114 protein-coding genes, 4 pseudogenes and 2 riboswitches (2 of these 120 cut by a window edge) are annotated in these 112,602 nt (G+C 68.6%); of the genes and pseudogenes, 54 read left to right on the plus strand and 64 right to left on the minus strand.

Annotated elements, in window-relative coordinates; genetic code table 11:
• Positions 1-719: the end of an acetyl/propionyl/methylcrotonyl-CoA carboxylase subunit alpha gene (locus tag G6N14_RS12360; RefSeq protein ID WP_085134315.1), read on the plus strand. It extends 1,072 nt beyond the left edge of the window; 719 of the gene's 1,791 nt are visible here — the last part of the coding sequence; its start codon lies off the left edge, out of view; its stop codon occupies positions 717-719.
• 52 nt (positions 720-771) lie between these two features.
• A complete protein-coding gene (locus G6N14_RS20890; RefSeq protein ID WP_085134316.1) occupies positions 772-1,170 on the plus strand; it encodes a hypothetical protein in 399 nt (132 codons plus the stop codon).
• Here the strand turns inward: G6N14_RS20890 and G6N14_RS12370 are convergent.
• Both G6N14_RS12370 and G6N14_RS12375 read right to left on the minus strand, forming a co-directional pair.
• Complete coding sequence (locus tag G6N14_RS12370) at positions 1,081-1,359, minus strand: hypothetical protein (RefSeq protein WP_133054891.1); 279 nt, start codon at positions 1,357-1,359, stop codon at positions 1,081-1,083. The genes G6N14_RS20890 and G6N14_RS12370 overlap by 90 nt on opposite strands.
• A gap of 47 nt (positions 1,360-1,406) precedes the next feature.
• Complete coding sequence (locus G6N14_RS12375) at positions 1,407-2,393, minus strand: TIGR03557 family F420-dependent LLM class oxidoreductase (protein ID WP_085134317.1); 987 nt, start codon at positions 2,391-2,393, stop codon at positions 1,407-1,409.
• Between the two features lie 78 nt (positions 2,394-2,471).
• On the opposite strand from G6N14_RS12375, the gene G6N14_RS12380 reads away from it, so the two are divergent.
• From G6N14_RS12380 to G6N14_RS12390, 3 genes are all read left to right on the plus strand, one after another.
• Positions 2,472-3,476 carry an iron-containing redox enzyme family protein gene (locus G6N14_RS12380; protein WP_085134374.1) on the plus strand — a complete coding sequence of 335 codons (1,005 nt, stop codon included), beginning with the start codon at positions 2,472-2,474 and terminating at the stop codon, positions 3,474-3,476.
• Positions 3,477-3,652: 176 nt separating this feature from the next.
• Complete coding sequence (locus G6N14_RS12385) at positions 3,653-4,087, plus strand: STAS domain-containing protein (RefSeq protein WP_234808799.1); 435 nt, start codon at positions 3,653-3,655, stop codon at positions 4,085-4,087.
• A gap of 100 nt (positions 4,088-4,187) precedes the next feature.
• Entirely contained in the window at positions 4,188-4,919 is a 732-nt protein-coding gene (locus G6N14_RS12390) for an HAD family hydrolase (RefSeq protein ID WP_085134319.1), read from the plus strand.
• A 37-nt stretch (positions 4,920-4,956) separates the two neighbouring features.
• On the opposite strand, the gene G6N14_RS12395 is transcribed toward G6N14_RS12390, so the two are convergent.
• Positions 4,957-5,370, minus strand: coding sequence for a ChaB family protein (locus tag G6N14_RS12395; RefSeq protein ID WP_085134320.1), 414 nt, complete (start codon positions 5,368-5,370; stop codon positions 4,957-4,959).
• Positions 5,371-5,542: 172 nt separating this feature from the next.
• Here G6N14_RS12395 and G6N14_RS12400 point away from each other — a divergent pair, with 172 nt between their 5' ends.
• From G6N14_RS12400 to G6N14_RS12405, 3 genes are all read left to right on the plus strand, one after another.
• The gene (locus tag G6N14_RS12400; RefSeq protein WP_082109805.1) at positions 5,543-5,776 is read left to right on the plus strand and encodes a hypothetical protein; all 234 of its coding nucleotides are present in this window, start codon (positions 5,543-5,545) and stop codon (positions 5,774-5,776) included.
• Positions 5,777-5,791: 15 nt separating this feature from the next.
• Entirely contained in the window at positions 5,792-5,947 is a 156-nt protein-coding gene (locus tag G6N14_RS20545) for a DUF6131 family protein (protein WP_165756870.1), read from the plus strand.
• Positions 5,948-6,051: 104 nt separating this feature from the next.
• Complete coding sequence (locus G6N14_RS12405; protein WP_085134321.1) at positions 6,052-6,996, plus strand: anti-sigma factor RsbA family regulatory protein; 945 nt, start codon at positions 6,052-6,054, stop codon at positions 6,994-6,996.
• 607 nt (positions 6,997-7,603) lie between these two features.
• Here G6N14_RS12405 and G6N14_RS12410 read toward each other — a convergent pair.
• On the minus strand, positions 7,604-8,023 hold the full coding sequence (locus G6N14_RS12410; protein ID WP_272937735.1) for an Hsp20/alpha crystallin family protein: 420 nt from the start codon (positions 8,021-8,023) through the stop codon (positions 7,604-7,606).
• 134 nt (positions 8,024-8,157) lie between these two features.
• On the opposite strand from G6N14_RS12410, the gene G6N14_RS12415 reads away from it, so the two are divergent.
• Positions 8,158-8,583: a MerR family transcriptional regulator gene (locus G6N14_RS12415; protein ID WP_085134376.1), complete on the plus strand. Its 426-nt coding sequence runs from the start codon at positions 8,158-8,160 to the stop codon at positions 8,581-8,583.
• Positions 8,583-8,780, plus strand: coding sequence for an Rv3202a family protein (locus G6N14_RS12420; protein ID WP_085134322.1), 198 nt, complete (start codon positions 8,583-8,585; stop codon positions 8,778-8,780). Before G6N14_RS12415 ends, G6N14_RS12420 begins: the two co-directional genes overlap by 1 nt.
• A gap of 7 nt (positions 8,781-8,787) precedes the next feature.
• Here the strand turns inward: G6N14_RS12420 and G6N14_RS12425 are convergent, their stop codons facing one another.
• From G6N14_RS12425 to G6N14_RS12460, 8 genes and pseudogenes are all read right to left on the minus strand, one after another.
• Positions 8,788-9,003, minus strand: a complete 216-nt coding sequence (locus tag G6N14_RS12425; protein WP_046321613.1) for a CDGSH iron-sulfur domain-containing protein — start codon at positions 9,001-9,003, stop codon at positions 8,788-8,790.
• On the minus strand, positions 9,000-9,695 hold the full coding sequence (locus G6N14_RS12430) for a HemK2/MTQ2 family protein methyltransferase (protein WP_085134323.1): 696 nt from the start codon (positions 9,693-9,695) through the stop codon (positions 9,000-9,002). The genes G6N14_RS12425 and G6N14_RS12430 overlap by 4 nt, the downstream gene beginning before the upstream one ends.
• 6 nt (positions 9,696-9,701) lie before the next feature.
• Positions 9,702-11,522: a thiamine pyrophosphate-requiring protein gene (locus tag G6N14_RS12435; protein WP_085134324.1), complete on the minus strand. Its 1,821-nt coding sequence runs from the start codon at positions 11,520-11,522 to the stop codon at positions 9,702-9,704.
• Between the two features lie 46 nt (positions 11,523-11,568).
• Positions 11,569-12,255 carry a UdgX family uracil-DNA binding protein gene (locus G6N14_RS12440; protein WP_085134325.1) on the minus strand — a complete coding sequence of 229 codons (687 nt, stop codon included), beginning with the start codon at positions 12,253-12,255 and terminating at the stop codon, positions 11,569-11,571.
• Between the two features lie 560 nt (positions 12,256-12,815).
• Positions 12,816-13,742, minus strand: coding sequence for a glycosyltransferase family 2 protein (locus G6N14_RS12445; RefSeq protein WP_085134327.1), 927 nt, complete (start codon positions 13,740-13,742; stop codon positions 12,816-12,818).
• Positions 13,743-13,830: 88 nt separating this feature from the next.
• Positions 13,831-14,007, minus strand: a pseudogene (locus G6N14_RS12450) (carbamoyltransferase N-terminal domain-containing protein); the annotation flags it as partial.
• An 88-nt stretch (positions 14,008-14,095) separates the two neighbouring features.
• The gene (locus tag G6N14_RS12455; protein WP_085134377.1) at positions 14,096-15,067 is read right to left on the minus strand and encodes an NAD-dependent epimerase/dehydratase family protein; all 972 of its coding nucleotides are present in this window, start codon (positions 15,065-15,067) and stop codon (positions 14,096-14,098) included.
• A 55-nt stretch (positions 15,068-15,122) separates the two neighbouring features.
• Complete coding sequence (locus G6N14_RS12460) at positions 15,123-15,602, minus strand: MPT63 family protein (RefSeq protein WP_085134329.1); 480 nt, start codon at positions 15,600-15,602, stop codon at positions 15,123-15,125.
• A gap of 281 nt (positions 15,603-15,883) precedes the next feature.
• On the opposite strand from G6N14_RS12460, the gene G6N14_RS12465 reads away from it, so the two are divergent.
• Both G6N14_RS12465 and G6N14_RS12470 read left to right on the plus strand, forming a co-directional pair.
• A complete protein-coding gene (locus G6N14_RS12465; RefSeq protein ID WP_085134330.1) occupies positions 15,884-16,552 on the plus strand; it encodes a PAS and ANTAR domain-containing protein in 669 nt (222 codons plus the stop codon).
• 224 nt (positions 16,553-16,776) lie between these two features.
• On the plus strand, positions 16,777-17,505 hold the full coding sequence (locus G6N14_RS12470; RefSeq protein ID WP_085134331.1) for an STAS domain-containing protein: 729 nt from the start codon (positions 16,777-16,779) through the stop codon (positions 17,503-17,505).
• Positions 17,506-17,557: 52 nt separating this feature from the next.
• On the opposite strand, the gene G6N14_RS12475 is transcribed toward G6N14_RS12470, so the two are convergent.
• From G6N14_RS12475 to G6N14_RS12485, 3 genes are all read right to left on the minus strand, one after another.
• Positions 17,558-18,247 carry a GAF and ANTAR domain-containing protein gene (locus tag G6N14_RS12475; RefSeq protein WP_085134332.1) on the minus strand — a complete coding sequence of 230 codons (690 nt, stop codon included), beginning with the start codon at positions 18,245-18,247 and terminating at the stop codon, positions 17,558-17,560.
• Positions 18,248-18,334: 87 nt separating this feature from the next.
• Entirely contained in the window at positions 18,335-19,561 is a 1,227-nt protein-coding gene (locus G6N14_RS12480; protein WP_085134333.1) for a glycosyltransferase, read from the minus strand.
• Positions 19,558-20,571 (minus strand): glycosyltransferase, encoded by a 1,014-nt coding sequence (locus G6N14_RS12485; protein WP_085134334.1) that lies wholly within the window; start codon positions 20,569-20,571, stop codon positions 19,558-19,560. The genes G6N14_RS12480 and G6N14_RS12485 overlap by 4 nt, the downstream gene beginning before the upstream one ends.
• 280 nt (positions 20,572-20,851) lie before the next feature.
• Between G6N14_RS12485 and G6N14_RS12490 the strand changes: the two genes are divergently transcribed.
• The gene (locus G6N14_RS12490) at positions 20,852-21,277 is read left to right on the plus strand and encodes an STAS domain-containing protein (protein WP_085134335.1); all 426 of its coding nucleotides are present in this window, start codon (positions 20,852-20,854) and stop codon (positions 21,275-21,277) included.
• Between the two features lie 114 nt (positions 21,278-21,391).
• Here G6N14_RS12490 and G6N14_RS12495 read toward each other — a convergent pair whose 3' ends face one another.
• The gene (locus tag G6N14_RS12495; RefSeq protein ID WP_085134336.1) at positions 21,392-22,096 is read right to left on the minus strand and encodes a cutinase family protein; all 705 of its coding nucleotides are present in this window, start codon (positions 22,094-22,096) and stop codon (positions 21,392-21,394) included.
• A gap of 277 nt (positions 22,097-22,373) precedes the next feature.
• Here G6N14_RS12495 and G6N14_RS12500 point away from each other — a divergent pair, with 277 nt between their 5' ends.
• The gene (locus G6N14_RS12500) at positions 22,374-23,312 is read left to right on the plus strand and encodes an esterase family protein (RefSeq protein WP_085134337.1); all 939 of its coding nucleotides are present in this window, start codon (positions 22,374-22,376) and stop codon (positions 23,310-23,312) included.
• Positions 23,313-23,363: 51 nt separating this feature from the next.
• Here G6N14_RS12500 and G6N14_RS20550 read toward each other — a convergent pair whose 3' ends face one another.
• The 7 genes and pseudogenes from G6N14_RS20550 to G6N14_RS21365 form a co-directional block, all read right to left on the minus strand.
• On the minus strand, positions 23,364-23,519 hold the full coding sequence (locus tag G6N14_RS20550) for a DUF6131 family protein (RefSeq protein ID WP_165756871.1): 156 nt from the start codon (positions 23,517-23,519) through the stop codon (positions 23,364-23,366).
• Positions 23,519-24,079: a hemerythrin domain-containing protein gene (locus G6N14_RS12505; RefSeq protein ID WP_085134378.1), complete on the minus strand. Its 561-nt coding sequence runs from the start codon at positions 24,077-24,079 to the stop codon at positions 23,519-23,521. The genes G6N14_RS20550 and G6N14_RS12505 overlap by 1 nt, the downstream gene beginning before the upstream one ends.
• Positions 24,080-24,115: 36 nt before the next feature.
• Positions 24,116-25,574, minus strand: a pseudogene (locus tag G6N14_RS12510) (aminotransferase class I/II-fold pyridoxal phosphate-dependent enzyme).
• 54 nt (positions 25,575-25,628) lie between these two features.
• Positions 25,629-25,970, minus strand: a complete 342-nt coding sequence (locus G6N14_RS12515; protein ID WP_085134338.1) for a hypothetical protein — start codon at positions 25,968-25,970, stop codon at positions 25,629-25,631.
• Entirely contained in the window at positions 25,970-26,539 is a 570-nt protein-coding gene (locus G6N14_RS12520) for a type 1 glutamine amidotransferase domain-containing protein (RefSeq protein ID WP_085134339.1), read from the minus strand. The genes G6N14_RS12515 and G6N14_RS12520 overlap by 1 nt, the downstream gene beginning before the upstream one ends.
• A 328-nt stretch (positions 26,540-26,867) precedes the next feature.
• Complete coding sequence (locus G6N14_RS12525; protein WP_163787154.1) at positions 26,868-27,749, minus strand: Rieske (2Fe-2S) protein; 882 nt, start codon at positions 27,747-27,749, stop codon at positions 26,868-26,870.
• Positions 27,750-27,943: 194 nt separating this feature from the next.
• Positions 27,944-28,174, minus strand: a pseudogene (locus tag G6N14_RS21365) (hemophore-related protein); the annotation flags it as partial.
• Between the two features lie 443 nt (positions 28,175-28,617).
• On the opposite strand from G6N14_RS21365, the gene G6N14_RS12535 reads away from it, so the two are divergent.
• Positions 28,618-29,271: a cutinase family protein gene (locus G6N14_RS12535; protein WP_234808803.1), complete on the plus strand. Its 654-nt coding sequence runs from the start codon at positions 28,618-28,620 to the stop codon at positions 29,269-29,271.
• A gap of 61 nt (positions 29,272-29,332) precedes the next feature.
• Here G6N14_RS12535 and G6N14_RS12540 read toward each other — a convergent pair whose 3' ends face one another.
• Positions 29,333-30,511, minus strand: coding sequence for an alcohol dehydrogenase catalytic domain-containing protein (locus G6N14_RS12540; protein WP_085134343.1), 1,179 nt, complete (start codon positions 30,509-30,511; stop codon positions 29,333-29,335).
• A 156-nt stretch (positions 30,512-30,667) separates the two neighbouring features.
• On the opposite strand from G6N14_RS12540, the gene G6N14_RS12545 reads away from it, so the two are divergent.
• Positions 30,668-31,558: a manganese catalase family protein gene (locus G6N14_RS12545; protein ID WP_085134344.1), complete on the plus strand. Its 891-nt coding sequence runs from the start codon at positions 30,668-30,670 to the stop codon at positions 31,556-31,558.
• A gap of 47 nt (positions 31,559-31,605) precedes the next feature.
• Here the strand turns inward: G6N14_RS12545 and G6N14_RS12550 are convergent, their stop codons facing one another.
• On the minus strand, positions 31,606-32,190 hold the full coding sequence (locus G6N14_RS12550; RefSeq protein ID WP_085134345.1) for a hemerythrin domain-containing protein: 585 nt from the start codon (positions 32,188-32,190) through the stop codon (positions 31,606-31,608).
• Between the two features lie 118 nt (positions 32,191-32,308).
• Here G6N14_RS12550 and G6N14_RS12555 point away from each other — a divergent pair, with 118 nt between their 5' ends.
• Positions 32,309-33,814: an FAD-dependent oxidoreductase gene (locus tag G6N14_RS12555; RefSeq protein WP_085134346.1), complete on the plus strand. Its 1,506-nt coding sequence runs from the start codon at positions 32,309-32,311 to the stop codon at positions 33,812-33,814.
• A 3-nt stretch (positions 33,815-33,817) separates the two neighbouring features.
• Here G6N14_RS12555 and G6N14_RS12560 read toward each other — a convergent pair whose 3' ends face one another.
• The 4 genes from G6N14_RS12560 to G6N14_RS12575 all read right to left on the minus strand — a co-directional run bounded on the left by G6N14_RS12560 (position 33,818) and on the right by G6N14_RS12575 (position 36,162).
• Positions 33,818-34,606: an RNA polymerase sigma factor SigF gene (locus G6N14_RS12560; RefSeq protein WP_085134347.1), complete on the minus strand. Its 789-nt coding sequence runs from the start codon at positions 34,604-34,606 to the stop codon at positions 33,818-33,820.
• Positions 34,603-35,040 carry an ATP-binding protein gene (locus G6N14_RS12565; RefSeq protein ID WP_085134348.1) on the minus strand — a complete coding sequence of 146 codons (438 nt, stop codon included), beginning with the start codon at positions 35,038-35,040 and terminating at the stop codon, positions 34,603-34,605. Before G6N14_RS12565 ends, G6N14_RS12560 begins: the two co-directional genes overlap by 4 nt.
• A 250-nt stretch (positions 35,041-35,290) precedes the next feature.
• A complete protein-coding gene (gene usfY, locus G6N14_RS12570) occupies positions 35,291-35,602 on the minus strand; it encodes a protein UsfY (RefSeq protein ID WP_085134349.1) in 312 nt (103 codons plus the stop codon).
• A 188-nt stretch (positions 35,603-35,790) separates the two neighbouring features.
• On the minus strand, positions 35,791-36,162 hold the full coding sequence (locus G6N14_RS12575) for a hypothetical protein (protein WP_085134350.1): 372 nt from the start codon (positions 36,160-36,162) through the stop codon (positions 35,791-35,793).
• Between the two features lie 146 nt (positions 36,163-36,308).
• On the opposite strand from G6N14_RS12575, the gene mbp1 reads away from it, so the two are divergent.
• The 3 genes from mbp1 (at position 36,309) to G6N14_RS12590 (ending at position 37,706) form a co-directional block, all read left to right on the plus strand.
• The gene (gene mbp1, locus G6N14_RS12580) at positions 36,309-36,548 is read left to right on the plus strand and encodes a microaggregate-binding protein 1 (protein ID WP_085134351.1); all 240 of its coding nucleotides are present in this window, start codon (positions 36,309-36,311) and stop codon (positions 36,546-36,548) included.
• A gap of 140 nt (positions 36,549-36,688) precedes the next feature.
• A complete protein-coding gene (locus G6N14_RS12585; RefSeq protein WP_085134352.1) occupies positions 36,689-37,363 on the plus strand; it encodes a winged helix-turn-helix transcriptional regulator in 675 nt (224 codons plus the stop codon).
• Positions 37,364-37,385: 22 nt separating this feature from the next.
• Entirely contained in the window at positions 37,386-37,706 is a 321-nt protein-coding gene (locus G6N14_RS12590) for a hypothetical protein (RefSeq protein ID WP_085134353.1), read from the plus strand.
• 27 nt (positions 37,707-37,733) lie between these two features.
• Here G6N14_RS12590 and G6N14_RS12595 read toward each other — a convergent pair whose 3' ends face one another.
• Positions 37,734-38,126 (minus strand): hypothetical protein, encoded by a 393-nt coding sequence (locus G6N14_RS12595; protein ID WP_085134354.1) that lies wholly within the window; start codon positions 38,124-38,126, stop codon positions 37,734-37,736.
• 98 nt (positions 38,127-38,224) lie between these two features.
• On the opposite strand from G6N14_RS12595, the gene G6N14_RS12600 reads away from it, so the two are divergent.
• Together G6N14_RS12600 and nei2 are read left to right on the plus strand one after the other, a co-directional pair.
• Positions 38,225-42,691 (plus strand): ATP-dependent helicase, encoded by a 4,467-nt coding sequence (locus G6N14_RS12600; RefSeq protein WP_085134355.1) that lies wholly within the window; start codon positions 38,225-38,227, stop codon positions 42,689-42,691.
• On the plus strand, positions 42,691-43,443 hold the full coding sequence (gene nei2, locus G6N14_RS12605) for an endonuclease VIII Nei2 (RefSeq protein WP_085134356.1): 753 nt from the start codon (positions 42,691-42,693) through the stop codon (positions 43,441-43,443). The genes G6N14_RS12600 and nei2 overlap by 1 nt, the downstream gene beginning before the upstream one ends.
• Before the next feature lie 52 nt (positions 43,444-43,495).
• On the opposite strand, the gene G6N14_RS12610 is transcribed toward nei2, so the two are convergent.
• The 6 genes from G6N14_RS12610 to G6N14_RS12635 all read right to left on the minus strand — a co-directional run bounded on the left by G6N14_RS12610 (position 43,496) and on the right by G6N14_RS12635 (position 50,838).
• Complete coding sequence (locus tag G6N14_RS12610; protein ID WP_133054892.1) at positions 43,496-43,903, minus strand: hypothetical protein; 408 nt, start codon at positions 43,901-43,903, stop codon at positions 43,496-43,498.
• A 69-nt stretch (positions 43,904-43,972) separates the two neighbouring features.
• Entirely contained in the window at positions 43,973-44,845 is an 873-nt protein-coding gene (locus G6N14_RS12615) for a pseudouridine synthase (RefSeq protein ID WP_085134357.1), read from the minus strand.
• A gap of 132 nt (positions 44,846-44,977) precedes the next feature.
• Positions 44,978-45,874, minus strand: a complete 897-nt coding sequence (locus G6N14_RS12620; RefSeq protein WP_133054893.1) for a hypothetical protein — start codon at positions 45,872-45,874, stop codon at positions 44,978-44,980.
• 472 nt (positions 45,875-46,346) lie between these two features.
• On the minus strand, positions 46,347-47,381 hold the full coding sequence (locus G6N14_RS12625; protein ID WP_235674203.1) for a hypothetical protein: 1,035 nt from the start codon (positions 47,379-47,381) through the stop codon (positions 46,347-46,349).
• Positions 47,382-47,581: 200 nt separating this feature from the next.
• The gene (locus G6N14_RS12630) at positions 47,582-49,294 is read right to left on the minus strand and encodes a glycerol-3-phosphate dehydrogenase/oxidase (protein WP_085135102.1); all 1,713 of its coding nucleotides are present in this window, start codon (positions 49,292-49,294) and stop codon (positions 47,582-47,584) included.
• A gap of 62 nt (positions 49,295-49,356) precedes the next feature.
• Positions 49,357-50,838, minus strand: a complete 1,482-nt coding sequence (locus G6N14_RS12635; RefSeq protein ID WP_085135103.1) for an NAD(P)H-quinone dehydrogenase — start codon at positions 50,836-50,838, stop codon at positions 49,357-49,359.
• Positions 50,839-50,880: 42 nt separating this feature from the next.
• Here G6N14_RS12635 and G6N14_RS12640 point away from each other — a divergent pair, with 42 nt between their 5' ends.
• On the plus strand, positions 50,881-51,372 hold the full coding sequence (locus G6N14_RS12640; RefSeq protein WP_085127931.1) for a gamma-glutamylcyclotransferase family protein: 492 nt from the start codon (positions 50,881-50,883) through the stop codon (positions 51,370-51,372).
• 23 nt (positions 51,373-51,395) lie between these two features.
• Here G6N14_RS12640 and G6N14_RS12645 read toward each other — a convergent pair whose 3' ends face one another.
• Positions 51,396-52,574, minus strand: coding sequence for an amidohydrolase (locus G6N14_RS12645; protein ID WP_085135104.1), 1,179 nt, complete (start codon positions 52,572-52,574; stop codon positions 51,396-51,398).
• A 43-nt stretch (positions 52,575-52,617) separates the two neighbouring features.
• On the opposite strand from G6N14_RS12645, the gene G6N14_RS12650 reads away from it, so the two are divergent.
• The gene (locus tag G6N14_RS12650; protein ID WP_085135105.1) at positions 52,618-53,424 is read left to right on the plus strand and encodes a purine-nucleoside phosphorylase; all 807 of its coding nucleotides are present in this window, start codon (positions 52,618-52,620) and stop codon (positions 53,422-53,424) included.
• On the opposite strand, the gene G6N14_RS12655 is transcribed toward G6N14_RS12650, so the two are convergent.
• Both G6N14_RS12655 and G6N14_RS12660 read right to left on the minus strand, forming a co-directional pair.
• The gene (locus G6N14_RS12655; protein WP_234808858.1) at positions 53,418-54,917 is read right to left on the minus strand and encodes a glycosyltransferase family 39 protein; all 1,500 of its coding nucleotides are present in this window, start codon (positions 54,915-54,917) and stop codon (positions 53,418-53,420) included. The two genes, G6N14_RS12650 and G6N14_RS12655, sit on opposite strands and share 7 nt — an antisense overlap.
• Before the next feature lie 102 nt (positions 54,918-55,019).
• The gene (locus G6N14_RS12660) at positions 55,020-56,474 is read right to left on the minus strand and encodes a glycosyltransferase family 39 protein (RefSeq protein ID WP_234808859.1); all 1,455 of its coding nucleotides are present in this window, start codon (positions 56,472-56,474) and stop codon (positions 55,020-55,022) included.
• Between the two features lie 150 nt (positions 56,475-56,624).
• Between G6N14_RS12660 and G6N14_RS12665 the strand changes: the two genes are divergently transcribed.
• Positions 56,625-58,235: a phospho-sugar mutase gene (locus tag G6N14_RS12665; protein ID WP_085135107.1), complete on the plus strand. Its 1,611-nt coding sequence runs from the start codon at positions 56,625-56,627 to the stop codon at positions 58,233-58,235.
• A gap of 199 nt (positions 58,236-58,434) precedes the next feature.
• On the opposite strand, the gene upp is transcribed toward G6N14_RS12665, so the two are convergent.
• From upp to G6N14_RS12680, 3 genes are all read right to left on the minus strand, one after another.
• A complete protein-coding gene (upp, locus tag G6N14_RS12670) occupies positions 58,435-59,058 on the minus strand; it encodes a uracil phosphoribosyltransferase (protein WP_085135108.1) in 624 nt (207 codons plus the stop codon).
• A gap of 16 nt (positions 59,059-59,074) precedes the next feature.
• A complete protein-coding gene (locus G6N14_RS12675; RefSeq protein ID WP_163787157.1) occupies positions 59,075-60,154 on the minus strand; it encodes a PE-PPE domain-containing protein in 1,080 nt (359 codons plus the stop codon).
• A 291-nt stretch (positions 60,155-60,445) separates the two neighbouring features.
• Complete coding sequence (locus tag G6N14_RS12680; protein ID WP_234808860.1) at positions 60,446-61,864, minus strand: PE-PPE domain-containing protein; 1,419 nt, start codon at positions 61,862-61,864, stop codon at positions 60,446-60,448.
• Positions 61,865-62,210: 346 nt separating this feature from the next.
• On the opposite strand from G6N14_RS12680, the gene satS reads away from it, so the two are divergent.
• Positions 62,211-63,482, plus strand: a complete 1,272-nt coding sequence (satS, locus tag G6N14_RS12685) for a protein export chaperone SatS (protein ID WP_085135110.1) — start codon at positions 62,211-62,213, stop codon at positions 63,480-63,482.
• 214 nt (positions 63,483-63,696) lie between these two features.
• Entirely contained in the window at positions 63,697-64,263 is a 567-nt protein-coding gene (locus G6N14_RS20660; protein ID WP_179960836.1) for an LGFP repeat-containing protein, read from the plus strand.
• A 57-nt stretch (positions 64,264-64,320) separates the two neighbouring features.
• On the opposite strand, the gene G6N14_RS12695 is transcribed toward G6N14_RS20660, so the two are convergent.
• The 3 genes from G6N14_RS12695 to G6N14_RS12705 are packed head-to-tail and all read right to left on the minus strand — an operon-like array spanning position 64,321 to position 67,092.
• Positions 64,321-65,409 carry an adenosine deaminase gene (locus G6N14_RS12695; protein ID WP_085135111.1) on the minus strand — a complete coding sequence of 363 codons (1,089 nt, stop codon included), beginning with the start codon at positions 65,407-65,409 and terminating at the stop codon, positions 64,321-64,323.
• Positions 65,410-65,416: 7 nt separating this feature from the next.
• On the minus strand, positions 65,417-66,703 hold the full coding sequence (locus G6N14_RS12700; protein WP_085135112.1) for a thymidine phosphorylase: 1,287 nt from the start codon (positions 66,701-66,703) through the stop codon (positions 65,417-65,419).
• The gene (locus G6N14_RS12705; protein ID WP_085135113.1) at positions 66,700-67,092 is read right to left on the minus strand and encodes a cytidine deaminase; all 393 of its coding nucleotides are present in this window, start codon (positions 67,090-67,092) and stop codon (positions 66,700-66,702) included. Before G6N14_RS12705 ends, G6N14_RS12700 begins: the two co-directional genes overlap by 4 nt.
• Positions 67,093-67,330: 238 nt before the next feature.
• Between G6N14_RS12705 and sdhC the strand changes: the two genes are divergently transcribed.
• From sdhC to G6N14_RS12735, 6 genes and pseudogenes are all read left to right on the plus strand, one after another.
• Positions 67,331-67,765 carry a succinate dehydrogenase, cytochrome b556 subunit gene (sdhC, locus tag G6N14_RS12710; protein ID WP_407663170.1) on the plus strand — a complete coding sequence of 145 codons (435 nt, stop codon included), beginning with the start codon at positions 67,331-67,333 and terminating at the stop codon, positions 67,763-67,765.
• Positions 67,762-68,229, plus strand: a complete 468-nt coding sequence (locus tag G6N14_RS12715) for a succinate dehydrogenase hydrophobic membrane anchor subunit (protein ID WP_085135114.1) — start codon at positions 67,762-67,764, stop codon at positions 68,227-68,229. Before sdhC ends, G6N14_RS12715 begins: the two co-directional genes overlap by 4 nt.
• 33 nt (positions 68,230-68,262) lie before the next feature.
• Positions 68,263-70,017, plus strand: a complete 1,755-nt coding sequence (gene sdhA / locus G6N14_RS12720; RefSeq protein WP_085135115.1) for a succinate dehydrogenase flavoprotein subunit — start codon at positions 68,263-68,265, stop codon at positions 70,015-70,017.
• Positions 70,018-70,145: 128 nt separating this feature from the next.
• Positions 70,146-70,889 carry a succinate dehydrogenase iron-sulfur subunit gene (locus G6N14_RS12725; RefSeq protein WP_085135253.1) on the plus strand — a complete coding sequence of 248 codons (744 nt, stop codon included), beginning with the start codon at positions 70,146-70,148 and terminating at the stop codon, positions 70,887-70,889.
• Positions 70,890-70,982: 93 nt separating this feature from the next.
• Entirely contained in the window at positions 70,983-71,783 is an 801-nt protein-coding gene (locus G6N14_RS12730; protein ID WP_085135116.1) for a phosphatidylethanolamine N-methyltransferase family domain-containing protein, read from the plus strand.
• 137 nt (positions 71,784-71,920) lie between these two features.
• Positions 71,921-72,529: pseudogene (locus G6N14_RS12735) on the plus strand (carboxymuconolactone decarboxylase family protein); the annotation flags it as partial.
• 7 nt (positions 72,530-72,536) lie between these two features.
• Here G6N14_RS12735 and G6N14_RS12740 read toward each other — a convergent pair.
• Complete coding sequence (locus G6N14_RS12740) at positions 72,537-73,436, minus strand: sigma-70 family RNA polymerase sigma factor (protein ID WP_085135118.1); 900 nt, start codon at positions 73,434-73,436, stop codon at positions 72,537-72,539.
• 107 nt (positions 73,437-73,543) lie between these two features.
• On the opposite strand from G6N14_RS12740, the gene G6N14_RS12745 reads away from it, so the two are divergent.
• The 6 genes from G6N14_RS12745 (at position 73,544) to G6N14_RS12770 (ending at position 79,103) form a co-directional block, all read left to right on the plus strand.
• Complete coding sequence (locus tag G6N14_RS12745) at positions 73,544-74,536, plus strand: SMP-30/gluconolactonase/LRE family protein (protein WP_085135119.1); 993 nt, start codon at positions 73,544-73,546, stop codon at positions 74,534-74,536.
• A gap of 81 nt (positions 74,537-74,617) precedes the next feature.
• Positions 74,618-75,841, plus strand: coding sequence for a D-alanyl-D-alanine carboxypeptidase family protein (locus G6N14_RS12750; protein ID WP_085135120.1), 1,224 nt, complete (start codon positions 74,618-74,620; stop codon positions 75,839-75,841).
• Entirely contained in the window at positions 75,835-76,230 is a 396-nt protein-coding gene (locus tag G6N14_RS12755; protein WP_085135121.1) for a DUF4345 domain-containing protein, read from the plus strand. The genes G6N14_RS12750 and G6N14_RS12755 overlap by 7 nt, the downstream gene beginning before the upstream one ends.
• Positions 76,231-76,275: 45 nt before the next feature.
• Positions 76,276-77,685, plus strand: a complete 1,410-nt coding sequence (locus G6N14_RS12760; protein WP_456085367.1) for a sugar porter family MFS transporter — start codon at positions 76,276-76,278, stop codon at positions 77,683-77,685.
• Positions 77,682-78,806 (plus strand): N-acetylglucosamine-6-phosphate deacetylase, encoded by a 1,125-nt coding sequence (nagA, locus tag G6N14_RS12765; protein ID WP_085135123.1) that lies wholly within the window; start codon positions 77,682-77,684, stop codon positions 78,804-78,806. The genes G6N14_RS12760 and nagA overlap by 4 nt, the downstream gene beginning before the upstream one ends.
• Positions 78,807-78,815: 9 nt before the next feature.
• Entirely contained in the window at positions 78,816-79,103 is a 288-nt protein-coding gene (locus G6N14_RS12770; protein ID WP_085135124.1) for a GNAT family N-acetyltransferase, read from the plus strand.
• 26 nt (positions 79,104-79,129) lie between these two features.
• Here the strand turns inward: G6N14_RS12770 and yhjD are convergent, their stop codons facing one another.
• The gene (yhjD, locus tag G6N14_RS12775) at positions 79,130-80,023 is read right to left on the minus strand and encodes an inner membrane protein YhjD (RefSeq protein WP_085135125.1); all 894 of its coding nucleotides are present in this window, start codon (positions 80,021-80,023) and stop codon (positions 79,130-79,132) included.
• On the minus strand, positions 80,020-81,039 hold the full coding sequence (gene trpS / locus G6N14_RS12780) for a tryptophan--tRNA ligase (protein WP_085135126.1): 1,020 nt from the start codon (positions 81,037-81,039) through the stop codon (positions 80,020-80,022). The genes yhjD and trpS overlap by 4 nt, the downstream gene beginning before the upstream one ends.
• Positions 81,040-81,117: 78 nt before the next feature.
• On the opposite strand from trpS, the gene G6N14_RS12785 reads away from it, so the two are divergent.
• Both G6N14_RS12785 and G6N14_RS12790 read left to right on the plus strand, forming a co-directional pair.
• Entirely contained in the window at positions 81,118-81,735 is a 618-nt protein-coding gene (locus G6N14_RS12785; RefSeq protein ID WP_085135127.1) for a TetR/AcrR family transcriptional regulator, read from the plus strand.
• Entirely contained in the window at positions 81,726-82,385 is a 660-nt protein-coding gene (locus G6N14_RS12790) for an enoyl-CoA hydratase-related protein (protein WP_085135128.1), read from the plus strand. Before G6N14_RS12785 ends, G6N14_RS12790 begins: the two co-directional genes overlap by 10 nt.
• Before the next feature lie 4 nt (positions 82,386-82,389).
• On the opposite strand, the gene G6N14_RS12795 is transcribed toward G6N14_RS12790, so the two are convergent.
• The 5 genes from G6N14_RS12795 to G6N14_RS12815 all read right to left on the minus strand — a co-directional run bounded on the left by G6N14_RS12795 (position 82,390) and on the right by G6N14_RS12815 (position 85,975).
• Positions 82,390-82,659, minus strand: coding sequence for a thiocyanate hydrolase (locus G6N14_RS12795; protein WP_109559765.1), 270 nt, complete (start codon positions 82,657-82,659; stop codon positions 82,390-82,392).
• 92 nt (positions 82,660-82,751) lie between these two features.
• Positions 82,752-83,477, minus strand: a complete 726-nt coding sequence (gene scnC, locus G6N14_RS12800; protein WP_085135129.1) for a thiocyanate hydrolase subunit gamma — start codon at positions 83,475-83,477, stop codon at positions 82,752-82,754.
• Positions 83,478-83,501: 24 nt separating this feature from the next.
• Positions 83,502-84,338, minus strand: coding sequence for an SH3-like domain-containing protein (locus G6N14_RS12805; RefSeq protein ID WP_085135130.1), 837 nt, complete (start codon positions 84,336-84,338; stop codon positions 83,502-83,504).
• Between the two features lie 120 nt (positions 84,339-84,458).
• Positions 84,459-85,025 (minus strand): DUF7676 family protein, encoded by a 567-nt coding sequence (locus G6N14_RS12810; protein WP_085135131.1) that lies wholly within the window; start codon positions 85,023-85,025, stop codon positions 84,459-84,461.
• Between the two features lie 152 nt (positions 85,026-85,177).
• Complete coding sequence (locus G6N14_RS12815) at positions 85,178-85,975, minus strand: dienelactone hydrolase family protein (RefSeq protein ID WP_085135132.1); 798 nt, start codon at positions 85,973-85,975, stop codon at positions 85,178-85,180.
• Positions 85,976-86,159: 184 nt separating this feature from the next.
• On the opposite strand from G6N14_RS12815, the gene cobC reads away from it, so the two are divergent.
• From cobC to G6N14_RS12830, 3 genes are read left to right on the plus strand one after another with little or no spacing between them, the layout of a single operon-like run.
• Complete coding sequence (gene cobC / locus G6N14_RS12820; protein WP_234808862.1) at positions 86,160-87,203, plus strand: Rv2231c family histidinol phosphate aminotransferase CobC; 1,044 nt, start codon at positions 86,160-86,162, stop codon at positions 87,201-87,203.
• Positions 87,200-88,138 (plus strand): cobalamin biosynthesis protein, encoded by a 939-nt coding sequence (locus tag G6N14_RS12825; protein WP_085135134.1) that lies wholly within the window; start codon positions 87,200-87,202, stop codon positions 88,136-88,138. Before cobC ends, G6N14_RS12825 begins: the two co-directional genes overlap by 4 nt.
• Positions 88,135-88,572 carry a GNAT family N-acetyltransferase gene (locus tag G6N14_RS12830; RefSeq protein ID WP_109559757.1) on the plus strand — a complete coding sequence of 146 codons (438 nt, stop codon included), beginning with the start codon at positions 88,135-88,137 and terminating at the stop codon, positions 88,570-88,572. The genes G6N14_RS12825 and G6N14_RS12830 overlap by 4 nt, the downstream gene beginning before the upstream one ends.
• A gap of 40 nt (positions 88,573-88,612) precedes the next feature.
• Here the strand turns inward: G6N14_RS12830 and G6N14_RS12835 are convergent, their stop codons facing one another.
• Both G6N14_RS12835 and G6N14_RS12840 read right to left on the minus strand, forming a co-directional pair.
• Entirely contained in the window at positions 88,613-89,038 is a 426-nt protein-coding gene (locus tag G6N14_RS12835) for a nitroreductase family deazaflavin-dependent oxidoreductase (protein ID WP_179960837.1), read from the minus strand.
• A 15-nt stretch (positions 89,039-89,053) separates the two neighbouring features.
• Positions 89,054-89,344 carry an antibiotic biosynthesis monooxygenase family protein gene (locus G6N14_RS12840; RefSeq protein ID WP_085135135.1) on the minus strand — a complete coding sequence of 97 codons (291 nt, stop codon included), beginning with the start codon at positions 89,342-89,344 and terminating at the stop codon, positions 89,054-89,056.
• A 122-nt stretch (positions 89,345-89,466) separates the two neighbouring features.
• Here G6N14_RS12840 and G6N14_RS12845 point away from each other — a divergent pair, with 122 nt between their 5' ends.
• Positions 89,467-89,913, plus strand: coding sequence for a hypothetical protein (locus tag G6N14_RS12845; protein WP_085135136.1), 447 nt, complete (start codon positions 89,467-89,469; stop codon positions 89,911-89,913).
• A 24-nt stretch (positions 89,914-89,937) separates the two neighbouring features.
• On the opposite strand, the gene G6N14_RS12850 is transcribed toward G6N14_RS12845, so the two are convergent.
• Complete coding sequence (locus tag G6N14_RS12850; protein WP_085135137.1) at positions 89,938-91,398, minus strand: cobyric acid synthase; 1,461 nt, start codon at positions 91,396-91,398, stop codon at positions 89,938-89,940.
• Between the two features lie 183 nt (positions 91,399-91,581).
• Between G6N14_RS12850 and G6N14_RS12855 the strand changes: the two genes are divergently transcribed.
• Genes G6N14_RS12855 through G6N14_RS12865 form a run of 3 tightly spaced genes read left to right on the plus strand, consistent with a single transcriptional unit; the run spans position 91,582 to position 95,578 of the window.
• Positions 91,582-92,769, plus strand: coding sequence for an ABC transporter substrate-binding protein (locus G6N14_RS12855; RefSeq protein ID WP_085135138.1), 1,188 nt, complete (start codon positions 91,582-91,584; stop codon positions 92,767-92,769).
• Positions 92,766-93,806 carry a FecCD family ABC transporter permease gene (locus G6N14_RS12860; protein WP_085135139.1) on the plus strand — a complete coding sequence of 347 codons (1,041 nt, stop codon included), beginning with the start codon at positions 92,766-92,768 and terminating at the stop codon, positions 93,804-93,806. Before G6N14_RS12855 ends, G6N14_RS12860 begins: the two co-directional genes overlap by 4 nt.
• A complete protein-coding gene (locus tag G6N14_RS12865) occupies positions 93,803-95,578 on the plus strand; it encodes an ATP-binding cassette domain-containing protein (RefSeq protein ID WP_085135140.1) in 1,776 nt (591 codons plus the stop codon). The genes G6N14_RS12860 and G6N14_RS12865 overlap by 4 nt, the downstream gene beginning before the upstream one ends.
• A 46-nt stretch (positions 95,579-95,624) precedes the next feature.
• Here the strand turns inward: G6N14_RS12865 and G6N14_RS12870 are convergent, their stop codons facing one another.
• On the minus strand, positions 95,625-97,229 hold the full coding sequence (locus tag G6N14_RS12870; RefSeq protein WP_085135257.1) for a PPE domain-containing protein: 1,605 nt from the start codon (positions 97,227-97,229) through the stop codon (positions 95,625-95,627).
• 30 nt (positions 97,230-97,259) lie between these two features.
• Positions 97,260-97,399, minus strand: a riboswitch (cobalamin riboswitch).
• 200 nt (positions 97,400-97,599) lie between these two features.
• Between G6N14_RS12870 and G6N14_RS12875 the strand changes: the two genes are divergently transcribed.
• The gene (locus G6N14_RS12875; RefSeq protein WP_234808863.1) at positions 97,600-99,276 is read left to right on the plus strand and encodes a glycosyltransferase; all 1,677 of its coding nucleotides are present in this window, start codon (positions 97,600-97,602) and stop codon (positions 99,274-99,276) included.
• Between the two features lie 24 nt (positions 99,277-99,300).
• Here the strand turns inward: G6N14_RS12875 and G6N14_RS12880 are convergent, their stop codons facing one another.
• A complete protein-coding gene (locus tag G6N14_RS12880) occupies positions 99,301-101,535 on the minus strand; it encodes an NADP-dependent isocitrate dehydrogenase (RefSeq protein ID WP_085135141.1) in 2,235 nt (744 codons plus the stop codon).
• Between the two features lie 145 nt (positions 101,536-101,680).
• Positions 101,681-101,800, plus strand: a riboswitch (SAM riboswitch).
• 134 nt (positions 101,801-101,934) lie between these two features.
• Here G6N14_RS12880 and G6N14_RS12885 point away from each other — a divergent pair.
• From G6N14_RS12885 to G6N14_RS12900, 4 genes are all read left to right on the plus strand, one after another.
• Positions 101,935-103,272: a bifunctional o-acetylhomoserine/o-acetylserine sulfhydrylase gene (locus G6N14_RS12885; protein WP_085135142.1), complete on the plus strand. Its 1,338-nt coding sequence runs from the start codon at positions 101,935-101,937 to the stop codon at positions 103,270-103,272.
• Positions 103,273-103,283: 11 nt separating this feature from the next.
• Positions 103,284-104,423 carry a homoserine O-acetyltransferase MetX gene (gene metX, locus G6N14_RS12890; RefSeq protein ID WP_085135143.1) on the plus strand — a complete coding sequence of 380 codons (1,140 nt, stop codon included), beginning with the start codon at positions 103,284-103,286 and terminating at the stop codon, positions 104,421-104,423.
• Complete coding sequence (locus G6N14_RS12895; RefSeq protein WP_085135144.1) at positions 104,420-105,172, plus strand: class I SAM-dependent methyltransferase; 753 nt, start codon at positions 104,420-104,422, stop codon at positions 105,170-105,172. Before metX ends, G6N14_RS12895 begins: the two co-directional genes overlap by 4 nt.
• 114 nt (positions 105,173-105,286) lie before the next feature.
• The gene (locus G6N14_RS12900) at positions 105,287-106,150 is read left to right on the plus strand and encodes a cyclopropane mycolic acid synthase family methyltransferase (protein ID WP_085135145.1); all 864 of its coding nucleotides are present in this window, start codon (positions 105,287-105,289) and stop codon (positions 106,148-106,150) included.
• A gap of 36 nt (positions 106,151-106,186) precedes the next feature.
• Here the strand turns inward: G6N14_RS12900 and G6N14_RS12905 are convergent, their stop codons facing one another.
• The gene (locus tag G6N14_RS12905; RefSeq protein WP_234808864.1) at positions 106,187-107,641 is read right to left on the minus strand and encodes a PE-PPE domain-containing protein; all 1,455 of its coding nucleotides are present in this window, start codon (positions 107,639-107,641) and stop codon (positions 106,187-106,189) included.
• Between the two features lie 449 nt (positions 107,642-108,090).
• On the opposite strand from G6N14_RS12905, the gene G6N14_RS12910 reads away from it, so the two are divergent.
• On the plus strand, positions 108,091-108,489 hold the full coding sequence (locus tag G6N14_RS12910; protein ID WP_234808865.1) for a DUF732 domain-containing protein: 399 nt from the start codon (positions 108,091-108,093) through the stop codon (positions 108,487-108,489).
• Between the two features lie 15 nt (positions 108,490-108,504).
• Here the strand turns inward: G6N14_RS12910 and G6N14_RS12915 are convergent, their stop codons facing one another.
• The 5 genes in view from G6N14_RS12915 to G6N14_RS12935 are tightly spaced (at most 54 nt apart) and all read right to left on the minus strand, a layout consistent with a single transcriptional unit that may run on beyond the window.
• The gene (locus G6N14_RS12915; RefSeq protein ID WP_085135148.1) at positions 108,505-109,401 is read right to left on the minus strand and encodes a cyclopropane mycolic acid synthase family methyltransferase; all 897 of its coding nucleotides are present in this window, start codon (positions 109,399-109,401) and stop codon (positions 108,505-108,507) included.
• A gap of 7 nt (positions 109,402-109,408) precedes the next feature.
• Positions 109,409-110,272 carry a cyclopropane mycolic acid synthase family methyltransferase gene (locus G6N14_RS12920; RefSeq protein WP_085135149.1) on the minus strand — a complete coding sequence of 288 codons (864 nt, stop codon included), beginning with the start codon at positions 110,270-110,272 and terminating at the stop codon, positions 109,409-109,411.
• A 54-nt stretch (positions 110,273-110,326) separates the two neighbouring features.
• Entirely contained in the window at positions 110,327-111,589 is a 1,263-nt protein-coding gene (gene kasB / locus G6N14_RS12925; protein ID WP_085135150.1) for a 3-oxoacyl-ACP synthase KasB, read from the minus strand.
• 23 nt (positions 111,590-111,612) lie between these two features.
• Entirely contained in the window at positions 111,613-112,473 is an 861-nt protein-coding gene (locus tag G6N14_RS12930) for a cyclopropane mycolic acid synthase family methyltransferase (RefSeq protein WP_085135151.1), read from the minus strand.
• A 28-nt stretch (positions 112,474-112,501) separates the two neighbouring features.
• Positions 112,502-112,602 carry the end of a cyclopropane mycolic acid synthase family methyltransferase gene (locus G6N14_RS12935; protein ID WP_085135152.1) on the minus strand. The gene runs 790 nt beyond the window's last position, so the window shows 101 of its 891 coding nt (coding positions 791-891); its start codon lies beyond the right edge, outside the window; its stop codon occupies positions 112,502-112,504.

Genomic DNA, 112,602 nt, shown 5'->3' on the forward strand with positions numbered 1-112,602 from the left:
CCGGCCCGGTCACCCGTTTCGACCCGCCGACCGGCCCCGGCATCCGGATGGACTCGGGCGTGGAGACCGGCTCGGTGATCGGCGGCCAGTTCGACTCGATGCTGGCAAAGCTGATCGTCACCGGCGCGACCCGCACCGAGGCCCTGGAGCGCGCCCGGCGCGCGCTGGACGAGTTTCACGTGGAGGGGCTGGCGACCGTCATCCCCTTCGACCGGGTGGTGGTTCGCGACCCGGCGTTCGTCGGCGACGAGAGCGGCTTCTCGGTGCACACCCGCTGGATCGAGACCGAGTTCGAGAACACCATCGAGCCCTTCAACGGCGGTGAGCCCCTCGACGAGGACGACGCCCAGCCGCGGCAGAAGGTGGTTGTCGAGGTCGGCGGCCGGCGCGTGGAGGTGTCACTGCCCGGCGATCTGGCCCTGGGCGGCGGCGGCGCGGCCGGTGGAGCCATTCGCAAGAAGCCCAAGCCGCGCAAGCGTGGCGCGCACGGCGGCGCGGCGGTGTCCGGTGACGCGGTGACCGCCCCGATGCAGGGCACCGTGGTGAAGGTTGCCGTCGAGGAGGGCCAGGAGGTCGCCGCCGGTGACCTGGTCGTGGTTCTCGAGGCGATGAAGATGGAGAACCCGGTCACCGCGCACAAGGACGGCACCATCACGGGCCTGTCGGCCGAGGCCGGATCGGCCATCACGCAGGGCACCGTGCTCTGCGAGATCAAGTAACCGGTCTCCGCCGTCCGACGGCCGTGCTGAGCGCAAGAGCGAGGAGTCGGGCATAGAGCCGGTCGAGATCAACGCCGGCCCGTGGTATCTGCGGATGCCACGGGCCGACGACCGGGTCGATGATCGCCCGAGTCTTGCCGACCTGGGTGAGACGGATCCGGACTACGTGGCCAAGGCCGCCCTCGGGTGGGCCGGCGAGACGCGCTATCTGTGGGCGGTGTGCGAGCCCACGACGGGCGAGCTGCTGGCCGAGGTGACGCTGGATCCGGTCTCGGGGGAAATCAGCACCCGCCACCGGGCGGGCCACAAAGACGCCGCTCAGACCGGGGCACAGTCGGTGTCCCGTTTTGCCGCAGGCGCTTTAGGGATGACGGTGGTGAGCGCCGGCGGGGTGGGTGGCCCGGTTTCGAGCGATGTAAAACCAGATCGAGCCGACGATCGCCAAGACTAGAGCCACGATCCCGAAACCCAGGGTCCACTGACCGTTCTGCTGCGCGGCGGCACACAGCGCGCCCACCAATGCAGCCGTGGCCATCAGCAGCACGGCCAGCGCCGGCAGCTCATGACCGTCCTTGAACACCAGCCCGGTCCGCGGTCGCGTGGTGCGCCGTCGGTCGATTCCTTCCTCGGTGTCGTCCATGCGACTGTCTGTACCCGAGGCGCGGTCCCCCGAAACCCCGACGGACCCTAGGCCGCGGCGTCGCGCAGCGCCGCCAACAGCGGTCCGGCAGCCTCTTCGAAGAAGGCCTCCTGGGATTCGCCACCGATCTGGATCAACGCGATGTCGGTGAATCCTGCTTCCCGATAGGCGCCCACGGCCTCGACGATCGCGTCCAGATCCGGACCGCACGGGATCGCCGCCGCGACGTCCTCGGGCGTCACGTAGCGAGTGGCCGCCGCGAACGCCGCCGGGGTGGGCAGCTCCGCGTTGACCGGCCAACCGCCGCCGAACCAGCGAAACTGCTCGTGAGCGCGCTGCACTGCCGTGTCGCGGTCGGAATCCCAGCACACCGGCAACTGCCCGACGATGCGTCCGCCGGGCAGCCCGGTCCCCTGCCGCGCGGCGTGCCAGGAGTGCACCAATTGGCGGTCGGGTTGCACCGCGATCAGGTGATCGGCGGCTGCGGCGAACCTCTCGACGCCCTTGGGGCCCGACATCGCGACGGCAAGCGCTACCGGGATGTCGGGGAGGTCCCACAACCGCGCCTGGTCGACGTGGAAGTGATCGCCGTCGTGGTTGACCGTCTCACCCATGAGCAGTTCGCGGATGATCTTGATCGCTTCAGTGAGCATGGCTTGGCGCCGCGCAAGATTGGGCCAGCCGGGGCCGGTCACGATGTGCTCGTTGAGGTTCTCGCCGCTGCCCAGGCCCAGGGTGAAGCGGCCCTCGGCGAGGATCTGCACGGTGGCCGCCTGCTGGGCCACGATCGCCGGGTGATATCGCATGGTGGGACAGGTCACGTAGCTGTACAGGTCCAGCTGGGCGGTGGCGTGGGCGACCGCACCCAGCAACGCCCAGGCGTTGGGAGCATGCCCCTGCGATGCCAGCCAGGGCGAAAAGTGATCGCTGCACACCGCGAAATCGAAGCCGTGTTCCTCGGCCGCAACCGCGCAGCGCACCAATTCGGCGGGGCCGTTCTGCTCGGTCATCAGGGTGTAGCCGAAGCGTGTCATGCGGGCGGGGTACCCACGGTCGATTCGGCGAAACGGCACCACCGTTTGGTGAGGCGGGTGTGCGGGGTACCCGCGAAGGTGCCCACTGCAGCGATTCAGACCGAAGCGACCCTGCCCGCGGATTGCGGGCCCCTGTCGGCGACGGTGTGCCGGCTGCTGCGCCGGCCGCCCGGGACGTCACCCGGGCCGCTGCCCCCCACCGGCGTCGACGGCTATGCGCGAGACCTGCAACTGGCGCTCTACGTCTGCTACGAGCTGCACTACCGGGGCTTCGCCGGCGTGGACCCCGGCTGGGAATGGGACGCCACGTTGTTGGCGCTGCGCGCCGAACTCGAGCGGGCGTTTCTCGACCGGGTGCGCAGTGATGTCGGCCCTGTGCCCGCGTCCGCGTCCGCCAGCGCCACGATGGATGCTGCCGCAACGGAGCCGCTGCGCGGTACCGGGCCGTCCTGGTACCTGCGCGACCACGGCACCTGGGACCAGGCTCGCGAATACTTCGTGCACCGCTCGCTGTATCACCTCAAGGAAGGTGATCCGCACGCCTGGGTGATCCCGCGGCTCACGGGCCAGGCCAAGGCCTCGTTCGTCGCGGTCGAGTTCGACGAGTACGGCGCCGGACGGGGCGCGCGGGTGCACCAGCAACTGTTCGCCGATCTGCTCACCGCCGCCGGCCTGGATGCCGGGTACCTCGCCTACCTCGACGTGGTTCCCGCCGAGTCGCTGGCAGTGGTCAATCTGATGTCGCTGTTCGGGCTGCATCGTCGCTGGCGGGGCGCGGCCGCCGGACACTTCGCCGCCACCGAGATCACGTCGCCCCCCGGCTCGAGCCGAATGGTGGCGGCGTTGCGCCGCTTCGGTGCACCGGATGCCTGCGTGGCGTTCTATGCAGAGCACGTCGAGGCCGACGCAGTGCACGAACAGGTGGTCCGCGCAGACGTGATCGGCGACCTGTTAGACCATTCTCCGCAGCTGGAGACCGATGTCGTGTTCGGTATCCGTGCTCACGATGCTGTGGAAAGTCGGCTCGCCGATGTCATGATATCAGCCTGGTCAGCGGGACGCTCATCGCTGCTGACAAACTGAAAGTTAAGGTTTAACTGGGAGTTTCCCGAAATGTCGATCGATCCCTTTACCGATCGAAGCGAAAGTCGGTAACGTCTGGATTCTCCGGTTGAGCTCACAGCCGCAGTGAAGCGTCACCATGTCTGATTACGTTGACGTGATCCAACAGCACGATTCGTCGACTGATGGAGCCGAGCATGACCACCATCGATTTTTCGCAGAACGCATTCGCCGCGCCCGCAACAGAAGCCACCCAGGTCTGGCGGAGTCATACCGCCCGGTTCACCGTCCGTTGGGGCCGCACGGGTGCCGTTGTCGCCGTCAGCGGAGAGGTCGACGCGGTGAACGCCAGCCCTTTCGCCGACTACGCGCAACGTTGCGCCGAATGCTGCGAATGGCTGGTTGTCGACTTGGCGGAGCTGACATTTATTGGCACGACAGGCTTTTCGGCTCTGCAATCGATCAGCGCGCGGTGCGAAAGTGCGCAGACCAAGTTCAAGGTCGTCGCAAGCCCCGCACTGTCGAACCTCCTGCGAATCTGTGACCCGCAGTCGCGCCTTCCGCTGGTGGCGTCGCTGACAGAAGCACTGGCCGACGTTCAGCGGTCGGGCCCGCTTCGCCTGGTGCCCTAACAGTCCTCACCCCACCGTCGGCGGAGCCCTCGGCCGCCACCGAGTGGTCGCTCGGCTGCGCGTTTCCTTCGCCCTGTGCTCTGCGTCGGAAAGCCACTGGATGGGTATCCAGCCAGGAACATCGGCGACGGGAAGGACAACACACGTGGGTGGGCAACCGGCCGTGCTGTTCGACATCGACGGCACCCTCGTCGATTCCAACTACCTACATGTGTATGCCTGGCAACGTTCGTTCGCCGAGCTGCACATCGAGGTGGAATGCTGGCGCATCCACCGCGCCATCGGCATGGACGGCGCGGAGCTGGTGCGCACATTGTCCGGCGATGCCGATGAGGATGTTCGCCAACGGCTCCACGGCCTGCACTCGCGCTACTACCTTGAGTCCGCGGAACTGCTCGCACCACTTCCGGGAGCTCGCGCACTTCTGGAATCGGTTGCCGCCTTGGGCCTTCCGGTGGTGCTGGCCACTTCTGCCCCAGAGGACGAGCTGGCGGTCCTGCGCAAGGTCCTGGCTTGCGACGAGCTGATCGCGGCAGTCACCTCATCAGCCGATGTCGACGTCGCCAAGCCGCACCCGGGCATCATCGGCGTCGCACTGGATCGCGTCGGCGCCACGGCTGAAAGTGCGGTCTTTGTGGGCGACGCGGTCTGGGACGCGAAGGCATGCGCGCGTGCGGGCGTGGTCAGCATCGGCCTGCTCAGCGGCGGCGTATGCCGCTCTGAGCTGGACAACGCCGGGGCCGCTGCCGTTTTCGACAATGCCGAGGATCTGTCGGCACACCTGGATCAGACGCCGATCTGCGAGTTCGCCAGCGGCCGCGGCCCGCAGTGAATTACGGCCGTGCCGCGGGACGGCCGCCGAGAGTCGGCTACTTTCCCCGGACCCGGCGGTTGTGCTTCTTGATCGCCGTGACCAGCTCCGACTTTCGCATCGTCGAGCGTCCGGGAATGTCCAGCCGCCGGGCAAGGTCGAGCAGGTGCCTCTTGCTGGCGTTGGCGTCGACGCCCTCCGCTGACCGTCCGGAGTTGTTCGGCCCGCCGCCGGCCGCGAGCTGGTCCGAGGGGCCACGCTTCTTCTTCGGCTCCCAATGGTCGCCCACCTTCTCGAAACTGTGCTTGAGCGCTGCGTAGGCGACCCGGTGGGCGCGCTGCTCGCTCCCGTACTCCTTGGCCGCAGCATCATGGGCTTTGGCGAAGGTGCGTTGCGCCTTGGCGCTGGAACGCTGCAGCGTAGTGGGCAACTCGCCGCGTTTGGCGGTGCCGCTTTTCGTCGTCTTGGGCATAAGACCTCCAATAGCGATCCGACGCCTCCGGGATACCCACCGGGTCCGGCCGGAAATCCTCTGCCACATCCGTGCGGATGCTCAAACCTCGCGCCCGAGGCCGGTTTCTGCGAATCAGGTTTGAAATGGCTTTGCCAGGGGAATGTTGGCCCTACAGGTGAATGGAGGACGGATGCGCTTCGGTGGATTGGCCGGGACGGTGGTGCTGCTTTGGTTGCTCATCGGCGCCTTCGCGGCATGGCAGCGCGGGTACTTCCACGAGGGCCCGACCAGTTGCGCATCGGCCGGAACCATCGCCGTCACCGTCTTGGCCGGCCCGCTGAACTATGCGGGCGTGAAGCCTGTGGTCTCGGATTGCCGTTTACCGCAGCCCTCTTCGCTGGATGCGGTCAGTTTCATTGTGTGAGAGAAGGGATTAGTGATGATTGCCCTCGGAGTAATCCTGATTATTCTGGCGCTCATCTTCAAAATCAACATCCTGTGGACGGTCGGCATCATTCTGCTGATCGTCGGCGCGGCACTGTGGCTTCTGGGCGCGGTCGGGCGCCCGGTAGCCGGCCGGCGCTACTGGTATTGATCGGTACTCACGGCACGCCGGACGCCCCCGGACCGCGCCTCGCGCTGATGGATTCGAGCCTGCGCTGCGGCTCGTTCACGCGCGGATAGACGGGGCTGGGTGCGATGACGGTCACCGCCGATCTTCAGCGCGGCCCTGCGGGGCACATCGCCCTGTTCTACCGGTCACCGCAGGAGTATCTCGACTACCTGGTGCCGTTCGTCGCCGACGGTGTGGCGGACGGGCAGCCCGTCTTGGTGGCGGTGCCCGGGCCGAACCTGTCGCGACTGCGCCAGGCCTTACCGGCGGACACCGCCGCGGCTGTGAGCCTGGTCGACATCGGCACCGTGGGGCGCAACCCCGGGCACGTACTGGGCGGGGTGCTGGGCACATTCGCCGACAGGCACCCCTCCGGTGCGGTACGGATGGTTTGCGAGCTGGTCTGGCAGGGTCGGTCGGCACCGGAGTACCCGGCCTGCGTCCAGCATGAGGCTCTGGTCAACGAGGCCTTTGCCGGCCGGGATGTCACCGTGCTGTGCCCCTACGACGCGGGCCTGGACTCGAAGATGCTCGCCGACGCCGAGATCACCCATCCCCGGCTCGGACGTGCCGGGCAACCAGAGCGAGCCAGTCCGGGCTTCGCACCCGACGCCGCGTGGGACCGCTACAACGAGCCGCTGCCGCCGAGCCCCACGGCGGCGAGCTACACGCTGCACCGGCTCACCGATCTGGCCGGTGCCCGGCAGTTCTGCGCGAAGTACGCGCGCTGGTTCGGCTTCTCCGCCACCGATATCGCGGACTTGCAACTGATCGTCAATGAGCTGGCATCCAACAGCCTGCAGCACGGGCGCGGCCCGTGCACACTTCTGCTCTGGGACACCGGCGGCCAATTGGTCTGCCAGGCACGCGATCTGGGGCACCTGACGGACCGATTGGCCGGTCGGCGGCCCTTCATCGATGGAGACGGGCACGGATGCGGCCTCTTCGTCGTCAACGCGACCGCGGACCTGGTCCGCATCCACACGGCTGCTACGGGAACCACCGTGCAGGCGCACCTTCGGATGAGCTGACCGGCGTGCTGCGCCTCGGCCCGGCCGGGGCGTCATTCGCGCACGTGGCGCGCAGAGCACCGGCGGGGTACCCGCTGCCCAGGAGAGCAGGCAGACAGCAGGTACCCCGCCGACGCGCGCGGTGACATAGCGGGCGGCAATGGCACACGCCGGTGGCGGCTGACCTCCAGACCGGTGCTGTGTCGAGCACCCGGGCCTGCACCGCCGCACCGTGAGGTGCCCGCGTACCACCGCTGCCATGGTGTTATCGCTGGAGCATCACCTCCTTCTTCGCGGCCTGGCAGTCACCGCGGTCTCGGAGGCGATCGCTGTGTCGCCCACACGGTCCCGCTGCGCTGCCGCGGTTCCCACCCGCACCGGGGCGGTACGAGTTCGGGCCAACCACGCCGCGCCGGACTGACGCCGGCGAGCGTGCGAAGACGAGGCCGGGCGACGGGCATTTCGGTGCGTGCCGCGGTGCAGGTCTGCGGTATCGCGGCGAACAGGCGCAACCATTCGGCGCGCACAATGTCCTCCGCTTCGTCGAGGACCTCCACGGACAGGGTGTCGGCGGTCGTGGTGCTCACCTCCTTCACCGGGTAGCAGGCCGCCGCCCGGCCCCTCGCAATCAGGCGTTGATGATCCGTTCGCCGTGCCCGCTGGCGATCTTGATGCGGCGCGGCTTCGCCTTCTCCGCGACCGGGATGGTCAGCCGTAGCACGCCGTCGTGGTAACTGGCCTGGATGTGTTCGGCGTCAAGGTTGTCGCCGAGGAACAGTTGCCGGCTGAACACACCGCGCGGCCGCTCCGCGGACACCATTTCGCGGTTCTGGTCCAGGGGGCGTTCGGCGTGCACCGTCAGCACATTGCGTTCGACATCGAGATCCAAGGAATCTTCCGCGACGCCGGGCAGGTCGAATTCGACGATGAACTGGTCACCTTCGCGCCAGGCGTCCATGGGCATGACCGCCGGCCTGGCCGCGGTGCCCAACACCTGCTGGGTCCACCGGTCGAGATCACGCAACGGGTCCGTACGCATCAACATCATCTCCACCTCCTAGTCCTACGGCAGAACATCTATTTCCGCCGACATAGATTTTTATATAGCACCAGTGCTAGATTGCCGCAAGAGGTATCGACGGAGTTTTCGGCGAGTGGAAGCGCTACCCGGTGAGTGATGCGATGAATGCCCGGTCCGGGCTGGGGGTATACGGCATCTCGGTGGCTGCTGAGTTGTCCGGTATCGGCCCGCAGACCCTGCGGCTCTATGAGAGCCGAGGGCTGCTCACACCGGCCCGCACCGCGGGCGGGACCCGTCGTTACAGCGATGACGATCTCGCTCGGTTGCGCCGCATCACCGAGCTGGTCGCCATCGGGATCAACACGGCGGGCATCGGGCAGATCCTCGGCCTGGAAGCCCGAAACGCCCGGCTGGAGGCCGACAACGTCCGGCTGGAGTCGGACAACAATAGACTGCAGTCCGACAACACTCGGTTGAGATCCGACAACACTGCGCTGAAGTCGGACTACGCCGTGCTCGCGGCAGTCCAGCGCGGCGACCGGTCGGCGCAGGCCGCGCTGCGAGCCGGGAAACGAAAGGGGTCATGATGAGCAACCCTCAGGAGCCGACCTACGCATCGGAGGCGGATCTCGCCGAACAGCGCGTCCCCGCCGACGCCGACGACGAGGGGCTGGACCCGGCCCGGCTGGAAAACCTCGCCGAGGTCGACGCCAATCCTGCCGACGTGATCGAACAGGCCATCAGCGTTCCGCTGCCCGACGACGACTACGAGGCCGAGTCCTAGACGGGGGCTACTGCGTGTCGGCCCTGTCGCCGCCGGCCCCGCCGCGCGCCCCCTTGCACCGCCGATGGCTGGTGTCGCACAGCGGATAGTTGCGGCTGCGCCCGCAGGTGCAGATGGCCACCATGAACCGATCCGATTCGACGACACCTTCGGGCGTCTCGATGCGTACGGGCCCGGCAACCAGCACCGGGCCGTTGCGGACTGGCCGCACCACGGTGCTCACGGCTTATCCGCCCGGATGACGACCAGCTGTTCCACGCGGCAGCCGCGCGGCACTCGACCGGTCTGCTCCAGCCAATCGGCGTGCGCCGAGAGCACCGGGCCGAACGGGATGTCGCGCACCGCCACGACCTGCGCGGCAAGGCCCGATCGGCGCAGACTCCGCAACGAGTGCGCCACCCCGGCAAGAGCGGACTGCACCAGCAGCAGGGTCCCGCCCCCACCCAACAGCGATACCGCGGAGCGGCACAGCGGATCCAGCACGATCCGTCCGTCGACGCCGCCGTTCCAGGACCATTCTGGTCCGCCCGCCGACGGGATGGGACCGCCGTCGGCCGGCGAGGGAACGTAAGGCGGATTGGCAACCACCAGATCGAAGGGCGCGCACCGCAGTGCCTGACTCCAGGTCCCCTGCCGGATCGTCACGTCCACACCGGCCGCACGTGCGTTGTCGCGTGCGCACCGCACCGCGCGCGGGCAGATGTCGTAGGCGGTGACGCTTGCCGCGCCCGACTCGGCCGCCGCGATGGCCGCCACCCCACTACCCGTGCACAGATCCAGCACACGGGCGCCGCCCGCCAGGCCGGTGTCATTCATAGTGTCGATCAGAAGGTGCGAATCGTCCTGCGGCGCATAGACGCCGTCCAGGTTCAGCGGACTACGGCGCAGTGCGCTGGGCCGGTAGAAGGTTGTCATCGGCGGCTAACCGCCGTTCTTGCTGCGGATGTCGCGCACCGACTGCCGGGCGGACTCGGTGAACTCATGCATCTTCTGTCGTGCGCCCTGGGCGACGACGCTTGCCCTGTCCGGGTCCTTGAGCATCGCTTTGGCGGTGTTCTTGGCCATCGTCTTCTCAATGCGCGGCGGCATTGGCGGGACGTCAGGATCCACAACCACTTCCAGCACCACCGGGCCGGGCGCGGCCAATGCCTGATCCCACGCGGCGCCTATGGTCTCGGGGCTGTCGCAGCGGATGCCGGTCAAACCCAGCAGCTGCGCGAACTCGGCATAGGGTACGTCTGGAAGCGTTTGCGAGTCTTCGAATTTCCGATCACCGCCCATCGCGCGCTGCTCCCAGGTCACCTGGTTGAGGTCTTTGTTGTTGAACACGCAGAAGATCAGCGGTCCCCCGGACAACCGGTCGCGATAGCGCTTCACGGTGATCATCTCCGCCATGCCGTTCATCTGGAACGCGCCATCGCCGACGATGGCGATCACCGGCCGATGCGGGTGGGCCAGTTTGGCGCTGATCGCATACGGGGTTCCGGGGCCCATTGTCGCCAGGTTGCCGGACAGCGAGGCCGCCATGCCGCGCCGTAGCCGCAGGTGCCGCGCCCACCAGTTGGTGACCGAACCGGCATCGGTGGTGACCACGGCGTTGTCGGGCAGCCGCTTGGACAGCTCATGAACCACCAGCTCGGGGTGCAGCGGGCTGGCCTTGTCGTGAGCGCGGTCGTCCAGCACCCGCCACCAGGTCTGCACCTCGCGTTCGATCTTGTTCCGCCACGACCGGTCCTTCTTGCGACGCAGCAGTGGAATCAGCTCGGCGAGCGTGTCTTTCGAGTCGCCGACCAGGTTCGCCTGGACGGGATAGCGCACCCCGATCATCTTCCCGTCGTGGTTGATCTCCACCCCCCGGGCCTGCCCCTCCTCGGGCAGCCATTCGGAATAGGGAAAGCTGGTCCCGATCATGAACAGGGTGTCGGCGCCCGACATCATCGCGTCACTGGCCGTGGAGCCCAGCAGGCCGATCGGACCGGTCACATAGGGCAACTCATCGGGTAACGCAGCGCGGCCCAGCGCCGTTTTGGCCACCCCGGCGCCGAGCAGATCGGCGGCCTCAGCCACTTCGTCGGCGGCATCGGCGGCGCCTGCTCCAACCAGGATCGCAACCTTCTCGCCCTCGTTGAGGATCTCGGCGGCTCTGCGCAGTTCGCTCGGCGGCGGGATCATCCGCGGCTTGGTCCATCCGACACTGCTGAAGACGGCACCGTGCTGCCGCGGCGGCGAGGTCACCGCCTCTTCCTCGGCGACGTCCTCCGGCAGGATGATGGTGGCCACCGTCCGATTGGTCAGCGCCACCTTGCAGGCTCGGTCCACCAGATGGCGGGCTTGCACGGGTGCCATGCACGTTTGGACGAAATCCGAAGCGACATCCTTATACAGCGAGTTTGCGTCGATCTCCTGCTGGAACGCCGTACCCAGCGACAACCGCCGCTGCTGACCGACGATCGCAACCACCGGCTGGTGGTCCAGCTTGGCGTCGTAGAGGCCGTTGAGCAGATGGATGGCACCGCCGCCGGACGTGGCAAGGCAGCAGCCGAGTTCTCCGGTGAACTTGGCGTGGCCGGTCGCCATGAACGCGGCCATCTCCTCATGGCGCGGCTGGATGAACTCGGGATCGCCGCCGGCGCGGTCCAGCGCACCCACCATCGACAGAATGCCGTCGCCGGGGTAGCCGAAGATTCGGTGGACCCCCCACTGACGAAGCCGCTCGAGGATGAAGTCCGCAGTATTCGGCATCAATTGCTCCCTTCGACTGGCACTCGGTTACCCGCCACCGGCGTTGTCAAACGGTGGGTTGCGCCACCGGCGCACCGGTTTCGCTCACGGCTTTGCGAGCCACCCGTAGGTCGTCGACGAAGGCTCGGTAAGCCTCGGCACGCTGTTCGCTGCGGTCGCGCAGCACTGCCGAGGGATGAACGGTGGCCAGCACCTGCGGCCTGCCGCCGGATCCCGCCAGGCCCGGCAGGCACCGCAGCTCTCCGCGACCGTGGGAGATGCGAAATGACGGTCCCAGCAACGACTGTGCGGCGGTGGCGCCCAAACAGACCACCACGTAAGGCCGCACCGAGTCGATCTCGGCGATCAGCCACGGGCGGCACGCCACCACCTCGGTGCGGCTGGGCGTCTGGTGAATCCGGCGGGTGGTTCCCGTACGGCTGGTGAATCTGAAATGTTTGACGGCATTGGTGACATAGGTCAGTTCCGGGTCGATGCCGGCCTCCCGGACGGCTCGGTCCAGCAAGCGCCCGGCGGGACCCACGAACGGGTGCCCCTCGAGATCCTCGTGGTCGCCGGGTTGTTCACCGACCAGCATCAACGGTGCGCCTCGGCGGCCCTCGCCGAACACGGTCTGGGTCGCATCGCGGTACAGGGTGCAGCCGCGGCATTGACCGGCTGCCTCGCGCAATGCTGCCAGTGTTCGCCGCTCCGGCAGGTAGCGTTGCGCACCCGGAACTTTCGTCTCTGCCATCGCTATGCCACCGGTTCGAGAGCGCACTGGACTGTCCGCGAGCGCCGTGCGTCGCTGCGGCACCGCGGCCGCACGTGGTCGAGCACGGCGATGCGGTTCAGTTCCCAGTCGCCGGAGCGCTGACGGAGGTCGATTCCGAAATCGTTGTGGTAGCGGCGCCCGTCGTGGACGGAGTGCTCACGGTCTCTGAGGTGTCCACGGACTCGGGGTCCGCACTCGCGGGCCCGGCCGAACCCGGCCCGGCCACGATCACGACTGCGGCGGTCGCCAGACCTGCGATCGCCACCGATGAGGCCAGCGTCTTGCCCGATAGTCTCAGCGCACCCATGGTGCCCCCCTGGTAATTCCGTCGTGCCGTCGGTGGCACGTTCTGCAGGGCGTTTACCCCGATGGTCGGGGCATAAACATCGGTGGCGGAACCGGGTCGTAAAACGCCGTCCGTAGCCACCCGGTGTGCCGTTAGCCACGCAGGTCATGCGGGCACGCCCAGCGGCACCGCCGGCGGCGGTTCGGCCGGGCATCGCGAAAGCGCAGGGGCACGCCAGTGCGCTGGGCCCCCGCTACCGGAGAATGTGCATGCTGGAGATCACCGTGGCGATCGCCTCACGACGACTCCTGGGCCCGGCGGCGATACGACGCAACGCAAAGTCGACGGTAATCCCGAGCCAGGCCGGCCACCTGGGGCGCAGCAGCCCGCGCCGGCGGCCCAGCAGCCCCAGAATTCCGCCCATCGCCGCAGCGCAGGCGATCAGGTGCAGCGGGAGCCGTCCGCGGCCCTCGCCGATGGCGGCCCGCCACCCGTGGCCGTGCTCGCGGCGCATCAGCTCGTCGTCGCGGTTGCCCCGCTGGACCCCCACACTGCTCAAGACGCGGCTGGTGTCGGACCCTCGGCCGGCTATCGGGCGCGCAGTTTCGCGTGTCCCGACCGTGATCCGGCCACCCGCCTTCGTCAGGCACAGTGCAATATCGGCGTCTTCGCGATATGCGCGCGGGAAACGTTCGTCGAAACCGCCGCAGGCCACCAGCGCCTCGCGCCGATAGGCCATGTCCGCGGTGATCCAGCGGGCATCGGCCAGTCGCAGGGTGCGCCGTTCATGATCGAAGGGGCAGCGGTAAGCCGGCCTGGGCACCACGATCCTCGCCTGCGAGCCGACCACGTCCGGGCCGGCATCACACAGATCGGTCTCCAGGCGCTCGCACCAGTTGCGTCCGGGCACCACGTCGTCATCGAGAAAGCAGATCCAGTCCGCGCGAGCGGCCTGCCAGCCGACGTTGCGCGCGGCGGCCGGTCCGCGTCCCCCGGATCGCAGTCCGGTGATCGCAAGGAAACCCGTTGTGGGCCACAGCGGCGCCGGCCTGCCCGGCCGGTCATCGACGATGATCACCTCGCCGGCCGGCAGCCGGGCCCCCTCGCCCAGCGCCGCCAGCAGCCGATTCAGCGATGGGCGTCCTATCGTCGGTATCACCAGTGCGTAGCTCGGCGTCATCAAGCATGCCGCCGAATCACAAAGGGCCCCAGCGCCGAGACCATCGAACGGCCGGCGGCATTGACGCTGGTGTTGACCACCACCGGAACTCCAGACACCAGCGGGCGGCGGGCACAGGCATCTCCCAGGTCGAGAAGGCCACCGGCTGCTTGCCGTGCTTGCGCCGGCTGAACCGCTCATCCTCGCCCGTCGCGACGATCCGGCCGTCGGCGACCACCGCCGCGGCTGGGTCGTGGAAGAAGGCGTTGACGCCCAGAACTTGCACCCGCACTCCCCCGGACTACGCGAACCGCTTCGATACCGAAGTGGACTACCCACCCGAAGCGCAGCTAAACGGTTGGCGAACCGGTTGACTAATGCCTTGCGGTGAAGCCGATCTGGCTTCGGCACCAGGAAACGGTCCGCTCGAGGCCCTCGGCAGCTCCGACGACTGGATGCCATTGCAGAGCTTCGAGGGCCCGGCGGATATCCGGGCAGCGTCGGCGCGGGTCGTCCGGTGCTGCGGGCACATGACGGATCGGCGACACGCTTGCCGACACCTCGCGGATCAATTCGGCGACGTGCAGCACGGTGAGCTCGTCCGGGCTGCCGATGTTGACCGGGCCGGTGACGTCGCGCTCGGCCAGGGCGATCAGCCCGGCGAGGGTGTCGTCGACGAAGCACAGTGAGCGGGTCTGCAGACCGGTGCCGGCGACAGTGATCGGTTCGCCACGCAGGGCCTGTCTGCAGAACGTCGGCACCATCCGGCCGTCGTCCGGCCGCATTCCGGGCCCGTAACTGTCGAAGATTCGGGCCACCCCGATGTCGGCCTCGCGGGATCGGTGGTAGGCGAACGACAGCGCCTCGGCATACCGCTTGGCCTCGCCGTAGACGCTGCGTGGGCCGATCGGATTGACGTTGCCCCAATTACTTTCAGTCTGGGGGTGCACGGTCGGGTCGCCGTAGACCTCACTGGTGGACGCCAGCACGAACCGCGCTCGGCATGCCTCGGCGAGACGCAGCGCGGCCAAGGTGCCCGCAGCGCCGGCGCGCAGGGTCGCTATCGGCAGCCGCAGATAGTCCGCCGGCGAGGCCGGCGAGGCCAGATGGAACACCGCATCAAGTGGCCCGAACCGGGTGGGATCGTCAAAACCCAGAGTGATGTCGTGCTCGACGAACTCCAGTCCGCCAAGGCGGCTCACTGCGGCGAAATTGGCCGCCGAACTGGTGGATAAATCGTCGACACACCACACCCGCTGCGCGCCCCGGGCCAGCAGTGCGGCGCACAACCGACTCCCGAGGAATCCGGCGCCGCCGGCGATCAGAACCCGGTCGAGCGCGTGCACCGCGGCCACGTCCCCATGGACCCGATCCGCCGACCGGGCCCATCGCCGCTCGGTGTCAGGTCTGGCTCGTCCAGATCAACACGTCCTGGGCGCCGTCGTTGTAGACCACTTCGTCCGGCGGCGGGCCGGTGACGTCGAAGTAGATCTTGCCGTTGGCCGCGCTGCCCTGGGTGATGGGCCCGGGGTTGATACCGCCCGGTGTGGGCACCGTGTTGATCACCTGATAGGCCTGGCTGTCACCGGCGCGGGCGCTGAAGTCGGCCACCACCGGGGTCACCGTTCCACGGTCGGCGTGGGCGGTCACGTCGGCTTGGTAGAGCTTGCCGCGGGGTTGGTAGCCGGGGATCACGACGTCGGCCGGGCCCAGATCGCTGACCGTGTAGGTCGTCGCCATCGCCCCACCGTCGAGCTGTTCGGGTGTCCCGAACGGTTGAGTCGCCGGCTCGGCCATAGCGGTGGAAGCGGCGAAGACGCCCAGCAGGGCGATTCCCGCCGCACCGGCAGCCCTTTTGACCGCAGTTTTGGAAAGCTTCACCTGACCCCTCCCATGGAACGGATACTTAACGGCAGGCCCCCCTTGCGGGAACCTCTCCGCACCTCGTCACAGCGCTTACCCAGCACGACGTGCGGGGAAACACGGATAAGGTGGTTGCACGGCATGGCGCACTTATGGATAGTTACGAGGCTCGGGCGTTCAGTAGGCAGCGCCGGTCGGGACTGTCCGGGTGTTCACGCCTGCTGTTCCAGACCGCGGCTCGCCCGCCGGCGGTGGGGAAATCAACTCATGTCGTTGAGGTAGGAGAAGGCGGATATGCGGTGATCGGCGATGTCGATGCTTCGTTCGCGACACCACGGGGCGGCGACCCCGAGGTCCACAGCGACTTGGACCTGATAGTCGGCCATGGCGAGCCGCAGCGGGTCGGCCGGTTTCGGTACTGGCTGGGCGAGCAGCGCTGGGAATGGTCGGATGCGGTGGCGCGCATGCATGGCTACGAGCCCGGAACGATCGTGCCGAACACGGAGTTGCTGCTGCAACACAAGCATCCGGAGGACCGACCTCAGGTTGCCGAGGTGTTGGAGCGGGTGCTGCAGGGCGAGCCGTTCAGCAGCCGGCACCGGATCATCGATACCGGCGGCCAGGAACACTGGGTGATCGTGGTCGGCGACCGCATGCTCGACGAGGCCGGCGTGGTGACCGGCACGGCGGGCTTCTACGTGGATGTCACCGAGGTGCTGCAGGCCGATGTCAGCGCCGCGGTCTCCGAGGTCGCGCAGTCACGAGCGGTGATCGAACAGGCCAAGGGTGTGCTGATGGTCGCCTACGGCATCTCCGCCGAGCGGGCGTTCGACATTCTGGTGTGGCGTTCCCAGGAGACCAACGTCAAGGTCCGGGACCTGGCGACCCGCTTCCTGGCGGCGTTCACCGGCAGGTTGCCGGGCGACGTCCTGTCCGATCTGGACCACACCCTTTTGACCGTAACCTGACACAGCGCCCGAAGAATACGCTGGACATCGCCGCACGGTGAAGGTTGGCGGCGCGGCCGGAGTGGGTAGCCACCCCAATGTGGTGAGTGTGATGGCAAGCAAATCCCGCCCCCTGCGCGTCGTCGGCGGGGGGGCGTCAGCCGGCGAGGTTGGGGCGAGGTCGCGGGCCGGCACGGCCTGCCCGCAGGAGGACGACCCTGACTAGCGCGCCGAGTCAGCTGACGGTGACGGTGGCGACCGCCGCCGGGTCCTGCCTGCTGACCGCTGCTGGCACGTTGGACAGCAGCACCTACCTCGAACTGCGCGACTGTGTGATCAGGGCGGCGCTCGCGGAGCCGCCCGCCGTGGTGGTCGACGTCAGTGGGCTCGATGTCCCGGCGTCGTCGGCTTGGTCGGTATTCACGAGTGCACGTTGGCATGTCAGCACCTGGCCGGCTATACCGATCCTGCTGGTCTGTCCGCGACCAGACGTAGCCGCCGCGATCGCGAACGCCGGAGTGACGCGCTACCTCTCGGTGCACGCCGACGTCGAGTCCGCGGTGGGCTCACTGACGGGGGGACCGCTTCCGCGCCGACGCGTCCATGCGGTGTTGCCGCATCGCGTCAGCAGCCTGCGCGGTTCCCGGGACTTCGTAGCCGAATGGCTGACCAGGTGGTCGCAGGAACTGCTGATACCGGCAGCCAAGGTGATCGTCGACGTACTGGTGGAAAACGTGCTGCGGCACACCAACAGCCCCGTGGTGGTAGCGCTGGAAAGCACCAGCGCCACGATCACCATTGCCGTTCACGACAACAGTGCCGTCCCCGCGATTCGCCACGAACTCGCCACTGGGGGAGCCGATCGGGCTTCCGGTCTGGCAGTTGTCGGCGCCCTGTGTCGCGCATGGGGCAGCAACCCCGCCCCGAACGGCAAAACGGTGTGGGCTGTGCTCGGCCCGGAGAACCGGCTTTGACCGTCGCCGACGGGCCGCGCCGACTCACCGCGCCCGGCCGCTGTCCCTGGCATCAGCGGTGGTTCACCACTTGCTGTGCCACCCCCGCCAGCGGAGTGTTCGACGTCTGCGACAGCCGCTTGAGCAACTCGAAGGCCTGCAGGGCGTCGATGCCGAACCGTTCCATGAGCATGCCCTTGGCCTGGCCGATGACGTCGCGAGAGGCCAACGCGCTGCGGAACTGTTCGTCACGACGAACCATGTGCCAGGCCAGCGCGGCGTGGGTGGCCAGCGTCAAGCCCACCTCCACCGAGTCGTCGTCGAACGCGTGAGCGGACTCGGAGTAGAAGTTCAGCGCACCGGTGGTGTCCTGGCCGGTGAACAGTTCGAACGCCAGGATGGACCGGATGGGCGTGGTGGCCAACACCTCTCGACAGAAGGACGGCCAGCGCTGCTCGCACGCGATGTCGTCCACCCGGACCACGTGGTGCTCCCAGGCCGCTGCCAGACACGGACCTTCCCCGAGACGGCGCTGGGCATCGTCCAACAGAGCCGGGTATCGGTCGGTGGCCCACGGGGTCTGGATCTCGCGGCGCGCGGTGGTGAGCGTTACGCCGGCGTGCTGGGCACAGGGCATGTGCGTCAAGAGGTTCGCCACCAACTCATCCAACGCACCCGCAGACGCGACGCCCGATCGCTGATTCAAGTTCTGAACCAGGTCCGCCACCTCGCGCATCATGTCGTTGCGGCTCGTCACCGCCATCCTTCGCTCCGCCCTTCAGATGCATACATGTTCCTCCGCTGAGGCCGACGGGGCAACTACTTCTGGCATCGGCTGGCACGTCAGGGCTCACCGGGAGCCGGGCGCATGGGCCACCCTGCGGGCCGACGGAACGGCCGGCAGGAGCCGTTGGTAGACCCGCAACGTGTCGCCGGCGATCCGATCCCAGGAGTATCTCGACCGGGCCCGTTCGCGTCCGGCGGCCCCGAAGCCTTCCGCTGCGCGGGGGTTCCCCAGGATGGCGCCGATCGCGTTGGCGCAGGCCACCGGATCCTTCGGTGGTATCAGCAGGCCGGTCTTGTCGTGCACGACGGTGTCGAGCATGCCGCCCACCGACGACGCCACCACCGGCACCCCACAGGCCATCGCTTCCAGCGGAACGATGCCGAAAGGCTCGTACCACGGTGTGCATGCCACGACATCTGCGGACCGCAACAGGGCCGGCATATCGTTGCGGGCCACCGAACCGCACAGCGAGACTCGTTCGGCAACACCGAGATCGGCGGCCAGCTCCAACAGCCGTCGTGCCTCGGGCACGGTGTCGAGATCGGTTCGCTCGGGGCCCCCCGCGATCACCAACTCGGCGCCGGGCAGGCGGGGCAACGCCGCTATCAGCGTGTCGAATCCCTTGCGTGGGACGAACCGGCCGACCGCGACGATGCGCCGTCGCGCCGAGCGGGGCGCGACCGGACCGCGGGGAGTGAACCGATCCACGTCGACGCCGCAGGGCACCACCGAGATCCGCAATCGGTCCCGGCCCAGTCTCATCAACTCGAAAACCTCGTCGGTACAGCCGGCCGTCACCCAGGTCGCATCTTCGGCGACGCGGGCCTCGAGCCGCAGCCGCTCGGCCGGGCTGGTATCGCGATTGCCCTGGTGGCGCCGCTTCACCACGCCCAACGCGTGAAAGGTCTGGACCGTGGGCACCCGGCGGCGTTTGGCGGCCAGCTGGGCGGCGATCCCCGACATCCAGAAGTGCGCATGCGCGATGTCCGGCCGCTCGCGCTCCCACTGCGCGTCCAGGTAGCGACCGAAGCCGACCATGTAGGACAGCAGTTCGTCTTTTGGCACGGGCAGCGGCGGCCCCACCGGCACGTGCACCACCGTGTAACCCCGGTCGGTGCGCACGCGTTCGCGCAGCTCGGGGTTGTCTCGACGGGTGTAGACCTCGACATCGTGACCGCGGCGGGCCAGCGCCGCCGACAGTTCGGCGACGTGGACGTTCTGGCCGCCCGCATCGGCCCCGCCCAGTGCCGCGAGCGGACTGGCATGTTCGGACACCATGGCGACCTTCACTGCACCCCTCCCCCGGTACCGCCGCCCGCGGACGTGCACTGCGCCTCGATGGCCCGGTCCCATTGGTGCAGGAAGCGATCAAGGCCGAAGTGCTCCATGGCGTAGTTGCGGGCCGCCTTGCCGACCACCTCGGCCAGGTACCGGTCGGCGATGAGGCCGCGGAGCGCGGCCCCCAACGTGTCGAGGTCGGCGCTGACCACACCCGCCTCGGGCGGCACCACCAGCGGGGCCATGGTCGCGGCCACCGCCACCACCGGCATTCCCAGAAACATGGCTTCCAGTAGCGACAGCCCCAACGAGGTCCAGCGCGCGGTATGCAGATACACCCGGCGGTGCGCCAGTTCTTTCATGAGCTGGTCGGACCGCAAGTCGCCACGGCCGACCACGCCGGCGCACCGATGCGCCGGCTCGTTGAGGGCTTCGGTGCCGATGCCCCACACGTCGACCGGCGCGGATTGGCCCAGCACGCCCAGCAGGTCGGCACCCACCGTGCGCCACCGCCGCAGCGGCTCGTTGATCAGAACACCTGCGGCCGCAATGTCGCCGGTGTACAGATGGCCCGGGTCGGCGATCCCGTGATCGATGACCATGGTCGGCGCCCGACCGTTGTCCCACATCAGCTGGTTAAAAGCGGTGACGTGGATGAGTGGGATGTCGTCGCGGTCCGCGATCGGGTGCCGGCTCTCCACCACAAACGGCCGAGGAGTGTTGTGCTCGACGTACACCGCGGGGACATCGACTCCGGGGCGACGGCCCAGGAGGCGTGCGGCCAGTTCCAGCTCGTGCGGCCGCTGCAGCACCACCAAGTCGATCTCCCGCTCGCGCAGGGCGCCCACGGGAACTTCATGCGCGTTCCGCCAGTCCCGGCCGCAACACCCCCGCCCGTCGGGAGCACGGGGCGCGTTGACCGGAATGAGATAGCGGTGCGGACCCGCGACAAACGAATCCATCCATGAGCCGTGCACATGCCAGACCAGGATGCAACGCGGGGTGGTCTGCGCAAATGCCATTACCGGCTTTTACCCCGACCTGCGGCGGTCAAACACGAACGCACCGGGGAAGCGGTTTGCTGCAACGGAATCGGGGCGCGCTGCCATAAGCGCCGTTACCGAATCGTTGCAGAGCGGCGAATATCGGCGTAGGTTGACTAGCAGGTTGAGTTAACAGCCACCCGGAAAGACGCGTCACCCACGCTCGCCAGGGAGGCTTCCTCCCTGCATCTCATCCGTGAAGGTGTAACTCGCATCGACGCGATCCACAGTATGAGACTTAACTGATGGAGCAATCCCCATGCCCGCTTTGAAAACCGTCGACTCGGCGTCCCCGCCGCACGCCCCTCCCCCATCCGATACCTGGGAAAGCCGCACCGCGCGCTCCGTCACCCGCTGGGGACGCTGCGGTGCCGTGGTCACCGTGGGCGGCGAACTCGACGCCGCCAACGCCGGCCAACTGGCCGACTACGTGCAGCAATGCGTACGCTACTGCGAATGGTTGGTTCTGGACCTCGACAACCTGGATTTCTTTGGTGTCGCAGGCTTCTCGGCGCTACGGACCATTGCCGAACGATGCGCTCAGACCAGCGTCCACTGCACGACGGTCCCCGGCGCGGCGGTAGCGCGCCTGTTGCGCATCTGCGACCCGACGCAGGCCCTGCTGACCTCGTCGTCGCTGGACGAGGCCCTGGCGGGCGTGCAGAACCTGGGCCGGCGCCCCTGAGTGCACTTCGCTCCGAGGTCGGCGGCCAACGGCTGCCGCTTCGGAGCGAATGTCGTTGCGGCCCAGGATCCGCTCGCCGACCGGCCATGAGCCGCGGGGTCTCCCCCGTGCTAACTATCCGACCCGGCCCCGCGCCAGCTGGTGGGCGGCGAAGTCCGCTCCCTGCTGAACCATCGAGGCATCGGCCCCGGCATAACTGTCATGTGCGGCAAAGTTCATACCGTCGGAACACACCGCATCCTCCGGCGCACACACCTGCAGCGTCTTGGCCCGATACAGGGGGCCGATCACGACCGCGGGCTCGTTGAGGAAGTTCATCGCCCGCTCATTGGGCATGGCGAACAGCACCACGGCTGCCACATGCTCGGCGACGTCGGGATCCAGCGGCTTGGGCACCGTGGCGGGGTCCACCCCGTCGGGGACCTGAGCCGACGTCACGAAGCCCATCACCGCGGCGCCCTGGGAGTAACCGCCCAGCACCATCTTGGTATTGGGGCAGGCCGTGGCCCGGGAGACGACGTGCGCTCCCGCGTCACGAATGCCATCCACCCCGGTGTCCCAGTGATCATTGGCCGGGTAGTTGACCGCGTAGACGGCCGGGCTGGTTCCCAGGCGTGCGTTCAGCGCGTTGAGGAACGCCTGTCCGGTCGGGCCGACGCCGGGCGCTTCTCCGGTCCCCCGGGCAAAGACCACCTCGGTATCGGGGCACGAAGCGGCGCCCGCCCCGGGAGCACCGGGGCCGAGCAGCACCGATGCTCCAGCCGCGGATACCGCGATCGCCAGCGGGGCAAGGGAACCGAGACAGGTAGGCGCGAACATGTCGATGGAGGTAACCACCTCTGGACCCACTCAAACCGGCCGAGCCAAAGTTTTATGGGCGGCCACGGTTTTCGCAGCACCACTGGACAACGGCCCCCTGCTTTGTTAAGACAGGTAGGTCAGGTCTCTGCCTTCAGACGGAAGGGCAGCGATCCGTGGTGTCTGGTATGCCAGCGGATCAAACCAAGCCTCACGGGCCCTGTGTCGACTTTCTCCCCTCTCGCACACCCGGCCGCCGGGCCTTGGCATCGGGTCTGCGTGGAAAAGGGGAGAAAATATGTCGAAAAGCACAATGCACCGCCGGCATCGGGGAGTCGCGCTCACCGCGGCGTTGCTGCCCGCCGTGATCGGCTTCGGCGCGGCCTCTGGGCCCGCGGCCGCGGCCGGTCCCGAGTTCTTGCAGGTTCCGTCGGCGAGCATGGGCCGCAACATCCCTGTGCAATTCCAGGGCGGCGGTGCGCCGGCGGTCTACCTGCTCGACGGTCTGCGGGCCCGGGACGATCGCAGCGGCTGGGACATCGACACGCCCGCGTTCAGCGAATACAGCGGTTCGGGAATGTCGGTGGTGGCGCCGGTCGGCGGGCGCTCCAGCTTCTACTCCGACTGGTACGGCTCGGCCAACGGGCAGACCTACAAATGGGAAACATTCCTGACCAGCGAGCTGCCCAGCTTCCTGTCCGGCAAAGGCGTGCGTTCAACCCGAAACGCGGTGGTGGGGGTCTCGATGTCCGGGTCCTCAGCGCTGACGCTGGCCGCCTACCATCCGCAGCAATTCGCCTACGCAGCATCGCTTTCAGCACTGTTGACACCGTCGAGCGGCAACGGTCCCACGCTGATCGGCATGGCGATGAACGATGAGGGCGGTTTCAACCCGCAGGACATGTGGGGCCCCTCGGGCAGCGCCGGCTGGCAACGCAACGATCCGACGGTGCAGGCCGGGCGCCTGGCGGGCAACAACACTCGGCTGTGGATCTACAGCGGAAACGGCACACCGTCGGAAATCATCGGCGAGGGAAGCCTTCCCGGCCAGGTGATCGAACAGATCGTCATGCAGAGCAACGTCGCCTTCCGCGACGCCTACACCGGCGCGGGCGGCCACAACGCGACGTTCAACATCGACACCAACGGAGTGCACAGCTGGGGCTACTGGAACGCGCAACTGGTGGCCATGAAGCCGGACATGCAGAGCACGCTGGGCGCCGGCGGGCGGGTGTGACGGCGGCGCCGCGCTAGCCGCTCGCTAGCCGCGCAACCCCAGAAGGGGCGGTCAGTACCAGTGCCGTCTGCCGCCGACCGGCCGTCCCGCTCTACCGAGCAGCCAGAGCACGGCCCCGATGACCAGGAGGACGATCCCGACCGCCCAGAGCACGTAGACGCCGAACACCAGTCCCAGGATCAGGAGCAGCAGTCCGAGGCCGATCATCAGTCGTACCCCAGGATCGCGTCACGGGCGCGATCCATCATCGAGGCGAACGGCCCGACGAAGGCATTGGCCAGTGCGCCCTCCACCCCGGGATGGGGTCGCGTCGGTGCGATGGTCTCCGCGAGCTTGACCGCACGCTCCAGCAGCTTGAGCTCGGAGTCACTGAGTTCGCTGCGCAGTCCTGCGAACTCCTCGCGCTCTTCGTGCTCGGCGTGGTCGACGACTTCGTCGCGCAGTTCCCGGAGCTTCTCGGTGAAGAACTCCGAATCGACGTCAACGTCCTCGAGTTCACTGAGCGTCGTTTTGGCCTGCTTCTCCTCGGCCAGGCGCGCCTGGATCATGCTGCGGCCGTCCTCGAGTTCGTGGGCGGCACGCGGGTGCACGATCTCCTCTTCGGCCGTCTCGTGAACGGCCAGCAGGCGGCGCAGCCGAACGAAAGACTCGTCGCGCTCGCCGCCGGCAGCCCGCAGCGTCTCGTCGAACAGGGCCTTGATCCGGTGATGCTGTTCGGTGAGGAAGTCAACGACATCAATGGGGCCGTGCAAAGTCTTGTGTGCCATGTTCACTGGCTACCCCCACCGGCAGGGGGCAAAACCCTAGGCCACCACGCGGATGTGCTCCAGTGTCGAATCGGTGGCGTCGGGCAGCACCATTCCGGCTGACAGCCCCGAGCGCAGATAATCGATGACCGCGGGGGTGAGTCGCTCACCGGGCACCACCGCCGGCACTCCGGGCGGATACGGCGTGATCTGCTCTGCCGCGATGCGCCCGCCGGCCCGCGATGCGGCGACCATTTCGGTGGCGCCGAAAAAGGCGTCTCGGGGCAGCTGCACCGAATCCAGCTGCAGGTCCCGCGGCGAGGGCAGGCAGATCGGAGCCGGCGGCTCGAAACACGCCGCGGCGCTCCGCCACCCCCGCAACGCATCCAGCAGCCGGTCAGCGGTGCTGGAATCGTCGGAGAATGACAGAGTGGCCAGCACACGCCGATGATCGGCCAATCCGACATCAAGGCAACGGTGTTCGCGTAACCAGTCCCGGGCCTGGTAGCCCGACGTACCGGTGGCCGACACATCGATCAGCACCTGCAACCGGTCCAGATCGTGCGAGGCCTCTGTGCCGAGCAACGCATTCGTCGAGCACCTCGACGTCGGAGATCTCGCCGACGCGACCGCGCACGTCGGCCGCCAACGTCAATGCGGCGTCCAACAGTTCATGCCCGTGTCGCACCATCTGCCGTCGCCAGCCGTCGAGCGCCGCGTAGATCGGCACGCTGGGGCTGGTGGTCATCAACAGGTCGGCGCACGCCCGGAGCCGATCCCGGTCGATGAGATCACCCTGGACGTGGTACACCGAGCCCTGTTCGAAGCCGGCCCCCATCTTGTGCACGCTGACCACGCAAACGTCGGCGCCGGCGTCCATCGCCCAGGTCGGCAGGTCCTCGTGGAAGGGCAGGTGAGCCCCCCATGCCTCATCGACGATCAGCGGCTTGCCCCGGCGATGACAGATCTCGGCGATGGCAGCCAGGTCCGCGCAGGTGCCGTACGGCGAGGGGCTGACAACCAGGGCTCCCGCGGCATCGGGGTTCTTCTCCCAGGCGTCGGCGACCCGTCCGGGCGACGGCGGATGGCACAGATGCCGCTCGGTATCCCAGCGCGGGGCGATCCAACGCGGTGCGATACCGGAGAAGATCAGCCCGCCCACCACCGCTTTGTGGCTGTCGCGCGGCAGCAGCAGTCCGCCGTCGGTGCCGGCCACCGCCATCATCGCGGCCCGCACCGACAGCGAACTGCCGCAGGTGGAGAAGAAGGCCGCCGAGGCGCCAACCGCTTCGGCCATGAGCTGCTCGGGGTCGGTGAGGATATCGCCGCGCGCCGGCCGGTCGTCCAAACCGCCGCGCGCGAGCACGTCGGCCGCGAAGAGATCACTGCCCAGCGCGGCGAGCACCTACGCATCGGCCCCGCGGCCCCGTCGATGTCCGGGCGGGCTGAACCCGTACCGATCCTTGCGTTGGTAGTCGGCCAAAGCTTCCAGTACGGGTGCCCGGCGCTGATCCATAGCGGTGACGCATACCCAGGCAAGGCGACCGGTAACCGGCGGGCGCGGGCCCGTTCAGCGCCGGAACGCGACGAGCAGCGCCAGGAGATCGGCGGTCAGCAGCACCCAACCGGCAACCGGCACCAGGAATCCGCGGCGTCGGCCCGCCGTGAAGAACGACGCCAGGACGGTCAGCGCGGCGATCACCGGAGCGCCGTAATAGAGCACGCCGAAGACCGCTCCGCTCGGCCCGAGGTCGGGGCAGGTTCCGGTGCTGCAGGCGGCCGTACTGAGCACCGCCCCCGTCGCGAACACCATGACCAGAGCGGCACCCGCGACGGTCAGCAGGGCAGCGACCCAGTTGACCCACAGCCGGGCTCGGCGATTATCCGTCTCGGCAGCAATCGGCTCTGCCATTACAACCGCGCCCCACGTACCGCGAACTCCTCGACCAGCGCGCTGCAGAACGCGGGCAGGTCGTCGGGTTTGCGGCTCGACACCAGGACCGACGGCCCGCCGTCGCAGCGAACCACCTCCCGGTCGACCCACTGGCCACCCGCGTTGACGATGTCGGTGCGCAGACTGGGCCACGACGTGAGCTGCCTGCCGCGGACGACACCGGCTTCCACCAGCGTCCAGGGGCCGTGGCAGATGACCGCGACAGGTTTGCCGGCGTCGAAGAATTCCCGGATGAACGCCACCGCCCGTTCCTGCATGCGCAACTGGTCGGGGTTGGCCACCCCGCCCGGCAGGACGAGCGCGTCGAAGTCGTCCGCCGACACGGCGTTGACCTGGCGGTCCACGGTGAATTTGTCTCCGCGGTCCAGATGGTTGAACGCCTGAACCGGGCCGGCGTCGGTGGACACCAGCTCTGCCCGCCCACCTGCCTCGGTGACCGCGCGCCAGGGCTCGGTCAGCTCGACCTGCTCGGCGCCCTCGGGCGCCACCAGAAATGCGACCCGTCGGCCCTCCAGTGGTCTGGACATGATCTCCCCCTCGCATGCTCCGGGCGGTTGCCCCGTACCGGCTGGCATACCCGGGCCGCCGGGCACGGAAACGGAAAGGGTGGTGTAGCAGTGCAATTGCGGGGGTATCCCGCCAGTCATGAAGGGACGGGCCGAGTGCGGGCGAGTTCACCCGACAGCCGCACACCAACGCGGCGCTGCGGGGCATTGACCGCCGGGCCGGCCTACCGTCCGGGCCGGCCCGGTCCGCAGCCCCATGGGTGTCGGTACCCGTGGATGCCGGGCCCCGGCGTCAGACAGAGCGCCACGGGTGGCCGTGGGCGTTAGACGCTAGCGATGCTTGCCGCGGTCACGGCGCTGCGCGCACCTCGATCCGGCCACCGACCTCACGGCACTCCAGCGCCGGCTGATCACCGGTGGCCGGCCCGCGGAGCAGCGTCCCGTCGCTGATGTCGAAGCGTGAGCCGTGGCACGAGCAGGTCACCACGGTGCCGTCCAAGTCACCCTTGCTCAGCAGGCAGCCACGGTGCCCGCAACGGTCGTGGATGGCCAACACCCGTCCACCGTGGCGAAGCAGCAACACCGGTGTGCCGTCGGCATGGGCGGCAAGCAGGCGATCCTCGACGAGCTCGGCACTGTCGAGCACAGGTGTCCAGCCGGCCGGGCCCGGATCGAACGCCGTCTGGTTGACGCCGACGCCGCGGGCATAGGCCAGGTGGCCGCCCAGGTAGCCGCCCAGGCCCAGGGTGAGGGCGCCACCGAGGCCCAGCGATGCAGCGCGCAGTCGCCTGCCCCGTAGCCGGTTGACCAGCGACGCAACATAGAGCAGCAGCGCGCCGGAATTGGCGCTGGCGTGGGCCAGACCCACCCGCCGGACCGCCTCATCGGACAGTTCGGTGTCGGCCCAGTCGCTGATACCGGTGATGGCTGTCGGCGCGAACGCAACGATGCCGACGGCGGTCAGCCGGTTGGCCGCCGCCGAACCGGAACGCGGGGCCAGCACGTCCAGCAGCAGCGCAGACAGAAACGAGCCGATAACCAGGCTGGTCATCGGCGGATGGGCGGGATGCCCCAGTGCGGTTCCGCTGATGAGGTCTTTGAGCCTGCCCCGCCCGACCAGCCGACGCACTCGGGCGGCGGCCAGCTGAGCCGGGGTATCCAGAACGCCTGCGCGTTCCACGGCCTCGGTCAGGCGCCGGGCCAGCACTGTGGCCGTCGATTGCTTGGGCATGTCCCCTCCGATCATCGATATGGCCGCGTCTGTCCGGCCGTAAATACCGCCTGTGGGGCGACCGCGGCGGCGACGGTGCCGCCACGGTCAACCCGTCCGCGACCGCACCATCGCGTCTCCCCCCGCCAAAGGGGCGATCCCCCGTTTGGCCCGTCCGCGATGGCGGTGCCGGCCCCGGTCGACTAGGAAGTCAGTCAGTACTTGTCACACGTCTTGGCGATGGGACCGACGAGGTTGACGTACTGCGCCGCCTCGGGCACCGCCTGCGCCTGCTCGAGCATCTCCTCACGCTGCGGGGCCGGCGAGTTGAGGAAGTTCTGCAGGAACGCCTGTGCCATGGGTGCGGCGTTGAATTGTGCTGCCGCTTCCGGAGACTGCGCGTTCATCGCCGCGACCACCTGGGAGTAGTTGCACGTGGTGTTCACCGCGGGGTGCTGCGACCAGTGGCCGGGCACTCCCGGCTGGCCGGGCGGGTTCAGCTGACCCGGCGGCACACCCTGCTGACCCGGCGGAACCATCTGCTGGCCCGGCGGAACGGGCTGGCCGGGGATGCCGGGTTGCCCCGGGGTGCCCGGGCCCGGAACACCGGGGGCACCAGGGACACCAGGGACGCCCGGGACACCGGGGACGCCCGGCTGGGTCGGCTCGGCGTTCGCCAGTCCGGTGCCGGCCGCCAACGCCAGCGCCATGCCACCGGTGGCGGCAAGCCTGGCCAAAGACGTTGTGATCATGGAATTCCCCTCCCACTCGTGTTCCGTCGACGACGGCACCGAACTAGGCTTGCCGTTTTCGCCCGGGCTAAACCACGGTTTGCCTGCCCGTCGCAGTGGGTATCGGACCCTTTGCTGTGATTACTCGAGTCCTCGCTGTGGCGGGTCTGGCGAGCGGAGCCGTGCTGGGCTGGACTTCCCCCGGCCCCGCGGTTGCCGCGGGTTGTCCAGACGTCGAGGTGGTTTTCGCCCGCGGTACGGGTGAGCCGCCCGGAGTCGGGTGGATAGGCCAGCAGTTCATCGACGCCCTGCGCTGGCGCACCTGGGGACGAGCCGTGGGTGTCTACCCGGTCGACTTCCCCGCGGTGCCCGAGTTCGGCCCGTCGGCCGCCGGTGTCGCCGACGCCTCCCGCCATATCCGGGAGATGACGGCCGGGTGCCCGGCTACGCAACTCGTGCTCGGCGGATATTCGCGCGGCGCGGCTCTGATCGGGTATGCGACCGAACCCGCAGCCGGGGGGCTTGGCGAGGGATTGCCGCCCGACGCCGCAGGCCACGTCTCTGCCGTCGCGCTACTGGGCAAGCCGTCACTGGAGTTTCTGAATTCGCTCGGGGCGCCGGCCCTGGCGGTCGGGCCGGCCTACGCCGCCAAGACGATCGACCTGTGTGCGCCCGGCGATCCGATCTGTTCGCAGGGCGGCGACGGCAGCGCGCACGCGGCGTATGCGGCAAACGGGATGACAGCCCAGGCGGCAGACTTCGCGGTGAGCCGCCTCCTGCCACCGGCAGGACCGCCGGGGCAGCCGCTGTGACTCGCGGGGCGAGCGCTGTGACTCGGGGCGAGGCGAGCAACCGGCGCGGCGATCGACAGCCCTACGGCTTGAGCGTGATCTTCACGGCGCCGTCGCGCTTTTCCTGAAATATCTTGTACGCGTAAGGGGCCTGTTCGAGCGACAGTTCGTGGGTGGCGAAGGTGTCGACCCCAAGGGGGTCGTCGTCGGTCAGCCACCCCATCAGGGTGTCGACCCGCGGCTTGACGTTGGCCTGCCCCATCCGCAGCGTGATCTGCTTGTCGAACAGGGTGAACATCGGTAGCGGGTCGAGCTTGCCGCCGTAGACACCGACCACCGAAATGGTGCCGCCGCGACGCACGATCTCGATCGCCGAGTGCAGCGCGGCCAGCCGGTCGATACCGGCCTTGCTGATCAACGGCCCGGCGACGGCATCCGGCAGAAGCGAGCTCAGCTGCTGCACGGCCTTGGCGCCACCGGAGCCGTGCGCCTCCATGCCCACGGCGTCGATCACCGCATCGGTCCCCTGCCCCGCGGTCCTGTCGCGGATCACCGCGGCGAGGTCAGACACCTCGCGCATGTCGATGACTTCGATGCCGCGGCGAGCCAACCGCCCCAGCCGCTCGGGCACCCGGTCCACGCCGATCACCCGGGCCCCCTGGTGAGCGGCGATCCGGGCCGCCATGTCACCGATCGGTCCCAGTCCCAGCACCGTCACCGAACCGCCGTCGGGGATCGCTGCGTACTCCACGGCCTGCATCGCGGTCGGCAACACATCCGAGAGGTAGACGAAGCGGGAGTCCGGCGGACCCTCAGGCACTTTGATGTGCGTATAGGAAGCCTGCGGCACCCGTAGGTACTGCGCCTGCGCGCCGGGCACCTGGCCGTAGAGCTTGGAATACCCGAACAGCGCCGCGCCGGTGTCCTGATCACGCACCCGGGTGGTGTCGCACTGGGTCGGCAGACCGCCGCGGCACATGCCGCAGTTGCCGCAGGCGATCTGGAACGGGATGACCACCCGGTCGCCCGGCTTGAGGTTGCTTACCTCTCGTCCTACCTCGACCACAATTCCGATCGGTTCGTGCCCGAGGATGTCGCCGGGGTCCATGAACGCACCGAGCACCTCGTAGAGGTGCAGATCGGACCCGCAGATATTGGTGGTCGTCACCTCGATGACGGCATCGGTGGGCTGCTCGATCTTCGGGTCCGGGACGGTATCGACCTGGACTTTGCGCTTGGCCTGCCATGTGACTGCCCGCATAAGGTCGCCTCCATTGTGTCACCGCCCGGCTACCCCCGGACTCCACGATGCAAACCCGTTGCCCACGCGCTTTCGCCGTTCTGCACCGCGAGGTTTGGCGGTGGCGCAGGCGGGTAAGCCGCAGGGAACAATCCAGCGTTGCCCGAGGGAGTCACCATGTTCGTACACAACAAAGAGATGCAGTTCGAGGTCCGAGTGGAGCGGCAGGACCCGCGATTCGCCCGGCTGTTGCAGGAGCAGTTCGGTGGCGAGAACGGCGAACTCAAGGCGGCGATGCAGTACTTCACCCAGGCGTTCATCCTGCGCCGCAAGAATCCCAAGATGTACGACCTGTTCATGGATATCGCCACCGAGGAGCTGAGCCATCTCGAGATGGTCGGTTCGCTGATCACCATGCTGCTCGACGGCCTCAACGACGATCTGAAGAATGCCAACGAGCTGTGCAACTGGATGCCGGCGGTGGCCAGCAACGACGGTCGGGAGCAGCTCCTGCACCAGGTCGCCCTCAATCCGCTGCACTTCGTGGAGACCGGTGGGGGGCCGCACGTCAGCAACGCCGCGGGCACCCCGTTCACCGGCGCCTACATCAACGCCAACGGCGACCCGTCCGTGGACTTGCGCAGCAACCTCGGCGCCGAGTCGCGGGCCAAGGTCGTCTACGAATACCTCAAGCAGTTCACCGATGACCCCGGCGTCCAGGACACCCTGACCTTTCTGATGACTCGCGAAGTCACCCATTTCCAGCAGTTCACCGCAGCGCTCAACGAGTTGCCGGTCAACTTCCCACCCGGTCAGGCGCCGGGCGACGACCGCTTCCAGAATGTGGCGTTCAACCTCTCCGAAGGGGAGTCCAGCCGCGGCCCCTGGAATCAGGGCCAGGGCCCGTGGCCGCAGGGCATGGAGTGGGAGTACATCCAGACGCCGACTCGCGACTGGCTCGACGGCTCCGTTCGACGCAACCGCGGCCCGCAGGACAACCCCGAGGGCAGCCCCGCGGTCCACGCCGAGAAGCCCTTTGCGCACGAACAGCACAGCGCCACAACGTAACCTCTACCCGCCCGCCGCCCCCAAGCGCGCCTCGGCGAGGCGCCGGTTCAGCTCTTGGGGGCGTCGGGCGGGTTGTCGGCGGCCCGGCCGCTGAGCCGGTCGCGCAGGTGGTCGGCGGCGGCGGCGGCCAAGCCCACCGTGTTCTGGGCCAGGCCTCCCGACGGGGCATTGGGGTGCGGCCGGGTCGGGGCGATCTTCTTCGCGGCCTGCAGTCTGTCGCCCAGCTTCTCGAGGTCCTCAGCACCGACCGCCGCAGCGAATCGCGGCCACACCATGGTCTCCTCGTAACTGATGTGTTCGCGGGCCGCGACGATGAATTCTTCGAGCGCACGGTGAAAGTCGGGCTCGCCGGGGTGGCCGTTCTCCAGCTCTTGCAGCAGTTGCTTGCCGGCCTCCTCCTGCGCAATGGCGTGGTCGGCCAGATGGTCTCCGCCGTCGAGCGCAGCACGGACAGCAGGCCAGAACAGCTGCTCCTCGACCGCCTCGTGCTGGGACTCGGCGATCACCAGGTTGGTGACCATGGTCCCCAACCCGCTCTGCTGCGCACCGTCGCCGCGCGGCGCGCCGTCGAGAACCTCCAGCATGCCCAATACGCTTTCGTGGTCTGCGCGCAGAAAGCTCAATGCGTCCATGGGTTTTCCCTCCCCGGTCGGTGATGAGTCCGGCTCCGAACCCACTCGGTCGCATACCCACCCGGATAGGTCCGTAACCGGCACGTTTCACCGGCGTCGCGCGGGGTACTGATCGAACATGACGTCCTTGTGGCTCGCCGACCGGATCACGACCTCACCGCACTCGGGTACTCCCGAAGACCTGCCCGGCTTCGCCGACGTGGTGGTGGCAGGCGCCGGTATCACCGGCCTGATGACCGCGGTGCTGCTGGCGCGGGCCGGACGGGACGTGCTGGTGCTGGAGGCCCGGACCGTCGGTTCCTGCGCAACCGGCAACACCACCGCCAAGATCAGCCTGCTGCAGGGCACGCAACTGTCGGCGATCTGGGCTAAACAGGGCAAACGCCTGGCCGGGGAGTACCTGGACGGCAACCGCGCCGGACAGGACTGGCTGCTGGCGTTCTGCGCGGCGTCAGGGGTCGCGGTCCAGCGCGAGGACGCCTACAGCTTCGCGCAGTCCGCGCGGGGGGTCGCGGCCGCGCGCGCGGAGTTCGAGGCCTGCCGCGCACTGGGCCTGCCGGTGACGTGGGAGCCGCACGCCGACGTACCGTTCAGCTACCACGGCGGCGTGCGACTGGGCGAGCAGGCACAGTTCGACCCGATGCCGTTCCTGGACGCTCTGCGCGCAGAACTGCTCACACATGGCGGGCAACTGCTGGAACACGCACGTGTGCAGCGTGTTTCAAGCAAAAATCACGGCCTTCACCTGGAGGTCAACGGCCCGCGCGGCCAGACCGAGGTGCATGCCAACCAACTGATACTGGCCACCGGAATCCCGATCCTGGACCGCGGTGGCTACTTCGCCCGGGTCAAGCCCAGCCGGTCCTACTGCATGGCGTTCGATGTGCCCGGCGAGATCACCCGGCCCATGATGATCTCCACCGATTCGCCGACCCGATCGCTGCGTTACGCCCCGGTCGACGGCTCGCGGCGCCTGCTGGTCGGTGGGGCCGGACATACCGTCGGACGCGCGAAGTACCCGATCGATGCGCTCGCCGAACTGGAGTCGTGGGCAGTCCGGCATTACCCGGGCGCGACCCGCACGCACCTGTGGTCGGCGCAGGACTACGCCCCCGTCGACGAGCTCCCCTATGTCGGACCCATCCTGCCCGGAAACGACACCACGTACGTGGCGACGGGTTTCAACAAATGGGGCATGACCAACGGGGCAGCCGCGGCACTGGCGTTGTCGGGCCGGCTGCTCGGCGAGCGACCCGCGTGGGACCGGGCGTTCGCCAGCTGGAGCCCTCGCGAGCTCCGCGGGCTGCCGGAAGCCGCGGCGGCCAATTTCGCGGTCGGCCTCAATCTGGCCAAGGGCTGGATCACGCCGACGACGCACATCGGCCAGCACTTCTTGGGTAAGGACGCCGGTGTGGTCAGCGGTCCCCCGTGGCACCTGCAGGCCCATTGCCGGGTGGACGGCGTGGAGCACCGCCTCTCACCGGTCTGCCCGCATCTGGGCGGCATCGTCACCTGGAATGACGCCGACCTGGCCTGGGAGTGCCCGCTGCATGGCTCGCGCTTCGCCCCCGACGGCGCTCTGCTGGAAGGACCGGCCACCCGCGGCCTGACCGCCGGCAGCTGAGCCCTACTGCAGCTGGTCGCGCAACTTCGCCAGCGATTTTGCCAGCAGGCGCGACACATGCATCTGCGAGATACCGACCTGCTCCGCGATCTGCGTCTGGGTCATCGACTCGAAGAACCGCAGGACCAGCACGGTGCGTTCACGTTCCGGCAGGGCTTCCAGCAAGGGCCGCAAAGCCTCTCGATCTTCGATCCGGCTCATCCGGGCATCGACGTCACCGAGCGTATCCGCGATCGAACGGACATCGTCCTCATCCGAACTGCCGCCGCCGTCGATGGACAACGTGTTGTAGGAACTTCCCGCAACCAGTCCTTCCACCACTTCGTCGCGGCCCAGCTCCAACTCGGTCGCCAGTTCCGAGGCGGTGGGCGCCCTGCCCAGCCGCTGGGACAGTTCAGCGGTCGCCATGCCCAGCCGCAGATGCAGTTCTTTGAGCCGGCGGGGCACCTTGACCGACCAACTGTTGTCGCGGAAGTGGCGGCGGACCTCGCCCATGATGGTCGGAACAGCGAAAGAGACGAAGTCCGAACCGGTCTCGACGTCGAAGCGCGTCACGGCGTTGACCAGACCCACCCGCGCGACCTGAACCAAGTCGTCGCGCAACTCGCCGCGTCCCTCGAACCGGCGAGCGATGTGATCCGCCAGCGGCAGGCACCGTTCGACGATCTTGTCTTTGCGATTGCGGAAATCCGGCGACCCGGGTTCGTACTGCGCCAGCTCCCGAAACATGTCGCCGACATCGGAATACTCCGAGCCGGAACGTGAGCCGCTGTCGGCGGCACGCGGAGTCACCGCTCGGAGTCCGCCCGGCGGGTTGTCAGCGTGACCCCGAATACCTCACCCGGGCTGTCGGACTCATGGCCGCCCCGAAACGTCTGCACGTCATCGACCAGGGAGGTCAGGACGTGCCAGCTGAAACTTCCGGGGGCCAGCACGCCGGCCCCGTCGCCGGCCGCCGACGCCTGGATGGTGACCCGGTCGTCGTGCGGGTCGACGACCACCGTCAGCATGGCGCCGGGCGCCGCGCTGCGGATCAGCTGGGTACACAGTTCGTCGATCGCCAGCCGCAGGTCGGCGACGGTGTCGACGTCGAAATCCTCGAATGTGGCGATCGCCCCGACAAGCATTCGCACCACCGCCAGACTTTCCAGTCTGGGTGAGACCCGCAGCTCAACTGCCCGCTCGCTGCACGACTGCTGGGTCGGGTCACTGTGGATTTCGGTCATGAGGCCTCCCGGCGGAATCGGACCGAGACTACTGCTGCGTGTCATTCGACTGCTCACCACCCTCGCCCGCAGGCCCTGCCGCATCCCGCCTTCTGCAGAAACCGTCAACATCGCACGCCGACTGCCCAAAGATCAGACATGGACCGTCTGTACCCCCTGCCCGCGTATTTCAATCCTGATCCCTGCCCCAGCCACGCAGCGGCCCGGCCGGGACGACACCCGGCCGGGCCGCCGTAGACCCCCCCCCGGGTTAGCGTCTGGAGGGCTGTCGAGGCGCCTCAGCGTGTGCCAGGTGCCACTGCCGGTTCACCCTGCCGATCCGGCGATCTTCGAACAGCAGCCATACCGCGCCGAGGCTGGCCGCGAGCACTGCCAGGACCGCCACCTCCACCCCCTGGCGGTCATGACCGGTTCCGAATGCGGCGAGGCAGGCGATTGCGGCCACCATCCCCACCACCAGCAGGGAGTAACCGGGCCAGCCCAAGACGTCGATCATGGCGCGGCCCGCATGGGGCCGGGTCGTCCGGACATGGTCGACGGGGTCATGAAATGTGTCGCCCATCGCGATCCTCCTCCTGCGCGCAGACCGTAAAAGTCGCCCCGGGAACTCCACCGATTTCCAGGTGCGCCCCCGACCGCGACCTGCCAACAATCGTAGGCCGATGCGGCTGACTCAGCCCCTGTCCCGCAGCAGGTTCACAGCGACACAACAGCGAGGTGTCGGGCGATGATCAGGGACGACGACCGCGGTCAACCCATGCCGATGATCGGCACGGTGCTCATCATCACCACGACGACCATCAAGGTCAGCAATAGCCAGCCCGCGCCCTGCCAGCCCCACCACGTTCCCCGCTCCCGCCAGACCCGGTAGGTACGCGCGAAGGCCCGCAGCGCGCCGGCGGCCAGGATCGCCGGAGCGCCGGCGGCGAGCACCATCCGATACGGCCGTGTGCACCCTGCCGACGCCGACGCCGGATCACAAGAACCCACCCACAGCACGGCCACGACGACGAACACCAACGCCGCGACGACGACCACCCCGGCGAATCGGATGGCCGCCCGTACCTCCTGATCCTCCTGCCCCAGCCGATCACCGCGGCGAGCAGATTGCGATGGTTCCACGTCTCCCACCGTCCGCGCTGATGCCCGCTGCGTCAAGAAGATTCAACGCTGGGTTCAACGTTTGAGCGCGCGCCAGCCCGGGAAGCCCTGCCATTGTGGCGGACCCGGACACCGCGTAGGCCCGCCACATTACGAAGGGAGCATGTATGTCCGACGAGAAGAGCCGCGCCAGCAAGGACGGCGTCCGAGGCGCCGTGGAGGGCGTCAAGGGCAAGGCCAAGGAAGTGATCGGAACCGTTACCGGCGACGACGAAACGGTCCGCGAGGGCCGGGCGCAGCAGGACAAGGGCGAGGCGCAGCGCGACGCCGCCAAGCACCAGGCCGAGGCGGAGTCGGCCCGGGCGGGCGCGAAGGCCGCCGAAGCGCGCCAACAGTCCCACCAGTAGCCCGAGGGGAGGACAGGCCCGGTCTGCCAGGCGGGCCGGGTCTGTCGCTACTTCCGGCGGTTACGCCCCCGGCAAACCGGGTATTAAAACCGGGTACTGAAAGCCGTTACGGCGAATGCGTCCACGAGTCGGAGCCAACCATGGAGATCCTTTTACTGACCGACAGCGACGAGTTCGCGAAGTCGCTGTCGGGGTTGCGCGCCTTCGGGCATTCGCTGGTCCGCGGACCGTTGGCCGTCGCCGGGCCGGCTGACTGCCGCAACGCCGAAGCGGTGGTGGTGGACGGCTCCTCGGACGTGTGCAGTGCCCGCGAGAGCTGTCGCAAGATCGCGGCCTGGGATCTCGGGCCTCCGGTCGTGGCCGTGGTGACCGCCGAAGACTTCGCCACCGTCGACCTCGACTGGCCGGTGGATGACGTACTGGTGTCGACCGCCGGTCCGCTTGAGGCCAACGCGCGTCTGCATCGGGTGCTGGCGCGCCGAACCGGATCGGCCCACAGCGCAGTGCGATTCGGGGCACTGGTCATCCGCCCGGACAGCTTCACCGCGTCCCTGGCCAACCGCGAACTCGGCCTCACCCTGACCGAGTTCAAACTGCTCAGCTATCTGGTGCAGCATGCCGGCCACGCGTTCACCCGCACCCGGCTGCTCCGCGAGGTATGGGGCGGCGAGGGCAGCCGGCGCAAAGTCGACGTGCACATCCAGCGATTGCGCGCCAAACTCGGGGCCGAACCCGGCTCGATCGTCGATACCGTGCGCGGGGTGGGCTACATGACGCCCGAGCCGCGTCGGGCGCAATGGCCGATCGCCAATTGAGACCGAGAGGGTGCCAGAGACGATGACCGACCGGCCCGATCTCGATGCCGGGGAGCCCGACGGCTACGACACACTTCCGCCGGAGGAGGCCACCGACTCCGACGAACTCCGCAATGACGATGGTGATGCGACCGTCACCGCCCCGGACAGCTGGCAGGGCGATTATTCGACGCTCCATGAGTCGTTGGACGACAAACTGGCTGCCGAGCAGCCCGATGAGATCCGCCCCCCGCCCGACGGTGCCGTCGAGGTCCCCGAGGAGGGCTCCGGCGGGGGCCGGCACCGCGCTCAGGTCTCCGGTACCCCCGAGGACGGCGAGTCGTTCTTCACCATCGAGGAGTGAGCGCGCACGGCGCGACCCGTTGGTGCCTCAGAACACCACGATCAGGACAGCCAGGTCGGCCAGCAGCAGCGCCCAACCGGAGACCCAGACCGCGATCCCGCGGCGATAGGTCGCCCAGAAGAACGCGAGGAACAGCGTGACGGCGGCCACTGCCGCCGCGCCGTGGTAAAGCAGACCGAACAACGCCCCGTGCACCTTGAGTTCCGGGCAGGCCGCCTTGGTGCACAACGCCATGCCGGAGACCCTGACCAGCGCGAATGCCATCAGCAGCGCAGCAGCCGGTGCGGTCAGCAGCGACAGCGCCCAGTTGGCCCACGTCCAGTCGCGGCATGGCTTCTCCGGCGGCGATGTCCGGCCGCCGGGCACAACGTCGGTGAATATCGGCCGGACGGCCACCGCCGTCTCATCCAGAATCTTCATGCCTGCCCCCCAGCTGACTGGGCTGCGGATACCCGGCCATCCCGGGCCTAAAACCGCAGCACCGGGCATCACCGCGCAGAACTTGGCACGATGGCCAGATGAGCCCGCACGCCCGAGAAGCCCCGGCCGGGCTGGCGCGTTTCTCGGCGCTGACCCGGGACTGGTTCACCAGTACCTTCACCGCGCCCACGCCGGCGCAGGAGCAGGCCTGGTCGGCGATCGCCGACGGCCACAACACCCTGGTGGTCGCCCCCACCGGATCCGGCAAAACCCTGGCGGCGTTTCTCTGGGCGCTCGACCAACTGACCACTCAGCCCGGTGGGGGCACCCGAGTGCTCTACATCTCGCCGCTCAAGGCGCTGGCGGTCGATGTCGAGCGCAACCTGCGCACTCCGCTGGCCGGCATCGCCCGCATGGCCGCGCACCGCGACCTGCCCGTTCCCGGCATCACCGTCGGAGTGCGCTCCGGCGACACTCCCCCCGCGCGGCGCCGGGCGTTGATCGCCGATCCGCCCGACATCTTGATCACCACCCCGGAGTCGCTGTTTTTGATGCTCACGTCCGCGGCGCGCGAGACGCTGAGCGGCGTGCGCACGGTGATCGTCGACGAGGTGCACGCGGTCGCCGGAACCAAGCGCGGCGCCCACCTGGCGCTGTCGTTGGAGCGCCTCGACGCACTGGCCGCCGCGAGCCGAGAGCTCCACCAGGCCCGGCCCGCCCAGCGGATCGGGTTGAGCGCCACCGTCCGGCCCCCCGAGGAGGTCGCCCGGTTCCTGTCCGGACAGTCTCCCACCACGATCGTGGCTCCCCCGGCCGCCAAGACGTTCAAGCTGACGGTTCAGGTGCCGGTACCGGACATGGCCAACCCGGCCGAGGGCACCGTGTGGCCCGAGGTCGAGGAGCGCATCGTCGACCTGATCGAAGCGCACCGGTCCTCCATCGTGTTCGCGAACTCCCGGCGCCTCGCCGAGCGACTCACCGCACGCATCAACGAGATTGCCGCCCAGCGGTGCGCCGACGCCCCGACGGCGCCGCTGGCACGGGCACACCACGGCTCGGTGTCGCTGCAGACCCGGGCCGATGTCGAGGAGGACCTCAAAAGCGGGCGGCTGCGCGCGGTGGTGGCGACCTCGAGCCTGGAGCTGGGCATCGACATGGGCGCTGTGGACCTGGTGATCCAGATCGAGGCGCCGCCGTCGGTCGCCAGCGGTCTGCAGCGCGTCGGCCGCGCCGGACATCAGGTGGGCGAGATCTCGTCGGGGGTACTGATTCCCAAGCACCGCACAGATCTGCTCGGCTGCGCGGTCGCGGTGCAGCGCATGCTGGCCGGTCAGATCGAGACCCTGTCGGTACCGGCCAATCCGCTCGACATCCTGGCTCAGCACACCGTGGCCGCGGCCGCTCTGGAACCGCTGGACGCCGAAGTGTGGTTCGACACCGTACGCCGCAGCGCTCCGTTCGCCACGTTGACGCGCGAGGTCTTCGAGGCGACGCTGGATCTGCTTTCCGGCAAATACCCGTCGACCGAATTCGCCGAGCTGCGGCCCCGGCTGGTCTACGACCGGGACCACGGCACCCTCACCGGCCGGCCCGGCGCCCAACGGTTGGCCGTCACCTCCGGCGGCGCCATCCCCGACCGCGGACTGTTCACGGTGTACCTGGCGGGTTCGGAAAAGCCTTCCCGGGTAGGCGAACTCGACGAAGAGATGGTCTACGAGTCGCGTCCCGGCGATGTCATCGCACTGGGGGCCACCAGCTGGCGGATCACCGAGATCACCCATGACCGGGTGCTGGTCGCTCCGGCGCCCGGACAGCCCGGCCGGCTGCCGTTCTGGCACGGTGACGGTGTCGGGCGGCCGGCCGAGCTGGGCGCCGCGCTGGGCGCCTTCACCGGCGAGCTGGCCGCCCTGGACAGCGCGGCATTCGATCGGCGCTGCGCGGATCTGGGCTTCGATTCCTACGCGACGGACAATCTGAGGCGCCTGCTCGACGATCAGCGCACAGCGACCGGAACGGTGCCCACCGACACCACGCTGGTGGTGGAGCGGTTCCGCGACGAGCTTGGTGACTGGCGGGTGGTGTTGCACTCCCCGTACGGGCTGCGGGTACACGGGCCGCTGGCGCTGGCGGTGGGCCGCCGGCTGCGCGACCGCTACGGCATCGACGAGAAGCCGACCGCCTCCGACGATGGCATCGTGGTCCGGCTACCCGACGCCGCCGACACCGAGGCCCCCGGAGGGGAGCTGTTCGTGTTCGACGCCGACGAGATCGAGCCGATCGTGACCGCCGAGGTGGGGGGTTCGGCACTGTTCGCCAGCCGGTTCCGCGAATGCGCGGCCCGGGCGTTGCTGTTGCCGCGCCGGCACCCGGGCCGCCGCACGCCGTTATGGCAGCAACGCCAGCGGGCCGCTCAACTGCTCGACGTCGCACGCAAATACCCCGCTTTTCCGATCGTGCTCGAAACCGTGCGCGAATGCCTCCAGGACGTCTACGACGTCCCCGCGCTGACCGCGCTGATGACCCGAATCGCCCAACGCCGGGTGCGGGTGTCACAGGTGCAGACCGCGACCCCGTCGCCGTTCGCGGCGTCGCTGTTGTTCGGCTACGTCGGGGCATTCATCTATGAAGGCGACAGCCCGCTGGCCGAGCGCCGCGCGGCGGCACTGTCGCTGGACCCCACGCTGCTGGCGCAACTGCTGGGCCGGGTCGAGCTGCGCGAACTGCTCGACACCGCGGTGGTCGAAGGCGTCACCGCGCAACTGCAGCACCTGACGCCGGAGAAGGCGGCCCGTGATGCCGAGGGGGTCGCCGACCTGCTGCGGCTGCTCGGTCCGCTCACCGCCGAAGAGATCAGCGCCCGGGCCGCCGGCGCCGAGGTCGGTGGTTGGCTGGAGCATCTGCACAGTGCCCGGCGGGTGCTGACGGTGGCGTTCGCCGGCCACCGATGGTGGGTGGCGATCGAGGACATCGGCCGGCTGCGGGACGGCCTGGGAGTCGCGGTGCCGCCAGGGGTTCCGGCCGGCTTCACCGAGCCGGTCGCCGACCCGCTGGGCGAGCTGCTGGGCCGCTTCGCCCGCACCCGGGGGCCGTTCACCACCGGGCAGGCCGCGCACCGTTTCGGCCTGGGGGTTCGCGTGGCGGCCGATGCGCTGGGACGCCTGGCCGCCGACGGCCGGGTGGTGCGCGGGGAATTCGCCGACTTTCCCGACTCCCCGGGCGATCAGTGGTGCGACGCCGAGGTCTTGCGGATCCTGCGCCGCCGGTCACTGGCCGCGCTGCGCTCGGCCATCGAGCCGGTCTCGCCGGGCGCTTATGGCCGCTTCCTTCCGGCCTGGCAGCAGCTCGGCGGGCCGGATGCCGTCGCCGGCGGTGTCGACGGGCTGGCCGGGGTGATCGAGCAGCTGAGCGGCGTCCCGCTGCCCGCGTCGGCGGTCGAACCGTTGATCTTCGGGCAGCGGGTGCGCGACTATTCGCCGGCCATGCTCGATGAGCTGCTGGCATCCGGGGAGGTGCTCTGGTCGGGTGCGGGTGCCCCCGCCGGCAGTAGCCCGGCAGCCGACGGCTGGATCTGCTTTCACACCGCCGAGTCCGCGCCGCTGACCCTGGCGCCAGGCGCACCGCTCGATGTCCGCGACAGCCACCGAACGATTCTGGATGCGCTGCGCGGCGGGGGCGCGTTCTTCTTCCGCCAGCTGTGCGGCGACGCGAGCGAGGCCGATCTCAAAGCCGCGCTGTGGGAACTGATCTGGGCGGGATGGGTTACCGGCGACACCTTCGCGCCGGTGCGGGCGGTGTTGGCCGGCACCCGGCGCGCCTCGCCGGCGCATCGCAGCGCACGCCCACCCCGGCGCAGCCGGTACAGCGTCATGCACGCCGCGGCCCGCGCCCCCGACCCGGCGGTTGCCGGACGGTGGTCGGCCCTGCCGGCCCCCGAAGAGGATTCGACGCTGCGCGCACACCACACCGCCGAACTGCTGCTGCACCGGTACGGAGTGCTCACGCGCGGGGCGGTCGCCGCCGAAGCCGTGCCCGGCGGCTTCGCGACCCTTTACAAAGTCCTGACCGCGTTCGAGGATGCCGGGCAATGCCAGCGCGGCTACTTCATCGAGTCACTGGGGGCGGCGCAGTTCGCCCTGGCCTCCACCGTGGACCGGTTGCGGGGCTACCTCGACGGCCTCGATCCGGCCCGGCCCGATTATCACGCGGTGGCGATGGCTGCCGCCGACCCGGCCAACCCGTACGGTGCGGCGCTGAGCTGGCCGGCGCATCCCGGGACGGCCCGGCCGGGCCGTAAGGCGGGCGCACTGGTGGTGTTGGTGGACGGCGAATTGGCGTGGTTCGTCGAGCGCGGCGGCCGGTCACTGCTGAACTTCGCCGATGACGCCGCGTGCCAGCGCGCCGCCGCGGGGGCGCTGGCCCAGCTGATCGCCGACCGACGGGTCGCCGGGATCCTCATCGAGCGCCTCGACGGTGTTCCGGTACTCGAGGTTCGCGATTCGCCGACGCTGGACGCCTTGATCGAAGCCGGGTTCTCCCGGACGCCGCGGGGATTACGGATGCGCTGATGCCCGAGGGGGACACGGTGTTTCGCGCCGCAACGATGCTCGCCACGGCGTTGGCGGGCAAGTCCTTGACCCGTTGCGATATCCGGGTGCCCCGCTACGCCGAGGTCGATCTGAGCGGTCAGCGGGTCGATGAGGTGGTCAGCCGCGGCAAGCACCTCTTCATTCGGGTCGGCTCATCCAGCATCCATTCCCACCTGAAGATGGACGGCTGTTGGCGGATCGGGCACCACCACCCCGTCGACCATCGAGCACGCATCATCCTGGAGGCCGGCTCCACCCGAGCCACCGGTATCGATCTGGGAATCCTGGAGGTGTTGGACCGCCGTCATGATGGTGCGGCCGTCGCCCACCTGGGGCCGGATCTGCTCGGAGACGACTGGGATCCGGCAACGGCCACCGCTCGCCTGATGTCGGACCCGCAGCGGCCGCTGGCGTCGGCGCTGCTGGATCAGACGGTGATGGCCGGAGTGGGCAACGTCTTCTGTAACGAGCTGTGCTTCGTCGTCGGCCGTCTGCCGATCGCCCCGGTCGCCGACATCGGCGATCCGGGCCGGCTCGTGGCGCTGGCCCGTCAGATGTTGTGGGCAAACCGCTTGCGCTCGACACGCTGCACTACCGGCGACACCCGGCGGGGCCGCCACCTGTGGGTATACGGCCGCAACGGCTCACCCTGCCGACGATGCGGGACCACCGTGGAGTGCGACCGCAATGGCGCGCGGATCCGGTTCTGGTGCCCGTCGTGTCAGCGTTGAGTACGCGGCGTTGAATCGGTTTGGTCAGCGTTGGATGGGCTGCGCCCCGGGGTCACGGCCAGCCACCGCAACCCACGCCGGGCAGGCAGCCACCGCCGCCGCCGGGTCCGCCCCAGCCGGTCGGTCCGCCCGGGATCTGGCCGCCGCCACCACCGGGCCCACCACCGCCCGTCGGGCCGCCCGGGATCTGGCCGCTGCCACCACCGGGCCCGCCACCGCCCGTCGGGCCGCCGGGAATCTGGCCGCCGCCCCCACCGGGCCCGCCACCACCGGGCTCACCGGGGTGTTCGGACCCCGGGCCGCCGGGCATCGGTTCGGTTGTCATCTCAGTCATGGTGGTCGTCATCGTGGTCGTGGTCGTGGTGCTGGTCGGCCCCTCTTCCTTGGCGCCGTTGCAACCCGCGGCCGCCAGCGCGATCGCGCTGCCGAGCACCGCGACCGTCATCTTGCTGTATGCCATCGGAATCAGACTCCCCTCTGCTCTGGTCGTGCCTTCCTGTACCCGGGACGGCCCGGGCCGAAACCCGGGTCAGTCGGCAGCGAGGTCGCGTTCGCTGACGAAGGTCCGTAGCCGCCCGGTGAACGGGTCGTCGAACTCCAGCCGCTGGGCCAGCAGCTGCAGTGGTTGCGAGAAGTCCGCAGCAGCGACCTCGCGGATCTGCGGATACAACGGATCACCGGTGATCGGCAGTCCGAGTGCGGCCATATGCACCCGCAACTGGTGGGTGCGTCCGGTGCGCGGGGTGAGCCGGTAGCGGCCGTCGCCCAGGGACTCCACCAGCGTTTCGGCGTTCGGTTCGCCGGGTTCTTCGTGGGCTTGGAGCTGGCCGCGGCGCTTGACGATCCGGCTGCGCACCAGCCGCGGAAACGGTCCCGTCGGCTCGGCGCCGGATCGCGCCAGGTATTGCTTGCGCACCGCCCCGCGGGCGAACAGGGTCTGATACGGGCCGCGCAGCTCGGCGCGTGTGGTGAACAGCAGCACGCCGGCGGTCAGGCGGTCCAGCCGGTGGGCTGGACTGAGTTCGGGTGAGTCCAGCTCGCGGCGCAACCGGACCAGGGCGGTCTGTGCCACATGGCTACCGCGGGGCATGGTGGCCAGAAAGTGCGGCTTGTCGACGACCACCAGGTCTGCGTCGCGGTGGAGCACCGGGATGCCGAAAGGTACCGGCACCTCCTCGGGCAGGTCCCGGTACATGAAGATGTGCGACCCGGCGGGCAGTGCGGTCGTGGCGTCCACCGGTGAGCCGTCCGCGGTCACCACTTCCCCGGCGGCGACCTTCGCCGCCGTTGCCGCACCGAACCGGGCGCGTAGTTCGGCCTCCACCGGCCCGCCGTGCAGGCGCAACCTGGCCGGCCCCAAGCCGTCGCGCACCGGGAGCGGGGCGCGGCGTCGGCGGCTCATCACCGGCAGCCTATCGCCGGCCCAGCTGCCGGCCCCCGGCGCACGCGGCCGCCGGGGCGTGACGGGAGCCGCGCACCACATCGGCCACGACCGTCGGGGGTCGTGGCCGATGGGGCTTAACGCGGCCGGGGTTCAGCCGAGGCCGAGCATCTCGAACAGGCCCAGATCGCCCAGGAAGTCGGTCAGCGTGGTGAGGTCAGTCACCGGGTCGGCGCCGGTGCCCAGCAGGGCGGTCAGCAGAGATCCCAGCGTCTGATCGCCCAGTTCGCCGATGCCGTCGGGGTCGGCGAGCGTGGCGCCGACAACCATGCTGCTCACGAAGGAATCCCAGCCGGCCGCGAGCTGTTCGGGGCTGATGCCCAACAGGCCGCCGATGGTGGCATCCTCCATGCCGTTCTGGTCCAGCAGGTCGTTGAGCGAGGTTGTCGCGTCGATGCCCAGCAGGGCTTCCAGCAACTCTGCCACCGTCATCTCCGGCGAGAGGTCGGTGAACGGGATGTTCAGCAGGCCGGCGAACTCGCCCAGTCCCAGGTAGCCCAGCAGCGTGCCGAGTTCGGTGGCAGCGCCGTCACCACCGATGAAGCCGCCGAGCAGACCGGTGATCGGGATCGACCCCAGCGGGTTCCCACCGAAGTCGACGTCGTCGAGCAGTGCGGTGATGTCGGCGGACAGCATCCCCAAGGTGGCCGTGTCCAGAGACATCTCGTCCGGGTTGAGCGCGGCGAGCAGCACCGCGAGGCTCGTCGCCGCGCCGATGTCGTCGCCGAAGATCCCCAGAACCTGCCCTACGTTGCCGAAGCCGACGGCGTCGAGCAGGCTCTGCAGGCTCTCACTGAACGTCGGGTAGGTGGCGGTCAGCGTGACCTCGTGTTGTGCCGATGCCGAAATGCCCGCCGAGATCGCCGGAGCGACCGCGGTGCCGCCGAGAAGCGCCGCGCCGGCAAAGGCGGTACCCGCCATCAATGCACCGGCTTTCACCACAAAGCCGCGCGGCCCCGGCGGCGCGGCAAGAGTGGAATACGTAGACATGAATAGGTCCCCCTTCTGAGATCGAGCATTGCAACGATGCGATTCTCACATCCGCATTAACTTAATATGGCCTCAGCGCGTTGTCAACGACATCACGGGCACCGGTTTGCTCTGCACTTTGGCCAATGCACAGCGAACTCCCAGTTCAGGCCCCTATATCTCCAAATCAGGCCTGACGGTATGCCATCAGGGGCTGCGGCGAAGGTTCGAGCGGCACGAAATTACATTCAGGTTTTTTAAATACGCTGCTGTGGCTGGATGGCACCCATCACTCCCCGTGCCCGTCTGCGCGTTAACATCCATTGCTATTCGGCCAATAGGTACGTAATACATCCCGAAATATACCCGGATAATTCTGCTGCGGAGCGAAATATATGGCTAGGCCGCTCGGGGTTTATCGCACAATGCCGGGCGCACCCCGGCGCGCTGCCCAGTCCACGACGGGGCTGCCGGACTCTTCCGGCGGGGACCGCTAGGCCGCCAGCAGGCCCAGGGCTACCAGGAAGTCGGTGACCGCGGTGTCGCCGGCGATCGCAAGCGCGCTGTCCTCCGGCAGGAAGCTGGCCAGGAAGGTGCCCAGGCTCTGCTCACCCCAGGTCTCGCCGGAGGGGTCGAGCAGCGTGCCCCCGAACGGGAGCTCGGCCAGGAACTGATCCCAGGTCTGGGCGGGGTTGAGGCCGAAGAGCAGCGCCAGGGACGCGTTGTCCATGGTGGTGCTGTTGGTGGCGCTGACGGGCAAGATGTGCAGGTACTCCCCCAGGGTGTAGCCGCTTCCCGCCAGGACCGTGGTGGTCCCCGGGCCGAAAAGGGCCGCGACATGCCGGGTGACGTCGGTGGTGGGCACGGTGACGAACGCGGTCAGCCAGTCCACCAGCGAGCTGTTGACGGTCAGGTCCGGGTTACCACAAGCGATTCCGCCGATCCCGCAGTTCACATAGTTCAGGTTTTCCAGGCCGAACGCGTTGATCCAGCCCGCGTACTGGCCGAGCAACGGCCCCAAACCCACCGCTGAGGCCAGGTCGGTCAGCGAGTGCTCGCCGGCACCCTCGCCGAGCACGACGTCGATCATCTCGCCGAGCTCCAGGTTGCCGATCGGCACACCGTCCACCACGAACAGACTGCCGGCGCCCAGCAACGACGGGATGGCGGGGTTGGCACTGTAGAGTGGCTGGGTCAGCGATATGTCGAAGATGTCGGCAAGCGCGGCCAAGGTGGTGCCGTCGGGGTTGAAAGCAGCCAGTACGTCGGCCACATCCGTACTCACGCTCAGCGGGGTGTTCGTCCCGGGCACATCGCCGAACGCGGCAAGCACCTGATCGAGATCACCGAGGGATATCGCGTCCAGCAGGGACTGCAGGCTCTCGGTGAACGTCGGGTAAGCCGTCAGCGCCAAGCGTTGCTGCGCCGCCGACGGAGCCCCGGGGAAGATCGGCGATCCGCCCCCGGCGAGACCGAACAGCCCGGCCGCCGCCACCGCCGTCGCGGCCATCGCCGCGCCAACTCGCACGGAGAGCTCCCGAGAGCTCCACACCCCCGCCCCACCCCACATGAGCTGCCCCTTCCCCGCGCCCGGACCCCCCGTGTGATCCAGCTCATGTGGGGAAGGTAGCCCTGTCGGGAAGGTGTGTCAAACACAAGTGAATGCTGATAACGGTCTAAATGGATGGATTCGGAGCGGCCGGAATACCTCGAGTAATAGCATCGAGTTCAGGTAAGCGGAATCGGCTCCAGGATTTCGGCCCGGGCCTCGGGCGCGCTGGCCCGCAGCGCATCCGCCGAGGCGTCGTCGGGCTGCTCCTGGGACAGGATCTCGGCCTCCACCCGGGCGGCGTAGTTGGCCACCTCCCGCTCCACGTCGGCATCGTCCCAGCCGAGCACCCCGGCCATCACCTGCGCGACCTCGTGGGCGCAGTTCACCCCGCGGTGGGCGTACTCGATGGAGATCCGGGTCCGTCGGGCCAGCACGTCTTCCAGATGCAGGGCACCCTCGGCCAGGGCCGCGTAGGCAACCTCCACTTTGAGGTAGGTGGGTGCATCGGCGATCGGGTCCAGCAGCTCCGGCTGCTCGTCGGCAACCGCCAGCACCTCGTGGATCAGCGAGCCGTAGCGGTCGAGCAGGTGCCGGACCCGGTAGGGGTGCAGGCCTTGTCTGGCACCGACGTGCTCGGTCTGATTGACCAACGCGAAATAGCCGTCGGCGCCCAGCAGCGGCACCTTCTCGGTGATCGACGGCGCGACCCGGGTCGGGACGAACTCGGCGGCGGCGTCGATCGCGTCGGCGGCCATCACCCGGTAGGTGGTGTACTTGCCGCCGGCAATGGCCACCAGGCCCGGTGCGGGGACGGCCACCGCGTGCTCGCGGGACAACTTCGAGGTGTCGTCGCTCTCCCCGGCCAACAGCGGCCGCAGGCCCGCGTACACGCCCTCGATGTCGGCGTGGGTGAGCGGGGTGGCCAGCGCGGTGTTGACGTGGGTCAGCAGATAGTCGATGTCGGCCTTGGTGGCCGCGGGGTGGGCCAGATCCAGATTCCAGTCGGTGTCAGTGGTGCCGATGATCCAGTGGGTGCCCCAGGGGATCACGAACAGCACCGACTTCTCGGTCCGCAGGATGATCGCCGCTTCCGAGACGATCCGGTCCCGCGGCACCACGATGTGCACCCCCTTGGAGGCCCGGACGTGGAAACGGCCACGCTGGCGCGACAGCGCCTGAATCTCATCGGTCCACACCCCGGTGGCGTTGACCACGACGTGCCCGTGGACCTCGGTGAGGGCGCCGTCCTCGGAATCGCGGACCCGCACCCCGGTCACCCGGTCCCCTTCGCGCAGCAGCGCCACGACTTGGCTGGAGGTACGGATGACCGCCCCGTAGTGCGCCGCGGTGCGCGCGACGGTCAGGGTGTGGCGGGCATCGTCGACAACGGTGTCGTAGTAGCGGATGCCGCCGATCAACGCACTGCGCTTCAGCCCCGGACACAGACGCAACGCGCCCGCACGAGTCAGATGACGTTGGGCGGGAACTGATTTCGCCCCGCCCAATTGGTCGTAGAGGAAGATTCCGCTGGCCACGTACGGCCGCTCCCACCACCGCCGGGTCAGCGGATACAGAAACGGCAGCGGCTTGACCAGGTGCGGCGCCAGGGTGGTCAGCGAAAGCTCGCGCTCGTGCAGTGCCTCGCGCACCAAGCCGAACTCCAGCTGCTCGAGGTAGCGCAGACCGCCGTGGAACATCTTCGAGCTTCGGCTCGAGGTCCCGGCGGCGAAGTCCCGCGCCTCGACCAGCGCCACCTTCAGGCCGCGGGTGGCGGCGTCGAGCGCGCAACCGGTGCCCACCACACCGCCGCCGATCACCACTACGTCGAACTGCTCGGCGCCCAGTCGTTCCCAGGCTCGTGCTCGTTGGTCCGGTCCCAGCGTGCTCACGTATGTCAGGCTACGTGGCCGCCGGCGCGGACGAGCCGTGACGCGCGCTGGAGCAGCACCGCTCAGTCGAGGTCGTCATGGGTCATCAGCCGCCGGGCCGCTTCGGTGAGCGAGCCCGACAACGAGGGATACACCGCCAGCGTCTGCGCCAGATCGGCCACGGTGATCCGGTTCTGCACCGCCAGCGCGATCGGCAGGATCAGCTCCGAGGCGATCGGGGCGACCACCACGCCGCCGATGACCGTGCCGGTGGCCGGCCGGCAGAACAGCTTGAGGAATCCGTAGCGCATCCGGCTCATCTTGGCCCGCGCGTTGGTCTGCAACGGCAGCATCACGGTGCGGGCGGGCACGGTGCCGTCATCGATCTGGGATTGGGGCACGCCCACCGCGGCGATCTCGGGCCGGGTGAACACCGCGGCCGCCACCGTGCGCAGCCGGATCGGCGCCACCGCTTCGCCCAGCGCGTGATACATCGCGATCCGGCCCTGCATGGCGGCCACCGAGGCCAGCGGCAGCAGCCCGGTGCAGTCGCCGGCCGCGTAGATCCCGGGCACCGATGTCCGCGACACCCGGTCCACCTGCAGGTAATCGCCGGCAGCCAGGGTGATGCCCACCCGCTCCAAGCCCAGCCCGCCGGTGTTGGGCACCGAACCGACCGTCATCAGCGCGTGGCTGCCGGCCACCGTGCGACCGTCGGTCATGGTGACCAGCACCCCGTCTCCGTCCCGGGTCACCGAGGCGGCGCGGGCATTCTTGACCAGGGTGACGCCACGTTCGGCGAACACCCGCTCCAGCACCCGGGCGGCATCCGGATCCTCGTGCGGCAGCACGCGGTCGCGGCTAGCCACCACGGTGACCTTGACGCCGAGTTCGGTGTAGGCGTTGGCGAACTCCGCGCCGGTGACCCCGGAACCCACCACCACCAGGTGCTCGGGCAGCGTGCGCAGGTCGTAGAGCTGCCGCCAGGTCAGGATCCGTTCGCCGTCCGGCTCCGCGCCGGGCACGATCCGGGGGCTGGCACCGGTGGCGATCAGCACGACATCGGCCTCCAGCACCCGCTGGGCACCGCCGTGCTGTTCCGGCGGCCCCAGCTTCGCCTCGCCTCCGGCGAGCCTCGCTGAGCCGCCGTGCTGCGTCACCCGGATGCGATGCTGCACCCGGCCCGGCTCGGCGTCGATCAACTCCCCGCGGCCGGCGATGACCTCCACACCGGAGTTGAGCAGTTGGGTGCGGATGTCAGCGGACTGTGCCGCGGCCAGCGACTTCACCCGCTCGTGAATCTGGTTCAGCTCGATCTCGGCGTCGGTGAAATGGATGTCGAAACCCAGGTGCGGAGCCCTCCGGAGCTCGGTGCGCACCCCGGACGAGGCGATGAACGTCTTGGACGGCACACAGTCCCACAACACGCAGGCCCCGCCGAGGCCGTCGGAGTCGACCACCGTCACCGATACCGCTTCGGGACCCTTGGCCGCCGCGACCAGCGCCGCTTCGTAACCCGCCGGCCCGCCGCCGATGATCACGATGCGTGTCGAGGGAGTAGTCACAGCGACTAACCTATCTGGAGCGCGGCGTTTAAGATTTCTGCCGTGCCGCTCTACGCCGCCTACGGGTCGAACATGCATCCCGAACAGATGCTGCAACGAGCGCCGCACTCCCCGATGACCGGCACCGGCTGGTTGCGCGGCTGGCGGCTGACGTTCGCCGGCGAGGATATCGGCTGGGAGGGCGCCCTGGCGACCGTGGTCGAGGACCCGGACTCGAGCGTGTTCGTCGTGCTCTACGACGTGACTCCCGAAGACGAGAAGAACATGGACAGCTGGGAAGGCTCGGAATTCGGCATCCACAAGAAGATCCGGCTCCGGGTGGACCGGGTGGACGGGATCACCGCTGACCCGGCCGACAGCGAACCCGCCCCGGTACTGGCCTGGCTGTACGTGGTGGACGCCTGGGAGCGCGGGCTGCCGTCCGCCCGTTACCTGGGCGTGGTGGCCGAGGCGGCCCAGATCGCCGGCGCCCCAGAGGAATACGTGCGCGACCTGCTGACCCGCCCGGCCCGCAATATCGGCCCCGGTTCGTAACCGCCGACCGGGCCGTCACGCCGCTACAGCAGACCGGCCTGGTCGACCACGCCGGCCATCACCCGCACCCCCACCGCCAGGGCCCGCTCGTCGAGATCGAACGTCGGCTGGTGCAGATCCAGTTGCGGTCCGCTGCCCGACCACACCCCGAGGCGGCCCATGGCGCCGGGCACCTGCTCCAGATACCAGGAGAAGTCTTCCCCGCCGCCGGACTGTTGGGTCTCGGCCAGCACATCGGGCCCGACCGCCTCGATCGCGTGGGTCAGCATCCGCGTCGACACCGCTTCGTTGACCACCGGCGGCACGCCACGGTGGTAGATCAGCGTGTGCTCGATGTTCAGCGGCTCCAGCAAGGAGGCCACCGCCTCCTCCACGATGCCCTCCATCGCCACCCAGGTGTCCCGACTCGCGGTGCGCACCGTACCGGCCAGGCGACCCGATTGCGGTATGGCATTGGCCGCGGCGCCGGAATTGACCGCGCCCCACACCATCACGGTGCTGTTGCGCGGGTCGATGCGCCGCGACAGCACGCCGGGCAGTCCGGTGATCAACGTGCCCAGCCCATAGACGAGATCGGCGGTCAGGTGCGGTCTGGAAGTGTGCCCACCCGGACCGCTCACGGTGATCTCGACGGTGTCGGCGGCCGAGGTGATCGGCCCGGGAATGGTCGCCACCCGGCCGACTTTGAGCCGAGGGTCGCAGTGCAGCGCGAAGATCCGGCTGACGCCGCTCAGCACGCCTGCGGCGATCGCGTCGATCGCCCCGCCCGGCATCAGCTCTTCGGCGGCCTGGAACACCAGCCGCACCCCCACCGGCAACTCCGCCGCCGACGCCAGCGCCAGCCCCGCACCCAGCAGAATGGCGGTGTGGGCGTCGTGACCGCAGGCATGCGCCACTCCGGGCACCAGCGAGGCGTATGGCGCCCCGGTCTGCTCGGTCATCGGTAAGGCGTCGATGTCGGCCCGCAACGCCAGCCGAGGCCCGTCCTCGGGACCGAAGTCACACGTCAGTCCGGTTCCGCTGGGGAGCACCTTGGGGTTGAGGCCGGCTCCGGCCAGCAGTTCGCCGATGAACTGGGTGGTCGCGAACTCCTGCCGGCTCAGCTCCGGGTGGCGGTGCAGGTGCCGGCGCCACGCCACCACGTCGTCGGCGTGGGCGGCCAGCCACGCCTCGACGGCGTGCGAGACGGAAGCTGGAGGCATTCAGGCAGTATCCCACCGCCGCGCGCTACTAAACTGAGCGCCCGTGACGGTACCGCTGGCAACTCAGGCGGCAGCGGTGGTGGCTGCCCGCACCGGAGTCGCGACGCACGACGTGGCCGTGGTGCTCGGTTCCGGCTGGGCGCCCGCGGTGGCAGCGCTGGGCACGGCGACCGCGAGCCTGCCGATGGCCGACCTGCCCGGATTCAGTGCGCCCACGGCGGCGGGCCACGCCGGCGAACTGGTGTCGATGCGCATCGGGACCCACCGGGTGTTGGTGCTGGTCGGCCGGATCCACGCCTACGAGGGACATTCGCTCGCCGACGTCGTCCGCCCGGTCCGCGCCGCCGTCGCGGCCGGGGCGAACACGGTGGTGCTGACCAACGCCGCCGGCGGCCTGCGCACCAGTTACGACATCGGCCAACCGGTGCTGATCAGCGACCATCTGAACATGACGGGTCGCTCCCCGTTGGTGGGCGCGCACTTCGTCGACATGGTCGATGCCTACACCCCGGCGCTGCGCGCGCTGGCCCACCAAGTCGACCCCGACCTCGCCGAGGGCGTCTACGCGGGGATGGCCGGTCCGCAGTACGAGACCCCCGCCGAGATCCGGATGCTGCGCACCCTGGGCGCCGACCTGGTGGGCATGTCCACCGTGCACGAGGCGATCGCCGCCCGCGCGGCGGGCGCGCAGATTCTGGGGGTGTCGCTGGTGACCAACCTGGCAGCCGGGATCACCGGTGACCCGCTCAGCCATGCCGAGGTGCTGGCCGCCGGCCGGGAGTCGGCGGCCCGCATGGGCGCGCTGCTGGCCGAGGTGATCAGCCGCCTACCGTCTCCGGCAGCTCAGTAACCGACACCGGAGCTGTGGCGCATACGCGGCCACATCGCAGCCCAACTGCCCCGCGGCTGCTCACACAGGTAGATCTTCGCCGAGCTTTCCCCGTTGCGAACTCCGACGGGGAAACGGATCGAGTCCAGGTAGGTGACATGGGCCCAGTACTGAGTCAGCCTGGGTACGGGCAACCGTCCGACGCACAGCACGGTGGCGGCGTCACCGGCCGGTGGGCCCCATGCGGCGTAACTGCTGTCGCCGCTGACCACCCGACGGTGGATGCCGGCCGCCGGCCCGAGAATCCGCAACGCCGAGGCTTCCCCGTAATTGCTGGTGAAGATCGGGGCGTCCTCCGGCAGTTCGGCCGCCGCAGCCGCGACCTGCTCGACGAATTCCGGCCAGCCGTAGGTCTCCATCGGGATGGGGTTGACCTGGCGCAGCGCCGTGGCCTGCACCGGGGGCAGCACCGGAAGGCAGAACGCCGCAGCGCCCACGAACTGAGCTGCCAGAGCGACCGCCCAACCACGGGGTAGGCGCTGGGGATCCTGGGATTCGATCCGTATCGCACCGGCGGCGAACAACGCCGCGAGCACCGGTCCCGCGTAGTAGCAGCGACCGCCGCTGACCACGCACAGCAACAGCACCACCACCGGAACCACCAGTATCCAGCGGTACTGCCGGCTTTCCGGAGCCGCCAGCCATCGGGCTCCCATCACCCAGAGCAGCACCAGTAGCGGACCGGCGTACAGCAGCAGCAATAGCGGCAATTGCATCAGCGAGCCTGCCGGTCCGCCCATCCGAACCGACATGGCGTGCGCAAAATGCAGGCTCGGCCAGCCCTGACGCGCGTTCCAGATCAGGTTCGGCGCAGCGAACAGCACCGCCACGACGCTGGCCAGCCACGGTCCCGCGGTGCGCAGCGCATCCCGTCGAAAGATCAACAGACCCAGTCCGACTCCGAGCAGCAGGAGCGCGACCGTGTGTTTGGCCTCCAGACCGATGCCGGCAACCACTCCGGCCGGCAGCCAGGCCAGCGCAGTCTTGATCCGCAACGCCCGTGTCACGAGCAACAGCACTGCAATCCAGATCAGCTGATCGACCACGGTCGTACCGAAAAACATGGCCGCACCCATGAACAGCGGGCTCGATGCGACTGCGGCGGCGGCGATCACCTGCGCCACCCGCCGCCCCCCGAACTCCGCGGCCAGCAGTGCCGCCAGCGCGATGCAGGCGAGGTGGATCGCAATGGCCAGCGCTCGCAGGCCCAGCAAGCCGCCCAGCGACGCCACGCGCGCCAGCATCGGTACCAGCGGCGGATGGTCGAAGTACCCCCACGCCGGGTGCTGGCCACAGACCACGTAGTAAAACTCGTCGGGGTGCCAGCCGTACCGCATGGCGAACATCCCGTGTACGACGGCGGCGACAGCGACCACAACGGCCACCGGCAGAACCGCCAAACCACTCTCGGACGTGCCGGCGCGACGCGCAGGCAGGGCAATCGGACGACTCACCAGCACTCCATCGGCGGACTCGATATGAATCGAGGCACTTTACCGCGTGGTTCAGCCGTCAACTGCCGCTTGCCGCAATCGCCGGCTGCCGGGCGCCTGCGATCAGTAGGGCACTCCCGAACTGTGTCGCATCCGCGGCCACATCTCTTTCCAGCTGCCGACCGGATGCTCGCACCGGTAGATCTTGACTGCGTGCAATCCGTTGTGCACGTGATGGGGGATCCTGATCGACTCCAGATAGGTGATTTTCGTCCAATATTGGGTGAGCTTGCGGACCGGGAACTTCCCGACGCACAACACCGTGCCGGCGTCGCCGGGCGGCGGACCCCAGAGGGCGTAATTGCTGTCGCCGCTGACCACCGGACGGTTGATGCCCGCCGATGGCCCGAGAATGCGCAGTGCCGAGGCTTCGCCGTAGTTGCCGGCGAAGATCGGCACATCCTCGGGCAGCGTCTCCGCGACGGCCGCCACCTGGTCGACGAACTGCGGCCAGCCGTAGGTCTCCAGGGGAATGGGATTGACCTTGCGCAGCGAATCGGCGGTCGCCACGGGCAGCATCGGAAGGCAGAGCATGGCCGCGCCGGTGAACAGCCCGACCAGCGCGACTGCCCAGCCCGGCGGCAGCCGGTCGGGATTCTCGGCTTCGATACGCAGCGCGCCGGCGGCGAACAGCACCGCGAAAACCGGGCCTACGTAGTAGCAGCGCCCCCCACTGATGATGACCAACGCCAACACCACCACCGGCACCGCCAGCGCCCAGCGGTGATCCGCCCCCGCCGGAGAGGCGAGCCAGCCGATGCCGAACACCCACAGCACGATCAACAGGGGGCCGGCGTACAGCAAGAGGAGCAGCGGCATCTGGGACAGCGACCCCACCGGGCCGCCCATCCGCAGCGACATAGCGTGGGCGAACGTCAGGCTCGGCCAGCCATGGGCGGCGTTCCAGATCAGGTTCGGAGCCGCCAACACCGCTGCCACCGCGCAGGCCGCCCAGGGCCCCGCCGTGCGCAGCGCATCACGCCGGAAGATCGCCAGGCCGATCCCGATACCGATGAGCAGCAGCACCACCGTCTGTTTGGCCTCCAGCCCGATACCGGCCACCACGCCGGCCGCCACCCAGGCCGGCACGGTTCCGATCCGCAGTGCCCGCATCACCAGCACCAGCACCGCGAGCCAGACCAGCTGGTCGACCACGGTGGTTCCGAAGAACATCGCGGCACCCATGAATAGCGGGCTGGCCGCGACGGCGGCTGCGGTGGTCGCCTGAGCCAGTCGCCGCCCGCCGAATTCCGCGGCCAATCGCGCCGCCAAGGCGATGCAGCCCAGGTGTAGGGCGACAGCCAACAGCCGTAGCCCCCACAGGCCGCCCAGGGCAGCCACCCGGGCCAACAGCGGCACCAGTGGCGGGTGGTCAAAGTATCCCCACGCCGGGTGTTGACCGCAGATGACGTAGTAGAACTCGTCGGTATGCCAGCCATGCCGCGTGGCGACGGCAAGGTGCACGACAGCCGCAACGGCGATCACCGCCGCTACCGGCATCGTGTTTCGCCAACTCACCGGCGAGGAGATTGAACTTCTCGCCAGCAAGGGTGCTGATTCGGCCACCGGTCCCCCCATGTCAAGTGATGGCAACTCGGAGGAGCGTAGCAATTAATTAGCTGACTCATTAGTTACACCTGCAAGCTCACCGCTTGCCACAATCGACAGGTGACCCCCGAGGACTGGATCGCCCACGACCCCGACCCTGTGACGGCCGCGGAACTTCACACCTGCAGTGCGGAAGAGTTGGCCGCCCGGTTCGCGGCACCGCTGCGCTTCGGCACGGCGGGGCTGCGCGGGCCGGTCCGGGGCGGACCGGACGCGATGAACCTCGCCGTGGTGCTGCGCGCAAGCTGGGCGGTGGCGCAGGTTCTCTTGACGCAAGGACGCGCCGGCTCGACCGTGGTGGTCGGCGGCGACGCCCGGCACGGCTCGGCCCTGTTTTCCACCGCAACAGCCGAAGTACTTGCTGCCGCCGGCTTTTCGGCGCAATTGATGCCAGGACCATGCCCGACGCCGGTGGTGGCGTACGCGGTACGCCACAGCGATGCCGCAGCAGGGATCCAGATCACCGCATCGCACAACCCGGCCACCGACAACGGCTACAAAGTGTTCTTCGACGGCGGCATTCAGATCGTCTCGCCGGCCGACACCGCAATCGAGACCGCGATGGCCCAGGCTCCCCCCGCAGATGCGATCCCCCGGTGCCCCGTAACACCGGCCGGCGACGAGCTGATCGCCCGCTACATCGAGCGGGCCGCCACGGTGCGCCGGCACCGCGGCGGGGTTCGCGTCGCGCTGACACCGCTGCACGGCGTGGGCGGCGCATTCGCCCTCCGCGCCCTGCGGGCCGCCGGGTTCACCGACGTCCACGTCGTGGAGTCCCAATTCGATCCCGATCCGGACTTCCCCACCGTCGCGTTCCCCAACCCCGAAGAACCCGGCGCCACCGATGCGTTACTGGCGCTGGCCGGCGAGGTCGACGCCGACATCGCAATCGCCCTGGACCCCGACGCCGACCGCTGCGCCATCGGCGTCGGCAGCCCGGGCGGCTGGCGAATGCTGACCGGCAACGAGACCGGTTGGCTCTTGGGCGACTACCTGCTGTCGCAGCTTCCTCCGGATCGGGAAGCCGCAGCGGTGGTGGCCAGCAGCGTGGTGTCGTCGCGGATGCTGGCCCACATCGCTGCGAGCTACGGCGCGCATCATGTGCAGACGCTGACCGGGTTCAAGTGGCTGGCCCGCGCCGATGACGGTCTTCCCGGCGCCACGCTGGTCTACGCCTACGAGGAGGCGATCGGCTACTGCGTGGACCCGGACGCGGTGCGCGACAAGGACGGCATCAGTGCCGCGGTCCTGGCGTGCGACCTGGTGTCGGCACTGCGAGACCGGGGCAGCTCGATTCCCGAAGCGCTCGACGAGTTGGCCTGCTGCCACGGTGTGCATGTCACCGACGCAGTGACGCGCCGAGTCGACAGTCCCGCCGCGGCAGCTGCGGTGATGGCCCGGCTACGCGCCGATCCACCGGGAACGCTGGCCGGATTCACCGTCGCCGCAACCGATCTGCTGCACCGGCGCGGACCGAACACCGATGCGCTGGAGTTCACCGGGGAGCGTGACGGCACTTCGGTACGGGTGGTGGTGCGGCCGTCGGGAACCGAGCCGAAGCTCAAGTGTTACCTCGAGGTCACGCGCCCACCGTCGGATGACCTCGCCGGCGACCGCGCCGAGGCGCAGCGGGTGTGTGCGGCCGTCGCCGATGCGGCCCGTTCCTGGTAGCGCGCGTTGGGCCCATTCGTCACCAGCCGCCACACCCGCCTCAACTGCCACCAGCCCGACGGGATGTGATGTCTGCCCGCCTTTGAGCGACAACGGATGTCGGGAAGGCTGAATCCACCAAACGCACGAACACTTGTCGCTCAAAGGTGGACAACAACCACCTACCTGCTCGCCGGTTGCCGGTGTGACGGTAGGGATCTCACCGGGGCCCGAACTGGCGGTCGCCGGCATCGCCCAGGCCCGGGACGATATAAGCGTTCTCGTTCAGGCCGTCGTCAATGGCCGCGGTGATCAGCCGCGCCGCCGGTGCCGCTTGGGTCAGTGCCGCAACACCCTGCGGTGCGGCCACCACGCAGACCACGGTGATCTCGGTGGCGCCGCGGTCGGCCAGCAGCCCCAGCGTGTGCACCAGCGAGCCGCCCGTGGCCAGCATGGGATCGAGGACCATGACCGGTGTGGCACTCAGATCGCTTGGCAGCGATGCCAGATACGGCACCGGGAGGTGGGAGTCCTCGTCGCGCGCCACTCCGACGAAACCGATGTCGGCTTCGGGGATCAGCGCGTGCGCCGCCTCCACCATGCCCAGCCCGGCACGCAGCACCGGCACCAGCAGCGGCGGCCGGGCCAGCCGCGCTCCCACGGTCTCGGTCAGCGGAGTGCGCACTGCGACGTCCGCGCGCACCATGTCGCGGGTGGCCTCGTAGACCAGCATCCAGGTCAGTTCACGCAGCGCGCAACGGAACGTCGCGTTGTCGCTGCCCTCGTCGCGCAGCGTGGTCAGTCGCGCCGCCGCCAACGGGTGTTCGACCACACAGATATTCACGCCTGGCACCCTACTGTCATGCGCCCAGAAGGTTGAGGATCTCGAAGGCCACCGCGCCGATCTCCAGCATCGGTGCCAGCGAGATCAACGGCTCGCCGTTGAAGACCGCATCCGGGCCCAGCCAGTCGGCGACGTTCAGCGACACAGACAACTCGCGCCATGCATCGAGCAGGTAGGCGTCCACCTCGTTGGTGAGGTAGTACCCGGTCAGCAGCGCATCCACGACGGAGTCCGGCAGCGGGGAGTGACCGGCGAACCCCAGCAGGTCGTTGATCGGGTCGACGACACTGTGCACGGCGGCGTACTGCAGGCCGGCCAGCATCTGCAGCGGGTCCATCCGCATCACAAGTCCGGCCACATCGGAGCCGTCGGCCAGCTGTCCGCCGGCCGTGACGGCCCAGGGCCCCACGGCATCGGTTCCGTTGACGCCGACGAACGGGTTGCCGGGATTGCCGTAGCCCCAGTCGATGACCAGCTTCAGCATCGGCGCCAGCGCATCGCCGATGACCTTGCCGGCATCACCGAGCTGGTAGATCGGCCACAGGATCGGCAACTGCTGGGGGATCACGTAGAAGTCCGTGTCGCCGACCCTGCCGAGGTCGATGGTGTCGGCCAGGTCGAAGTCGAGGTAGGAGAAATGCACCGTGGCGGTGCCGATCAACGCATTGGCCATGGCCAGCAGGTTGGTGGGATCTTGCGGGAAGTTGGCCAGTCCGTCGTACTGTCCGGTATAGATGTCGGTGTCGAATCCGCTGGTCGGGGTGGGTCCGATACTCAGCGGGATACCCAGAAACGGCAGCCGCACCGGCTGGTCGCCCAGCACCGGATACGCCGGGAAGCGGGTCAGGACGCCGCCGAGTGGATTGTTGGGATTTCCGATCAGCACGAAGTGCAGGTTGGCCGGGGCAACACCGGGTCCTGTCGCGAGCAGGTTGATCATCTCCTGGGTGGAGACGGTGGCGCTCTGCGAGTAGCCGAACACCGTGACAGAAGAACCGTCGCTCAGCTGCGGCTCGAGAGCAGCGTGCAGGAGCTCGACGCCGCGTGCCACCGAGTCCGCGAAGGTCAGGTAGGGGTTCGGCGGCGGCAGGCACACCAGCGGACAGATGCTCGGGGGTGACCAGACCGTCGAAGTGGTAGTCGGGAAACGTCGGCTGCCCGGCGAACCACGGCGAATCCGGCTGCAGGAAAAGGGCTTTGACCGCTTCCATATAGCCCCCGACGGTCGGGTCGGGAATGCTGGTGGGCCCCATGATCCAGCCCTCGCCGGCCAGCAGCGTGAGATCGTGCCGATGCGGTGGGGCGGAGCCCACCGCGCCCAGCCCGCAGGCGGCGCCCAGCACGGCCGCCGTGAGCAGGATCGCTCCCGGCGGCCGCCGGTGCGGCGTCACAGCGAGATGTCGAGAAGGTTGAGCAGGCTGAAGCCCACTCCGACCAGGTCCAGCAGCGGCTGGGCGGAGATCAGCGGCGCCCCGTTGAAGATGGCGTCGGGGCCCAGCACGTCCAGCAGGTTCCATTCGCTGGCCAGGTTGTGCCACCCGGTCAGCAACGCCTGGTCCAGCTCGATCGTGAGGTTGTAGCCGGCCAGCAGCGTGTCAATGTGCGAATCCGGCAGCGGGCCCACACCGGCGAGCTCCCCCAGGTAGTTGCCGATACTGATCAGGCTCTGCGCACCGGCGTACTGCAGGCCGGCCAACATCTGCAGCGGGTCCATCCGCAACATGAAGCCGAGTGAGCCGGTGTCCTCGGACAGCTGACCGGTTGCGGTGACCGCCCAAGCTCCGGCCGCTCCGATCGGGTCCAGGCCGTTCACGGTGATGCCGGCGTCCGGGGCCCCGGGGTTGCCGTAGGACCAGTCGATGACGGTCTTCAGTATCGGCGCCAGCGCGTCGCCGACCAGCTTGCCGACGTCACCGAGGCCGTAGAGCGGTCCGAGGATGGGCAGCTGCTCGGGCAGCATGAAGTAGTTGGTGTTGCCGATCGAGCCAAGGTCGATGGCGTTGGCCAGGTTCTCGTCGAAGTAGGCGTTGTGCACCGCCGGGATGCCCACCAGTGCGTTGATGACGGCCAGCAGGTTCAGCGGGTTCTGCGGGAAGACGGCCCAGCCGTCGTATTCGGTGCTGTAGACGTCCGTCGCGAACGGAACCGTCGGGGTGGAGTCGATGCCCACCGGGATGCCCAGGAACGGAATGTGCTGCATGTTCCCGTCGAACCCGTCCGGGAAGGACAGGCGGGTCAACATGCCGCCGATCGGGTTGTTCGGGGCCCCGATCAGCACGAAGTTCAGGTTCTCCGGGTCATATTCACCACCGGGCGCCTCAGCGATCAGGTTGTGCATCGCCAGAGTGGCGACCACCGAACTCTGCGAGAAGCCGAACACGGTGACGTTGTCACCGGCCTCCAGCTGCGGGCGGATCGCGTCTTCGAGGTTGGCCACACCGTGCGCCAGCGAATCCGCGAAGTTCAACCGCGGGACCGGCAACGGCTGGCAGACGATCGGGCAGAACTGCTCCGGGGTGATCAGGCCATTCAGCGTGTAATCCGGGTAGGTGGCCTGTCCGGCGAACCACGGCGTCGCGGGCTGCAGGAAGTAGTCCCGCACCAGGTCCATGTAGTTGCCGATCGTCGGGTCGGCCTGACCCGTGCCGGTCATGATCCAGCCCTGCCCGGCCAGCAGCGCGACGTCGGCGAACATCCTTTCCAACCGAGAGGCCGCCGTCGGCGCCAGCAGGGACGCCATCCCCAGGAAGACGGCGCACACCGCGGCCACCATCGCCCCCAGGGGCTGAACGCGCTTTCCGGTCACTGCAGGCCTCCCTGATTGCTTTGAATATGCACCGATGATCATTTGTTTCCACCAGCGATGAACACATTAATCTATTAGGTGAAATTCAGTTTAGCCCTCCGACGCGAAAAGCAGCGGCAGAAATCGGCGACGTCGTCGGGTTGTTTGCTGCGTCGCGCCGCGCTGCGCCTGCCACCGGACGCGGCGTCGCCCCCGAGACCCGGCGGGGCGCCCCGCCGTTCGATCGCTCTCCGGGTTCGCTGCGCCACCCGGCAGCACCGCATTGCGCGTTTTTCCCCGGAGGCGGGCCCTCCGCCCGCCAATCCCGGCTCCAGGCGCCCGACCATGCATCGTTATTCTGTGCGCCATGGCAGCTGACCTCGTTCCGATCCGCCTGGCGGTGACCGCTGGTGACCGCTACACCCTGTGGGCGCCGAGCTGGCGCGACTCCGGCGACGAGTGGCAGGCCTTCCTGGGCAAGGGCGAAAACCTGTACTGCTTCGCCACGGTGGCCGACCTGGCGGCGTTCGTCCGGATCAACGCCAACAACGACCTCTACGACCACCCCAGCTGGCCGCAGCTTGTCCGGGCCAACGCCCACAAACTCGACCCGGGCCCCGACCAGCAGTACGACCTGATCGCGGTCGAGGAGCTGCTGACCCAGAAGCCGACCGAGCAGTCCGTTGAGGAATTGGCCGGCGCGCTGGAGATCGTCTCGGCAATCGGGTCGGTGTGCGACCTGCCGGCGGTGACGAAGTTCTTCAACGGCAACCCGAACCTGGGCTGGCTGGCCGGCGGTGTCGACAACTTCACCGGCCGGGCCGGCCGCAAGCGCTGGGCGCTGATCGCCGAAGTCATCGGCCGCAACTGGGGCAATGTTCTGGCTGCCGTCGAAGAGATCATCACGACGCCCGACGTCGACGCCGCCGCGGCGTCGCGGGCGGCTGAGGAGCTGGCCGCCGAGGCACCCGCCGAGCCGGAGCCGGTCGTCGAGGAGACCGAGGCCCAGGACGGCGAGGACCGCGATGACGACGAAACGGCCGCCGGCAGCAGCGAGCGCGCCTCCGGCGACCGGGTGGTGCTCGGCGGCGACGAGGACTTCTGGACCAAGGTCGGGATCGACCCCATTCGGGTCATCACCGACAACGGGACGTTCTTCACCCTGCGCTGCTACCTCCGGGACCAGCCGGTCTTCCTGGGCCGCAACGGCCGGATCAGCGTCTTCGGTTCCGAGCGCGCCCTGGCCCGCTATCTGGCCGACGAACACGACCATGACCTGTCGGATCTGAGTACCTACGACGACATCCGGACCGCGGCCAACGACGGCTCGCTGTCGATCGACATCACCGACGACAACGTCTACGTCCTGTCCGGGATCTCCGACGACATCACCGACGGGCCGGACGCGCTGGACCGCGAGCAACTCGATTTGGCCGTCGAGTTTCTGCAGGATGTGGGCACCTACGCCGAGGACGGTGTGGTCGCCGAAACCCTCAAACCGGATCGTTCGCTGGGCCGGATGGTCAGCTACGTGCTCGACCGGGAATCGGTCAACGAGCCGCAACGCCCGTTCGCTCCCGCCGTGAAGGAATGGGAACAGCTCGAAGCGTTCGTGCAGTCGCGCCTGCGCCGCGAATAGCGCTTTGCCGCCCGGTGCCGTCCCCCACCAGGTGGGCGGCCGGAACGCTGGCGAGGGACGCCATGCGACGTGCCGCGGAAATTCACCGCAATTGCGGCAGTTATTTGCTCCATTTCGTTGCCGAGATGTCAGATTCGCGACTAACATCTGGCCCGGTAACTAATGGGCCGCGCCGTGCGGTTAGCGGGGGCCTTCCAATTCGAAAGGACTACACATGCGCAAGGCGACACAGCGGGCCGCAGCAGTATCCGCAGCAGTATTGGGGGTCGCGCTGATCGGCACGGGGTGCAACAGCACCACCAAGGACAAGACCAACGGCGCCCTGAGCTCGGCCAGCTCGATCGCGTCTTCGGCCAGCTCGGTGATCTCCTCGGCGGTCAGCACGCCGGAAGAGGAGAGCGCCGCACCCAGCTCGACGGTCATCGCCGGTGCCGACGGCAAGGAGTACACCGTCGCCGGTCCGATCCTGGCCAAGTGGGACTCCCTGGACGCGGCCGCCAAGGAGGCCCTGGGAGCACCCACCGGCGCCGAGCAGAAGAACCCGGACGGCGGCGTCTACCAGCAGTTCGACGGCGGAGTGATCGTTCACACCACCCGCGCCTATGTGGTGTGGGGCAAGATCCGCGACAAGTGGAACGAGTTGGGCGGCTCGCAGGGCAAGCTCGGCTACCCGACCAGCGATGAGACCACCACCGCGGACGGGTCCAAGCAGACCACCTTCGAGCACGGCATCGTCACCTGGAAGGAAGGCGACCCCGAGGCCACCGTCACCGAGCACTGATCCGCTAACCGAAGGCCGGGTGATCGCACCGCGGTTGCCCGGCCTTCGGCGTTCGCGTCAGCCGATCAGGGCGGCGTATCGCGGTTTGATCACCTCTTCGATGATCTGCACCCGCTGATCGAACGGGATGAACGCCGACTTCATCGCGTTGACGGTGAACCGCTGCAGATCAGCCCAGCCATAGCCGAACGTCTCGGCCAGCACCAGCATCTCCTTGCTCATGGTGGTATCGCTCATCAGTCGGTTGTCGGTGTTGACCGTGACCCGCAGCCGGGCACGGGCCAACAGGTCGAACGGGTGCTCGGCGATGCTGTCGACCGCTCCGGTCTGCACGTTGGAACTCGGGCACAACTCCAGCGGGATCCGCTTGTCCCGCAGGATCGCCGCCAGCCGACCCAGGTGCAGGGTGCCGTCGGGGCCGACGGTGATGTCGTCGGTGATCCGCACCCCGTGGCCCAGCCGGTCGGCGCCGCAGAACGCGATCGCCTCGTGGATGGAGGGCAGCCCGAACGCCTCGCCGGCGTGAATGGTGAAGCGGGCGTTGTGATCACGCATGTACTCGAAAGCGTCCAGGTGCCGGCTGGGCGGATAGCCGGCCTCGGCCCCGGCGATGTCGAATCCGACCACCCCTTTGTCGCGGAACCGGATGGCCAGCTCGGCGATCTCCCGCGACAGTGCGGCGTGGCGCATCGCGGTGACCAGGCAGCGCACCGTGATCGGCCGGCCGGCCGCCGCGGCCTCGCGCTCGCCGTCGGCGAAACCGGCCAGCACCGCATCGGTCACCTCGTCGAAGGACAGTCCCCCCTCGATGTGCAACTCCGGGGCGAAGCGCACCTCGGCGTAGACGACGGCGTCGGCGGCCAGATCCACCACACACTCGGCGGCCACGCGATGCAGCGCCTCGGGGGTCTGCATCACTGCGACGGTGTGGCTGAACGGCTCCAGATAGCGCTCCAGCGAACCGCTGTGCGAGCGGGTCCGGAACCAGGTCGCCAACTCGTCGGGGTCGGTCGCGGGAAGGTCGTCGTAGCCGACCTGCCCGGCGATGTCGACGACTGTGGCGGGCCGCAACCCGCCGTCCAGATGGTCGTGCAGTAGCGCCTTGGGAGCTGCCCGGATGGTCTCCAGGCTCACCGGTGTGCTCATGGGTTCATCATGGGCTGGTCTCGATGATCAGCGGGCGCGGGAGCGGCGGTGTGTCGCCGATGGCGAATCCGCCGTCGAGCGCAGCCAGCGCGGCACCGGTTCGCTCGGGGGTATCGGTGTAGAGGGTGAAGAGCGTCTGGCCGGCCGCCACCGGTTCGCCCGGCCGGCGGTGGATGCGGACCCCCGCCCCGTGCTGCACCCGCTCCCCCGGCCTGGACCGGCCCGCGCCCAGGCGCCAGGCCGCCTGGGCTACCGCCATGGCATCGATATCGCCCATGAATCCGCCCCGGTCGGCGGTCACGGTCTCGGTGCACGACCCCAGCGGCAGCGGCTGGCTCAGATCCCCGCCCTGAGCCCGCACCATCGCGGTGAATCGGTCCATCGCGGTCCCGTCGCGCAGCGCCTGCGTGGGGTCGGCGTCATCGATTCCGGTCAGCGCCAGCATCTCGTGGGCCAACCGCACCGTCAGCGCCACCACGTCGGGCGGGCCGCCGCCGGCCAGCACCTCCAGGGCCTCGGCCACCTCGATCGCGTTGCCGACCGTGCACCCCAGCGGCACCCCCATGTCGGTGATCAGGGCTCGGGTGGCGACGCCCTGCGCGGTGCCCAGCGCCACCATCCGCCGGGCCAGCTCCCGCGCGTCGTCGAGGCCCTTCATGAACGCCCCCGAACCGACTTTGACGTCGAGGACCAGCGCGTCCGTCCCCTCGGCGAGCTTCTTGCTCATCACCGAGGCGGCGACCAACGGCAGTGATTCGACGGTGCCGGTGATGTCGCGCAGCGCATAGAGCTTGACGTCGGCGGGGGCCAGCTGACCGGCGGAGAAGATCGCCGCGCCGATCTCGGACAGTTGGTCGCGAACCCGGGTGCCCGACAGCGCGGCGCTGAACCCGGCGATGGACTCCATCTTGTCCAGGGTTCCGCCGGTGTGACCCAGCCCACGGCCCGAGGCGCTCGGCACGGCCGCACCGCAGGCGGCGACGGCGGCGATCAGCGGCAGGGTGATCTTGTCGCCGACCCCGCCGGTCGAATGCTTGCCGACGGTGGGACGTGGGACGGCGGAGAAGTCCAGTCGCTCGCCGGAGGCCAGCACCGCCTGGGTCCACCGGGCGTTCTCGTGCTCGTCCATCCCGCGCAGATAGATCGCCATCAGCAACGCCGACATCTGCTCTTCGGCGACCACCCCGGAGGTGTAGCCGGAGATCAGCCAGTCGATCCCGGCGTCGGGCAGCCGATGACCGTCACGCTTGCAGGCGATCAGCGTCGGGGCGTCGAAGGGCGCTGCGATGCTCATGGCAGTGCATCGGGTCCGAAGGCGTCCGGCAGCAGTTCGGCCAGCGTCCGGGCCCCCGCCGGGTGGTCGACGAGCAACTGGGGTCCACCGTGTTCGAGCAGCACCTGACGGCACCGGCCGCACGGCATCAGCAGGTTCCCGTCGGCATCGCAACACGACAGCGCCACCAGGGGCCCGCCACCGCCGCTGACGAGGCCGCAGACCACCGCGCACTCCGCACAGAGACCCAGCCCATATGAGACATTTTCCACATTGCAGCCGCTGACCACCCGGCCGTCGCCGGCCAGACCGGCGGCACCCACCCGCAGGCCCGAGTACGGCGCATAGGCGCGCGCCGAAACCAATATTGCACTGCGCCGCAACATATCCCAGTCAATTCCTTGGGACATCCACCAGCTCTCCTGTCGGTCTGAGCGCTCCGCATCCCCGCCTTGGCCCGGCGGCAACGAGGCAAAATCAGCCTAGCCTCAGCCTCTTACTACCCGTCAGTAACTTTCGCCTGGTCGTTTCAGGCCTGTGGATGGGTTTAGAGTCCCACCCGAGGTTTGTTGAAGCGATAGCGTGGTGGAGCGACCGCACGCCGGCGAAGCCGGGCACAGCGGGCCCGCCGCAGAAAATTTGGAGGCGCTGATGACGGCGACATCCGCCGATGCGGCGACGCCGGGAACGCGGACAGGTGCGACGCGCCACCGCCGGCAGAGTCTGTACAAGGGCGACCCCGGTATGTGGGCGTTCGCGCTGCACCGGATCACCGGTGCGACCATTTTCTTCTTTCTGTTCGTCCACGTCCTCGACACGGCGCTGGTGCGGGTGAGCCCGCAGGCCTACAGCGAGGTGATCGCAACCTACAAGACCCCGCTCGTCGGCCTGATGGAGCTGGGACTGGTTGCCGCGGTGCTGTTTCATGGCCTCAACGGGATCCGGCTGATCCTGATCGACTTCTGGTGGCAGGGCACCCGCTGGCACCGCCAGATGCTGGTGGCGGTAGGCGTCATCTGGCTGGTGGTGATGGTTCCGGTGGTTGTCCGCATCGGCATGCACATGGCGGAGCGATTCCTATGAGCACCACTGACCTGCCGCGCAGCAGAGGCCCGATAGCCCCGGTTCTCGGCCCCGACCGCGACCACCCGGCCAGCCTCGGCGACCCGAGAGCACCCCGGCAGCACAGCGGGATGCCCAACTTCGAGAAGTACACCTGGCTGTTCATGCGGTTCTCCGGTGCCGTCTTGATCTTCCTGGTGCTCGGGCATCTGTTCATCATGCTGATGTGGGAAGACGGCGTGTACCGCATCGACTTCAACTACGTTGCCGAGCGCTGGCGCTCGCCGTTCTGGCAGATCTGGGACCTGAGCCTGTTGTGGCTGGCCGAACTGCACGGCGGCAACGGCCTGCGCACGATCATCGGCGACTACACCCGCAGCTCCCGCAGCCGGTTCTGGCTGATGACGCTGCTGGCCGTGTCGATCGTCTTCACGCTGGCACTGGGCAGCTACGTGCTGCTGACCTTCGACGCGAACATTTCTTGACGGCAGATTCGGTAGCGAACGGGTGATATCGCGGTGATTCAAGAACATCGTTACGACGTGGTGATCGTCGGCGCCGGCGGCGCCGGGATGCGCGCGGCCGTCGAGGCGGCCCCGCGGGCCCGCACCGCGGTGCTGACCAAGCTCTACCCCACGCGCAGCCATACCGGCGCGGCGCAGGGCGGCATGTGCGCGGCGCTGGCCAATGTCGAGGACGACAACTGGGAGTGGCACGCCTTCGACACCGTCAAGGGCGGTGACTACCTGGCCGACCAGGACGCGGTGGAGATCATGGCCAAGGAGGCCATCGACGCGGTGCTGGACCTGGAGAACATGGGCATGCCGTTCTCCCGGACCCCCGAGGGCCGCATCGACCAGCGCCGCTTCGGCGGGCACACCCGTGATCACGGCAAGGCCCCGGTGCGTCGCGCGTGCTACGCCGCCGACCGGACCGGCCACATGATCCTGCAGACCCTGTACCAAAACTGCGTCAAGCACGGCGTGGAGTTCTTCAACGAGTTCTACGCGCTGGACCTGGTGCTCACCGAGACACCGTCGGGGCCGGTGGCGACCGGCATCGTCGCCTACGAGCTGGCCACCGGCGACATCCACGTCTTCCACGCCAAGGCCATCGTGTTCGCCACCGGCGGCTCCGGCCGGATGTACAAGACCACCTCCAACGCCCACACCCTGACCGGCGACGGCCTGGGCATCGTGTTCCGCAAGGGGCTGCCGCTGGAGGACATGGAATTCCATCAGTTCCACCCGACCGGCCTGGCCGGCCTGGGCATCCTGATCTCCGAAGCCGTGCGCGGCGAGGGCGGCCGGCTGCTCAACGCCGACGGTGAGCGGTTCATGGAGCGCTACGCCCCGACGATCGTCGACCTGGCCCCGCGCGACATCGTGGCCCGCTCGATGGTGCTCGAGGTGCTCGAGGGACGCGGCGCCGGCCCGAACAAGGACTACGTCTACATCGACGTGCGCCACCTCGGCGAGGACGTACTCGAGGAGAAACTGCCCGACATCACCGAGTTCGCCCGCACCTACCTGGGTGTGGACCCCGTCAAGGAGTTGGTGCCGGTCTACCCGACCTGCCACTACGTGATGGGCGGGATCCCGACCACCGTCACCGGCCAGGTGCTGCGCGACAACACCAACACCGTGCCGGGCCTGTATGCCGCCGGCGAATGCGCCTGCGTGTCGGTGCACGGGGCCAACCGCCTGGGCACCAACTCGCTGCTGGACATCAACGTGTTCGGCCGTCGCGCGGGCATCGCCGCCGCCGAGTACGCCAATGCGCACGACTTCGTCGAGCTGCCGGAGAACCCCGCCGAAACGGTGGTCAGCTGGGTGTCCGACGTCCTCTCCGACCACGGCAACGAGCGGGTCGCCGACATCCGCGGCGCGCTGCAGCAGTCGATGGACAACAACGCCGCGGTGTTCCGCACTGAGAAGACCCTCAAGCAGGCGCTCAGCGACATCCAGGCGCTCAAGGAGCGCTACGCCCGGATCACCGTGCACGACAAGGGCAAACGCTTCAACTCCGACCTGCTCGAGGCGATCGAGCTCGGGTTCCTGCTGGAACTGGCCGAGGTCACCGTGGTGGGTGCGCTCAACCGGAAGGAGTCGCGTGGCGGGCACGCCCGCGAGGACTACCCCAACCGGGACGACGTGAACTACATGCGCCACACCATGGCCTACAAGGAGGGCTCCGACCTGATCGCCGACATCCGGCTGGACTACAAGCCGGTGGTGCAGACCCGCTACGAACCGAAGGAACGGAAGTACTGATGTCCTCCTCAGCTGACTCCGGTTGCTGCTCGTCCGAGGGTGGATGCTGCTCCCCGGGGCCATCGACAAGCACGGGCGCGGCCGCCTTGGTCGACACCGCCCCGGCCGGAGACCCGCCGCTGCCACCGATGCCCGAGGGCGCGCAGATGGTCACCCTCAAGATCGCCCGCTACAACCCGGAGAACCCCGACGCCTACGCCGCCACCGGCGGCTGGCAGAGCTTCCGGGTCCCGGCGCTGCCCACCGACCGGTTGCTCAACCTGCTGATCTACGTCAAGAGCTACCTGGACGGCTCGCTGACCTTCCGCCGGTCCTGCGCGCACGGCGTGTGCGGCTCCGACGGGGTGCGGGTCAACGGCAACAACAAGCTGGCCTGCAAACTGCTGATGCGCGACATCCTGCCCAAGAAGCCGGGCAAGGAAATAACTCTGACCATCGAGCCGCTGCGTGGGCTTCCGGTGGAAAAAGACCTCGTGGTCAACATGGAACCGTTCATGGACGCCTACAAGGCGGTCAAGCCGTATCTGATCACCACCGGTAACCACCCGACCCGTGAGCGCATCCAGAGCCAGACCGACCGTGCGCGCTACGACGACACCACCAAGTGCATCCTGTGCGCCATCTGCACCACCAGTTGCCCGGTGTACTGGAGCGAGGGCGCCTACTTCGGTCCGGCCGCGATCGTCAACGCGCACCGGTTCATCTTCGACAGCCGCGACGAGGCCGCCGCCGAGCGCCTGGACATCCTCAACGAGGTCGACGGGGTGTGGCGCTGCCGCACCACCTTCAACTGCACGGACGCCTGCCCCCGCGGAATCGAGATCACCAAGGCGATCCAGGAGGTCAAACGGGCGCTGATGTTCGCTCGCTGATCCTCTGCCGCGATCCAACGTGCAAGCCCCCAATTTCACTACGAAATGGGGGCTTTCACATTTGGCAACCACCACCGTGATAGGACACTGACCATGCACTGGTACACCGGCAACACGGTCTATGACACCGTCCTGACCGCAGCGTTCGGATTCGCGGCGTTCGTCATCATCGGCGGCTTCTTCGGCCAGAGCTCCTACGGCCGGTTCTCGTCGACCAAGCTGGGGTTCAACCTGAACCCGAAGTTCGGCTGGTGGCTGATGGAGATCCCGGCGACCGTGGTGTTCGCGGTCGCCTACCTCAGCGGGCCGGCCCGCTTCGAGCCGACGTCGCTGGTGCTGGCCGGCATCTGGGCGCTGCACTACGCCAATCGCGGCTGGTTCTTCCCGCTGGCGATCCGCCAGGTCCCCGGCAAACGCAGCACCTTCAACGTCTCGGTGGTGGTGATGGGCATGCTCGTCACCTCCATGCACGGCTACCTCAACGGAGCGCTGTTCAGCCACAACTACTTCGGGCAGTACGGCACCGCGTGGCTGACCGACCCGCGGTTCCTGGTGGGCCTGGTGATCTACCTGTGCGGCTTTGCCCTGCTGGTCAACTCCGAGTCGATCGTGCGCAACCTGCGCGAGAAGAACAGTGCCGGTCGGCCCGCCGGCGCGGAGTACCGGATTCCGTTCGGCGGGGGCTTCCGGTTCGTCAGCAGCCCGGCCTATCTGGGCGAGATCGTCGCCTGGACGGGTTTCGCGATCCTCACCTGGGCGCTGCCGGGCGTCGCGATCCTGCTGATCACCGCCGGCAATCTGATCCCCCGCGCGCTGGGCACGCACCGCTGGTACCAGGAGAAGTTCCCCGACTACCCGGCCGATCGCAAGGCGCTGGTTCCCTTCCTGATCTGACGTTCGGCGAACGTGCACTCAGGCCGAGAATTGCCCAACATTTTCGGTCTGAGTACACGTTCGCGAGCCGGCCGCGCCGACCGAGCCGACCGAGCCGACCGAGCCGGCGGTGAGCCGAGCCGACCGCGGCCGCCTTGTCACACTTTGGCGGGCCGATTCGTCTAACGGGTATGACTACTCGAACACGAATCGAACCGCTGTCCCCCCGTCAGGCCAACCCGCTGGTGCGTGCGATGTACCGCTACACCAGACGGCGCTTCGGCGAGGTCCCCGAACCGTTCGCCGTCATCGCCCACCACCCGCGCCTGCTGCTGGCCAACGCCGTACACGAAGGGCTGCTGCAGTCCGCGTCGCGCACCCTGCCCGCCACGGTGCGTGAACTGGCGGTGTTCTGGACCGCCCGCACCATCGGCTGCTCGTGGTGCGTCGACTTCGGCGCCATGCTGACCCGGCTGGAGGGCCTGGATGTCGAGCGCCTCAAGGACATCGACAACTACGCTCACTCTGCGCTGTACACCGATGACGAACGGGCCGCGATCGCCTACGCCGATGCGGTGACCACCGACCCGCACGGTGTCACCGACGACCAGGTGGCCGACCTGCGGCGCCGCTTCGGTGACACCGGCGTCATCGAGCTGACCTACCAGATCGGGATCGAGAACATGCGGGCCCGGATGTACTCGGCGCTGGGCATCACCGAGCAGGGTTTCAACTCCGGGGACGCCTGCCGCGTGCCGTGGGCCTGACGGGCGGTCACCGTGGCCGCAACGGCGATCCGGTGAACTTGTCGGGGTTGGCGACATCCCAGATGGCCACCACCCGCCCGTCGCGCACCGTCATGGCGGTGACCCGCGGCATCAGCTCCGCCAGCCCGTCGACACCGGGCGCTCCGGGGGTGTAGGTGCCGAGCTCGCCGTTGACCAGCGCCAGCTGGTTCGCGGTGATCAGGGTGGGGCCGTAGCGGCGCGCCAGGCCAAGCAGCAACCGCGCCACCTTCTGCGGCCCCTGGACCACCCGCAGGACGGTCGGCGCCCGGCGATTCGCGTCGCCGGTGAACGTCACGTCGGGATGCAGCAGCGCCACCACGGCCGCCAGGTCACCGGCTGCCAGGGCGGCCATCAAAGACCCGACCGCTTCGGCGTGGCGCGGATCGGGTTCGGGCGGCGGATCGGCCGCCACGGCCTTGCGGGCCCGCGACGCCAATTGGCGGGCCGCGGCTTCGGTGGTGCCCAGCACCGCAGCCACCTCCGCGAACGGTACGGCGAACCCGTCGTGCAGCACGAAGGCCACCCGCTGATCGGGGGTCAGCCGCTCCAGCACGACCATCGCGGCAAACCGCGCGTCTTCGCCGGCCACCACCGCCGACAAGGGATCCGTGTCATCGAAGCCGGTCACCACCGGCTCGGGCAGCCACTCGCCGAAATAGGATTCGCGCCGCCGCGCGGCCGAGCGCAGCCGATCCAGACCCAGTCGGCTCACCACCGTGGTCAACCAGGCCCGCGGATCGGCGATGGTGTCCCGTTCGGCGGCGCTGAAGCGCAGCCAGGCATCTTGGACGATGTCCTCGGCATCGGCGAACAGGCCGGTGAGCCGGTAAGCCACCGCCAGCAGGTGCGGCCGCAACGCCTCGAAGTCCTCCACCGATGCCGTCATCGCCCACCAGCCTAGGCGGGTCGGCGCACGGTGAGGCCGGATAAACCCGAGCCCGGCCCGCGGCCGCCGCGGTAGCGCGGCGCACCGGGCCAGGCCACAATTGCGCGGTGCGCAAGCCACGTATCGACCCCGTCCGCTGGCAACCTCCACCGTCGCGCCCGCTGCCGCCGCCGGATCCGGCGCCGGAGCTGCGGCTGGTCCCGATTCCCGGCACCGCGCCCGAGGACGTCGTGGCCGCCGCCGACGGCACCATCTGGACCGGCGTCGAAGACGGCCGGATCATCGCCGTCGGCGCGGACGGCACGGCGCCGCGGGTGGTGACCGACACCGGCGGGCGCCCGCTGGGACTGGCCTTCACCGGCGACGGGCGGCTGCTGATCTGCGACAGCCACCGCGGCCTGCTGCGCTATGACCCGCAGACCGCGCAGCTGGAGACCCTGGTGAGCGAAGTGGCCGGAAAGCCGCTGACATTCTGCTCCAATGCTGTCGAGTGCTCGGACGGCACAATCTATTTCACCGAATCGACCAGCCGGTTCCGCTACGAGCATTACAAGGGCTCGGTGATCGAGGCCCGCGGCAGCGGATCCCTGCTGCGGCGCGATCCCGACGGCACAGTCAGCGTGCTGGTGACCGGGCTGCACTTCGCCAACGGCGTCACCCTGACTGCCGACGAATCGGCTGTGGTGTTCGCCGAGAGCACCGGGCGGCGGCTGTCCAAGTATTGGCTGACCGGCCCCCGCCGGGGTTGCATCACCCCGTTGGCCGATGACCTGCCCGGTCATCCCGACAACATCTCCACCGGGAGCGACGGCCGGATCTGGGTGGCCATGGTCTCGGATCGCAACGCGCTCTCGGACTGGCTGAGCCCCCGCGCCCCGATACTGCGCCAACTGATGTGGCTGGCGCTGCCCTACCGCTGGCTGCCCGATCCGACCCCGGTGGTGTGGGTCGTCGGGTTCGACGCCGTCGACGGGCGGGTGCTCGCCCAGTTCCGCACCGAACACCCGGACTTCGGACTGGCCACCGGGGTGGTGGAAAGCGACGGCCGGCTCTGGCTGGGCCGGATCGCGGGCCCGGGCCTGGCGTATTTCCAGCTGTAACCTCCTGCTGTAACTTGCGCCCCACCAGCCACAGCGTGGCTTCCCGGTTTTACCCCCGTCGTCGCCTAGCCTGCACACACGATGACTTTCCTACGCTCGTTATCGGCCGTGGTGGCGGTGGGTTTCCTGGTCACCGGCGCTCCCCTGGCGATGGCAGATCCCACCCCGGGCCTCAACGCCGGGACGGCCGGCTGCCCATACCGGGTCAGCACCCCGCCGGCCGTGGACGCCTCCGAGGTACCGCAGGCCGGTGATCCCCCGCTGCCGTTGCCGGTACCGGCCACCCCGGTCGGCGGCGACGCCCTGGCCGGCTGCGGGATCGTGGTGGCACCGGGTACCCCGCCGGTGCCCGGCGACGTCTCCGCGGAGGCGTGGCTGGTGGCCGATCTGGACAGTGGCGCGGTGATCGCCGCGCGCGATCCGCATGGGCGGCACCGGCCCGCGAGTGTGATCAAGGTGCTCACAGCCATGGCGTCGCTCAACGAGCTGGACCCCAACGCCGTCGTGATCGGCACCCAGGAAGACGCCAACGCCGAGGGCACCCGGGTCGGCGTCGGCCCCGGCGGCCGCTTCACCGTCAACCAGTTGCTGCACGGCCTGCTGATGGGGTCCGGCAACGACGCCGCGCACGCCCTGGCCGTCCAACTGGGCGGGATGGATGTGGCGCTGCACAAGATCAACACCCTGGCCGCCCGGCTCGGCGGCCGCGACACCCGCGCCGCCACCCCCTCCGGGCTGGATGGGCCGGGCATGAGCACCTCGGCCTACGACATGGGCTTGTTCTACCGCTATGCCTGGAACAATCCGGCGTTCGCCAACATCGTCGCGACGCGCACCTTCGACTTCCCCGGCTACGAGGACACGCCCGGCTACCAACTCGAGAACGACAACCAGCTGCTCTACAACTACCCCGGCGCCCTGGGCGGCAAGACCGGCTACACCGACGACGCCGGACAGACGTTCGTCGGCGCCGCCACCCGCGACGGGCGCCGCCTGGTAGCGGTGCTGCTGCGCGGTACCCGCCAACCGATCCCGCCCTGGCAGCAAGCCGCCCAACTGCTCGACTACGGCTTCTCCGTGCCGTCCGGCACCCGGGTCGGGACGCTGATCGAGCCGGACCCGGCGCTGGTGGCGCCGCGCAGCCCGGCCGAGGTCCCCAGCCCGCAGGCCATGGCGCTGGGCCCGTCCGACGACTCCGTGCCGGTGCGCGTCGGGGTGGGCATCGTCGGGACCGTCATCGTGTTCGCGCTCATCATGGGAGCCCGGGCGGTGAACCGCCGCCCCGGTAGGGGCCCGGCGTGGTGATCAGGGCACTACGGATCTTCGGCTGGCTCGCCGGGCTGCTGCTGATCGGGATCGGGGTCAGCCGGATGGCGTTCTCGCTGGACGCCATTCCGGACGCCCAAGCCGTCAACGCGACCGTGGACAGCGAGAGCCGGGCGGCCGGCGCGCTGCTCATCGGTTTCGGGGTCGGCTACCTCGAGGCGTTCCGGCGCTGCCCCATCCCAGCCGGAGCCGTTCGCCTGCTGGCGGCCACCATGGCCCTGCTCGGGGTGTCCCGGCTGATGTCGATGGCCGATGTCGGCATGCCGCATCCGGTCTTCATCGTCTCCTGTGCCGTCGAGTTCGCCGCGGCGGGGCTGACCTACTGGTACGCGACGCTGGCCGAGCCTCCGGTGCCGCAGCGTCGGTAACCGACCGCATCACCTACCGTGAGCCAGATGGGCCGAATCGCCGAACTGCGCCGCTCCTCGCCGCTGGCGTTGCTGGTGGGTGTGGCGGCCGCCAGCGTCGGGATCATCTACGGCTACGACCTGTCCAACATCGCCGGCGCCCTGCTGTTCATCGAGGCCGATTTCGGAGTCTCGGCCGCACAGCAGGAGATGATCACCACGGCCACGGTGCTCGGCGAGATCGGCGGCGCGATGGCCGGTGGCTGGCTGGCCAACGCGATCGGCCGCAAGCGTTCGATGGTGTTGGTGGCCATCGGCTACGCGGTCTTCGCGATATTGGGGGCGGCAGCCACGTCGGTGTCGACGCTGACAGTGGCGCGACTGCTGCTCGGCATCACCATCGGGGTGTCGGTGGTGGTGGTCCCGGTGTTCGTGGCCGAGTCGGCGCCGGCCCACGCCCGCGGCGCCCTGCTGGTCGCCTACGGGGTGGCCACCGTGATCGGGATCATCGCCGGCTACCTGGTCGCCTACCTGTACGCCGGAACCGGCAACTGGCGGGCGATGCTGGGCCTGGCCGCGGTGCCCGCCGTGCTGGTGACCTGCATGCTGACCCGCATTCCCGACACCGCCCGCTGGTATCTGCTCAAGGGCCGCGTCGAGGACGCCGAACGGACCCTGCGCAGGATCGAACCCGGCGCCGACGCACGCCGCGAGCTGGCGGAGATCAGCCGGACCCTGCGCGCCGAACAGTCCGGCGGTCTCGGCGTGCTGCGCGAGATGCTGCGGCCGCCCTACCTGCGGGCGACGTTGTTCGTGGTGACGCTGGGGTTCTTCATCCAGATCACCGGGATCAACGCGATCGTCTACTACAGCCCCCGACTGTTCGAGAAGATGGGATTTCATGGCGATTTCGCGCTGCTGATCCTGCCGGCGCTGATACAGGTCGCCGCACTGGCGGCGATGATCGTGTCGCTGACGATCATCGACCGGGTGGGCCGGCGACCGATCCTGCTGTCGGGGATCGCCGCCATGGTCGCCGCGAACCTGGTGCTGGTCGCGGTGTTCGCCGCCGGCGAGGCGTTCGGCGCGGCCGCCGCGGCGATCAAGTTCGGCGGGGTGCTGCTGTTCACCGTCGGCTACACCTTCGGATTCGGTTCGCTGGTCTGGGTCTACGCCGGGGAAAGCCTGCCGGCGCGAATGCGGTCGCTGGGATCCTCGGCGATGCTGACCTCCGACCTGGTGGCCAATGCGATGGTCGCCGCCGTGTTTTTGACCATGCTCAACGCGCTGGGGGGAGCCGGGACCTTCGCGGTCTTCGGCGGGTTGGCGCTACTGAGCCTGATATTCGTCTACCGCTGCGCCCCGGAGACCAAAGGCCGCCAGCTCGAAGACATCCGGCATTTCTGGGAGAACGACGGACGGTGGCCGCCGGAGCAGCCCGGCGTCCTCCTCGCCGAGGGGCAGGCCCCGGCGTGACCGTTATCGCGGCCGGCGCGGTGGTGCTCGGCGACCGGGTGCACCGGCCGGGTTGGCTGTCGGTGCTCGACGGGCGCATCGTGGCCTGCGGGTCCGGCCGGCCGCCGACCGGGCCGGACTTCGAGCTGGTTGATCGGGTGGTGGTGCCGGGCTTCGTCGATATGCACTGCCACGGCGGCGCTGGCGTCTCCTACGCCGACGCCCCGGATCGGGCGGCGGCGCTGCATGCCGCCCACGGCACCACCGGCGGGCTGGCCAGCCTGGTGACGGCCGGCCCGGATGCTCTGTTGGCCCAGGTCCGCCGCCTGGCGGCGGCCACCGCCCGCGGGGTGGTCGACGGGATCCACCTGGAGGGCCCCTGGCTGAGCCGGCTGCACTGCGGTGCGCATGACAGCGCACAGCTGCGGGCCCCGACCGACGCCGAGGTCGATGCGTTGCTGGCCGCCGGCGACGGCGCCATCCGGATGGTCACCCTGGCCCCCGAACTGCCCGGCGCCATCGCCACCATCGGTCGCCTCGTCGAGGCGGGAATCGTTGTGGCGGTGGGTCATACCGATGCGGACTATGAGCTGACCCAGGCGGCGGTCGACGCCGGCGCGACCGTCGGCACGCATCTGTTCAACGCGATGCGGGCACTGCATCATCGGCAGCCGGGACCGGTACCGGCGTTGTTGGACGACCCCCGGGTCACCGTCGAGCTGATCGCCGACGGCGTGCACCTGCACCCGGGCGCGATCCGGCACGTCGTGGCGACCGCCGGTCCGGACCGGGTCGCCCTGGTCACCGATGCCATGGCCGCCGCCGGCGCCGGCGACGGCGCGTTCAGTCTGGGCGGGCTCGCCGTCGACGTCGCCGACGGAGTGGCCCGGCTGCGCGGCACCGCCACGATCGCGGGCAGCACCGCCACCATGGACCGGTTGTTCGCGACCGCTGTGCGCCTGCTCGGAGCAGACGACGCGGCGCTGGCCGGCGCGGTGCGGATGACCTCGGCCACCCCGGCACGCGCCATCGGGCTGCACCGGACCGGTGTGCTGGCCACCGGTCGCGACGCCGACCTGGTGGTACTGGACCGGGATTGGCGGGTCTGTCAGGTGATGCGGCGCGGGGCCTGGCTGAGTTAGGCTGCGGCGATGAGCGAACCGACCGTCACCCACGACAACCGGCAGTTCCAGATCATCGTTGACGGCGAACAGGCCGGGTTCGCCGACTACATCGAGAACGGCGACCAGCGAATCTTCCATCACACCGTGGTCGAGAAGGAGTTCGGGGGACGCGGGCTGGCCGGCACCCTGATCGGTGCCGCCCTCGACGACACCCGGGCAGCCGGCAAACGCGTGGTCCCGACGTGTTCGTTCGTGGCCGGTTATATCGCCAAACACCCGCAGTACGCCGACCTCGTGGACCCGGCGGCCGATTAGTCGACGTCGGCACCGGCCCGGCGGCCTCAACCCCTGCGGCGCTCCGTCGATGTCGCCGCCCACGCGGTGGAGAACAGGACGAGCCGGGCGGTGATATAGGCGAACACCAACAGGCCCAGCACCGGTCCGAAGACCGCGCCGGCCGGTCCGTTGATCACCGACTGCAGATACACCGAGCCGGCCTGCTTGAACAGCTCATAGCCCACCGCGGCGATGGCACCGGCCTCCATGGCGCTGTGCAGGCTCACCGATTCGCGGGGCAACCGGGCGATCATCCAGGTGAACAGCAGCCAGGACACGCCCGCCGCCATCATCAACGACGCCACCCGCAGCAGCCCGCCCAACAGCGTGAAGTCGGGAACCCCTATCCAGCGCAAGACATTTCGCATCAGCTTCGGGTCGGCCAGGGCGGTCAACGCGAGGGTGACCAGCATGGCGCCGAAGGCCCACACCATGGCAAGCAGGTCGGACAGCTTCGAGGAGACGAAACCCGGCTTGTCCGAACGCTTCTCCCACATCGCCGAGAGAGCCTCACGGAGGTTGGAGATCCAAGTCAGGCCCACCCACCCGGCGGCCGCCAAACCGATCAGTCCCACCGACGCACGTGAGGCGATCGCACTGTCCATCAGGGTGACCAGCTCGGTACCGAACTCGCCGGGAATGGAGTGCTTGATCCGGCGCTCGACTTCGTCGAGCACCTCGGGCCGCCGCGACAACAGGAAGCCGCCGACGGAGAACCCCACCATCGCCAGCGGGAACAGCGCGAAGATGGTGTAGTAGCTCATCCCGGCGGCGAAGAAGTTGCCCTGGCACTCGTCGTAGCGTTCCTGAGCACGCACCACGTGATCCAGCCACCGGTAGCGCGACCGCAGCCGGGCCAGAAGGCCCGGCTCGGAGCGGTCGGTCACGGCTTTACTCATGCCGGCGGCGGAAGGAACCCGACCCGGTCGTACACCCGCTCGATGGTCGCGGTGGCCACCGCACGCGCCCGTTGGGCCCCGGCCGCGAGCACGGCCTGCAGCTCGGCGGGATCGGCGAGCAACTCGTCTACCCGCGCTTTGATCGGCGTGACGAATTCGGCCACCGCCTCTGCGGTCTCTTTCTTCAGGTCGCCGTAGCCGCGGCCTTCATAGCCGCGCACCAGGGTGTCGATGTCGGAGCCGGTGACCGCGGCCTGAATGGTCAGCAGGTTCGACACGCCCGGCTTGGCCTGCGGGTCGTAGCGGATCTCACGCTCGGAGTCGGTGACCGCCGAACGAATCTTCTTGGCGCTCCTGGCCGGATCGTCGAGCAGGCTGATCAGGCCGGCATCGGTGGCAGCCGATTTGCTCATCTTGGCGGTGGGATCCTGCAGGTCGTAAATCTTGGCGGTGGCCTTGGGGATCATCACTTCGGGAACGACGAAGGTGTCGGGGAACCGTGCGTTGAAGCGCTGCGCCACGTCGCGGGCGAGCTCGAGGTGCTGGCGCTGGTCCTCGCCCACCGGCACCAGTTCGGCGTTGTAGGCCAGCACATCGGCGGCCTGCAGCACCGGGTAGGTGAACAGACCCACGGTGGTGGAGTCGGCGCCCTGTTTCTGCGACTTGTCTTTGAACTGCGTCATCCGCGAGGCCTGACCGAACCCGGTGAAACAGCCCAGCACCCAGGCGAGCTCGGCGTGAGCCGGTACGTGGCTCTGCACGAAGATGGTGCTGCGTGCCGGGTCGATTCCCAGCGCCAGGTACTGGGCGGCCGTCACCAGGGTGCGCCGGCGCAGCGTGGCGGGGTCCTGCGGCACGGTGATCGCATGCAGGTCGACGACACAGAAGAATGCCTCGTTGTCGTCCTGCAGGCCGGTCCACTGGGCGACCGCACCGAGGGCGTTGCCCAGGTGAAGCGAGTCGGAGGTGGGCTGGACACCGGAGAATACGACGGGGCGCGACGGGCTAGTGCTCATGATCGCTTGATCCTGTCACGCCGGGGTCTGACCGGCCGCACAGTGGTAACAGAGCAGGCGCTCTGTTACCGTGAGCCGGTGCCCCGCCCGCGCGTCTACGACCACGACCGGGTGCTCGACGCCGTCGAGTCCCTCGCCGCGCGGTCCGGCCCCGCCGCGGTGACCATTCGCGCGGTCAGTGCCGACACCGGCGCCTCCAACGGCGCGGTCTATCACGCGTTCGGATCCCGCGCCGGGCTCATCGCCGCCGCGTGGCTGCGGGCCGCCCGGCGCTTCCTGGCGGTCCAGGGCGAGCTCATCGGCGGCGCCTCGGACCCCCATGCGGCGGTGATCGCCGCGGCCGAGGCTCCGGCAGTGTTCGCCGAACGCCATCCCGACGCCTGCGCGCTGCTCTTCGCGATTCGGCGCGACGAGCTGGCCGACGACACCCTGCCCGCCGCGCTGGGCGAGCAACTGCGCAGCATCGGCAGCGAGTTCGTCGGTGTGCTCATCGCGCTGGCGGACGCCTTGTGGAAGCGCCGCGACGCCACCGCCGTCGACACCATCACCACCTGTGTGGTCGACTTGCCGACGGCCGTCATCGTGAACCGAAACCGACTGGGCAGCAATGCCGCCCGAGCCCACCTGCAGGCGGCGGTCCGCGCCGTGCTGTCGGTCGGGCCACCCCACAGAGAGGAACCCGCGAAGTGGACCTGAGCTATGACGACACCATCGCCGTACTGAACCTCGGCGACGACGAAAACCGGTTCTCCCCCGACTTCCTCGACGAAATCGATCGCGTCCTCGACGACGTGCTGGCCGCCAACGCCGCGGGGAAGGCGCACGGCCTGGTCACCACGGCCGGCGGCAAGTTCTACACCAACGGCCTGGACCTGGACTGGCTGATGGCCAACGGAGAGCGCACCGGGTGGTACGTCGGACGGGTGCAGGCCCTGCTGGCGCGCGTACTGACCCTGCCCATGCCGACCGCGGCGGCCGTCGTCGGCCACGCCTTCGGGGCCGGCGCCATGCTGGCACTGGCCCACGACTTCCGGGTGATGCGCGCCGACCGCGGCTTCTTCTGCCTGCCCGAGGTCGACATCCGGATCCCGTTCACCCCGGGAATGGCGGCGTTGATCCAGGCCAAGCTCGACCCGCAGGCGCAGGTGGCGTCGATGACCACCGGTCGCCGGTTCGGCGGGGTGGACGCCGAACGGTTCGCGATCGTGGACGCCACCGCCGGCCAAGGCGCGGTGACCCCGGCCGCGGTCGAGGTGCTGCGGCCGCTGATGGGCAAGGACCCGGGCACACTCGGCGCGATCAAGGCCACCATGTTCGGCCCGGCCGTGGCGGCCCTGACATCCTGAGGCCTCAGCCCGCTTCCAGCCGGGCGCGGACCGCCGCGAGACGTTGCGCAAGCTCGGCTTCGCCGATCACCCCCCGGGCGATCAGCGAGTGCGCCAGCGCTACCAGCTGGCTCTCCGGGAACGGCAACTGCCGATAGCGGGTCGCCGACAGGACGTCCTCCTCGTCGCGGCGGTCCTGGAAGCCGAAGTCCCCGGCATCGAGGGCATCGCACATCCCATCGAGACTGGTCTTCCACGGCGGCAAGGGGTTTTCGACGCCGTACTTGGCCGCCATGACAGGCCAGGACTGGGTGCTTTCGGCGATCTCGGCCAAGGTCGCGATGACCTCAGCAGCCACCTCAGGCTGCCGACCGGAGACGGCGGAGTTCACGACGGCGCACCGCTGCCGGCGACCGGGTTGTTCGCCGGGCGGGTCTTGGTGATGACGTTGCGGCTCACCCCGGGCCTGGGCAACGCGACACCGATCAGGCAGTCCCGCGTGATGATCTCGGCGAGTTGGTCCTCGGTCCAGCCCTCGGTTCCCGCCGGCCGCATCGGCATCACCATGAAGCGGTGCTTCTGGTTGGAATCCTCCACCCGAACTTCGACGTCCTCGCCGAGTTCGAGCCCGAACTCGGAGAGCACCTGCCGCGGCCAGCGCACGATCCGGCGCCGGTAATTCGGGGTGCGGTACCACTCGGGGGAGTTCCCGAGGATCGGCCGCGGATAGCACGAGCACAGCGAGCAGACGATGACATGGTGCACGGCGGGGGTGTCTTCGAGGATGTGGAACGCGACGAAGTCGCTGGGCGTGCCGAACCCGGTGGGTTCAAGCCAGTCCACACCCACCTGTTTGCATGCGGCGATCGGGTCAGCCAGAGCCGCGGCTTTGAAATCCGGGTCGACCCAAGCCTTGGCGACCAGACGGGCGGCCGCGGTCGGGCCGATGTTCTCGGCGTACTCGGTGAGATGGCGATGCTGTTCGGCGGTGAACAACCCCTTTTCGATACACAGTTCACGCAGCGCGATCTCCAGGACTTCGAAGTCGGTGATCTCTTCGACCATCGGCTTGACCGTGCGGGCGTGATCGTGATCGTGATCGTGATCGGGCATGGTCGGGCCTTTCGGTCGCAGGTGTTAGGCCGGCTCCAACCAGCGTTCGGGAAGTTCGGTCTGCAGGCTGTCGTGGGCCGGCCCGGTGTAGGAATCCCACAATTCGGTCTGGTTGAACCGCACGATGTAGAACCACTCAGGTCGGGCGTCCTCGCGGGCCCACGATTCGTCCTCGGGGGCCGGGCTCTCGTAGGCGACTTCGGCGATCGTGCCCGTGGCGCCCCGCACGTATTCGGGGGTGCGGGTGTAGAACATCACCGGCAGATTCCGCACCCGGACCCGATCACCGAGCGAAAAGCGCGCCGGGGCGGCGAGCCCGGCGAACTTCTGCGGATCGCCGATGCCCACCGCGTCCTGGTGGTGCTTATTGCGGGCGACGGCGGAACCGTCGCCTTCGCAGCGGGGCTGGGCATCCACATGGGCACCGGCCGGCAGCCCGGCCAACCGGTCATACACCTGGGCCAGGCGCTGAGTCAGCTCACCGGAAGTGATGTGCTTCTTCTCGATCAGCACGCGGCCCACCGACCACAGCCAACGGGCGTAGTAGGGCAGCCCGAGATACACCGCCCGGCCTACGTCGACGTTGCCGATGCGCCGGCGTTCCTCAGAGACCCAGATCCCGCGCCACCCGAGCGTTTCGCACATGACGTAGGTCATCAGTTCCCAGCGCTCTTCCTCCTTGTTCTCGAAGACCCCCGGGGCGGCCGGTTCCCCACCGACGTCGTGGCTGGTCTTGAGATAGGCCCAGTAGTGATCCCGGCTGACCTGATCCGGCATGGGCCATTCCGGATCCTCCGGAAAGGTAACGCGCAGCCTGGATAGCAACGAGAGCTGTTCTTCGCGTTCGGCAGCTTTTCCCATGGGCGATCCTCGATACCGGTCGCCGGCCGCATTGACTACGGCCCACGGCCACACTTGTCACGCGCTGATCCCACAGCATAACCCGCGAGACGGGCCGGGATAAAGGTTCGTTCGGCCGGCTCAGCCGCAGGTGATGCGGCTGCCGGTCCGGTCCAGCGGATCCGGTCCCAAGCCGAGGAACTCCGACCGCAGCCGGTCCCACAGCTCAAGTTGCTCCCACGCCGGTTCGGCCCGGATCTGCTGATCGTTGGTCAGGAACGGGTTCGGCAGCAGCACCGTCATCATCTGTTCGTCGCGTCCGTTGAACAGCCGCACCCCCCACGACGAGGGATCGCCGTCGCGCCCGAAGAAGCGGTACAGCTCCGCGCGGGAACATTGGCGGATCTTCCGTAGTTCCCGGGGCGCCCCGACGTGGTTGCCGATACACAGATGGAAGTGCCAGCGGCCGAAGTCGACGGTGGCGTACCCGTCGGCCACCGAGATCTTCTTGGGCGCGTTCGGGGCGACCACCTCCCACGCGGCACCCTGGATGATGGTCCCGAACCAGATCTCGTCCCAGTACTCGTCGAAGCACAGGTGCAACAGCTTCAGAAGGTCGGCCTTGCCGACCGGAAGCGGCCAAATATGTTCTGTGCCACCGCCTTCGGCTTCCACAATGGCGGGTTCGACGAGCTGAGTCTGGGTCATGTCGATCCACCTCTTCTGTCCGGTCGACAGCACGCTGAAGGCGTACCGGCCAGGACAGTCAGGCGCGCCGCTCACTCCCCGGTCGGCGGCCCTTTCACAGTACCGAAACCGGTGGCCGGACCGTGGGCGTATCGGGCGAGTTCGCACCCAAGCTAGGTCAACCGCTCGGTGAGGAATGCCACCACGCGCTTGCGTGCCTCGTAGGCGGGGTGGCCGTCGACCTCGCGGACCTGATCGGTGAGCACCGAGTGCGCCATCCGGGAAAGCCCGTCGGGGTTGCCCGGCGAGGAGTCGATGTCGATCACCTCGAAGGCGTCCCCGAGTCGCGCCTTGAGCGTCGCGAAGCGGTCGCGCGGCGCCATCTTGTCCTCGCTGAACCGCAGGCCCAGCGCGCACAGCCCGTCGTTGGCGGCCCGGTCGGCGACCCGGTCCAACTCCGCCGCACTGAGTCCGGGGTCGCGGCGCTGCCGCGGTGTCAGCGGAATCGGCGCCGAGGGCTGGCTGAGCACCGGAGCCAGCACGGCGTCGTCGACGGCGGCGGCCAGCGCGAAGCCGCCGGTCAGGCACTGCCCGATCACTCCCACACCGTTACCCGGGGTCTTGGCGTTGAGGTCTCGGGCCAGCGCCCGCAGGAACTGGGTCACCGGCCGCTGCTTGTCGGTGGCGAATGCGGCGAATTCCCTTGCCACACAGGCTCGCGTGAGTGTGGCCAACGTATAGCCGGGGGTGATCGCCTTGCCCGGGCGACCGAACAGTGACGGGATGGCGACAGTGAACCCGTTGTCCACCAAGTAATTTCCCAGGGCCAGCACCCCCGGGTGCGCCCCCGGAATCTCGGGGATCAGCACCACCCCGGGACCCTCGCCCCTGCGGTACACGTCGTGGGTGAACTCGCCGCCGGTGAACGACTCGGCGACCCATCCGGTCAGGTCTGCTTGGGGTGCACTCATTGGCCCTGTGCCCTTTCTCGGCCGGCGTCCGCGGCCCGAGTGTTAGGGTATCGGCGCGAAGCGCCAGGCACGCGGTATGTGACTGGAGCCCAGGCCCGTTATGCCGCTCTGCGGCGCGTCCCGGTACGCGCGGTCGCCGACTGAATACCTGCTTCGCGTCGCCGGCCATACGAGCGGAGTATCCATGCCACAGCGCGGCGATGGGGTGAGTGGGCTGAGCGAACCGGATCTGCACCATCACGGCGACAGCGAGGCCGGGCCCGGCCTGCTCGACTTCGCGGTCAACGTCTACGCCGGGCAACGCCCGGACTGGCTCGAGCACGCCCTGCACGCCTCGCTCGACGCCGCCCGCTCCTACCCTCAGACGGCGCCGGCCCGCGCCGCGCTGGCCGCCCGCCACGGTCTGGACGCCGCGGAAGTGCTGCCCACCGCAGGTGCATCGGAAGCCTTCGACCTGGTCGCGCGAGCGCGCCCCTGGCGCCGTCCCGTGGTGGTGCATCCGCAGTACACCGGCCCCCACGCCGCGCTGGTCGCCGCCGGCCACACCGTCACCACAGTGCTGTGTCACGACACCGACGGTTTTGCGCTGCACCCCGACGCGATACCTGCGGACGCCGACCTCGTCGTCGTCGGCAACCCGACGAATCCCACCGGGATCGTGCACCCGGCGGCGACGCTGTGCGCGCTGCTGCGACCAGGCCGGGTGGTGCTGGTCGACGAGGCGTTCCTCGATGCGGTCCCCGGCGAGCCGGAGACGCTCGCCGGCCAACGGCGACCGGGTCTGCTGGTGAGTCGCAGCCTGACCAAGCACTGGTCGATTCCGGGGATACGCGCCGGATATCTGCTGGGCGACCCGGCGCTGCTGACCGAGGCCGCCCGACTGCAGATCCCCTGGTCGGTGTCCGCTCCGGCACTGGCCGCCATGCTGGCCTGCTCGGAGCAGCGGGCGTTGCGCGAAGGCGACCGCCGGGCCGGGCAGCTGGCGAGCTGGCGGGCGCACCTCGCCGACGGACTGACCTCCCGCGGGATCCGGCTCGTCGCGGGCGCGGCGCCCTTTGTGCTGGCCCAGGTCGGCCGGGGCCTACACCAGTCGTTGCGCGCGAACGGGATTGCGGTGCGCCGGGCCGACAGCTTTCCGGGGCTGGATGACACCTGGGTGCGCATCGCCGTCCGTCCCCCACCGATGTCCGATCAGCTGCTGAGCGCCCTCGACGGGATCCTGCGGTGATCCCGGCCAGGGCGCTCGGGCTGGCGCTCGGCTTCGCCGCCGACCAGGCCTGGGGCGATCCGCGCAGGCTGCATCCGGTCGCCGGTTTCGGGACGTGCGCCCAGGCGCTGGAGCGGCGGACCTACCGTGACAGCCGGGCCGCCGGACTGGGCCACGTGGCGCTGCTGGTCGGTGGCGCTGTCGGGCTGGGATATGCGGCGCAGCAATGGATCCGCATCCCCTGGGCCAGCACGGCAGCGACCGCGGCGGCCACCTGGGTGGTGCTCGGCGGGCGCTCCCTGGAGCGCGAGGCGGAAGCCGTGCTGGATCTGCTGGACGCCGGCGACGTCGAGTCGGCTCGGGTGCGGGTACGCAGCCTCGTGGGCCGGGACACGGCCGCGCTGGGTCCCGACGAGATTGCCCGCGCGGTCGTCGAGTCGGTGGCGGAGAACACCTCCGACGCGGTGGTGGCCTCGTTGTTCTGGGGCGCCGGAGGGGGCGTTGCGGGCCTGCTCGCGCACCGCGCCGCCAACACCCTGGATGCCATGGTCGGTCACCGCAACGCCCGTTACGCCCGATTCGGGTGGGCGGCGGCCCGGCTCGACGACGCGCTGGGATTTCCCGCCGCACGGCTCAGCGCTGCCCTGGCCGCTGCGCTCGGACCCGATCCGCATGGCGCGCTGCGCGCCTGGCGCCGTGATGCGCGGCACCATCCCAGCCCCAATGCGGGGGTGGTCGAGGCGGCCTTCGCCGGTGCGCTGGGGCTGCGGTTCGGTGGGGTCAACAACTATTACGGCGATCGGTGTGAACACCGCCCGCCGATGGGCTACGGTCGGGCGCCGGCGCCCGGCGACATCGCGCCCACGGTGCGGTTGGCGCGGCGGGTGAACGCCGGCGCCCTGCTCACCGCGGTGGCGTGGTGTGTGGCGCGGGACAGGATGAGGAGGCAGGGATGACGTCCCCCGACGGCATCGAGTTCTCGACCGACGGTGTGCGTGTCGACCGGGATTGGTTGTGGGCCGAGATGGTCGAGCACACCTACTGGGCGAAGTACCGCACCCGTGCGATGTTCGACCGCCAACTCGACAGTGCGTGGCGCACGGTGGGCGCCTACCGGTCCGGCGACGGCGCGATGGTCGGGTTCTGCCGCGCCGTCTCCGACGGTGTCGCCTTCGCCTACCTGGCCGACGTCTACGTAGCGCGGGACCAGCGCGGCCTGCAGATCGGCAAGGGCCTGCTGCGCACCATGATCGACGAGGGCCCCGGCAGGGACTTCCGGTGGACGCTGCACACCGCCGATGCGCATGGCCTCTACGAGCAGTTCGGTTTCGGCGCGCCCGATGCGACCTACATGGAACGCCGCTATCGGCTGACCCACATCCGGGACTGAGACGCCTGCGATCGGCGAACCACGGGTGTGACGGGCCCGCTCACGCCTCGGTTCTGGTCAGCTCGATCACCGGGATGATCCGCTCGGTGCGTTCGCGATAGGTCGCGAAGCCGGGGTAGCGCTCGGCCTGGATCGCGTAGAGCCGGTCGTGTTCTGCTCCGGTGATCTCGGTGGCGACGACGGGAAAGGTCTCGGTGCCCAGCTCGACCGTCGCCAAGCGGTTCGCCCGCAGGTTGTGATACCAGCTCGGGTGGTGGTCTTTGCCCTCGTTGGAGGCGAACACGATGATCCGGTCGCCCTCGGGCAGGTACATCATCGGGCTGGTGCGCGGCTGTCCCGACTTGGCCCCGGTGGCGGTGAGCAGCAGGACCGGGGCCCCTTCGAACGGTCCGCCCAGCTTTCCGCCGCTGCTGCGGAATTCGGCGATGTTACGTGCGTTGAACTCCAGGATGCGTTCGGCGTCCACGGGCGGCCATCCCCTTCATTCGATACCCACGAAGTGCTCGATCACCGGCGGCGATTCGTAGAACCCGTGCAACAACGCGCGCCACCGCTCGAATTCCGGCGACTTCCGGAAGCCCTCGGTGTGCGCCTCGACGTTCTCCCATGTCACCAGCATCAGATACAGGTTCGGCGACTCCACCGACCGGGACATCGAAATGCCCAGGAATCCGGGCTGGCAGGAGATCAACGGCCGCGCCTGGGCGAATGCCGCCTCGAATTCGGCTTCGCTGCCCGGCCGGATGGGCAATACCGCGTGTTCCACAATCACGGCTGCCAGTCTGCCTGATGGCCGGTGGCCGGGATTACCACCCAAAGACCCTTTTCCAGCGCCCGGCGACGCCGGTAGGTTACCTGCTACTAGCAGACACAGACACTTCTGGAGGTGGCGGTATGAGCGCTCTCGCGGCGGCAGTGGTCTTCGGCTGGCTGGGCATGGTGCTGGCGATCTCTTTCCTGGAGGCGCCGCTGAAATTCCGGGCGCCGGGCATCACCGTCCCCCTCGGGCTGGGAATCGGCCGGTTGGTGTTCCGGGCGCTCAACGCGGTGGAGATCGTGCTGGCGACCGTGGTGGTGGCTGCGGTCGCCACCGATGCGCCCGGGACGGCGGCGTTGGCGGGGGTCGGCCTCGCGGTGGCGGTGCTGACCGTGCAGACGCTGGTGGTCCGGCCGCGGCTGCGCCGACGCTCGGACGCGGTGCTGGCGGCACAGAACGCCCCGGCCGGCGGCATGCTCGAGCGTTCGTCGGCGCACTATGCCTACGCCGGCCTGGAGGTGGTCAAAGTCGGCGCACTGTTGACCGCGGGTGCCGCGCTGCAACTCGCCACCATCGCCGCTTAGCGCCGGGCCCGGCGTCACGCGGCCTCACGGCGCGCCCGGCGCCAGAAAGGGCACGCCCCGATCCGGCCCGCCGCGCGCCAGATCCAGCAGCACATCGACGTCCACATGCTCCTCGAGCAGGTCGGCGAGCAGGTCGAGTCGGCGTTCCCGGGCCACCGGGAAGGACACCCCGGAGGGTGCCAGCCCGAGACTGTCGGCCAGAAACGCCGCACGCATGGCGTCGACCTCCAGGCACCCGTGCCGCATGGTGCCGAAAACGGCGCCGGCGCGCACACCGCCGGCAAACGCCTCGTCGGCCCCGGCGGTCGGGCCCGGGTCGATCCGGCCGTGATGAATCTCGTATCCGCCCTCGGACAGCCGCAGCACCTTCTGGGCGGCGAAGCAGGTCTCGACGTCCAGCAGGCCCAGCCCGGCCACTTCGCCGGGTGGGCCCTCGATCCCCTCGGGATCGCGAATCGTGCGGCCCAGCATCTGAAAGCCACCGCAGATCCCGAGCACCGGCCGGCCCGCGGCGGCGTGTGCGGCGATCGCGGCATCGATCCCCCGGGAACGCAGCCAGGCCAGGTCGCTGATGGTCGCGCGGGTTCCGGGCAACACCACCAGATCGGCATCGGACACCCCCCGCGGGTCGGCCGCGAACACCACATCCAGGTCGGGTTCTAAGCCGAGTGCGTCCAGGTCGGTGAAATTGCTGATCCGCGGCAGCCGGATCACCACCACGCGCCGCGCCCCGGGACGCACCGAGCGCCGGCCGTCCAGGTCGAGAGCGTCCTCGGAGTCCAGCCACAGCTCCGGGTGCCATGGCAGGGTGCCGAACACCCGCCGGCCGGTGAGGCGCTCCAGGTCCGCCAAGCCGGGTTCGAGCAGTTGCCGGCGCCCGCGGAACTTGTTGACGATGAATCCCGCGACCAATGCCTGATCCTCCGGCGAGAGCAGGGCGACGGTGCCGAAGAACGCCGCGAACACCCCGCCACGGTCTATGTCGCCGACGACCACCACCGGCAGGCCCGCGTGCCGCGCCAAGCCCATGTTCACGAAATCCCCAGCGCGCAGGTTGATCTCGGCCGGACTGCCCGCCCCCTCGGCGACGATCACGTCGTAACGCCCCGCGAGGTCGTCGTAGGCCCGGTGCGCCGCCGTCGCCAGCGCCGCCCGCCCGTGCAGCCAATTCGACGACGACAACGTTCCCCATGGCCGGCCCATCAGCACCACGTGGCTCTGCTGGTCACTGCCCGGTTTGAGCAGCACCGGGTTCATCGCCGGCTCCGGTTCGGCCCGCGCGGCACGGGCCTGAATCCATTGCGCTCGACCAATTTCGGCTGCCACCCCGGCCGCGTCGAGGCACACCATGGAGTTGTTGGACATGTTCTGCGCCTTGTACGGAGCCACCCGCATCCCGCGGCGGGCCAGGGCGCGGCAGATCCCGGTGGCAACCACGGTCTTACCGGCGTCGCTGGTGGTTCCGGCGATCAGGATTGCCCCCATCAGCTGTCCTCCCGGTCGCCGTCGCCGTCGCGCTAAGCCTGCCGCAACGACGCGCTCGGCACGGGGCCGGGGTGCGGGCCGGCCGCGTCCCGCCCATGCCGTGCGGTCTGGCGCCCGTTCGCCCCCGGACGGCATGCGAGAATGTCGCGGTAAGGCGATGACGAGGAAACTGATTTTGCGCTCATGTCCCGTGCGCTGCGGGTAGTTCCTGCACTACTGGTGGCGCTGGCCGCCGTCTTGGCCGGCTGTGCCGAGCCCGCCTCCCGCCCGCCGCGATCCGGCCCGGGCTGCATCACCGACTTCGATCCGGCCGTCGACTACTTCCCGGACAAGTCGACGCTGGCCGAGGCCACCAACGTGGCCATCGAGTACCACCGCAGCTACCAGATCCTGACCGTCACGCAGCCCTATCCCGGCGGCAAGCCGCAACGCTACGTCCTGGTGCGCTGCGGAGCGCCCGCCCCGGACCTGTCCGGTGCGCTGGCGCACGCGCCGCAGATCACCGTTCCGGTGCGCAGCCTGTATTCCGGCTCGACGACACATCTGGCGATGATCGCCGAACTCGGCCAAACCGCCGTGGTCACCGGGGTGGCGAGCCCGGCCGCGGTGGCCGACCCGCAGCTGCGCGCTCGCATCGCGGCCGGCGAGGTCGCCGGCTATGCCCCCGGCGGGCAGATCAACACCGAAAGCGTGATCGGCGCCGCCCCGGACCTGGTGGTCACAGGGGGCATCGACGATCCCGGCTACGCCACGCTGCGTGCGGCCGGTATCCCGGTGGTCGCCGACGCCGAATGGCTGGAACCCACCCCGCTGGGCCGGGCCGAGTGGATCAAGATGTTCGCCGCGCTGACCGGGACCGAACGTCAGGCGGGACAGGTCTACGAGTCCATCCGTGACGGCTACCGTTCCTGGGCGGCGCGGGCGGCAGCCGTCGAACCCGTCGAGGTCCTGGTCGGCACCATGTACTCGGGCAGCTGGTCGATGCCGACCGGCGACAGCTATGCGGGGCGTCTGATCGCCGACGCGGGCGGGTCCTACCCGTGGTTGTCCGACACCGGCGCCCAGAGCCGCCAACTGAACTTCGAGTCGGTCTACGCCCGGGCGGGGACCGCGCCGCTGTGGCTGGTCACCGACGACTGGCGGACCCTCGCGGACGCGGTGGCCCTCGACAGCAGATACGGCGAACTCAGCGCGTTGCGAACCGGTCAGGTGTGGTCGGCAACCAAGGCGGTGTCCCCCGGGGGCGGCAACACCTACTGGGAACGGGGCGCCGCCCGGCCGGATCTGCTGCTCGGTGACCTGATTGCGATCCTGCACCCCGGCCTCGCCGGGCATCACGACTTCGAGTTCTACCGACGGGTGCAGCCGTGAGGCCGCGCGTCGCGGTGGTGCTGGCCGCTCTCGCCGCCGCAGTGGTACTGCTGGCCCTGCTGGGCCTGGCACTGGGCCCGGTGCGGGTGCCGCTGCCTGACACCGTCCGGGTGCTGGTGGGTGCGCAGCCCTCCGATCCGCGCTGGCAGGTGATCGTGGGCAACATGCGGTTGCCGCGGGTGCTCACGGCGCTGGCCGCCGGTTCCGCACTCGGGGTCGCCGGCCTGCAGCTGCAAACCCTGTTCCGCAACACCCTGGCCGATCCCTACATCCTCGGCGTGAGCTCGGGAGCCAGCCTGGGAGTCGCGCTGGTGGTGCTGGCCGCCGGCGCGGCCGGCGGTGGATTCACCACAGCCCTGGCCGGTGCCGGTCGTGCGGCGCAGGTGCTGGCCGCAGCGCTGGGGGCCGCGGCGATGCTCACCCTGGTACTGGTGCTGTCGCGGTGGACCAGCTCGGCGGCGACGCTGCTGCTGATCGGCGTGATGGTCGGCGCGGCCAGTACCGCGCTGGTGAGTCTGGCGCTGGTGTACTCCGATCCGCAGCGGGTGCAGCAGTACCTGCTGTGGGGCCTGGGCAGCTTCGCCGCAACAAGCTGGTCCGACCTGCGGCTGCTGCTGCCGCTGGTGGCCGTCGGGCTGGTGACCGCGGCACTGACGGTCCGGCCGCTCAATGCCCTGCTGCTCGGCGAGAGTTACGCGGCGACCATGGGCATCGATGTCCGGCGGGTCCGGGTGGTGACGGTGGCCTCGGCGTCGCTGCTGGCGGGGGTGACCACCGCATTCTGCGGGCCGGTCGCGTTCCTCGGGCTGGTGGTGCCGCACGTCGCCCGGATCGTGATGGGCACCTCCGACCACCGGGTGGTGGTGCCGGCGGTGACCCTGCTGGGCGCTGCGGCCGCGCTGGCCTGCGGCATCGTCAGTCAGGTGCCGGGCAGCGACGTGGTGATCCCGATCAACGCGGTCACCGCGCTGATCGGAGCACCGTTGGTGATCGCGGTGCTGTTGCGGGCCCGCCGCGGAGCGGGGTTGCCGGCATGACGGGCCCGGGTGCCGCACCGGCCGTCGAGCTCGACGGCCTGGCGATCGGTTACCGCCGGCGGCGCCGATCGGTGACGGTGGCGGCCGGGCTGACCGCACGCGCGCGCCGCGGTGAGCTGACCGTGCTGATCGGACCCAACGGCGCGGGAAAGTCCACCCTGATCCGCACGCTGGCGGGTTTGCAGCCGGCCCTGGGCGGACGTGTCCTGCTGGACGGCGCCGAGCTGACCGCGCTGCCCCGCGACGAGCTGGCCCGCCGGGTGGCGGTGGTGCTGACCGGGCGGGTTGATCCCGGTCTGTTGGCGGCGCGGGAACTGGTCGGACTCGGCCGCATTCCGCATCTGGGCCTGGGCGCCCGGCTGCGCCCGGCCGACGAGGAGATCGTCGACTGGGCGCTGGCGGCGACCGGCGCGCAGCATCTGGCGGCACGACCGGCCGCCGAACTGTCCGACGGCGAATGCCAGCGCGTCCTGACCGCACGGGCGCTCGCCCAACAGCCAGGTCTGCTGATCCTCGACGAGCCGACCGCATTTCTGGATGTGTCGTCGCGGGCCGCACTGTTCGGCCTGCTGCGTGAGCTGGCCCGCGAGCAGCGGATGGCGGTGGTGCTCAGCACCCACGACCTGGAGTTGGCGCTGCGGGTGGCCGACCGGGTGTGGCTGATGGATCCGGCGGGCACCTGCGTGGACACCGTCGGCGAGGAGCTGATGTTGTCCGGGCGCATCGGGGAGATGTTCGGCAACGACACGTTGCGTTTCGACCCGGGCAGCGGGATGTTCGAGCTCGATACCCGTGCCGGCGACCGCCGCGTGCGCACCGCGCGAGTCGACGCCGCCGAACCACTGCGTTCGGCCCTGCACCGGGTGCTGGCCCGGGAGGGCTACGGCCCCCCGGGCAACCCCGACGACCCCGCTGAGATCGTGCTCACGGCAACCGAATCCCGCGCCATCACGGTGCGCACCGCCAACGGAAATCGCGACGCCGCACTGCCGGACCTGGCGCAGCTGCTGCGTACCCTGCCCACGGCTGCCCACCGCTGCGCACCGCCGGATCGCACCGTCGCGGCCCTGGCTGAATTGGCCTCCTTCGGAACATATTTCACGCTTTCGCCCGCCGGCGCGGCGGCGGACTGGCGGCCGGTGGCGGAGCTCTATACCGACCCGGAGCTGCTTTCCGGCGTGATCGCCCGGGTGCGGGAACGCATCGGGGCGTCGGAATTTCGGGTGGCAGCGTCCACCTTCTACCTTGGGTACGCCGCCCGGTTGTGGTCCATCGGGCTGGGCGCCGTAGCCGAACACGCGCTGCTGGTCGACCTTGATCCCGGCCGACTCCGGTACGCCGAATGCGGCGGCACCATCGGACTGCACCTGCCGGCGCCGTTGGCTTGGCAAAGCTCCGCGGAGGCCGCCGGCCCGCTGTGGGCGCTGCTGGGTGAGCAGATCCTGTCGGGGCACCTGCAACCGCTGGCAGCCGCGGTGCGCCGGCTCGGCCCGATCTCCGAGCGGCTCCTGCTCGGCAACGCCGCCGCCGCGGCGCTGAGCGCCGCGCACGCCCTGCACCGGCACCACGGCGGCAATCTGACCGACCAGCTGGGCTGGAAGCTGGCGCGGCACCTGGTCGACGACGAACGTCTTGCCGGGACACTGCGTTTCGACGGCCCCGGAACCGGCTACCGGCGCACCGGCTGCTGCTTGTTCTACCGCACGCCCGGTGGCGGCCTGTGTCACGACTGCGCGCTGAGCCACCGCCCGGCGACTCGTCCGCAACGCTGAGGCAGTCAGCCACAACACCCATCGGCAGCGCCCCACGACGAGCGCCTCAGGGTGCCTGCGTCTGCTGCTCCTTCATCCAGGTTCCGGGGGTCATCGGGGTGATCACGCCGCCGCTCAAGGCATTACCGGTCAATGCGGTCAACCCGCCCGGTACCGGGCCCGGCGAAGCGTCGTCCTCGGAATCCTCCAGATCCATGTATTCGTATCCGCGGCCGAGCATGTCGAGCTTCGCGCGCCGGCGCCGGCGCGCTTTGGCCGGCACCTCCGCCGCAGCGGCGGGGGCCGCAACCTCGCCGGTGTCGGGCTCCGGGGCTCGGCGCCGCCGCGCGCTGGTGCCGGCCCCCCGGCTGGCCTGCTGGCGCAGACCGGCCACCAGGTACATCGCGGACAGGCCGTCCACCGGGGATAACGGCGGGGCCGGCGGCGGCCCGGGCGGCGGGGGCGCCGGCGGGACCGGAGCAGGGGCCGACGCGGGCGCGGGCGCGGACACCGGTGCGGAAGCCGGCGGGGTCGGGGCCACCGTGAGACCGGCGAACGGCGGCGCGGGCGGCGCCACGGGGACCGCAACGCCGGGCACAGCCGCCAGGCCGGACAGCCCGGCCAGCCCGGCCAACGGTGCCGCGGCCAGCGGCGCGAGCATGGTGGTCAGCATCGGCAGCATCACCGGGATCAGCACCACCGCCTGCTCCAGCAGCGTCTTGAGCAGGGCGATCACATCGGTGATGATGGTGCCGACCGCCTCGACGGCGGTGAACAGCAGGGTCATGGCGATGGTGGTGGGATTTCCCGAGGCGAAGGCCGCGGCGATATCGGCGGCGATGAACGCGAAGGTCTGCGACAGATAGGCGGCGAACGAGCCGATGTCCATCGGGTAGCCGATCGCGAACGCGATGTTGTAGGGACTCAGAAAGCTCAGTGGATTGCCGAGGATGGGCAGCCACGGATTGAAGCCGCCGAACATCGACTGCAGGAACGGGTTGGCGGCCAGCTCATTGATCATCGGCTGGAGCACGTTGTTGTAGAACTCCGTATAGCCGATGTTCTGCAGCCACTCCATGATCTCGTTCTGCCGATCCGGCGGCAGCTGCGACGGGTCGGCCTCGGCGGATCCGGCCTTGGTGATCTGCGGCGCGGCGGGGGTCTGCGGGCTCGACGCCACCGCTGCCCCGGCCACGGCCTGGTAAGTGGCCATCACGGTGGCGGCCTGCAGCCACATCCGGCCGTAGTCGGCCTCGTTGAGCGCGATCGGGATGGTGTTGACACCGAAGAAGTTGGTGGCCACCAGCGCCGCGTGGGTGGCGTGGTTGGCCGCGAGCTCGGCCAGCGTCGGCATGGCGGCCAGCGCGGCACCGTAGGCGCTTGCCGCGGCCTGGTGCGCGGCAGCGCTGACGGCGCTGTCGAAACCGGCCTGCAGCAGCCACGCCAGGTAGGGAACGTTCGCCGCCACGTACGCCTCGGCGCTCGGTCCCTGCCACGCACCGGCCTGCACCTCGGCGAGCAGCACCGTCAACGCGTCGGCGACAGCGCCGTATTCGGCGCTCAACGCACTCCACGCCGACGCCGACGCCAACAGTGGACCCGCACCGGGACCTGCCGACAGCAAGGTGGAATGGACTTCAGGAGGAGACGCGATCCAAATCGGCGCAGTCACGTTGGCCAGCTCTCTCGGGTTGCCCGCCCGGAATAGCAGGATGCAACGACGAGTGGGTCTGGCTCTCGGGTGAGTGACTCCCCGATCACAGTGGCGGGACCGCTCCGGATTCGCACCGGATTCCTACCTCGTCATCGCCTGACCGGTGCATTGTCGCACGCCGACGGGCCCGGCCAAAGCCAAACATGACTCCCCGCGCCCCTGGGCACCCGTCCGCGTCGTGTGATCAATCGGCTCGAATCGATCGTGACTCGCACGCCGGTGGCGTCTTGCTGTGCGTGCGGAGTTCGCGGCCGTCGGGGGTTGGGCCCCGATCGGCGACGCTTGCGGCCTGTCCCGGCCCGCCGGGGCACCGGGTAATCTGCCGACCGTGTCCGACCCGGTGAACACCCCCACGATCTGCCTGAACATGATCGTACGAGACGAAGCCCACATCATTGAGGAGGTGCTGAGCGCCACCGCGCCCTACATCAACGCGTGGGTGATCGTCGACACCGGCTCGCAGGACGGAACCCAGCAGGTGATCCGCGAGCACATGGCAGCCCTGGGCATCCCCGGCGAGCTCTACGAACGGCCCTGGCGTAACTTCGGGCACAACCGCACCGAGGCACTGAGCCTGGCGCAGGGTCGCTGCGACTACATCTTGGTGATCGACGCCGACGACACGATTGTGGGCACACCCGATTTCACCGGCCTGGACGCCGACATCTACGAGATCCGTATCCGGCAGGAAGCCGTCAGGGGCTGGCGCCCGCAGCTGTTCCGCGATGGGCTGCCGGTGCGCTACGTCGGCGTGGTCCACGAGTACGTCGAATGCGATGAAGACCACGTCACCACCCGCTTCTACGGCGACTTCGCCATCGAATCACGGCGCCTGGGCGCCCGTAACCTGGATCCACAGAAGTATGCCCGCGACCGGGATCTCCTCATGGCCGAGGTCGAACGCAATCCCGAGGACGCGAGGTCGGTCTTTTATCTGGCGCAGAGCTGCTTCGATCTGGAGGATTACGCCGCCGCAGTCCCCTGGTACGAACGGCGGGCTCAAATGGGGGGCTACGACGAAGAGGTCTACTTCTCGCTGTACCGCAAAGCCGGCGCAATGGAGGTACTCGGCGAACCGTGGCCGGAAGTGCAGGCCGCCTACCTACGGGCCTGGGAGTTTCGGCCGACCCGTGCCGAACCGCTGTATTGCATCGCGTTCGCCTACCGCTCCGCGGGGCGCTACCAGCTCGGTCACCTGTTCGCCAGACAAGCCGAGGAAATCCCGATGCCCGACGACGACCTTTGGGTCGATGCGGGGGTCTACAACTTCCGCGCGACCGACGAGCGCGCGGTGTGCGCGTCGTGGCTCGGCAACCACGACGAAGCCTTCATGCTGTGCCGGGGCCTGGTGGCGCGCACCGCGGTCCCCGACGACGAACGGCAACGCATCGCTTCCAACCGCGATTATTCGGTTCCTGCCATGCTCGACGCAGCGTCGCACTATCCCGAAGCGGTGGTGCACAACCTGGTTGCCGGGCAGCCCGACGCTGAGGTGACGCTCACCCTGCGCACCGGGCCTGACCGAGCCGGCACCGAGCAGACCCTGAACTCGTTCCTGCACTGCTGCCTCGACGTGCCACGCGTCGGACGCTTCGTGGCGATCGACACCGGGCTGACAGCGCAAGATCGGGCGCTGCTGGCCCAGCGGTACCCGTTTTTGGCGTTCGCCGATCCGGGCACGGCGGCCATCGACGCGATCGGTGGTCGCTATTGGTTGCGGCTGGACGCGGGCTGGCGGTTCTTCGCTCCGGATAACCTCATCGCCCGCCTCACCGGCGCACTGCAGGCCGAACCACACGTGTTCCAGGTCGGCGTCAACTTCACCGACGCGGTAAAGCTGACCGGCACCTGCGCCCCAGAGGACACGGTGCGCCGCAGCCCCGATGCGGGCCGCTACGTGCTGACCGACAGGGCTGCCACCGGCCCGGCGATGTTCGACACCACGCGACTGGATCACGTGGGCGGCACCGCCACTCTCGACGAAGTCCTCTGCGTCCTTCAGTGAGCCGACCGGCCGCCCGCCGCCACGTCAGTCCTTGACGTCGATCGCAGCGTTGAGTGTCGGGCTGGGCCGCATCACCGCCGAGGTCAGCGCGTGATCGGGTGCGTAGTACCCGCCGATGTCCACCGGCTTGCCCTGCACCACGTTCAGCTCGTTGAGGATGGCGTCCTCGTTCTTGTCCAGCGCGTTCGCCAATGCGGCGAAGTGCTCGGCCAGTTCGGCGTCCTCGGTCTGGGCGGCCAGCTCCTCGGCCCAGTACTTGGCCAGGTAGAACTGGCTGCCGCGGTTGTCGAGCTCGCCGGTCTTGCGCGACGGGGATTTGTTGGCGTCCAGCAGCTTGCCGATCGCCGCGTCCAGGGTGACGCCCAGGATCTTGGCCGCCGAGTTTCCGGTTTTGGCACCCAGGTCGTCGAAACTGGCCGCCAAGGCGAGGAATTCACCAAGCGAGTCCCAGCGCAGGTGGTTCTCCTCCACCAGCTGCTTGACGTGCTTGGGCGCCGAACCGCCCGCGCCGGTCTCGTACATGCCACCACCGGCCATCAGCGGAACGATCGACAGCATCTTGGCGCTGGTGCCCAGCTCCAGGATCGGGAACAGGTCGGTGAGGTAGTCGCGCAGGATGTTGCCGGTGACGGCGATGGTGTCCTGGCCGCGGATCAGCCGTTCGAGGGTGTAACGCATGGCCCACACCTGCGGCATGATCTGGATCTCCAGACCTTCGGTGTCGTGGTCTGCCAGGTAGGCCTTGACCTTCTTGCGCAGTTCGGCCTCGTGCGGACGCTCGGTGTCCAGCCAGAACACCGCCGTCATGCCCGAGGCCCGCGCCCGCTGAACGGCCAGTTTCACCCAGTCGCGGATGGCGGCGTCGGTGACGGTGCACAGCCGCCAGATGTCGCCGGCCTCCACCTTCTGACTCAGCAGCACCTCGCCGGTGGCGAGGTCCACGATGTCGGCGACACCGTCCTCGGGCACCTCGAAGGTCTTGTCGTGGCTGCCGTACTCCTCGGCCTTCTGCGCCATCAGACCGACGTTGGGCACGGTGCCCATGGTGGCGGGGTCGAACTGGCCGTGGGTCTTGCAGAAGTTGATCAACTCCTGGTAGATCCGCGCGAAGGTCGACTCGGGGTTGACCGCCTTGGTGTCCTTCTGCCGCCCGTCGGCGCCGTACATCTTGCCGCCGGCCCGGATCATCGCCGGCATCGAGGCGTCGACGATCACGTCCGAGGGCGAATGGAAGTTGGTGATGCCGTTGGCCGAGTCGACCATCGCCAGTTCGGGCCGGTGCTCGTGGCAGGCGTGCAGATCTTCGATGACCTCCTCACGCTTGGAGGCCGGCAGCGTCTCGATCTTGTTGTAGAGGTCGACCAAACCGTTGTTGACGTTGACACCCAGGTCGTCGAAGAGCTGCTGGTGTTTGGCGAAGGCGTCCTTGTAGAACACCTTGATGGCGTGGCCGAACACGATGGGGTGGCTGATCTTCATCATGGTGGCCTTGACGTGCAGGGAGAACATCACGCCGGTTTTGCGGGCGTCCTCCATCTGCTCCTCGTAGAACTCCCGCAGCGCGCGCACGCTCATGAACATCGAGTCGATGACCGTGCCGTCGAGCAGCGACACCTTTTCCTTGAGCACAATTGTCTTGCCGCTCTTGGTTTTCAGTTCCATCTTGACGTCGCGGTCACGGTCCAGTGTCATCGACTTCTCACCGTGGTAGAAGTCGCCGTGGCGCATGGTGGCGACATGGGTGCGCGACGCCTGTGACCACTCCCCCATGCTGTGCGGGTGCTTGCGCGCGTACTCCTTGACCGCTTTGGGCGCACGGCGGTCGGAGTTGCCTTCCCGCAGAACCGGGTTCACCGCACTGCCCAGGCACCTGGCGTAGCGGTTGCGGACGTCGCGTTCACGGTCGGTCTTGGGGTCTTCGGGGAAGTCCGGCAGCGCGTAACCCTTGCCCCGCAGCTCCTTGATCGCGGCGATCAGCTGTGGCACCGACGCGCTGATATTCGGCAGTTTGATGATGGTGGTGTCCGGCAGCAGGGTGCGGCGCCCCAGTTCGGCCAAGTTGTCCGGGACCCGCTGCTCCTCGGTCAACTCGTCGGGGAACTCCGCGAGGATGCGGGCCGCCAGCGAGATGTCGCTGGGCTTCACGTCGATGCCCGCGGGGCCGGTGAAGGCCTGCACGATCGGCAGGAACGAGTAGGTCGCAAGCAGCGGCGCCTCGTCGGTCAACGTGTAGAAGATGGTCGGCTGGTCGGCGCACATGGCTGTTCTCCCGGCGTCAGGTTCGTGGCGAACGATCGTGTGCCGCGTTGTACACGGCGGCACCCAGTATCGCGTACCTCTTCGGCGCGCACGCCGCCGGTGAGTAACTGGCGACAGCTCCGGGGGATGCGATAAGATCCGTGGCGGTCATGAGTGCCAGCGCGAAGCCCCGGCTTGCTGGCCGGCAACCCTCCAACCGCGGTGGGGTGCCCCGGGTGATGACCGGGTTGAGTAGCCACCGTCGGCTACGCGGCAAGCGCGGGTCCGCCACAACGGGCCCCCCGAGTAGACAGGGGAACCTGATGCGTGCCTCATTGCGCCCGCTCGGCCGTTGTTGTTGTTGCTGATCCCAGGCCCAGACTTGCTCTTCTGTCCAGCGATAACACACCCGAGGAACCGATGACCGCCGACAACACCACTGACCCTACTGCGACCTGGTCGTTCGAGACCAAGCAGGTCCACGCCGGGCAGGCTCCCGATGCCGCCACCAACGCCCGCGCGCTGCCGATCTACCAGACCACCTCCTACACGTTCGACAGCACCGATCACGCGGCCAAGCTGTTCGGCCTGGAGGTTCCGGGCAACATCTACACCCGGATCATGAACCCGACCAATGACGTGGTCGAGCAGCGCATCGCCGCACTCGAAGGCGGGGTCGCCGCCCTCCTGGTGGCCTCCGGGCAGGCCGCGGAGACCTTCGCGATCCTCAACCTCGCCGGTGCCGGCGACCACATCGTGTCCAGCCCGCGGCTCTACGGTGGCACCTATAACCTCTTCCACTACTCGCTGACCAAGCTGGGCATCGAGACCACCTTCGTCGAGGACCCGGATGATCTGGACTCCTGGCGGGCGGCGGTGCGGCCGAACACCAAGGCGTTCTTCGGCGAGACCATCTCCAACCCGAAGATCGATGTGCTGGACATCCCGGGGGTGTCGGCGGTGGCGCACGAGCACGGAGTGCCGCTGATCGTCGACAACACCGTTGCCACCCCGTATCTGATCCAGCCGCTGGCCCACGGCGCCGACATCGTGGTGCACTCGGCCACCAAGTATCTGGGCGGGCACGGTGCGGCGATCGGCGGCGTGATCGTCGACGGCGGAAACTTCGACTGGACGCAGGGCCGCCACCCCGGCTTCACCACACCCGACCCCAGTTACCACGGGGTGGTCTTCGCCGACCTGGGCGCGCCGGCGTTCGCACTCAAGGCCCGTGTGCAGTTGCTGCGCGACCTGGGCTCGGCGATCTCGCCGTTCAACGCCTTCCTGATCGCCCAGGGACTGGAGACGCTGAGCCTGCGGGTGGAACGGCACGTGGCCAACGCCCAGCAGGTCGCGGAGTTCCTGGAAGCCCGTGACGACGTGCTGAGCGTCAACTACGCCGGACTGCCCAGCTCGCCGTGGCATGCGCGGGCCCAGCAGCTGGCACCCAAGGGCGTCGGCGGCGTGCTCTCGTTCGAGCTCGCGGGCGGCGTCGAGGCCGGCAAGGCGTTCGTCGACGCACTGCAGCTGCACAGCCACGTCGCCAACATCGGCGATGTGCGCTCGCTGGTGATCCACCCGGCGTCTACGACCCACGCCCAGCTCAGCGCCGAAGAGCAGCTGGCCAGCGGTGTTACCCCGGGCCTGGTTCGGCTCGCGGTCGGCATCGAGGGCATCGCGGACATCCTGGCCGACCTGGAGCTCGGCTTCGCGGCGGCCTCGGCGCAGCTCGACGGCGCGTCGCTGGCGGCCCGTTGAGGCGGTCCCCGGTGACGGTCTCCGACGTGCCCAGGCAGCTGCTGCCCGCCGAGGGAGAGACCGGCGTGGTCGCCATCGGGTCGCTGACGTTGGAGAGCGGCGCGGTGCTCGACGACGTGCACATCGCGGTGCAGCGCTGGGGCGAGCTCTCGCCCCAGCGCGACAACGTCGTCATGGTGCTCCACGCGCTGACCGGGGATTCCCATGTCAGCGGACCGGCCGGGCCGGGGCACCCCACCGCGGGCTGGTGGGACGGAGTCATCGGTCCCGGCGCCCCGATCGACACCGACCGCTGGTGCGCGGTGGCCACCAACGTGCTGGGCGGCTGTCGCGGGTCGACCGGGCCGGGATCGCTGGCCCGCGACGGGAAGCCCTGGGGTTCCAGGTTTCCCGCGATCACGGTTCGCGACCAGGTCCGGGCCGACATCGCCGCGCTGGCCGCGCTGGGCATCACCGAGGTAGCCGCCGTGCTGGGCGGTTCGATGGGCGGCGCCCGCGGCCTGGAGTGGATGGTCGGTCACCCCGACCGGGTGGGCGCGGGCCTGCTGCTGGCCGTCGGTGCCCGCGCGACCGCCGACCAGATCGGCACGCAGAGCACCCAGATCGCGGCCATCAAGGCCGATCCGGACTGGCAGGGCGGCGACTACCACGGCACCGGCCGCAGTCCGGAGACCGGACTGGCGATCGCCCGGCGCATCGCGCATCTGACCTACCGCGGCGAGGCCGAACTGGACCGGCGATTCGCCAACGCCGCCCAGGACGGGGAGGATCCTGCCGCCGGCGGCCGCTACGCGGTGCAGAGCTACCTGGAACATCAGGGCGACAAGCTGGTGGCGCGGTTCGACGCGGGCAGCTACGTGACCCTGACCGATTCACTGTCGAGCTTCGACGTGGGCGCCGGACGCGGCGGGGTGGCCGCGGCGTTGCGCGGCTGTCCGGTTCCGGCGGTGGTCGCCGGAATCACCTCCGACCGGTTGTATCCGCTGCGGCTGCAGGCGGAACTGGCCGAGCTGCTGCCCGGCTGCGACGGGCTGGCGGTGGTGGAGTCCGACGCCGGGCACGACGGCTTTCTGCTGGAGACCGGCCGGGTCGGCGAGCTGATCCGCCACACCCTGGACCTGGCGAGCACGTCCCGGGACCGCCGCCGGTGAGCCCGTCTGAGCAGGGCCGCCACGACCGCTCCCTGTCGTTCGGTTCCCAAGCTGCCGCCTATGAGCGGGGCCGCCCGTCGTATCCCCCGGAGGCCATCGACTGGCTGCTGCCGCCCGACGCCCGCGATGTCCTGGACCTGGGTGCCGGCACCGGCAAGCTCACCGCCCGTCTGGTGGAGCGCGGCCTGAACGTGGTGGCGGTGGACCCGATCGCCGAAATGCTCGAAGTGCTGGCCGGCGCCCTGCCGGGGACCCCGGCGCTGCTGGGTTCGGCCGAGCAGATCCCCCTGCCCGACAACAGCGTCGACGCGGTGCTGGTGGCCCAGGCCTGGCACTGGTTCGACGCCAGCCGGGCCATTCCCGAGCTGGTCCGGGTGCTGCGGCCCGGTGGCCGCCTCGGCCTGGTGTGGAACACCCGCGACGAGCGGCTTGGCTGGGTCAAGGAACTGGGCACGATCATCGGCCGCGAGGACGCTCGCGACGTGGTCGACGCGGGGGTGAGCCTGCCCGCTCCATTCGGCGACATCGAAAGCCATCAGGTGGAGTGGACCAGCTACCTGACGCCGCAGGCCCTGATCGACCTGGTCGCCTCCCGCAGCTACTGCATCACCTCCCCGGACGCGGTGCGCAGCAAGACCCTGGACCAGGTTCGCAACCTGCTGGCCACCCATCCCGCCCTGGTCGGGTCCACCGGCCTCGCGCTCCCCTACATCACCGTGTGTACGCGGGCGACGCTCTCCGATTCCTAGCGCAGGCAGGTGTTTACGCCGGCCGACAGCGGGTATGCCGCTTCGGTCGGCCGGAACCAGGGGCCCTACGGTTGGCACCCGACATGGCCCCGGCCATCCGAAGGGCCACCCCAAATGTCTGAGCGCCTGACCCCGCATTTTGCTGACGTACAAGCCCATTACGACCTGTCCGACGACTTCTTTCGGCTCTTCCTGGATCCGACTCAGACCTACAGCTGCGCCTACTTCCGGCGCTACGACATGACGCTGGAGGAGGCCCAACTCGCCAAGATCGATCTTTCGCTGAGCAAACTCGGCCTGCGCCCGGGCATGACGCTGCTCGATGTGGGCTGCGGATGGGGCGCCACCATGCAGCGGGCGCTCGAACAATACGACGTCAACGTGGTCGGTCTGACACTGAGCAAGCACCAGGCCGTCCATGTGAAATCGATGCTTGCCGCGATGGACTCTCCGCGCAGCAGACGAGTGCTGTTGGCCGGCTGGGAGGAGTTCGACGAGCCGGTCGATCGGATCGTGTCGGTCGGGGCTTTCGAGCACTTCGGCTACGACCGCTACGACGACTTCTTTGAGATGGCCTACCGCGCAATGCCCAGCGACGGGGTGATGATGCTGCACACCATTTGTGGCTTGTCCCCGCAACAGATAGTCGAATACGGCATGCAGCTGACGGCAGAGCTGGCCGCCTTTCAGGTATTCCTCATGACCGAGATCTTCCCCGGCGGCGAACTGCCGTCGGTGGCGCTGGTCAAAGAGCACGCCGTCAAGGCAGGGTTCACGGTGAGCCGCATCCAGTCACTGCAGCAGCACTACGCAATGACCCTCGACCACTGGGCGCAGGCATTGGAAGCGCACGAGTGTGAGGCCATCGCGCTTCAGTCCGAAGAGGTCTACGAACGGTACATGCGTTACCTGACCGGCTGCGCGGAGGAATTCCGGGAAGGCCGCTTCGACGTCAACCAGTTCACACTGGCCAAGTAGCCGGACCCCAAGCCCCTCTCGCCAAGGCGATTCCCGCTAGGCGCTGAACAGATCGGCGAAGTCGTTGGCGATCGACTCCAACGCGCTGGCGAGACTCAGCAGTTCGAACCCGATGGCGGTGGGGATCATGCCGAAGTCGGCCGCGAGCGGAAGTCCGACGGCGTTGGTCAACATGGTCAGCAGGTCGTCATCGCCCTGGAAGGCGTTCAAGAACATGCTGATGTTGTAGGCGGGCAGGGTGGTCAGCAACGAATTGAGGACGTCGGCTGTCGGCAGCAGCACTGAATACAGCGTCGAGGCCGCGGCGGCGAACGTGTTGACGATCTCGCTGAGGCCGGGCAGCGAGAAGTCCGTCATCGACTCGAGCGCATCGGCCGGGCCGCCCAGCGACAGGTGTCCGAGGTCGTAGATGAAGTCGTTGAATCCTTGCTGCACTCCCTGCGCCAACGAGTTCAGCAGGGTAAAGATGTCGATGCCCTGGGGGAACACGTCGTAATTGGTGAGTACGTTCGCCGGACCCCGGTCCCAGCCGCCGTGGGTCAGGACCCCGTCGACGTACGTGTCGACGTTGCCGTAACCCAGGTCCACCAGGATCCTGGTGACCGGCTCCAGCAGGTCATAGAGCGGCTCGCCGAACACCGGGATTCCCAGCAGCGGCTGCAGCAGCGGCAGGGTCTCCGTCGGAATCATGTAGTAGTCGGTGTTCAGGGCGGCCGAGACCCCGTCGGGCAGGGCCAGGGGTCCGTCATAGTTGGTGGATCCCAGCAACAACTGTGCGCTGTCGATGGAATCCGGCCGGGTGTAGCCGGGGCCGTGCACGAGCACGATCCCCAGGACCGCGTTGAGAGTGGACAGCAGGTTGAGCGGATAGCGCGGGAAGTCGGAGAATCCGTCGTACTCCGCGATGTAGATATCGGTCGCGTAAGGGGTGTCGGGCGTGCCGCCGTAGAAGTCGATCCCAAGGGGCGCGATGTACAGCGGAACCTCCGGCACCGCGAAGCGCGACAGCAGGCCGCCGTTGGGGAACATCTCATTGGCGATCAGGACGAACGACAGCTGATCGGGGCCGGGGGCGTTGCCGGATTCGAGCAGCCGGCTCATCTCGACCGACGACAGCACGGCGCTCTGCGAGACGCCGTAGACCACCACGTTGTCGCCGTCGGCGATGCGGTCGCGGAGCGTCCAGTCGAGCATCCGCGCTCCCTGCTCTACCGAGGTGGCCAGCGGCAGACTCTTGACACCAGTACCCGGGTACAGGCCCTCGGGGGTGAAGACGCCCTGCATGGTGTAGGCGCCGTACCCGAGGTGGGACAGGTACTGACTGGCCCAGTTGAAGTCCCACGTCCCCGGGATGGGGGTTCCAGTGCCACCCATGACCAGGGCCACGTTGTCGAGCAGCGTCACATCGGCGGCCGCCGTGCGCGCCGCGGACGCCGAGGCCGACGTCATGACTGGCGAGGCAACCACCGCGGCGGCGCTGGTCACGGCCACTGCCGCAACTCCCAGGGAGTGAAGCGTGGGGCTTACCTTCATGGCGACCTCCGACAGCGAGCACGGCCTGCATATTGCTTGCAGCACCTTCACGCTTGCATGATGGAATCTGCAGTAACCCTGGATAATCAAGCTTTCTACTGCAGGAATCTCCGCTGAATAGGGCTTTCATCCGGATCGGCGACCATAATCCGACTTATGTTGCTTGCCGTCCGCTTAGCCGGGAGGAAACGCCGAGGTTCGACCTGCAGGCCCTGAACGTCGCCGGTGGTGAACGGGAAGGTCGGTTCGAACAGCGCCGTAGGCAAACCGTGACCCGGCCGACTCGTGGCTGTGACGGTTTTGATGCAGGATTTCAACAACAACGTTCGGATACTTTCCGCGCACCGCTCGGTGCCGAACGACCGGACGGGGGACCCATGCGAGGCTTCGGGATCAGGGCGGGCGCGATGACCGGCTTAGCGGGCTTGATCGCCACCGCGGGCTTAGCGGCACCGGCGCAGGCAAGCCCGGTCGACAGCACATTTCTGACCGATCTGGCCGGGGCCGGCATCCCAGTGGGCGACCCTGCCGCCACGGCAGCGCTCGGCCAGTCCGTGTGCCCGAAGCTGACCCAACCCGCCGGCAAGGCGGCCTCGGTGGCCGCTCCGGTCACCGGCCTGGGGGGCGGGCCCGCCATGTCCCCGCAGATGGCGCAGATGTTCACCGAGATCGCGGTTCAGATCTACTGCCCGCAGATGCTGTCCCAGCTGGCCAGCGGTCAGATTCCGGACCTGCCCCAGATCCCCGGGTTGCCGATGGGCATCCCCGGCCTGGCCGGGGCGTTCCCGGCCTTCCCGGGCCGGTAGCGCCGACTCCCCGGCCTAGCCGGGCTCGGCCCCGGGCTTGAGGTAGCTGACCAGGCTGACGTCGAGGACTTCGTCGCTGAAGTAGTGCTCGCAGCCGCGCAGATACTTCAGGTAGCGCTGGTAGACCTCTTCGGACTGGATCTCGACGGCCGCGGCTCTGTTGGCCTCCAGCGCATCGGCCCAGATCCCGAGCGTCTTGATGTAGTGCGGCCGCAGCGACAGTGCTTCGGGCACGACGAAACCGGCGTTGCGGCCGTGTTGCACCATCATGTCCGTGGTGGGCAGCCGCCCGCCGGGAAAAATCTCGGTGAGAATGAACTTGATGAACCGCGCGGTCTCGAAGGTGAGCTTCTTGCCCCGCGCGTTCAGCTCATACGGGTGGTAACTGACGCTGCTCTGGATCGTCATTCGCCCATCGGTGGGCAGCATCTGGAAACACCGGGCGAAGAAATCGTCGTAGCGCTCGTGACCGAAGTGCTCGAACGCCTCGATGGAGACGATCCGGTCGACGGGTTGGTCGAACTCCTCCCACCCGTGCAGGAGCACCCGGCGCTCGCGCTCGGTGTCGACGGCGTCGAGCAGTCGCTGCGCGTGGGCATGCTGATTCTTCGACAGTGTCAGGCCGATGACGTTGACGTCGTAGGTCTGCAGGGCGCGCTTCATGGTCGATCCCCAGCCGCAGCCGATGTCGAGCAGCGTCATTCCCGGCCGCAGATCGAGTTTGTCCAGATTGAGGTCGATCTTGGCGACCTGGGCCTGCGCCAGCGACAGTTCCGGCGGCTCGAAATAGGCACAGCTGTAGGTGCGCGTCGGGTCTTGGAACAGCGCGAAGAAGTCGTCAGACAGGTCGTAGTGCGCCTGGACGTCGGCGAAGTGCGGCCGCAACGACCTGGCGGCGGAAGGGTCCGGCATCGCCGGCCTACTTCTGCAACGTGAACTGGTTGACGTCGATGTAGCCCGTGCGAAAGCCGTTGGCGCAACCGGTCAGATAATGCATGTAGCGGTCGTAGACCTCCTGTCCCTGGATCTCCACGGCCCGCTCCCTGTTGCTCTCCAGCGCCGCCGCCCAGCAGTCGAGGGTCCTGGCGTAGTGCGGCTGCAGCGAATGCCTGCGGGTCAGGGTGAAACCCGCTCGGTCCGCATGCTGCTCGACCATCTCGATGGAGGGAAGCCGCCCACCCGGAAAGATCTCGGTCACGATGAACTTGATGAAGCGGGCCAACGAGAAGGTCAGCGGCATGCCACGCTCGACCATCTGCTGCCCGGTCAGCCCGGTGATGGTGTGCAGCAGCATCACGCCGTCGGCCGGCAAAGCGGCGTAGGCCATGGCGAAGAAATCGTCGTAACGTTCGTGCCCGAAGTGCTCGAAGGCACCGATGGACACGATCCGGTCGACGGGTTCGCCGAAGTTCTCCCAGCCCTCCAGCAGCACTCGCCTGCTGCGCCCGCTGTCCATCGACGCGAACATGGACTCCACATGGGCCGCTTGATTTTTGCTCAAGGTCAGCCCGGTCACATTGACGTCGTATGCTTCCACCGCCCGGCGCATGGTTGCGCCCCAGCCGCAGCCGACGTCGAGCAGCGTCATGCCGGGCTGCAGGCCCAGCTTGCCCAGCGCCAGATCGATTTTGGCGAGCTGCGCCTGCTCCAGCGTCATGTTGTCGCGCTCGAAGTAGGCGCAACTGTAGGTCTGGGTCGGATCGAGAAAGAGCCGGAAGAAATCATCGGACAGGTCGTAATGGGCCTGCACGTCCTCGAAATGCGGTATCAGCTTCTTCGCCATGGCAATGCGCCTTCGGCCGGCGGCCGAAAGCGTCCCCCTCCCCTTGCTTAGGTCCTAGTACCTTCCGAACGCCAGTGCCACGTTGTGACCGCCGAACCCGAAGGAATTGCTGATCGCGAAGTGGTAGTCGCCTGTTCGCACGTCGGTGGCGACGACATCCAAGTCGATCTCGGGGTCCAGATGGCGCAGGTTGAGCGTCGGCGGGACCACGCCGTCCCGCAACGCCAGGACGGTGAGGATCGACTCCACCGCCCCCACCGCGCCGACCGAATGCCCCAGCGCCGACTTGGGTGCGTACACCGCCGGCCGGTGAGCTCCCATGGCGTTGTTGATCGCCTGGGCCTCGGCGAGGTCGCCGATTCGAGTTCCGGTCGCATGCGCGTTGATGTGGTCGATATCGGTGGCGGCCAGCCCGGCAAGCTCGATCGCCCGGGTGATGGCATGTCCGGCCCGCTCCCCCGTCGGATCGGGCGCCACGATGTGGTAGCCGTCCGAGGTGATTCCGGCGCCCATCAGCCGGCCCAGAATCGTGGCGCCACGCGCCTTGGCGTGCGCCAAGGTCTCGATGACCATCAACGCGCCCGCCTCGCCGAAGACGAACCCGTTGCGGGCGGCGTCGAAAGGGCGGCAGGCGCCCGCCGGGTCGTCGTTGGTGGTCGACAACACGATGCGCATCGCGGCGAATCCGGCGATGGGAACGGCCTCGATCTTGGTCTCGACTCCGCCACAGATCGCGATGTCCGCTTCGTCGTGGACGATGTTGCGCCAGGCTTGGGCGATACCCTCGGCACCGGAGGCACACGCCGAGATCGGGGTGAAAACACCGGCTTTGGCTCCGCGCTCCAGCCCGACCGCCGCGGCGGCCGCATTGGGCATGTACTTCTGCACCCCCAGTGGCGAAACTCGCTTCATGCCGCTTTCGACCATGCCCTGGTAGCCCCAGACAAGTTCCTCCGGCGAGCCGAGACCGGTGCCGATCGACACCAGCAGCCGGCGCGGGTCCACTTCCGGCGCGCCGGCATTCGCCCAGACCCGGCGCCCCAGGACAACCGCCATCTTCTGCAGATAGGACAGTCGGTGCAATTCCTTGCGGTTCAACTCGTGGTCGAAGTCCTCCAGCAGATGCCCGCCGATACGCACTGGGAGGTCGAACCGCTCGACGAACGGGTCGTCGAGTTTGCGAATCCCGCTCTGGCCGTCCAGGAGTTTCTTCCAGGTCTCCTCGGCGTCCGGGGACAGCGCGGTTGTCATCGCGACGCCGGTGACCACCACCTCGGGGAGGCCGTTTCCGGTGGAAAGCCGGGTCTGTCGGGCCATCTGAGCGCCTCGCTTCCGAACGGCTACTTGGTCAAGAGGAATTGACCAACGTTGCTGATGCCCCTGCGAAAGAGGTCGGCGCAGCCGGTCAGGTAGCGCAGATAGCGCTCGTAGACTTCTTCGGACTGGACGGCGATGGCGCGGTCGCGCTGGTCTCGCAGATTGTCCGCCCAGATGTCCAAGGTCCGCACGTAGTGTTCCGGCATCAAATACTCGTCCGCCAGACGGAAGCCGGCGTCCTGGGAATACTTGTAGATGTCGTTGAGGCCGGCCATCTGGCCGCCGGGAAAGATCTCCCGGCCCAGGAACCGAAAGAAGTGCAGATCGCTCATCGTCACTTTGATGCCGTGCTCGCGCCAATGGGTTTGGGGGTAGGTGAATATGCTGTGGAGCAACATCCGGCCGTCGTCGGGCAGAATCTTTCGGGCACGTTCGAAGAACGCCGGGTAACGCTCCTTTTTGAACGCGTCGAACGCTTCGATCGTGAAGATCCGATCGACCTTCTCGTCGAACTCCTCCCAACCCTGCAAGCGGGCCTCGGCACGGCGTTCGGTATCCAGCGATGCCAGCTTGGCAGCGCTGCACGCGCAGTGACTGCGACTGAGCGTGATACCGATGACGTTGACGTCGAATTGCGTCACCGCCCGCACCAGGCCTGCCCCCCACCCGCAGCCGATGTCCAGCACCGTCATTCCCGGCTCGAGGTCGAGTTTGCGTAACGCCAAGTCGTACTTCGCGTTCTGCGCTTCCTCGAGGGTCATGCCGGCGCGCTCGAAGTAGGCGCAGGTGTAGGCCATCGTCGGGTCGAGGAATAACGAGAAGAAGTCGTCGGAGATGTCGTATGCCGCTTGGGATTCTTCGTAGTAGGGCCTGAGATCGACCATCTGCCTCACCTTGCCTTTGATAGATCTCTTATGCCGCTGTCTTTTCCATCGTGAACTGGCACACATCGGTGTAGCCGTCGCGGAACAACTCCCGGCAACCCGTCAGGTATTTCAGGAATGTCTCGTAGG

This window comes from Mycolicibacter hiberniae (assembly GCF_010729485.1).
Taxonomy (GTDB): Bacteria; Actinomycetota; Actinomycetes; order Mycobacteriales; family Mycobacteriaceae; genus Mycobacterium; species Mycobacterium hiberniae.

Coding starts and splice junctions, on each gene's coding strand:
- G6N14_RS12795 (WP_109559765.1), bottom strand. CDS start 82,659: ATGGCGGCCAAGTACGGCGTCGAAAACCCCTTGCCGCCGTGGAAGACC.
- G6N14_RS12415 (WP_085134376.1), top strand. CDS start 8,158: ATGAATGCCCGGTCCGGGCTGGGGGTATACGGCATCTCGGTGGCTGCT.
- G6N14_RS12700 (WP_085135112.1), bottom strand. CDS start 66,703: ATGAGCATCGCAGCGCCCTTCGACGCCCCGACGCTGATCGCCTGCAAG.
- satS (WP_085135110.1), top strand. CDS start 62,211: ATGGCAGCTGACCTCGTTCCGATCCGCCTGGCGGTGACCGCTGGTGAC.
- G6N14_RS12590 (WP_085134353.1), top strand. CDS start 37,386: ATGACCGACCGGCCCGATCTCGATGCCGGGGAGCCCGACGGCTACGAC.
- G6N14_RS12920 (WP_085135149.1), bottom strand. CDS start 110,272: ATGGCGAAGAAGCTGATACCGCATTTCGAGGACGTGCAGGCCCATTAC.
- G6N14_RS12410 (WP_272937735.1), bottom strand. CDS start 8,023: ATGATGTTGATGCGTACGGACCCGTTGCGTGATCTCGACCGGTGGACC.
- G6N14_RS12485 (WP_085134334.1), bottom strand. CDS start 20,571: ATGGCATTTGCGCAGACCACCCCGCGTTGCATCCTGGTCTGGCATGTG.
- G6N14_RS12520 (WP_085134339.1), bottom strand. CDS start 26,539: ATGTCCAGACCACTGGAGGGCCGACGGGTCGCATTTCTGGTGGCGCCC.
- G6N14_RS12370 (WP_133054891.1), bottom strand. CDS start 1,359: ATGGACGACACCGAGGAAGGAATCGACCGACGGCGCACCACGCGACCG.
- G6N14_RS12435 (WP_085134324.1), bottom strand. CDS start 11,522: ATGCCGAATACTGCGGACTTCATCCTCGAGCGGCTTCGTCAGTGGGGG.
- G6N14_RS12855 (WP_085135138.1), top strand. CDS start 91,582: ATGTCCCGTGCGCTGCGGGTAGTTCCTGCACTACTGGTGGCGCTGGCC.
- kasB (WP_085135150.1), bottom strand. CDS start 111,589: ATGGCCCGACAGACCCGGCTTTCCACCGGAAACGGCCTCCCCGAGGTG.
- G6N14_RS20550 (WP_165756871.1), bottom strand. CDS start 23,519: ATGATCGGCCTCGGACTGCTGCTCCTGATCCTGGGACTGGTGTTCGGC.
- G6N14_RS12430 (WP_085134323.1), bottom strand. CDS start 9,695: ATGACAACCTTCTACCGGCCCAGCGCACTGCGCCGTAGTCCGCTGAAC.
- G6N14_RS12715 (WP_085135114.1), top strand. CDS start 67,762: ATGAGCACCACTGACCTGCCGCGCAGCAGAGGCCCGATAGCCCCGGTT.
- G6N14_RS12740 (WP_085135118.1), bottom strand. CDS start 73,436: ATGACGGCATCGGTGGAGGACTTCGAGGCGTTGCGGCCGCACCTGCTG.
- G6N14_RS12620 (WP_133054893.1), bottom strand. CDS start 45,874: ATGTCTACGTATTCCACTCTTGCCGCGCCGCCGGGGCCGCGCGGCTTT.
- G6N14_RS12830 (WP_109559757.1), top strand. CDS start 88,135: ATGACGTCCCCCGACGGCATCGAGTTCTCGACCGACGGTGTGCGTGTC.
- G6N14_RS12405 (WP_085134321.1), top strand. CDS start 6,052: ATGACGGTCACCGCCGATCTTCAGCGCGGCCCTGCGGGGCACATCGCC.
- G6N14_RS12555 (WP_085134346.1), top strand. CDS start 32,309: ATGACGTCCTTGTGGCTCGCCGACCGGATCACGACCTCACCGCACTCG.
- yhjD (WP_085135125.1), bottom strand. CDS start 80,023: ATGAGTAAAGCCGTGACCGACCGCTCCGAGCCGGGCCTTCTGGCCCGG.
- G6N14_RS12900 (WP_085135145.1), top strand. CDS start 105,287: ATGTCTGAGCGCCTGACCCCGCATTTTGCTGACGTACAAGCCCATTAC.
- G6N14_RS12930 (WP_085135151.1), bottom strand. CDS start 112,473: ATGGTCGATCTCAGGCCCTACTACGAAGAATCCCAAGCGGCATACGAC.
- usfY (WP_085134349.1), bottom strand. CDS start 35,602: ATGGGCGACACATTTCATGACCCCGTCGACCATGTCCGGACGACCCGG.
- G6N14_RS12615 (WP_085134357.1), bottom strand. CDS start 44,845: ATGAGCCGCCGACGCCGCGCCCCGCTCCCGGTGCGCGACGGCTTGGGG.
- G6N14_RS12750 (WP_085135120.1), top strand. CDS start 74,618: ATGACTTTCCTACGCTCGTTATCGGCCGTGGTGGCGGTGGGTTTCCTG.
- G6N14_RS12390 (WP_085134319.1), top strand. CDS start 4,188: ATGGGTATCCAGCCAGGAACATCGGCGACGGGAAGGACAACACACGTG.
- G6N14_RS12490 (WP_085134335.1), top strand. CDS start 20,852: ATGCCCGCTTTGAAAACCGTCGACTCGGCGTCCCCGCCGCACGCCCCT.
- G6N14_RS12865 (WP_085135140.1), top strand. CDS start 93,803: ATGACGGGCCCGGGTGCCGCACCGGCCGTCGAGCTCGACGGCCTGGCG.
- G6N14_RS12880 (WP_085135141.1), bottom strand. CDS start 101,535: ATGTGCGCCGACCAGCCGACCATCTTCTACACGTTGACCGACGAGGCG.
- G6N14_RS12440 (WP_085134325.1), bottom strand. CDS start 12,255: ATGGCAGAGACGAAAGTTCCGGGTGCGCAACGCTACCTGCCGGAGCGG.
- G6N14_RS12515 (WP_085134338.1), bottom strand. CDS start 25,970: ATGGCAGAGCCGATTGCTGCCGAGACGGATAATCGCCGAGCCCGGCTG.
- G6N14_RS12385 (WP_234808799.1), top strand. CDS start 3,653: ATGACCACCATCGATTTTTCGCAGAACGCATTCGCCGCGCCCGCAACA.
- G6N14_RS12545 (WP_085134344.1), top strand. CDS start 30,668: ATGTTCGTACACAACAAAGAGATGCAGTTCGAGGTCCGAGTGGAGCGG.
- G6N14_RS12730 (WP_085135116.1), top strand. CDS start 70,983: ATGCACTGGTACACCGGCAACACGGTCTATGACACCGTCCTGACCGCA.
- G6N14_RS12495 (WP_085134336.1), bottom strand. CDS start 22,096: ATGTTCGCGCCTACCTGTCTCGGTTCCCTTGCCCCGCTGGCGATCGCG.
- G6N14_RS12910 (WP_234808865.1), top strand. CDS start 108,091: ATGACCGGCTTAGCGGGCTTGATCGCCACCGCGGGCTTAGCGGCACCG.
- trpS (WP_085135126.1), bottom strand. CDS start 81,039: ATGAGCACTAGCCCGTCGCGCCCCGTCGTATTCTCCGGTGTCCAGCCC.
- mbp1 (WP_085134351.1), top strand. CDS start 36,309: ATGTCCGACGAGAAGAGCCGCGCCAGCAAGGACGGCGTCCGAGGCGCC.
- G6N14_RS12770 (WP_085135124.1), top strand. CDS start 78,816: ATGAGCGAACCGACCGTCACCCACGACAACCGGCAGTTCCAGATCATC.
- G6N14_RS12645 (WP_085135104.1), bottom strand. CDS start 52,574: ATGCCTCCAGCTTCCGTCTCGCACGCCGTCGAGGCGTGGCTGGCCGCC.
- G6N14_RS12540 (WP_085134343.1), bottom strand. CDS start 30,511: ATGCGGGCAGTCACATGGCAGGCCAAGCGCAAAGTCCAGGTCGATACC.
- G6N14_RS20545 (WP_165756870.1), top strand. CDS start 5,792: ATGATTGCCCTCGGAGTAATCCTGATTATTCTGGCGCTCATCTTCAAA.
- G6N14_RS12550 (WP_085134345.1), bottom strand. CDS start 32,190: ATGGACGCATTGAGCTTTCTGCGCGCAGACCACGAAAGCGTATTGGGC.
- G6N14_RS12395 (WP_085134320.1), bottom strand. CDS start 5,370: ATGCCCAAGACGACGAAAAGCGGCACCGCCAAACGCGGCGAGTTGCCC.
- G6N14_RS12695 (WP_085135111.1), bottom strand. CDS start 65,409: ATGAGCACACCGGTGAGCCTGGAGACCATCCGGGCAGCTCCCAAGGCG.
- G6N14_RS12810 (WP_085135131.1), bottom strand. CDS start 85,025: ATGACCCAGACTCAGCTCGTCGAACCCGCCATTGTGGAAGCCGAAGGC.
- G6N14_RS12500 (WP_085134337.1), top strand. CDS start 22,374: ATGTCGAAAAGCACAATGCACCGCCGGCATCGGGGAGTCGCGCTCACC.
- G6N14_RS20660 (WP_179960836.1), top strand. CDS start 63,697: ATGCGCAAGGCGACACAGCGGGCCGCAGCAGTATCCGCAGCAGTATTG.
- nei2 (WP_085134356.1), top strand. CDS start 42,691: ATGCCCGAGGGGGACACGGTGTTTCGCGCCGCAACGATGCTCGCCACG.
- G6N14_RS12885 (WP_085135142.1), top strand. CDS start 101,935: ATGACCGCCGACAACACCACTGACCCTACTGCGACCTGGTCGTTCGAG.
- G6N14_RS12505 (WP_085134378.1), bottom strand. CDS start 24,079: ATGGCACACAAGACTTTGCACGGCCCCATTGATGTCGTTGACTTCCTC.
- cobC (WP_234808862.1), top strand. CDS start 86,160: ATGCCACAGCGCGGCGATGGGGTGAGTGGGCTGAGCGAACCGGATCTG.
- G6N14_RS12845 (WP_085135136.1), top strand. CDS start 89,467: ATGAGCGCTCTCGCGGCGGCAGTGGTCTTCGGCTGGCTGGGCATGGTG.
- G6N14_RS12850 (WP_085135137.1), bottom strand. CDS start 91,398: ATGGGGGCAATCCTGATCGCCGGAACCACCAGCGACGCCGGTAAGACC.
- G6N14_RS12585 (WP_085134352.1), top strand. CDS start 36,689: ATGGAGATCCTTTTACTGACCGACAGCGACGAGTTCGCGAAGTCGCTG.
- G6N14_RS12610 (WP_133054892.1), bottom strand. CDS start 43,903: ATGGCATACAGCAAGATGACGGTCGCGGTGCTCGGCAGCGCGATCGCG.
- G6N14_RS12595 (WP_085134354.1), bottom strand. CDS start 38,126: ATGAAGATTCTGGATGAGACGGCGGTGGCCGTCCGGCCGATATTCACC.
- G6N14_RS12725 (WP_085135253.1), top strand. CDS start 70,146: ATGCCCGAGGGCGCGCAGATGGTCACCCTCAAGATCGCCCGCTACAAC.
- G6N14_RS12805 (WP_085135130.1), bottom strand. CDS start 84,338: ATGGGAAAAGCTGCCGAACGCGAAGAACAGCTCTCGTTGCTATCCAGG.
- G6N14_RS12600 (WP_085134355.1), top strand. CDS start 38,225: ATGAGCCCGCACGCCCGAGAAGCCCCGGCCGGGCTGGCGCGTTTCTCG.
- G6N14_RS12375 (WP_085134317.1), bottom strand. CDS start 2,393: ATGACACGCTTCGGCTACACCCTGATGACCGAGCAGAACGGCCCCGCC.
- G6N14_RS12815 (WP_085135132.1), bottom strand. CDS start 85,975: ATGAGTGCACCCCAAGCAGACCTGACCGGATGGGTCGCCGAGTCGTTC.
- G6N14_RS12705 (WP_085135113.1), bottom strand. CDS start 67,092: ATGTCCCAAGGAATTGACTGGGATATGTTGCGGCGCAGTGCAATATTG.
- scnC (WP_085135129.1), bottom strand. CDS start 83,477: ATGCCCGATCACGATCACGATCACGATCACGCCCGCACGGTCAAGCCG.
- G6N14_RS12915 (WP_085135148.1), bottom strand. CDS start 109,401: ATGCCGGACCCTTCCGCCGCCAGGTCGTTGCGGCCGCACTTCGCCGAC.
- G6N14_RS12400 (WP_082109805.1), top strand. CDS start 5,543: ATGCGCTTCGGTGGATTGGCCGGGACGGTGGTGCTGCTTTGGTTGCTC.
- G6N14_RS12525 (WP_163787154.1), bottom strand. CDS start 27,749: ATGCCCAAGCAATCGACGGCCACAGTGCTGGCCCGGCGCCTGACCGAG.
- G6N14_RS12445 (WP_085134327.1), bottom strand. CDS start 13,742: ATGACGCCGAGCTACGCACTGGTGATACCGACGATAGGACGCCCATCG.
- G6N14_RS12475 (WP_085134332.1), bottom strand. CDS start 18,247: ATGGCGGTGACGAGCCGCAACGACATGATGCGCGAGGTGGCGGACCTG.
- G6N14_RS12420 (WP_085134322.1), top strand. CDS start 8,583: ATGAGCAACCCTCAGGAGCCGACCTACGCATCGGAGGCGGATCTCGCC.
- G6N14_RS12565 (WP_085134348.1), bottom strand. CDS start 35,040: ATGACCGAAATCCACAGTGACCCGACCCAGCAGTCGTGCAGCGAGCGG.